General features: G+C 59.0%; 127 protein-coding genes, 2 tRNA genes, 1 other RNA gene and 5 pseudogenes (1 of these 135 cut by a window edge). 52 read left to right on the plus strand and 83 right to left on the minus strand.

Annotated features, from left to right (window positions below; all coding sequences use genetic code 11):
• The 6 genes in view from WDO70_07880 to WDO70_07905 are tightly spaced (at most 29 nt apart) and all read right to left on the minus strand, a layout consistent with a single transcriptional unit that may run on beyond the window.
• On the minus strand, positions 1-140 hold the 5' portion of the coding sequence (locus WDO70_07880) for a branched-chain amino acid ABC transporter substrate-binding protein (protein MEJ0063109.1). 697 nt of this gene lie to the left of the window's left edge; the window shows 140 of its 837 coding nt (coding positions 1-140); its start codon is at positions 138-140; its stop codon lies off the left edge, out of view.
• A gap of 29 nt (positions 141-169) precedes the next feature.
• Complete coding sequence (locus tag WDO70_07885; protein MEJ0063110.1) at positions 170-481, minus strand: ABC transporter substrate-binding protein; 312 nt, start codon at positions 479-481, stop codon at positions 170-172.
• Positions 405-1,241, minus strand: coding sequence for a branched-chain amino acid ABC transporter substrate-binding protein (locus tag WDO70_07890; GenBank protein ID MEJ0063111.1), 837 nt, complete (start codon positions 1,239-1,241; stop codon positions 405-407). Before WDO70_07890 ends, WDO70_07885 begins: the two co-directional genes overlap by 77 nt.
• Entirely contained in the window at positions 1,234-1,953 is a 720-nt protein-coding gene (locus WDO70_07895; protein MEJ0063112.1) for an ABC transporter ATP-binding protein, read from the minus strand. The genes WDO70_07890 and WDO70_07895 overlap by 8 nt, the downstream gene beginning before the upstream one ends.
• 8 nt (positions 1,954-1,961) lie before the next feature.
• On the minus strand, positions 1,962-2,936 hold the full coding sequence (locus WDO70_07900; protein ID MEJ0063113.1) for a Gfo/Idh/MocA family oxidoreductase: 975 nt from the start codon (positions 2,934-2,936) through the stop codon (positions 1,962-1,964).
• On the minus strand, positions 2,933-3,772 hold the full coding sequence (locus WDO70_07905) for an ATP-binding cassette domain-containing protein (protein MEJ0063114.1): 840 nt from the start codon (positions 3,770-3,772) through the stop codon (positions 2,933-2,935). Before WDO70_07905 ends, WDO70_07900 begins: the two co-directional genes overlap by 4 nt.
• A gap of 207 nt (positions 3,773-3,979) precedes the next feature.
• Here WDO70_07905 and WDO70_07910 point away from each other — a divergent pair.
• Positions 3,980-4,055, plus strand: a tRNA-Glu gene (locus tag WDO70_07910).
• A 402-nt stretch (positions 4,056-4,457) separates the two neighbouring features.
• Here WDO70_07910 and WDO70_07915 read toward each other — a convergent pair.
• The gene (locus WDO70_07915) at positions 4,458-4,757 is read right to left on the minus strand and encodes a hypothetical protein (protein ID MEJ0063115.1); all 300 of its coding nucleotides are present in this window, start codon (positions 4,755-4,757) and stop codon (positions 4,458-4,460) included.
• Positions 4,747-5,721 (minus strand): MobA/MobL family protein, encoded by a 975-nt coding sequence (locus WDO70_07920; protein MEJ0063116.1) that lies wholly within the window; start codon positions 5,719-5,721, stop codon positions 4,747-4,749. The genes WDO70_07915 and WDO70_07920 overlap by 11 nt, the downstream gene beginning before the upstream one ends.
• A gap of 814 nt (positions 5,722-6,535) precedes the next feature.
• On the opposite strand from WDO70_07920, the gene WDO70_07925 reads away from it, so the two are divergent.
• Complete coding sequence (locus tag WDO70_07925; GenBank protein MEJ0063117.1) at positions 6,536-7,528, plus strand: DUF559 domain-containing protein; 993 nt, start codon at positions 6,536-6,538, stop codon at positions 7,526-7,528.
• A gap of 110 nt (positions 7,529-7,638) precedes the next feature.
• On the opposite strand, the gene WDO70_07930 is transcribed toward WDO70_07925, so the two are convergent.
• The 5 genes from WDO70_07930 to WDO70_07950 form a co-directional block, all read right to left on the minus strand.
• Entirely contained in the window at positions 7,639-8,586 is a 948-nt protein-coding gene (locus WDO70_07930; protein ID MEJ0063118.1) for a nucleotidyl transferase AbiEii/AbiGii toxin family protein, read from the minus strand.
• Positions 8,576-9,175, minus strand: coding sequence for a hypothetical protein (locus WDO70_07935; GenBank protein MEJ0063119.1), 600 nt, complete (start codon positions 9,173-9,175; stop codon positions 8,576-8,578). The genes WDO70_07930 and WDO70_07935 overlap by 11 nt, the downstream gene beginning before the upstream one ends.
• Positions 9,176-9,305: 130 nt before the next feature.
• Positions 9,306-9,803 carry a hypothetical protein gene (locus WDO70_07940; protein MEJ0063120.1) on the minus strand — a complete coding sequence of 166 codons (498 nt, stop codon included), beginning with the start codon at positions 9,801-9,803 and terminating at the stop codon, positions 9,306-9,308.
• Positions 9,804-9,806: 3 nt separating this feature from the next.
• Positions 9,807-10,094, minus strand: coding sequence for a helix-turn-helix transcriptional regulator (locus tag WDO70_07945; protein MEJ0063121.1), 288 nt, complete (start codon positions 10,092-10,094; stop codon positions 9,807-9,809).
• 79 nt (positions 10,095-10,173) lie between these two features.
• Positions 10,174-10,623 carry a tyrosine-type recombinase/integrase gene (locus WDO70_07950; protein MEJ0063122.1) on the minus strand — a complete coding sequence of 150 codons (450 nt, stop codon included), beginning with the start codon at positions 10,621-10,623 and terminating at the stop codon, positions 10,174-10,176.
• Between WDO70_07950 and WDO70_07955 the strand changes: the two genes are divergently transcribed.
• Both WDO70_07955 and WDO70_07960 read left to right on the plus strand, forming a co-directional pair.
• Positions 10,525-12,123 (plus strand): RHS repeat-associated core domain-containing protein, encoded by a 1,599-nt coding sequence (locus WDO70_07955; GenBank protein ID MEJ0063123.1) that lies wholly within the window; start codon positions 10,525-10,527, stop codon positions 12,121-12,123. The two genes, WDO70_07950 and WDO70_07955, sit on opposite strands and share 99 nt — an antisense overlap.
• Complete coding sequence (locus tag WDO70_07960) at positions 12,120-12,356, plus strand: hypothetical protein (protein ID MEJ0063124.1); 237 nt, start codon at positions 12,120-12,122, stop codon at positions 12,354-12,356. Before WDO70_07955 ends, WDO70_07960 begins: the two co-directional genes overlap by 4 nt.
• Before the next feature lie 103 nt (positions 12,357-12,459).
• Here the strand turns inward: WDO70_07960 and WDO70_07965 are convergent, their stop codons facing one another.
• Positions 12,460-12,765 (minus strand): hypothetical protein, encoded by a 306-nt coding sequence (locus WDO70_07965; protein ID MEJ0063125.1) that lies wholly within the window; start codon positions 12,763-12,765, stop codon positions 12,460-12,462.
• 122 nt (positions 12,766-12,887) lie between these two features.
• On the opposite strand from WDO70_07965, the gene WDO70_07970 reads away from it, so the two are divergent.
• Positions 12,888-13,196: a hypothetical protein gene (locus WDO70_07970; GenBank protein MEJ0063126.1), complete on the plus strand. Its 309-nt coding sequence runs from the start codon at positions 12,888-12,890 to the stop codon at positions 13,194-13,196.
• On the opposite strand, the gene WDO70_07975 is transcribed toward WDO70_07970, so the two are convergent.
• Positions 13,193-14,692 carry an ATP-binding protein gene (locus tag WDO70_07975; GenBank protein MEJ0063127.1) on the minus strand — a complete coding sequence of 500 codons (1,500 nt, stop codon included), beginning with the start codon at positions 14,690-14,692 and terminating at the stop codon, positions 13,193-13,195. The two genes, WDO70_07970 and WDO70_07975, sit on opposite strands and share 4 nt — an antisense overlap.
• Between WDO70_07975 and WDO70_07980 the strand changes: the two genes are divergently transcribed.
• Complete coding sequence (locus tag WDO70_07980; protein ID MEJ0063128.1) at positions 14,684-15,088, plus strand: hypothetical protein; 405 nt, start codon at positions 14,684-14,686, stop codon at positions 15,086-15,088. The two genes, WDO70_07975 and WDO70_07980, sit on opposite strands and share 9 nt — an antisense overlap.
• A 17-nt stretch (positions 15,089-15,105) precedes the next feature.
• Here WDO70_07980 and WDO70_07985 read toward each other — a convergent pair whose 3' ends face one another.
• Positions 15,106-15,714 carry an MEDS domain-containing protein gene (locus tag WDO70_07985; protein ID MEJ0063129.1) on the minus strand — a complete coding sequence of 203 codons (609 nt, stop codon included), beginning with the start codon at positions 15,712-15,714 and terminating at the stop codon, positions 15,106-15,108.
• Between the two features lie 186 nt (positions 15,715-15,900).
• Between WDO70_07985 and WDO70_07990 the strand changes: the two genes are divergently transcribed.
• The 6 genes from WDO70_07990 to WDO70_08015 all read left to right on the plus strand — a co-directional run bounded on the left by WDO70_07990 (position 15,901) and on the right by WDO70_08015 (position 24,235).
• Positions 15,901-16,488: a response regulator gene (locus tag WDO70_07990; protein ID MEJ0063130.1), complete on the plus strand. Its 588-nt coding sequence runs from the start codon at positions 15,901-15,903 to the stop codon at positions 16,486-16,488.
• Positions 16,489-16,724: 236 nt separating this feature from the next.
• Entirely contained in the window at positions 16,725-18,242 is a 1,518-nt protein-coding gene (locus tag WDO70_07995) for a sodium:proton antiporter (GenBank protein MEJ0063131.1), read from the plus strand.
• A gap of 66 nt (positions 18,243-18,308) precedes the next feature.
• Complete coding sequence (locus WDO70_08000; GenBank protein MEJ0063132.1) at positions 18,309-18,626, plus strand: hypothetical protein; 318 nt, start codon at positions 18,309-18,311, stop codon at positions 18,624-18,626.
• 127 nt (positions 18,627-18,753) lie between these two features.
• Positions 18,754-19,983: a TolC family protein gene (locus tag WDO70_08005; GenBank protein ID MEJ0063133.1), complete on the plus strand. Its 1,230-nt coding sequence runs from the start codon at positions 18,754-18,756 to the stop codon at positions 19,981-19,983.
• Positions 19,980-20,939 carry an efflux RND transporter periplasmic adaptor subunit gene (locus WDO70_08010; GenBank protein ID MEJ0063134.1) on the plus strand — a complete coding sequence of 320 codons (960 nt, stop codon included), beginning with the start codon at positions 19,980-19,982 and terminating at the stop codon, positions 20,937-20,939. The genes WDO70_08005 and WDO70_08010 overlap by 4 nt, the downstream gene beginning before the upstream one ends.
• Before the next feature lie 14 nt (positions 20,940-20,953).
• On the plus strand, positions 20,954-24,235 hold the full coding sequence (locus WDO70_08015; GenBank protein ID MEJ0063135.1) for a CusA/CzcA family heavy metal efflux RND transporter: 3,282 nt from the start codon (positions 20,954-20,956) through the stop codon (positions 24,233-24,235).
• 3 nt (positions 24,236-24,238) lie between these two features.
• Here the strand turns inward: WDO70_08015 and WDO70_08020 are convergent, their stop codons facing one another.
• Positions 24,239-25,153 carry a DUF72 domain-containing protein gene (locus WDO70_08020; GenBank protein MEJ0063136.1) on the minus strand — a complete coding sequence of 305 codons (915 nt, stop codon included), beginning with the start codon at positions 25,151-25,153 and terminating at the stop codon, positions 24,239-24,241.
• A gap of 195 nt (positions 25,154-25,348) precedes the next feature.
• On the opposite strand from WDO70_08020, the gene WDO70_08025 reads away from it, so the two are divergent.
• Positions 25,349-25,912, plus strand: coding sequence for a ferritin-like domain-containing protein (locus WDO70_08025; protein MEJ0063137.1), 564 nt, complete (start codon positions 25,349-25,351; stop codon positions 25,910-25,912).
• A gap of 200 nt (positions 25,913-26,112) precedes the next feature.
• On the opposite strand, the pseudogene WDO70_08030 reads toward WDO70_08025, so the two are convergent.
• The 3 genes and pseudogenes from WDO70_08030 to WDO70_08040 all read right to left on the minus strand — a co-directional run bounded on the left by WDO70_08030 (position 26,113) and on the right by WDO70_08040 (position 30,337).
• Positions 26,113-26,298 (minus strand): annotated as a pseudogene (locus tag WDO70_08030) (DUF6496 domain-containing protein).
• Between the two features lie 83 nt (positions 26,299-26,381).
• Entirely contained in the window at positions 26,382-28,364 is a 1,983-nt protein-coding gene (locus WDO70_08035) for an AsmA family protein (protein MEJ0063138.1), read from the minus strand.
• Positions 28,365-28,501: 137 nt separating this feature from the next.
• The gene (locus WDO70_08040) at positions 28,502-30,337 is read right to left on the minus strand and encodes an ABC-F family ATP-binding cassette domain-containing protein (protein MEJ0063139.1); all 1,836 of its coding nucleotides are present in this window, start codon (positions 30,335-30,337) and stop codon (positions 28,502-28,504) included.
• Positions 30,338-30,540: 203 nt separating this feature from the next.
• Between WDO70_08040 and WDO70_08045 the strand changes: the two genes are divergently transcribed.
• Positions 30,541-31,035, plus strand: a complete 495-nt coding sequence (locus WDO70_08045) for a hypothetical protein (protein ID MEJ0063140.1) — start codon at positions 30,541-30,543, stop codon at positions 31,033-31,035.
• Here WDO70_08045 and WDO70_08050 read toward each other — a convergent pair.
• From WDO70_08050 to WDO70_08065, 4 genes are read right to left on the minus strand one after another with little or no spacing between them, the layout of a single operon-like run.
• On the minus strand, positions 31,032-31,475 hold the full coding sequence (locus WDO70_08050) for a hypothetical protein (GenBank protein ID MEJ0063141.1): 444 nt from the start codon (positions 31,473-31,475) through the stop codon (positions 31,032-31,034). The genes WDO70_08045 and WDO70_08050 overlap by 4 nt on opposite strands.
• A 56-nt stretch (positions 31,476-31,531) precedes the next feature.
• Positions 31,532-31,996 carry a hypothetical protein gene (locus WDO70_08055; protein ID MEJ0063142.1) on the minus strand — a complete coding sequence of 155 codons (465 nt, stop codon included), beginning with the start codon at positions 31,994-31,996 and terminating at the stop codon, positions 31,532-31,534.
• 10 nt (positions 31,997-32,006) lie between these two features.
• Positions 32,007-32,594: a HEAT repeat domain-containing protein gene (locus WDO70_08060; GenBank protein MEJ0063143.1), complete on the minus strand. Its 588-nt coding sequence runs from the start codon at positions 32,592-32,594 to the stop codon at positions 32,007-32,009.
• Between the two features lie 35 nt (positions 32,595-32,629).
• The gene (locus WDO70_08065; protein MEJ0063144.1) at positions 32,630-33,157 is read right to left on the minus strand and encodes a HEAT repeat domain-containing protein; all 528 of its coding nucleotides are present in this window, start codon (positions 33,155-33,157) and stop codon (positions 32,630-32,632) included.
• 193 nt (positions 33,158-33,350) lie between these two features.
• Here WDO70_08065 and WDO70_08070 point away from each other — a divergent pair, with 193 nt between their 5' ends.
• Positions 33,351-34,091: a helix-turn-helix domain-containing protein gene (locus WDO70_08070; protein MEJ0063145.1), complete on the plus strand. Its 741-nt coding sequence runs from the start codon at positions 33,351-33,353 to the stop codon at positions 34,089-34,091.
• 9 nt (positions 34,092-34,100) lie between these two features.
• On the opposite strand, the gene WDO70_08075 is transcribed toward WDO70_08070, so the two are convergent.
• Together WDO70_08075 and WDO70_08080 are read right to left on the minus strand one after the other, a co-directional pair.
• Positions 34,101-34,325 (minus strand): hypothetical protein, encoded by a 225-nt coding sequence (locus WDO70_08075; GenBank protein ID MEJ0063146.1) that lies wholly within the window; start codon positions 34,323-34,325, stop codon positions 34,101-34,103.
• A gap of 215 nt (positions 34,326-34,540) precedes the next feature.
• On the minus strand, positions 34,541-35,020 hold the full coding sequence (locus WDO70_08080; GenBank protein MEJ0063147.1) for an Hsp20 family protein: 480 nt from the start codon (positions 35,018-35,020) through the stop codon (positions 34,541-34,543).
• Positions 35,021-35,146: 126 nt separating this feature from the next.
• Between WDO70_08080 and cysE the strand changes: the two genes are divergently transcribed.
• Positions 35,147-35,950 (plus strand): serine O-acetyltransferase, encoded by an 804-nt coding sequence (gene cysE, locus WDO70_08085; GenBank protein MEJ0063148.1) that lies wholly within the window; start codon positions 35,147-35,149, stop codon positions 35,948-35,950.
• A gap of 13 nt (positions 35,951-35,963) precedes the next feature.
• A complete protein-coding gene (gene cysK / locus WDO70_08090; GenBank protein MEJ0063149.1) occupies positions 35,964-36,896 on the plus strand; it encodes a cysteine synthase A in 933 nt (310 codons plus the stop codon).
• Here cysK and WDO70_08095 read toward each other — a convergent pair.
• Together WDO70_08095 and WDO70_08100 are read right to left on the minus strand one after the other, a co-directional pair.
• Positions 36,865-37,452 carry a hypothetical protein gene (locus WDO70_08095; GenBank protein MEJ0063150.1) on the minus strand — a complete coding sequence of 196 codons (588 nt, stop codon included), beginning with the start codon at positions 37,450-37,452 and terminating at the stop codon, positions 36,865-36,867. The genes cysK and WDO70_08095 overlap by 32 nt on opposite strands.
• Positions 37,449-37,691, minus strand: coding sequence for a hypothetical protein (locus WDO70_08100; GenBank protein MEJ0063151.1), 243 nt, complete (start codon positions 37,689-37,691; stop codon positions 37,449-37,451). Before WDO70_08100 ends, WDO70_08095 begins: the two co-directional genes overlap by 4 nt.
• A gap of 32 nt (positions 37,692-37,723) precedes the next feature.
• Here WDO70_08100 and WDO70_08105 point away from each other — a divergent pair, with 32 nt between their 5' ends.
• The 4 genes from WDO70_08105 (at position 37,724) to WDO70_08120 (ending at position 39,030) form a co-directional block, all read left to right on the plus strand.
• On the plus strand, positions 37,724-37,921 hold the full coding sequence (locus tag WDO70_08105) for a hypothetical protein (protein MEJ0063152.1): 198 nt from the start codon (positions 37,724-37,726) through the stop codon (positions 37,919-37,921).
• A gap of 126 nt (positions 37,922-38,047) precedes the next feature.
• Positions 38,048-38,479 carry a transporter substrate-binding domain-containing protein gene (locus WDO70_08110; protein MEJ0063153.1) on the plus strand — a complete coding sequence of 144 codons (432 nt, stop codon included), beginning with the start codon at positions 38,048-38,050 and terminating at the stop codon, positions 38,477-38,479.
• Positions 38,472-38,930: a transporter substrate-binding domain-containing protein gene (locus WDO70_08115; protein MEJ0063154.1), complete on the plus strand. Its 459-nt coding sequence runs from the start codon at positions 38,472-38,474 to the stop codon at positions 38,928-38,930. Before WDO70_08110 ends, WDO70_08115 begins: the two co-directional genes overlap by 8 nt.
• A 25-nt stretch (positions 38,931-38,955) precedes the next feature.
• Positions 38,956-39,030: transfer RNA gene (locus WDO70_08120), tRNA-Thr, on the plus strand.
• Between the two features lie 97 nt (positions 39,031-39,127).
• Here the strand turns inward: WDO70_08120 and WDO70_08125 are convergent.
• The 4 genes from WDO70_08125 to WDO70_08140 all read right to left on the minus strand — a co-directional run bounded on the left by WDO70_08125 (position 39,128) and on the right by WDO70_08140 (position 41,653).
• Complete coding sequence (locus WDO70_08125; GenBank protein ID MEJ0063155.1) at positions 39,128-39,760, minus strand: hypothetical protein; 633 nt, start codon at positions 39,758-39,760, stop codon at positions 39,128-39,130.
• Complete coding sequence (locus tag WDO70_08130; GenBank protein MEJ0063156.1) at positions 39,642-40,256, minus strand: hypothetical protein; 615 nt, start codon at positions 40,254-40,256, stop codon at positions 39,642-39,644. Before WDO70_08130 ends, WDO70_08125 begins: the two co-directional genes overlap by 119 nt.
• A gap of 117 nt (positions 40,257-40,373) precedes the next feature.
• On the minus strand, positions 40,374-40,526 hold the full coding sequence (locus WDO70_08135; GenBank protein ID MEJ0063157.1) for a hypothetical protein: 153 nt from the start codon (positions 40,524-40,526) through the stop codon (positions 40,374-40,376).
• Complete coding sequence (locus tag WDO70_08140) at positions 40,523-41,653, minus strand: HAMP domain-containing methyl-accepting chemotaxis protein (GenBank protein MEJ0063158.1); 1,131 nt, start codon at positions 41,651-41,653, stop codon at positions 40,523-40,525. Before WDO70_08140 ends, WDO70_08135 begins: the two co-directional genes overlap by 4 nt.
• A 189-nt stretch (positions 41,654-41,842) precedes the next feature.
• On the opposite strand from WDO70_08140, the gene WDO70_08145 reads away from it, so the two are divergent.
• The 5 genes from WDO70_08145 (at position 41,843) to rnhA (ending at position 45,076) form a co-directional block, all read left to right on the plus strand.
• Positions 41,843-42,814, plus strand: coding sequence for a transglycosylase domain-containing protein (locus WDO70_08145; GenBank protein MEJ0063159.1), 972 nt, complete (start codon positions 41,843-41,845; stop codon positions 42,812-42,814).
• A 25-nt stretch (positions 42,815-42,839) separates the two neighbouring features.
• Positions 42,840-43,691 (plus strand): penicillin-binding transpeptidase domain-containing protein, encoded by an 852-nt coding sequence (locus WDO70_08150; GenBank protein MEJ0063160.1) that lies wholly within the window; start codon positions 42,840-42,842, stop codon positions 43,689-43,691.
• 178 nt (positions 43,692-43,869) lie between these two features.
• Complete coding sequence (locus WDO70_08155; GenBank protein ID MEJ0063161.1) at positions 43,870-44,034, plus strand: phosphotransferase; 165 nt, start codon at positions 43,870-43,872, stop codon at positions 44,032-44,034.
• Complete coding sequence (locus WDO70_08160; protein ID MEJ0063162.1) at positions 44,028-44,633, plus strand: phosphotransferase; 606 nt, start codon at positions 44,028-44,030, stop codon at positions 44,631-44,633. The genes WDO70_08155 and WDO70_08160 overlap by 7 nt, the downstream gene beginning before the upstream one ends.
• Complete coding sequence (rnhA, locus tag WDO70_08165) at positions 44,630-45,076, plus strand: ribonuclease HI (protein ID MEJ0063163.1); 447 nt, start codon at positions 44,630-44,632, stop codon at positions 45,074-45,076. The genes WDO70_08160 and rnhA overlap by 4 nt, the downstream gene beginning before the upstream one ends.
• Here the strand turns inward: rnhA and WDO70_08170 are convergent, their stop codons facing one another.
• The 3 genes from WDO70_08170 to WDO70_08180 all read right to left on the minus strand — a co-directional run bounded on the left by WDO70_08170 (position 45,077) and on the right by WDO70_08180 (position 48,370).
• Positions 45,077-45,778: a hypothetical protein gene (locus WDO70_08170; GenBank protein ID MEJ0063164.1), complete on the minus strand. Its 702-nt coding sequence runs from the start codon at positions 45,776-45,778 to the stop codon at positions 45,077-45,079.
• 139 nt (positions 45,779-45,917) lie between these two features.
• A complete protein-coding gene (locus tag WDO70_08175) occupies positions 45,918-46,415 on the minus strand; it encodes a peroxiredoxin (protein MEJ0063165.1) in 498 nt (165 codons plus the stop codon).
• 29 nt (positions 46,416-46,444) lie between these two features.
• On the minus strand, positions 46,445-48,370 hold the full coding sequence (locus WDO70_08180; GenBank protein ID MEJ0063166.1) for a thioredoxin family protein: 1,926 nt from the start codon (positions 48,368-48,370) through the stop codon (positions 46,445-46,447).
• 64 nt (positions 48,371-48,434) lie between these two features.
• Here WDO70_08180 and WDO70_08185 point away from each other — a divergent pair, with 64 nt between their 5' ends.
• Together WDO70_08185 and WDO70_08190 are read left to right on the plus strand one after the other, a co-directional pair.
• Positions 48,435-49,022: a YqgE/AlgH family protein gene (locus tag WDO70_08185; GenBank protein MEJ0063167.1), complete on the plus strand. Its 588-nt coding sequence runs from the start codon at positions 48,435-48,437 to the stop codon at positions 49,020-49,022.
• A 68-nt stretch (positions 49,023-49,090) separates the two neighbouring features.
• A complete protein-coding gene (locus WDO70_08190) occupies positions 49,091-49,846 on the plus strand; it encodes a hypothetical protein (GenBank protein MEJ0063168.1) in 756 nt (251 codons plus the stop codon).
• A 17-nt stretch (positions 49,847-49,863) separates the two neighbouring features.
• Here the strand turns inward: WDO70_08190 and WDO70_08195 are convergent, their stop codons facing one another.
• From WDO70_08195 to rimO, 3 genes are all read right to left on the minus strand, one after another.
• Entirely contained in the window at positions 49,864-50,376 is a 513-nt protein-coding gene (locus WDO70_08195; GenBank protein ID MEJ0063169.1) for a hypothetical protein, read from the minus strand.
• 77 nt (positions 50,377-50,453) lie between these two features.
• Entirely contained in the window at positions 50,454-50,843 is a 390-nt protein-coding gene (locus tag WDO70_08200; protein ID MEJ0063170.1) for a hypothetical protein, read from the minus strand.
• Positions 50,843-52,189 (minus strand): 30S ribosomal protein S12 methylthiotransferase RimO, encoded by a 1,347-nt coding sequence (gene rimO / locus WDO70_08205; GenBank protein ID MEJ0063171.1) that lies wholly within the window; start codon positions 52,187-52,189, stop codon positions 50,843-50,845. Before rimO ends, WDO70_08200 begins: the two co-directional genes overlap by 1 nt.
• 301 nt (positions 52,190-52,490) lie before the next feature.
• On the opposite strand from rimO, the gene WDO70_08210 reads away from it, so the two are divergent.
• Entirely contained in the window at positions 52,491-52,694 is a 204-nt protein-coding gene (locus WDO70_08210; protein MEJ0063172.1) for a cold-shock protein, read from the plus strand.
• Between the two features lie 81 nt (positions 52,695-52,775).
• On the opposite strand, the gene phaZ is transcribed toward WDO70_08210, so the two are convergent.
• The 5 genes from phaZ to WDO70_08235 form a co-directional block, all read right to left on the minus strand.
• Positions 52,776-54,050: a polyhydroxyalkanoate depolymerase gene (phaZ, locus tag WDO70_08215; protein MEJ0063173.1), complete on the minus strand. Its 1,275-nt coding sequence runs from the start codon at positions 54,048-54,050 to the stop codon at positions 52,776-52,778.
• A gap of 131 nt (positions 54,051-54,181) precedes the next feature.
• Positions 54,182-54,709 (minus strand): hypothetical protein, encoded by a 528-nt coding sequence (locus WDO70_08220; GenBank protein MEJ0063174.1) that lies wholly within the window; start codon positions 54,707-54,709, stop codon positions 54,182-54,184.
• Positions 54,706-55,236, minus strand: a complete 531-nt coding sequence (locus WDO70_08225) for a periplasmic heavy metal sensor (protein MEJ0063175.1) — start codon at positions 55,234-55,236, stop codon at positions 54,706-54,708. Before WDO70_08225 ends, WDO70_08220 begins: the two co-directional genes overlap by 4 nt.
• Positions 55,233-55,508 (minus strand): hypothetical protein, encoded by a 276-nt coding sequence (locus WDO70_08230; GenBank protein MEJ0063176.1) that lies wholly within the window; start codon positions 55,506-55,508, stop codon positions 55,233-55,235. The genes WDO70_08225 and WDO70_08230 overlap by 4 nt, the downstream gene beginning before the upstream one ends.
• Positions 55,498-56,136, minus strand: coding sequence for a sigma-70 family RNA polymerase sigma factor (locus tag WDO70_08235; protein ID MEJ0063177.1), 639 nt, complete (start codon positions 56,134-56,136; stop codon positions 55,498-55,500). The genes WDO70_08230 and WDO70_08235 overlap by 11 nt, the downstream gene beginning before the upstream one ends.
• Before the next feature lie 9 nt (positions 56,137-56,145).
• On the opposite strand from WDO70_08235, the gene ssrA reads away from it, so the two are divergent.
• From ssrA to WDO70_08250, 3 genes are all read left to right on the plus strand, one after another.
• Positions 56,146-56,504, plus strand: a transfer-messenger RNA (tmRNA) gene (gene ssrA, locus WDO70_08240).
• 109 nt (positions 56,505-56,613) lie between these two features.
• Entirely contained in the window at positions 56,614-57,099 is a 486-nt protein-coding gene (locus tag WDO70_08245; GenBank protein MEJ0063178.1) for a ClpXP protease specificity-enhancing factor SspB, read from the plus strand.
• A 100-nt stretch (positions 57,100-57,199) separates the two neighbouring features.
• Positions 57,200-58,087: a hypothetical protein gene (locus WDO70_08250; GenBank protein ID MEJ0063179.1), complete on the plus strand. Its 888-nt coding sequence runs from the start codon at positions 57,200-57,202 to the stop codon at positions 58,085-58,087.
• Positions 58,088-58,089: 2 nt separating this feature from the next.
• On the opposite strand, the gene WDO70_08255 is transcribed toward WDO70_08250, so the two are convergent.
• Both WDO70_08255 and def read right to left on the minus strand, forming a co-directional pair.
• On the minus strand, positions 58,090-58,797 hold the full coding sequence (locus tag WDO70_08255; protein MEJ0063180.1) for a COQ9 family protein: 708 nt from the start codon (positions 58,795-58,797) through the stop codon (positions 58,090-58,092).
• The gene (gene def, locus WDO70_08260; GenBank protein ID MEJ0063181.1) at positions 58,766-59,332 is read right to left on the minus strand and encodes a peptide deformylase; all 567 of its coding nucleotides are present in this window, start codon (positions 59,330-59,332) and stop codon (positions 58,766-58,768) included. The genes WDO70_08255 and def overlap by 32 nt, the downstream gene beginning before the upstream one ends.
• A 175-nt stretch (positions 59,333-59,507) precedes the next feature.
• Here def and rpsU point away from each other — a divergent pair, with 175 nt between their 5' ends.
• A complete protein-coding gene (gene rpsU / locus WDO70_08265) occupies positions 59,508-59,711 on the plus strand; it encodes a 30S ribosomal protein S21 (GenBank protein MEJ0063182.1) in 204 nt (67 codons plus the stop codon).
• A gap of 82 nt (positions 59,712-59,793) precedes the next feature.
• Here the strand turns inward: rpsU and WDO70_08270 are convergent, their stop codons facing one another.
• Positions 59,794-60,885 carry a hypothetical protein gene (locus tag WDO70_08270; GenBank protein MEJ0063183.1) on the minus strand — a complete coding sequence of 364 codons (1,092 nt, stop codon included), beginning with the start codon at positions 60,883-60,885 and terminating at the stop codon, positions 59,794-59,796.
• On the opposite strand from WDO70_08270, the gene WDO70_08275 reads away from it, so the two are divergent.
• On the plus strand, positions 60,884-61,084 hold the full coding sequence (locus WDO70_08275; protein ID MEJ0063184.1) for a hypothetical protein: 201 nt from the start codon (positions 60,884-60,886) through the stop codon (positions 61,082-61,084). The genes WDO70_08270 and WDO70_08275 overlap by 2 nt on opposite strands.
• A gap of 263 nt (positions 61,085-61,347) precedes the next feature.
• On the opposite strand, the gene WDO70_08280 is transcribed toward WDO70_08275, so the two are convergent.
• A complete protein-coding gene (locus tag WDO70_08280) occupies positions 61,348-61,548 on the minus strand; it encodes a hypothetical protein (protein MEJ0063185.1) in 201 nt (66 codons plus the stop codon).
• Between the two features lie 84 nt (positions 61,549-61,632).
• On the opposite strand from WDO70_08280, the gene era reads away from it, so the two are divergent.
• A complete protein-coding gene (gene era, locus WDO70_08285; protein ID MEJ0063186.1) occupies positions 61,633-62,535 on the plus strand; it encodes a GTPase Era in 903 nt (300 codons plus the stop codon).
• A gap of 143 nt (positions 62,536-62,678) precedes the next feature.
• Positions 62,679-63,170 (plus strand): hypothetical protein, encoded by a 492-nt coding sequence (locus tag WDO70_08290; protein ID MEJ0063187.1) that lies wholly within the window; start codon positions 62,679-62,681, stop codon positions 63,168-63,170.
• Between the two features lie 9 nt (positions 63,171-63,179).
• Here the strand turns inward: WDO70_08290 and WDO70_08295 are convergent, their stop codons facing one another.
• Positions 63,180-63,878: a hypothetical protein gene (locus WDO70_08295; GenBank protein MEJ0063188.1), complete on the minus strand. Its 699-nt coding sequence runs from the start codon at positions 63,876-63,878 to the stop codon at positions 63,180-63,182.
• A 215-nt stretch (positions 63,879-64,093) separates the two neighbouring features.
• On the opposite strand from WDO70_08295, the gene WDO70_08300 reads away from it, so the two are divergent.
• Both WDO70_08300 and atpA read left to right on the plus strand, forming a co-directional pair.
• Positions 64,094-64,684 (plus strand): F0F1 ATP synthase subunit delta, encoded by a 591-nt coding sequence (locus WDO70_08300; protein ID MEJ0063189.1) that lies wholly within the window; start codon positions 64,094-64,096, stop codon positions 64,682-64,684.
• Position 64,685: 1 nt separating this feature from the next.
• The gene (gene atpA / locus WDO70_08305) at positions 64,686-66,215 is read left to right on the plus strand and encodes a F0F1 ATP synthase subunit alpha (GenBank protein MEJ0063190.1); all 1,530 of its coding nucleotides are present in this window, start codon (positions 64,686-64,688) and stop codon (positions 66,213-66,215) included.
• Between the two features lie 19 nt (positions 66,216-66,234).
• On the opposite strand, the gene WDO70_08310 is transcribed toward atpA, so the two are convergent.
• The 3 genes from WDO70_08310 to WDO70_08320 are packed head-to-tail and all read right to left on the minus strand — an operon-like array spanning position 66,235 to position 69,234.
• Complete coding sequence (locus tag WDO70_08310) at positions 66,235-66,654, minus strand: lysozyme inhibitor LprI family protein (protein ID MEJ0063191.1); 420 nt, start codon at positions 66,652-66,654, stop codon at positions 66,235-66,237.
• Complete coding sequence (locus tag WDO70_08315) at positions 66,654-67,205, minus strand: hypothetical protein (GenBank protein MEJ0063192.1); 552 nt, start codon at positions 67,203-67,205, stop codon at positions 66,654-66,656. The genes WDO70_08310 and WDO70_08315 overlap by 1 nt, the downstream gene beginning before the upstream one ends.
• Before the next feature lie 7 nt (positions 67,206-67,212).
• Complete coding sequence (locus tag WDO70_08320; protein MEJ0063193.1) at positions 67,213-69,234, minus strand: serine/threonine protein kinase; 2,022 nt, start codon at positions 69,232-69,234, stop codon at positions 67,213-67,215.
• Between the two features lie 97 nt (positions 69,235-69,331).
• On the opposite strand from WDO70_08320, the gene WDO70_08325 reads away from it, so the two are divergent.
• Entirely contained in the window at positions 69,332-70,120 is a 789-nt protein-coding gene (locus WDO70_08325) for an FkbM family methyltransferase (protein ID MEJ0063194.1), read from the plus strand.
• A 26-nt stretch (positions 70,121-70,146) separates the two neighbouring features.
• Here the strand turns inward: WDO70_08325 and WDO70_08330 are convergent, their stop codons facing one another.
• The 13 genes from WDO70_08330 to WDO70_08390 all read right to left on the minus strand — a co-directional run bounded on the left by WDO70_08330 (position 70,147) and on the right by WDO70_08390 (position 83,870).
• Positions 70,147-70,737 (minus strand): isochorismatase family protein, encoded by a 591-nt coding sequence (locus tag WDO70_08330; protein ID MEJ0063195.1) that lies wholly within the window; start codon positions 70,735-70,737, stop codon positions 70,147-70,149.
• An 80-nt stretch (positions 70,738-70,817) separates the two neighbouring features.
• The gene (locus WDO70_08335) at positions 70,818-71,150 is read right to left on the minus strand and encodes a hypothetical protein (GenBank protein ID MEJ0063196.1); all 333 of its coding nucleotides are present in this window, start codon (positions 71,148-71,150) and stop codon (positions 70,818-70,820) included.
• Positions 71,151-71,415: 265 nt separating this feature from the next.
• Positions 71,416-72,711, minus strand: a complete 1,296-nt coding sequence (locus tag WDO70_08340) for an adenylosuccinate synthase (protein MEJ0063197.1) — start codon at positions 72,709-72,711, stop codon at positions 71,416-71,418.
• Positions 72,708-73,859, minus strand: a complete 1,152-nt coding sequence (locus tag WDO70_08345) for an ATP phosphoribosyltransferase regulatory subunit (protein ID MEJ0063198.1) — start codon at positions 73,857-73,859, stop codon at positions 72,708-72,710. Before WDO70_08345 ends, WDO70_08340 begins: the two co-directional genes overlap by 4 nt.
• Before the next feature lie 12 nt (positions 73,860-73,871).
• On the minus strand, positions 73,872-74,468 hold the full coding sequence (locus WDO70_08350) for a hypothetical protein (GenBank protein MEJ0063199.1): 597 nt from the start codon (positions 74,466-74,468) through the stop codon (positions 73,872-73,874).
• A gap of 59 nt (positions 74,469-74,527) precedes the next feature.
• Positions 74,528-74,725 carry a twin transmembrane helix small protein gene (locus tag WDO70_08355; GenBank protein ID MEJ0063200.1) on the minus strand — a complete coding sequence of 66 codons (198 nt, stop codon included), beginning with the start codon at positions 74,723-74,725 and terminating at the stop codon, positions 74,528-74,530.
• A 5-nt stretch (positions 74,726-74,730) separates the two neighbouring features.
• Positions 74,731-75,882 (minus strand): M23 family metallopeptidase, encoded by a 1,152-nt coding sequence (locus WDO70_08360; protein MEJ0063201.1) that lies wholly within the window; start codon positions 75,880-75,882, stop codon positions 74,731-74,733.
• Positions 75,863-76,243 carry a hypothetical protein gene (locus tag WDO70_08365; GenBank protein MEJ0063202.1) on the minus strand — a complete coding sequence of 127 codons (381 nt, stop codon included), beginning with the start codon at positions 76,241-76,243 and terminating at the stop codon, positions 75,863-75,865. The genes WDO70_08360 and WDO70_08365 overlap by 20 nt, the downstream gene beginning before the upstream one ends.
• Positions 76,244-76,285: 42 nt before the next feature.
• A complete protein-coding gene (locus tag WDO70_08370) occupies positions 76,286-78,148 on the minus strand; it encodes a peptidoglycan DD-metalloendopeptidase family protein (protein MEJ0063203.1) in 1,863 nt (620 codons plus the stop codon).
• Positions 78,033-79,133, minus strand: a complete 1,101-nt coding sequence (locus WDO70_08375) for a hypothetical protein (GenBank protein ID MEJ0063204.1) — start codon at positions 79,131-79,133, stop codon at positions 78,033-78,035. Before WDO70_08375 ends, WDO70_08370 begins: the two co-directional genes overlap by 116 nt.
• Positions 79,134-79,319: 186 nt before the next feature.
• Positions 79,320-81,575: a fused MFS/spermidine synthase gene (locus WDO70_08380; protein MEJ0063205.1), complete on the minus strand. Its 2,256-nt coding sequence runs from the start codon at positions 81,573-81,575 to the stop codon at positions 79,320-79,322.
• Between the two features lie 285 nt (positions 81,576-81,860).
• Positions 81,861-83,510 (minus strand): chaperonin GroEL, encoded by a 1,650-nt coding sequence (gene groL / locus WDO70_08385; GenBank protein MEJ0063206.1) that lies wholly within the window; start codon positions 83,508-83,510, stop codon positions 81,861-81,863.
• A gap of 48 nt (positions 83,511-83,558) precedes the next feature.
• Positions 83,559-83,870 carry a co-chaperone GroES gene (locus WDO70_08390; protein ID MEJ0063207.1) on the minus strand — a complete coding sequence of 104 codons (312 nt, stop codon included), beginning with the start codon at positions 83,868-83,870 and terminating at the stop codon, positions 83,559-83,561.
• 208 nt (positions 83,871-84,078) lie between these two features.
• Here WDO70_08390 and WDO70_08395 point away from each other — a divergent pair, with 208 nt between their 5' ends.
• Positions 84,079-84,342: a Usg family protein gene (locus WDO70_08395; protein MEJ0063208.1), complete on the plus strand. Its 264-nt coding sequence runs from the start codon at positions 84,079-84,081 to the stop codon at positions 84,340-84,342.
• A 9-nt stretch (positions 84,343-84,351) separates the two neighbouring features.
• Here WDO70_08395 and WDO70_08400 read toward each other — a convergent pair whose 3' ends face one another.
• From WDO70_08400 to WDO70_08430, 7 genes and pseudogenes are all read right to left on the minus strand, one after another.
• Positions 84,352-84,837 carry a hypothetical protein gene (locus tag WDO70_08400; GenBank protein MEJ0063209.1) on the minus strand — a complete coding sequence of 162 codons (486 nt, stop codon included), beginning with the start codon at positions 84,835-84,837 and terminating at the stop codon, positions 84,352-84,354.
• Positions 84,838-84,937: 100 nt separating this feature from the next.
• Positions 84,938-85,372, minus strand: coding sequence for a hypothetical protein (locus tag WDO70_08405; protein ID MEJ0063210.1), 435 nt, complete (start codon positions 85,370-85,372; stop codon positions 84,938-84,940).
• Positions 85,329-85,466, minus strand: a pseudogene (locus tag WDO70_08410) (hypothetical protein). The gene WDO70_08405 and the pseudogene WDO70_08410 overlap by 44 nt, the downstream one beginning before the upstream one ends.
• Before the next feature lie 224 nt (positions 85,467-85,690).
• On the minus strand, positions 85,691-85,885 hold the full coding sequence (locus tag WDO70_08415; GenBank protein MEJ0063211.1) for a hypothetical protein: 195 nt from the start codon (positions 85,883-85,885) through the stop codon (positions 85,691-85,693).
• Positions 85,886-86,430: 545 nt separating this feature from the next.
• Positions 86,431-87,599: pseudogene (gene metK, locus WDO70_08420) on the minus strand (methionine adenosyltransferase).
• A gap of 66 nt (positions 87,600-87,665) precedes the next feature.
• Positions 87,666-87,977, minus strand: coding sequence for a hypothetical protein (locus WDO70_08425; protein ID MEJ0063212.1), 312 nt, complete (start codon positions 87,975-87,977; stop codon positions 87,666-87,668).
• A gap of 10 nt (positions 87,978-87,987) precedes the next feature.
• A complete protein-coding gene (locus WDO70_08430; GenBank protein ID MEJ0063213.1) occupies positions 87,988-88,536 on the minus strand; it encodes a hypothetical protein in 549 nt (182 codons plus the stop codon).
• A gap of 161 nt (positions 88,537-88,697) precedes the next feature.
• On the opposite strand from WDO70_08430, the gene rbfA reads away from it, so the two are divergent.
• The 7 genes and pseudogenes from rbfA (at position 88,698) to WDO70_08465 (ending at position 94,650) form a co-directional block, all read left to right on the plus strand.
• Positions 88,698-89,081 carry a 30S ribosome-binding factor RbfA gene (gene rbfA / locus WDO70_08435; GenBank protein ID MEJ0063214.1) on the plus strand — a complete coding sequence of 128 codons (384 nt, stop codon included), beginning with the start codon at positions 88,698-88,700 and terminating at the stop codon, positions 89,079-89,081.
• An 88-nt stretch (positions 89,082-89,169) separates the two neighbouring features.
• Positions 89,170-90,075 (plus strand): hypothetical protein, encoded by a 906-nt coding sequence (locus WDO70_08440; GenBank protein MEJ0063215.1) that lies wholly within the window; start codon positions 89,170-89,172, stop codon positions 90,073-90,075.
• Between the two features lie 67 nt (positions 90,076-90,142).
• Positions 90,143-91,033, plus strand: coding sequence for a tRNA pseudouridine(55) synthase TruB (gene truB, locus WDO70_08445; protein ID MEJ0063216.1), 891 nt, complete (start codon positions 90,143-90,145; stop codon positions 91,031-91,033).
• An 18-nt stretch (positions 91,034-91,051) separates the two neighbouring features.
• Complete coding sequence (gene rpsO, locus WDO70_08450; GenBank protein MEJ0063217.1) at positions 91,052-91,321, plus strand: 30S ribosomal protein S15; 270 nt, start codon at positions 91,052-91,054, stop codon at positions 91,319-91,321.
• A 96-nt stretch (positions 91,322-91,417) separates the two neighbouring features.
• A complete protein-coding gene (locus WDO70_08455) occupies positions 91,418-91,786 on the plus strand; it encodes a GNAT family N-acetyltransferase (protein MEJ0063218.1) in 369 nt (122 codons plus the stop codon).
• Positions 91,787-91,847: 61 nt separating this feature from the next.
• A pseudogene (gene pnp, locus WDO70_08460) lies at positions 91,848-93,963 on the plus strand (polyribonucleotide nucleotidyltransferase).
• A 180-nt stretch (positions 93,964-94,143) separates the two neighbouring features.
• Positions 94,144-94,650, plus strand: a complete 507-nt coding sequence (locus tag WDO70_08465; protein ID MEJ0063219.1) for a redoxin family protein — start codon at positions 94,144-94,146, stop codon at positions 94,648-94,650.
• Here the strand turns inward: WDO70_08465 and WDO70_08470 are convergent.
• The 3 genes from WDO70_08470 to WDO70_08480 all read right to left on the minus strand — a co-directional run bounded on the left by WDO70_08470 (position 94,634) and on the right by WDO70_08480 (position 96,579).
• Positions 94,634-94,933, minus strand: a complete 300-nt coding sequence (locus WDO70_08470; protein ID MEJ0063220.1) for a hypothetical protein — start codon at positions 94,931-94,933, stop codon at positions 94,634-94,636. The genes WDO70_08465 and WDO70_08470 overlap by 17 nt on opposite strands.
• Positions 94,934-95,126: 193 nt before the next feature.
• Entirely contained in the window at positions 95,127-95,762 is a 636-nt protein-coding gene (locus WDO70_08475) for a hypothetical protein (protein ID MEJ0063221.1), read from the minus strand.
• A gap of 553 nt (positions 95,763-96,315) precedes the next feature.
• Entirely contained in the window at positions 96,316-96,579 is a 264-nt protein-coding gene (locus WDO70_08480; GenBank protein MEJ0063222.1) for a hypothetical protein, read from the minus strand.
• Between WDO70_08480 and WDO70_08485 the strand changes: the two genes are divergently transcribed.
• Positions 96,578-96,838 (plus strand): hypothetical protein, encoded by a 261-nt coding sequence (locus tag WDO70_08485; protein ID MEJ0063223.1) that lies wholly within the window; start codon positions 96,578-96,580, stop codon positions 96,836-96,838. The two genes, WDO70_08480 and WDO70_08485, sit on opposite strands and share 2 nt — an antisense overlap.
• An 86-nt stretch (positions 96,839-96,924) precedes the next feature.
• On the opposite strand, the gene WDO70_08490 is transcribed toward WDO70_08485, so the two are convergent.
• From WDO70_08490 to WDO70_08500, 3 genes are all read right to left on the minus strand, one after another.
• A complete protein-coding gene (locus tag WDO70_08490) occupies positions 96,925-97,941 on the minus strand; it encodes a hypothetical protein (protein ID MEJ0063224.1) in 1,017 nt (338 codons plus the stop codon).
• On the minus strand, positions 97,917-98,327 hold the full coding sequence (locus WDO70_08495) for a hypothetical protein (protein ID MEJ0063225.1): 411 nt from the start codon (positions 98,325-98,327) through the stop codon (positions 97,917-97,919). Before WDO70_08495 ends, WDO70_08490 begins: the two co-directional genes overlap by 25 nt.
• Positions 98,328-98,460: 133 nt before the next feature.
• Positions 98,461-99,033: a hypothetical protein gene (locus tag WDO70_08500; protein ID MEJ0063226.1), complete on the minus strand. Its 573-nt coding sequence runs from the start codon at positions 99,031-99,033 to the stop codon at positions 98,461-98,463.
• 149 nt (positions 99,034-99,182) lie between these two features.
• Between WDO70_08500 and WDO70_08505 the strand changes: the two are divergent.
• Both WDO70_08505 and WDO70_08510 read left to right on the plus strand, forming a co-directional pair.
• A pseudogene (locus WDO70_08505) lies at positions 99,183-100,581 on the plus strand (nitronate monooxygenase).
• 167 nt (positions 100,582-100,748) lie between these two features.
• The gene (locus WDO70_08510) at positions 100,749-101,042 is read left to right on the plus strand and encodes a hypothetical protein (protein ID MEJ0063227.1); all 294 of its coding nucleotides are present in this window, start codon (positions 100,749-100,751) and stop codon (positions 101,040-101,042) included.
• On the opposite strand, the gene WDO70_08515 is transcribed toward WDO70_08510, so the two are convergent.
• The 5 genes from WDO70_08515 to WDO70_08535 form a co-directional block, all read right to left on the minus strand.
• Entirely contained in the window at positions 100,953-101,753 is an 801-nt protein-coding gene (locus WDO70_08515) for an alpha/beta hydrolase (protein ID MEJ0063228.1), read from the minus strand. The two genes, WDO70_08510 and WDO70_08515, sit on opposite strands and share 90 nt — an antisense overlap.
• Positions 101,754-101,791: 38 nt before the next feature.
• Complete coding sequence (locus tag WDO70_08520) at positions 101,792-102,289, minus strand: PTS sugar transporter subunit IIA (protein MEJ0063229.1); 498 nt, start codon at positions 102,287-102,289, stop codon at positions 101,792-101,794.
• A 9-nt stretch (positions 102,290-102,298) separates the two neighbouring features.
• Positions 102,299-102,910, minus strand: coding sequence for a ribosome-associated translation inhibitor RaiA (gene raiA, locus WDO70_08525; protein MEJ0063230.1), 612 nt, complete (start codon positions 102,908-102,910; stop codon positions 102,299-102,301).
• 117 nt (positions 102,911-103,027) lie between these two features.
• On the minus strand, positions 103,028-104,506 hold the full coding sequence (rpoN, locus tag WDO70_08530) for an RNA polymerase factor sigma-54 (GenBank protein MEJ0063231.1): 1,479 nt from the start codon (positions 104,504-104,506) through the stop codon (positions 103,028-103,030).
• A 114-nt stretch (positions 104,507-104,620) separates the two neighbouring features.
• Positions 104,621-105,736, minus strand: coding sequence for a glycosyltransferase (locus tag WDO70_08535; GenBank protein ID MEJ0063232.1), 1,116 nt, complete (start codon positions 105,734-105,736; stop codon positions 104,621-104,623).
• 78 nt (positions 105,737-105,814) lie between these two features.
• Between WDO70_08535 and WDO70_08540 the strand changes: the two genes are divergently transcribed.
• Positions 105,815-106,891: an alpha/beta fold hydrolase gene (locus WDO70_08540; protein MEJ0063233.1), complete on the plus strand. Its 1,077-nt coding sequence runs from the start codon at positions 105,815-105,817 to the stop codon at positions 106,889-106,891.
• Positions 106,892-106,895: 4 nt separating this feature from the next.
• Here the strand turns inward: WDO70_08540 and WDO70_08545 are convergent, their stop codons facing one another.
• Positions 106,896-107,570 carry a GGDEF domain-containing protein gene (locus tag WDO70_08545; GenBank protein ID MEJ0063234.1) on the minus strand — a complete coding sequence of 225 codons (675 nt, stop codon included), beginning with the start codon at positions 107,568-107,570 and terminating at the stop codon, positions 106,896-106,898.
• Between the two features lie 210 nt (positions 107,571-107,780).
• Between WDO70_08545 and WDO70_08550 the strand changes: the two genes are divergently transcribed.
• On the plus strand, positions 107,781-108,569 hold the full coding sequence (locus WDO70_08550; GenBank protein MEJ0063235.1) for a DUF1849 family protein: 789 nt from the start codon (positions 107,781-107,783) through the stop codon (positions 108,567-108,569).
• Positions 108,570-109,158 lie beyond the last annotated feature (589 nt).

Consider the following 109,158-nt stretch of genomic DNA (forward strand, 5'->3'; position numbering starts at 1 on the left):
TTGGCCGCCTGCTCCGCGCCGCGCTTGAACTGCTCGCCGAACACGGCATATTGCCCGGTCATCGGCCCGATCAGGCCGATGGTGGTTTCGGCTTGCGCCGCGCAAGGCAGCAACAGCGCCGCGCCTAACATCCCCATCATGAAACGCCGCATTTTATCCCCGCTTTCGATCATTGGTGAACCGCATTTTCGACCGTGAATTTCCCATCATGCGCACGATAAAAGAGATATGTCATGCTGGGAATATCGCCTTTGGCGTCGAACGCGATCGGCCCCATCACGGTGGCCATCGGCCCCGCGCGCAAACGCGCCGCGACCGCCGTTGCCGTATGGTCTTCCCCGGCATCGAGCGCCTGTTTCAAGACCTGAAACGCCGCGTATATATAAAGCGTGAAGCCCTCCGGCTCATAGCCCTGCGCCCGCAAGCGCGCGGCCGCTTCCGCAGCGGCGGGATTGGCGCGCGGATCGGTGCCGAACAGCACCAGCACATTTTCCGCCGCTTTCCCCCGCGATGGACAGGAATTCCCTGCTCATCAAGGCCGGGCCGGAATAAATTTGCGCCTTCATTCCGGAATCCGCCATCTGGCGCGCGATCAAGGCGGTTTCGGCATGATAGCCGCCAACGAACAGCGCCTTGACGCCGCGCTCCTTCAGGCCGCTGACCAAAGCGCGATAGTCGCGCTCGCCCGCATTATAAGATTCGAACACCGCCTCCTGCACGCCCGCGGCATTGAGCGCCTTCTTGACCTCGTCGGCCAAGCCGCGGCCATAGGAGGTCTTGTCGTTCAGCAGCGCGATCTCCCGGCCCGCATGGCGCGCGGCCATGGCGCGGGCGATGACCGGCCCATGCTCGTCGCTGCGCCCGTTGATGCGGAACATGAACGTCTTGGCGTCGTCGGTGATGCGCGGATTGGCGGCAAGCGTGATCACCACGATCTCGTTCTCCATATATACCTTGGATGCCGCCAGAGTCGCGCCGGAACAGAAATTTCCGATGACGTAGCGCACGCCCTCGCTCGCCATCTGGTTGGCGACCGCTACCGCTTGCTTGGGATCGCAGGCGTCGTCGGCAATGCGTAATTTAATGCCTCCCAGATCCTGCGCCGCCTGTTCCGCGCCGCGCTTGAGCTGCTCGCCGAACGCCGCATACGATCCGGTCAGGGGCGCGGTAAGGCCGATGACGGTTTCGGCTTGCGCCGCGAGGGGCAGAAAAATCAGGAGACAAAAAATTACGCTACGCAACAACTTTCTCGCCCTCCAGATACGCCGCCTGCACGTCGGGATTGGCGAGCAGTTCCGCGCCGGTGCCGCTTAGCGTGATCTGGCCCGTCACCATGACATAGCCGCGATGCGCGAGGCGCAGCGCGTGATGCGCGTTTTGCTCGACGAGAAAAATCGTCGTGCCCCATTCCTTGTTGATCATGCGCAGAATGCCGAAAATCTGCTTGACGATAAGCGGCGCAAGCCCCAGCGAAGGCTCGTCGAGCAGCAGCAATTTCGGCCGCGCCATCAGCGCCCTGCCGATGGCCAGCATCTGCTGTTCGCCGCCGGAAAGCGTGCCGCCGCGCTGCGCCGCCCGCTCCTTGAGGCGCGGAAACAGATCATACACCCGCGCCAGATCGGCGGCGAAATGCACCTTGTCCGCCGTCAAGGCGCCAAGCTGCAAATTCTCGTAAACCGTCATGCGCCCGAAAATACGGCGGCCTTCGGGCGACTGCGCGATGCCGCGGCGCACGATCTTATGCGTGGGCATGCGCGTGATATCCGTCCCCATGAATTCGATGCGGCCCTCCTGCGCCGCGGGATTGCCGCAAATGGTCATCAGCAGCGTCGATTTCCCCGCCCCGTTCGCGCCGATCATCGTGACGATCTCGCCTGCGCGCACGTCGAGATCGACGCCGCGCAGCACCGTGATCGCGCCATAGCCGCTGGTGACGCCGGAGAGTTTGAGCATGGGTTCCGTCATTCGCCGTTCGCAGCCTCCAGCAGATCATCCACATTCTCAAGGCCCTCATCTCCGCCGACTTCGGGAGAACGCCCCTCGCGGATCGCCGCCGCGAAATCCAGAATTTCTCCGACGAACGGATTTACGGGCGCGAAATCGAACGCAGCGCCATTGAGGGAAATTTGGCCCGTTCCTTTTCGGCCCAGCGTCGCCTCGCATATCGCATGGCCCTCGGAACCGTAGATTTCAAGGCGCGTCGGCGCGTCGAATAATACGGATGTCGTGCTTTCCGCCGTCGCGCCGTCGCTGAACCGGAACGAAACGATCGCCGTTTCGTCATGCGGCCCGCGCCATACTTCCTTGGCAATCAAGCTGCGGCGCTCCGCCAGACGGCGGCCGGGCGACTGTGCGAACCACCTGATAAGATCAAGACAATGCGCGCCGGTTCCGGCCAAAGACCACCAGCGCCCCATATCGGCTCCGGCCCGCCAGTTCGACGGGTCGCCGCGCCATGGCCATAACACGCGGATATGGCGAAGATCGCCCAAGGCCTTTTCCTGTACGATCAGCCGGTGCAATTTTCGATGACCGGCATGCCAGCGCAGGTGAAAAGCTACGCCCAGACGCACCTGCTTGAGCCGGCAGGCTTCGATGGCGCGCAGGCCGTCCGCATGGCTCGTCGTCATGGGCTTTTCGACCAGCACATGCTTGCCCGCATGCGCGCACGCAAGAATATGTTCCGCATGCATGTTATCGGGACTCGTCACGATGACGGCTTGCAGCAGCGGGTCGCTCAGAAATTCCGCCAATGAATCATAAGCCGGACGCGGCGCGGCGGCTTTGTGACGGCGGGCGAACTCGGACGCGCGCGAAATATCCCGGCTGAACACGCTCCATAATTCGACGCCGTCGGCTTCGGCAAGCGCCGGAGCATGAGCGCCGCCTGCAATATTGCCGGTGCCTATGATTCCGAAGCGGATAGCGTCATTCATGCCGCCTCCCCATGGTCTTCGCCGAGATAGGCGCGGATGACATCGGGATTGGCGCGGATTTCGGCGGGCGTTCCTTCGGCGATCTTGCGGCCGTAATCGAGGACGACGATATAATCGGAGATGCCCATGACGACGCTCATGTCATGCTCGATCAGCAAGACCGCGCACAGCCCCTCGGCGCGGATGCCCATCAGCAATTCGCCGAGCGCGGCGGATTCGCGCGGATTAAGCCCCGCCGCCGGTTCGTCGAGGCACAGCAAGCGCGGGCTGGTGCACATCGCGCGCGCGATTTCCAGCCGCCGCTGCGCGCCGTAGGAAAGCTCGCCCGCGACGCGGTCGGCATCGGCAAGAATTCCCACCCGCTCCAGCCATTCGCGCGCGACGGCAACGGCGGCGCGCTCGGCATTGCGATATTTCGGCAGGCCCAGCAATCCCGCTATGGAAAAAACCGACTGCCGCATCAGATGATTATGCTGCGCGACCAGAAGATTCTCCAGCGCCGTCATGCCGCCGAACAGCCTGATATGCTGAAAGGTGCGCGCCACCCGCGCACGCCGCACGATGTCATGCGCCGCAAGCTTCTCGAGGCGCATCGAACCGGAACCGCCGCCGCCCGCGTGACAAACAATATGCCCCGACGCCGGGCGGTAAAATCCGGTGATGCAGTTGAACAAGGTCGTCTTCCCGGCACCGTTCGGCCCGATCACCGCCGTGATCCGGCGCTCGCGCGCGGCCATGCTGACGCTATCGACGGCAACCAGCCCGCCGAAACGCATCGTCAGGCTATCGACTTCGAGCAAAACAGGCGGCTGGGAACTGGCGATGTCGTCGGTCATGGCCCCGGCGGAAAAACGAAAAAAGAAGCGGCCCCCGCCCGCCCCGGCCCATAATCCGAGCCGGTTAACCACGAAGCAGGAGGCCAACTCCTTGAAACTGACGCAATATCGCATCCGGCGCAGCAAAAAAATGCATGAAACCCTTGATTCTTCCCCGCCAGCGGTTTAACTGTCTGGCCTCTCAAGGAAATTGAGACATGCAGCCTCGTCCCCTTCGTCTAGAGGCCTAGGACATTACCCTTTCACGGTAGTAACACGGGTTCGAATCCCGTAGGGGACGCCAGCAAAATCAATGAGTTACCACATGACCAAGATGGCCAATAATTTTTTGGGTAAGTTTTTGGTAATAAGCGGCATGAAACGAACTGGAACAATCCGGCATTAAATATTCCAAAAGCTCTGCATTACAGCGAGAATGCCGCACAGCATTCCCCTTTCAGATAGATCGCTGAACAGAATTAGCCCGCAAATCTTCAAGCCATGCCGCCGCATCCTGACGACTGATAAAACTGCGCCGCCCGCGCTTGGTCATTCTTAGACGGCCAGACCAGACTTCCCGATATATGGCTGTCCGGCTGATTGAAAACCTATCGCCGAATTCCGGGATCGGCATTAATTCGCGTTCGATGTTCATGTTACGGTCTGTCATTATTTCCTCCATTATGATGTTGATAAAAATTCGTTTTCATCGTGTCTTGCGAGATGTGGGCGGACGTGTCGCCCCCTCTTGTTCAATCCGCCGTTCTTCTATCTCGATCTCTTTGAGAATCTCGCCGATATAGGCGATCAGCACTTGCGTTTCTTCGGGACGAAGACGAAGGCCAGGCTCGATGGGCTTGAATATCATGTCGATAACAAATTTCTGTTCTTTCATAGGCTCTCCTTTCTCGCTGGCGGCGTTGATGTTCATGCTGAAAAGCTCCTTGCGGTTGACGGGAGCGGTGACTTCTCGCTTGGCCATTTTAAATTGGTCTTTAATGGACATGGTTCAAACTCCTTTCCGGGTTAAATCCTGGCGGGGCGAGTTCCCGCCAGAGGGTGAAAAATTTGCGCGGATTGCGGTGGCCCCATGAGGCCCAATCCCGCATAGCGGCTTCAGGCCAGCCCTTGCCGGGTTCCTTTGGAAAAACCGGCCTCAAGGCTCCGGTGCTTATTTTGGTAAGGGCTGAATCTGCGATGACAGCCCGCATAGTGATTTTCCCGCCCATGCCGGTTTGTTTGGAAAACCGCATGACAGGACTGCGCGGCTGCGGATGTCGGGCGCGCAAGACATTCAATGCCGCTCTTCTGGCCCTCGGCTGCGGCCCGCGATGTCGCGTTGGTCTCCTTGCGACGCCCTGCGCCTTCAAGCTGCGCTCGTCGATCCTACCGCCGTGGCCGTATCGTTTCAGGTGCCGGTTCGTAAGGGTCGCCCAAGACTTGCGCCAAGCCGTGACCTGTTGGCTCAACGCGCCGCGCGTATAGCGATCTTTGTTGCCAAAGCTTTCGCCCTCGATCCTCCGCAGCGGCACCAGGATATGAAGATGGATATTGCGGCTGTCGCCACGCGGATCAGCGGCATGGATCGCCCAATCCGCCGCATAGCCTTTGCGGGTGAATTGCTCCCGCACGAAATCGCGGGCCAGGAAGATATTCTGCTCAAGCGTCAGTTCGTGCGGCAGGGCGATATTAAAGCTGTGGGCCAGAATAGCTTGTCCGGGGCGCGTCGATCTGTCCTCGCGGGCTTCAAGCCGCCGCCATAATTCGCCGCGATTGTCGGCCCAGGAGGGCGAACCCGTTGGCAAACCTATCTCGTCGAACAGCACGCCGCCCTTGCGGCTATAATCGGTATGGGCGCTGGAACCTTGCCTATCCTCAAGCTTCTTGCCCGAATTATAAGCCGCCCTGGCGATGCTGGAGGAACCGTCACTGCGCCTTACGAAGCCATGCGTCAGGTGAAAAATGGCCATGGCAAAGCCTCCCGGTAAATCCAAGGATTTCCGCGCGATGTGAAACGGTCGCAAAGTGGGTAAGAAAAACAGGAAGCCGCGTTAAACGGCTAAAAACGGGCAACAAAAAAGCCGCCCAGAATATCCTCGGCGGCTTTGAACACACGTTTCGTTACGATAACCAAATCATACCACAAAACGTGGGTAAATCAAGAAAAAAATGCGATTTTTGAAAAAATATTTGCGACTTTGTTTCTCATTGTTTCTGATTGTATCAGGTCGTCTCAGTCAACAATTTGGCGATTGATTGAAGGGCAGGACAATCGGTTTTGGGATTGAAAGTGGCCCTTGCTCGAAGCAAAACTGCATTTTGCCCCCCCCTATAATATAGGGATAGACTTCGCATTCTGGGCCGAGTATCGGCAAGTCCGGTGCCGGAGGGCGCCCCGTCCGACAATGCTTAAGCATTGTCGGACAGCTTTCCCGCAGGGAATGCTTAAGTGCGCCTTTATGTATGTTTAACTTGCTTCCATCTTGTACTTCACCTCTGCCTTAACCAAAACTCGCAGCGTTTAAACGATCCACCTGGTTGGGTGTGTGCATCGCGGTTTGAGAGCAATTCTACTCGCCGTAGAGTTCAATAAGATGCAGCAGCATATTGCTTGTTTATTTTCTCCCTCTCCTCTAGTTTTTCTGACTGTCTAGCGTTAACTCCTATCATTCGCATGAGAAGTGGGCCGATAATGAAAATCGAGCAGGAGAGGCTAATAACGCTGATAGAGTTTGCACAGCAATCAGCAGCCCTAAAAGGCAATCCCGTATACAAGCTGTTTTCTTGCTTTTGGGCGATGTAAAAACCTTGACTGCCCTGGCGCAACAAATAGAAGATTCCGCTTTTTCCTGGGCAGGAAAAGCACGGCGTACCCTGAAACAGAAATCAGAATCCATACTCTCTATCTTGCCTATTTTTGACGAACTGGGGGCAAAGCTATGTGAGGCGGTTGGGCATCGCACGGATTTTATCGCCAAGCCGGTTACTCTTCCGCAAGGGATGGAGTTAGATGAGGATGTTGTGCTGGCCGTCCACAACAAGGCAGAAGGAAAATCAGCTTTTGGCTTGAGCGGATTGCTTGGCAAGGGCGCGGCGAAGAGAAAAATGGAAGAGTTGTACGTTCTCGGCAAACCTCCTGAAACGCAAGAGGATTGGAAGCATGCTCATGAATACATTTTGTTGCAATACCAGTTTAGGGAATATGTTGTTCGCTGGAACAGCGTGGCTCCCGAATTGTCGATTGAGTGTTTTGAAACAGTCGAACCGGGACACGCAATAAAGGCAGCGGAATATTTCTCCCTTCATAAAATCCTGCGCCAGCATATCGAAATGGAAGCGCAAGTTATAAGGCAATGCCAGATACTGCTACCCGCTTGGCGTCATCAAGCCGAAATAAGCCAGAATTTTGAACGACTGAAAGAATTACAACGCCTACTTGAGAATCATGTATTGCGCTATCGATTAGCCATTGAATGCGATGGTGACCGCTATCATGGCATTGATCGCTGGGATGATGATATGCACCGCCAGAGAATCCTGGAGCGCGTTGGCTGGCAGTTCTGGCGCTGTTTTGCCTCTTCTTTCGTCAAGAATCGGCAAGATGTGCTCGATGATTTGATAGCTATTCTTTCGCAAAGAGGAATAGACCCAATTGGCAGTGAATCTGTTCCGCGCAGCCTCCATACAGAACATCGTCGTGTTACGGCCTTCCCTCCTCTTGAGGGAATCACATCACCCATGCTTACAGAAGATTTTTCTCAAATTGCGGCAATCTAAGTCTGAATTCAAACTCCGCCCAAATGGCCCGCAAGATAACTTTCGGTTTGCGGGTAATAAGAGTCAGCAAGGAGTGTGTTGACACAATGGGCTGAGGTTCGACATTTCCCTTACAGGAACACTGCATGTTCTTTAACTCGCTCTATTATTTCTCCGAAACCGGGTTGATCCTTATAATAAAGCGTCTTCGTCCCCTCATAAGCCGCCTGATATTGCCGTTGCGCTTCCGCGCCCTCGATGCGGAATGCCGGATTCTCGCCGATTATCGGATTATCACCCGTTCGGAAACGCCTCGCTTTATGGGCGATATATTCCGGGGTGCCGATAAACGCCTGCACCGCTGGGTTTTCTAGCAAGCAATAAACGTCGTAATAATGCCGCATGAAGTTGACGGGCATGGTGCCACGCTCTTGCTGCTGGCGGTATTTTGTCGAAATCGTTTGCAGCTTTTCCACCAGCGTATAGCCGGGATGATAGCAAACAACGGCGCGGGCGCGGTTGTCGATGACCAGTACCTTGTCCGCCGCGTAATCATAGGCCCATGAGCTGATATCCTGCGGCATATTCGGCGTAATATCGTCAAAGCCGACTTCCAACAGAATACCATCTTTGAGGCCCGTCACCGGCCCGGCGTGACTATGATAGTGAAGCCGGATGCCGCCGCTGCGGTATTTGCTGTCGTCAAAAGATTCGTCACGCCAGATTTTATCAATAGCGTCGATTTGGATGGTTTCGGCCAGCCAGTCATAAAAGCCTTTCCGGCTTTTGCAATGCGCCGGGCTATCCTGATTGCGGCCCGTCTTAACATCCATGTCGGTGGGCGGCTCAATGCGGATGTCAATGTCTTCCGAAAATCGGTGAATGATGCCGAAACCCTTGGAAAGCGACGTGCCGCCCTTCAGTTCAAATGTCATGCCCAATTGCTGCAAGCCATACAGGCAGTGCATGATCCAATAATCTTTCTCGACCAGCGCGGGTGCAATCGCCATATCCCGCGCCACGATATTGACGAGGTCGGGAAAATCCGGGTGATGGTGGAGGAAAGTTTCAGGCGGCATAACGCAATGTAGCGTCTGCCAACGCCTCGGCAAAGAATTTCCTTGTTGAACGATTGCCGTAATGGCGCACCGCGTTATTCAACGCGCGGCGGCTCATTGCGATTGCCCTAGTCTTCACGCGCGGCAGGACGGCTTCTTCGTCTTCCGCCAGCCGGTCGAGATTATTGACCAGATCGACCAGCAGGAATTCCTCGCTCAAGTTTTTAGGGAAATGCGGTTTGACGCGGAAATCAAACTGGCGGCCGCCGAGGGCGAAGCGGCCATGCCGTTTGTGATTGTAAACCACCGTTTCATTGTAAAGCTGCGTCGTGCCGACGCCCAAGGCGTTATAGGCATTAGGCGAATGTAGCAAAAAGCGTCGGTCTTTCAGAAAAGTTTCGACAAGCTGTTCGTCCCGTGCCGGAGCCTCGCCGAAAGCGGTCTGCTTCGGACAATAATACAGGCCGGGGGAAAGCTTCTTCAGCGTTCCCTCTTCCTGAAGCTGGCGCAAATGACGATCCACTGCGGTTGACCATTGCTCCAGGTCAGCGCGGCGATAGGTTTCGCCGGGCCGCAGATGTTTTTTGAGTTGTTCCAGTGTTTTTGTCATGTGCTGAACATACGGCATATGGGCCATAATTGCAAGATATTTCATTTAATATTCATGCACATATGCATTATATTTCAATGAAATCAATATCTTGATGACTTATCATAAAAAATAACATTGCTTCTGCCAACTAATGAATCATGCATCTTTCTGGATGAAAGAAGCGGCAGTCAATAATCGTCGCAAAGATAATATATAAAAGGACGGATACCAAGGTAACGAGCGCCGATAGCCCATATTTGGCGAACAAGCTTTTCTGGTTGCGGAATATGGCGACGTTTGTCATCCCTGAAATGCAGGATACCAGACCGCCAAGACCGCCGCCTATGATGAGCAATGGAAAAGCCGCCCATATCCAAACATACTCATACCATTCGAACGCTGGCAAAAGTTTGATTTTTTCCTTGTCAATTATCAGCTCAGGCGCTTGATCGAAAAAATTATATGTAAGCTTGATTTTTGTCTCTTCGCCAGCGTCGTTCCGCACTACATAGAAACCTTTGGTTCTTTCGAGAACGACGCCGTCGCAAAGCAGTTTCGGGCGACCGCCCCAAAAACCGCCCGTGCGCACGACAAGAGCATGTCGCCTGTAGCCAGAAAGATTAGCGGGTATATCAATCGACATCACAGGCTAAATCTCGACAAACTGGATTTTCAACTTCGTCCCCGTTGCCTTGGCGAATTTCAGCAAAGTTGCCGCGCTAGGCAGTTGTCTTCCGCCCTCCATACGAGCAATAGCGGGCTGCGTGGTCTTCATGCGCTTGGCAAGCTGGGCTTGGCTAAGACCGGATTTTGCCCGCGCCTCAATCAAAGCACCAGCAAGCGCGTATTCGCTTTCCAGCGCGTCATACGCTTTCTTGAATTTCGTACCCTTCATCCATTTCTGGATCAAGGCATCCGCACGGAGCATTTTTTTCATAACAATCCTGCGTCTCATATCCCTCAATGCTGTAATGAGATATATACCATATTTGATATGCCCCTTCAAGAAAAAATTCTTAACGCTTGCCAAAGGGTAACGGCTTAACATTGCTTGCAATCCCCATGCCCAAACGCGGGAAATGCTGCCGGATCGTATCGGCGACATAGGACGGCGACAAATGGGCATAATGCTTTTCGGTCATGCGCGTGTCGGCATGGCCGAGTTGCTTGGCGATTACCGGCAAGGGAACGCCTTTCATCGCAAGCAAGCTGCCATGCGTGTGGCGCAGGACGTGGAAGGATATTGCAGGAGTGATGTTGGCGTGTTTGCAAGCCAGCAGTAAGGGACGGCTTTGATGCGATTTTTTCCATGCGCTCCCATCGTCATGCGCAAATAGAATGTCGTCACCCTTTTTCCCTGCGGTCATTTGCACAAAAAAATCGCGAGCTTCATCAGTCAAGACGACATGCCGGGGCTTGCCGCTTTTGCTGGTGCGTATGACGCACTGGACCGTCCGGCATCGCATGTGACGGGCATCGGGACGTTTAACTACACCTATCAGGGCAGCACGCAAAAGCCGACGAACCGGACGCTGAACGGTACGAGCATCAGCACAGCATGGACGTATTACAGTGCGGTGAACGGGACGCGGCTCGGGACGATAACGAACAGCAACGGGGCGAGAAGCTTCACCTACTCGTCAAGCCCGATGCGGATGGTCAACGTTGCGGAGACGGCCTCGACGGCGACCCCATCAACGGACTGGGTGGCACGGAGCTGGAACTACTATTACGACGGAGCTTACCGGCTGACATCGGCGCAGGTGACGCCGAGCGGCGGCACGATGAAGAACTTCGCCTATGCCTACGATGACGCCGACAACTTCACGACCTTCACGTCGCTCACATCATCGGCCAATCCGACGAACAACGCGCTGAACCAGAGCACGAACTTCTGGGGAACGCAGACGTACGATGCGAACGGCAACAAGCTGACGGACTGGTGGAGGAATTACAAATGGGACGCGGAGAACCGGCTAATTCAGGTGACGATGCCGGGGATACCGACGAACAAGGTGGAGATGTGGTATGATGGCCTCGGCCGCCGGACGCGCATCAAGACGACGAACACAACGGGGGTGACGGACGCGCGGTATATCTGGTGCGGAAACGAAATCTGCCAGAGCCGAAGCAACGGCGGGAACAACACGTGGAAGCGGTATTACGCGGAAGGAGAAGACCGCGTTGGCGCGGACAAGATTGTGTATATGCCGGACATGCTGGGCAGCGTGCGTGGGGCTGTGAACGCGGCGACGGGTGCGCTGATAACGAGCTTCGATTACACACCATACGGCAACAGGACGACCAGCTACACGGTCGGCACGGCGCCTGACTTCCAGTTCGGGCGGATGCTATGGAACGGGACGGCGGGACTTCTCCTGACCAGAACACGCGCCTACGACCCGCAGATTGGCAGGTGGCTCAACCGAGACAGCATCGGAGAGGCCGGAGGCGTCAACCTATATGGGTATGTCGGTGGGAGTCCGATTGTGAATGTGGACCCTTCCGGACTGCTGATGGATACTGCGGCGATTGCTGCGAAAGCCGCACTTACAGGCGCTAGGTCTGCTAGTGGGGCCCTGCTGGCTGGGCCTGCTGCGTTTCTGATGGCAATGACTCCATCGCCCGCAGGCGAGGGCAGCGATAAAACACCGACGGCTGAAGACATTATGCCAGCAGCCCCACAAGCCGGAGGTGGTGGGGGCAACAATAAGCAGCCACCTACGGTCACGACAGGTGGGTCTTGTCCCATTCCGAGGAAACATCCGAACGCTGGAAAGACGGTGGAGGATATTCTGAAAGGGAAGCTCGGCAGCATTCAAAAGGCCCCCCTTGAACGTGGCTCCCCTTCATGGAATAGTATTAGGGGTGAAACGTGGGAGCACCTTGTAAAAAAGGCACAGGCTAACGAGCCGGGCTATCGCCAATTTTATAAACTCCTCAATGACGGAAGGTTCAATAAGTGACAACGGGACTCCATAATTTATACACATGGATGCAGAAGCTTAGTGAAGCAAAGGTATACTTTACCCTTGCTTCACCTGTTCGAGAGAATGCGATTTTGCTCAATGTGGTAATACCAGGAGAGCGATGGGAAGTGGAGTTTTTTGAGGATGGCACTATTGATGTTGAGCGTTTCCGGAGCACGGGCAAGATTGAAGGAAGCCAAGCTTTGGAGGAGTTGCTAAAACAAAACTAAACTAGACGATTAGTATGTAGAGGCCCGGCCCCCACCCTAGGGAGCCGGGCCTTCGTGTTTTTGGTAGCTCCACCCGCCCGGCTTTTAAGCTCGGCGGGCTTTTCTATGTTCGCCGTCCGGCTGTGTCGAGCTTCCCCGGCGTTGCCGTTGCTATGCCGAGCTTCCTGCCTGTCTTGGATAGGCTCGCCGCCGTGGCGCTTGCTGCGCCCGCGCCCCCTTCGCCTCTTGGGCTGGGGTATGCAAGCATGACCGCGCCGCTATCCGCCAGGCTTGGCGTGAATCCCGAACGGGAACCGCCTTCACGCAAATGCTCGCCGCGCGCGACATGATCCTCAAGCGTGGCCCGCGCGAGTCTTATGCGGTGATGGATAATCAGGGCGTCAAGCATCCCCTGCCTAAACTGCTGCATGTGAACGCAGAAACCGTTCGCAAGAAGCTGAAAGGCTTGGATTCCGGATAAAGCTATGTCTCGGCAGAAATGCTTGAGAGAGGCTCTTTGACTTTGAAACTGCCATTTTGCGAGGCGCTATCATGATGAACACGGAACAACAACCGCCCCTTCCGGCGTTCAAGGCCGCCGTGGAAGAATTGCGCGAGTTCGGCATCACGCTGACGATGTCGCCCGGAGAATACAAAGTGAACTATCGCAACGGCACACCCGCGACGGCCTATTGCTCCGACGATCTTGCCGACGCCGTGGAGCATGGCCGCGCTTTGGGGTTGCTTCAACCGGCCTCGTCGGAACCGCCCCTCGGCCCGATGCGCCGCTCCGGCTCCCGTCGCGGCAAAATGTACCGGCATAATGCGACATTCCGGCTGGAGATAACAAACGCGGTCTAACCGGTGATATTTGATAAAAATTTCCGTACGGCTTCCAGCTCCGTGCGAATATTGTTCACATAGTCTTTCTTTTTTTGTTCTGATGCAGTGAAGTTCTGTTCGGCCTCTTCACACAAATCGGCCAGTGCGAGCGCGCCTAGACCAATTGACGATCCTCTGAATTTATGGGCTGCCTGCTCCCATTCGGGGTTTTGGCTGGGGGCGCAGCTTTGCTCAAGGTCTTCAAGAGACTTATCCGCTTGCCGCAGGAAAGACTGGGATAACTCTTTGTCTTCAGCCGGATTGCCGCCGGTATATCTTCGCAAATACTCCAGTTGCACCGGCAAAGTTGAATTTTTCCTGATTTGAACGGTTTGCGAAAACCCTTCCTGACGAAACGCTGCGAGGTCTTCGGTCAAAACGAGAACAACCTTACGAATGAATTCATCCGGATCGAGCGGCTTGCTCAGATAATCATCCATACCCACGGCCAAGCATCGCTGTTTGACAAGTTTCATGGCATCAGCCGTAAGCGCGATAATGGGAACGCGAGGCACGCCGTTCTGCTGCTCCAGCTGGCGGATTTTCAACGTAGAATTAAACCCGTCCATTTGGGGCATATGGCAGTCCATAAGGATGAGATTATAGGGATGATGGGCATTCTTCTCGAGCGCCTCCAGCCCATTTGCCGCCGTATCGGCGCTAATGCCGAGTTGCTTTTTCAACAGCTTGGTTGCGAAAAGCTGATTGATATAGTGATCGTCCGCCACCAGCACGCGGGCATTTCTGATCCGTTCGTCGTCGAAGATTGTGGGTGTGGAAGTCCGCAAGACAGCGCCGTTTTGAGTAACATCCGCGGCAAAGGGAATTTCGCACCAGAAAAGCGTGCCTTTTCCATGAACGCTGCTGACTCCGATCGTACCGCGCATGGCTTCCACCAGCTGTTTGGTGATCGCAAGCCCAAGGCCCGTTCCGCCGAAATTACTGGTTATGGCGCTTCCGCCTTGCGTGAATTTCTTGAAAATATGCGGCACATATTCTTCCATGATGCCGATCCCGGTGTCTTCCACCTCAAAACGAAGCCATACATTAGCCTCGTCCTTCAATGTGGGGAAAGCCCGTAAAGTCACCGAACCCTGCGCCGTAAATTTAACCGCGTTGCCCAAAAGATTGTTCAAAATCTGACGAACTCTATAAGGGTCGCCGATAACGCGCTGCGGCGGCAGTGTGTCGCATGACAGGATGAACTGGACGCCCTTCTCGGCGGCCATAATGCCCATGATGCTTTCCAGTTCCCTGAGAATTTTCTGTAAATCGAAGGACGCTTCGTCCAGCACCAGCTCTCCGGCCTCGATTTTGGAGAAATCGAGGATATCATTGAGCAACGATAGAAGCGCTTTGGCGGAATTGTGCACGACTTTCATATATTCTCCCTGTTCCTCGTCCAGGGGAGTGTCGATCAACAAGCCGGACAGCCCGATGATGCCATTCATCGGCGTGCGGATTTCATGACTCATGGTAGCCAGAAAAATACTTTTAGCGCGAGTTGCCGCTTCGGCGGCCTCTTTGGCCCCCCGCAATTCTTCCTGCTGCCGCCGGGTTTCCAGATGCAGAGCGACGACATTCGCAAGCCCCGCGCAATATGGCTCATAAGGAGCGAAAGCCGACCGATCGTCCAGTTCCAGTCGCAGCGATCCGTAGGACGTGAATACCGTCTCGATTGGAAAATTGATGCCGGAAGGCGGTTCTTCTCCCATATGGAGGCGCGCAGACTTAACTCCCGGAACCGTTCGCAAGCCGGCATTAATTATCGAAGAGAATTGCTCTACGTCGAAGCCGCTCTGCATGGCATTATAGAGCAGAAAAATCTGTGCCAGAACCTCAACCTGAGGCGAGGAGACGGTCGAACTTAGCGGTGAGATGGTCAAGCTTAATGGCTCGTCAGATCGCGCAGAAAATCCTCTGGATTCCGATAGACGGCGTTACGGATCAACTGCCGCCCGACAATGATGTAGGGATGCGTCTGCATGATGGCCCAGATCGTCGCCCCGTCAAATTGCGAAATATCATACTGGCAGATGCCGGTGATGCCGTATTTCTCGCACATTGGCGTCAAACGCGCTTCATATTCCAAGAGACGCTCCGACCCGGGAACTCCCCTCAGCGCCCAAGACATTTCCCCCGTAGCCCGGCATCCGCAAGATCCGCTGTGCGAGGCGAAGCTCTCAAGGTAGTGAATCACGGAATCAGGATCGAATTTACCGTCCGGAAAGTAAGCGGTTTGTGTCGACACCACGGCATCAGCCGGGAATTCCGCGCCGGCGTGCTTCAACTGCTCATACCGCCGCGCGCTATTCTCTTCCTCCGCAAGATACACGACTTTTTCATTGGCCTGGTATCCGGCATTGAGGAACTGCGTCGCAAGAGAATTGCGGTCATGCTTATTGTTCGTCATGTAGCATATATGCATTCCGGCCGGAAACTCGCCATGCGCAAATCCAAGATTTATTTTTCTCTCGTTGGGAAGAAACTGACTCATGGCGCTCTCCTTCTTTCCGCATAGTGAGCCGCGCTCACCGCCGCGGACTAGGCTCCCGACCCGCGCGCGTTTTATATGATAATGAGAAAAATATTATCAAAATCCTAAGGAAACGTAAAACCGGATTTGATTGTCGCAGTTGAACGATTGATAAAGCGATGTTGAACCGATCGACGCGCCAGAATCATGCAAGCGTATGCAGCCATGCCGCGCGAGGACAGCGTTTCTGAAAAACATTTTTTTCTGCAAACATATTTCTTTTTGATTTTTCCGGAGCGAATATTATTGTTGCGCTGGTTGGACGAGTACAATGCGGGAGATTCCGGCATGAATGAAACCACGCTTGCGGATTACAGTTATCTGATAATCGATGATGATCAGTTTATATGTGACCTCATCACCAATGTTTTACGCAAACAAGGCATTTCCCGCATAGCCGTCGCCGAGGGCGGTCAGAGCGCCATAACCCACATCAAGACCGGCAATCTTCCTGACGTTATTATTTGCGATCTCAACATGCCCGAAGGGGACGGCGTGGAATTCTTGCATTATCTGGCCGGAGAGTCCTTTAATGGCGGGGTCATTCTGGTGAGCGGCACAAACAGGGCAATCATGAATGCTGCCCTCAGGCTCGGAGACGCCCGCGCCCTTGATATGCTTGGCATGCTACCTAAGCCATTTACTCCGGACGACTTAATCCAGGCATTATCGCGGTATAATAAGGAGAGTCGGATTTCTTTTAAACATAGCGTAGGGATGGAGAGCAGCGTTTAACTGGATTTGAGTTAATCTGACTGAGTGATAAATCATGTGAAGATTCAATGTTTCGCGCCTGTCATAGGCTTCAAGAAATCCCCCGTAACGCGAATTTCCTTGACCGTAGCCCTATAGGCCCGGCTGAACGGCGTCGATACCGAAAAACGCTTGTTCATGACTTGGGCCACGGCTTGCCTTCCGCGTTGCCGACGATATTTCTATACTATCGCCTGTCAGCGGGTTAATGAATCACGATGCTCATATTCGAAACCATTCTTATCCTGCTCTTCACGGCGACCGTGCTTTCGGCGTTGGCGAAGCGCATCAGCATTCCCTATCCCACGATCCTTGCTTTGGGCGGCGCGCTGCTGGCCTTCGTTCCCGGCGCCCCCCAGCTTGATCTGCCGCCCCAGCTTATCCTGGCCTTGTTCGTGGCGCCCGTCCTGCTGGACGCTGCCTACGACACATCGCTGCGCGATCTGCGCAACAACTGGGCGCCTATATTCTCGCTCGTTCTGGCCGCCGTCGGGCTGACGACGGCCGCCGTGGCTTTCGCCGCCCAGCATATGATCCCCGATTTGCCATTGGCTGCCGCCATCGCGCTCGGCGCTCTGGTCGCTCCGCCCGACGCCGTGGCGGCGCTGGCGATTCTCGGGCAGGTGAACCCGCCGCACCGGATCCGCAAGATTCTGGAGGGCGAGAGCCTGCTGAACGATGCCTCATCGCTGCTGATCTATAAATTGGCCGTTGGCGCCGTCGTCGCGGGGAGCTTCAGCATGGAGGGGGCCGTGCCGACCTTCGCCCTCGTCATTTTCGGCAGCGTCGCGCTCGGCTGGTTCGCGGCATGGCCCGTCGGCCTTTTGATCCGGCGCATCGAAGACGCTCCGACCTCGGTGATTTTCCAGTTCGTGATTACCTTCGGCGTATGGCTCGTTGCCGAACGCCTGGGCCTTTCCGCAGTGGTCGCGATTGTCGTCTTCGGGCTGACGATGGCGCGCCATAATACGCTTCCGACCCATCTTAGGGTGTCGTCATTCGCGATCTGGGAGTCGGTGATCTTCGTGCTGAATGTTCTGGCCTTCACGCTCATCGGCCTTCAAATGCGCCCGGTGCTCGACGCGCTGGACGGCTCCGGGCCGCATTTGCTTGAAGCCGCGCTCATCATCCTCGGTGTGGTGATCGCCGTCCGCCTTGTCTGGGTGATGATCTATGCCTTCGTGCGAAGGCAGCTGGCCAGATTCCGCGCCTCGGCTTCCCTGCCGACGCCGAAAGGGGCACTGGTAGTCGGATGGTCGGGGATGCGCGGCATCGTCACTTTGGCGGCCGCCATGGCGCTGCCCGCCGATTTTCCGTACCGCGATTTCATGCAGCTGACGGCCTTCGTCGTCGTGCTGGGCACCTTGCTTCTCCATGGGCTGACTCTCCGGCCGCTGCTCATGCTGCTTCGCCTGCCTAAGGATACGATCGTAGAGACGGAGGCCCGCACGGCGCGCAAGGCGGCCTTGAAGGCGGCCATGGCGGAGCTGGAAAGCGACAGCACGGATGCGGCGCATCGCCTCAGGCTTCAATATAAGGAGGCTTTGAGCCGTGCCAGGAACGGCGAAGATCCGCGCGACACCGCCGATAACGCCTTGCGCCGCAAGGCGGTGGCCGTGTCGCGCCATGCCATTCATGATCTGCGCCGCAGCGGCGCCATCGGCGATGACGCCTATCGCCTTGTCGAAGAGGAGCTCGACTGGGTCGAGATGAGCGTGCGCCCCACAAAGCCCTGACCGAGACGACATGACGGATAAGTACGCCTTTGCCATTTCCGAATTCTATCCTATAGTGGCAATGTCATGAAACGCATTTGGATTTGCCTTGTCGTTGTTTTGAGCCTGCTGGCCATGCCGCTGGCTGCCAGTGCTTGCGCTGAAAACGATTGCATGAGCGGTGCGGCTCATCATGACTCCATCGGCAAGGAAAAGCCCGGCAAGGACGGCAAGGCGATGCATGCAGCCTGTCAAGCCTGCGCGCACTGCCACGCTCTGGCACTTCCTGGCGGTCATGAAGCCCAGCCTATGCCGGCTTTGCGGCAGGCTTATTCATGGGCCGACCATGAATCTGTTCCCGGGCACGTTACTGGCCCTCTCCTAAAACCTCCCTCACGCGCTTAATCCGTCAACCACGGCGCAGGCTGTGGCGCGGGATGCTTATGCATCCCGGCCGCTGGCGCGCGATTGTTTGCGATTAAACGCGAGAGGCATCATGTTCAGGACATCATATGCGTGGCTCATTTGCGCCATGCTTTTCATAAGCAATTCCCCGGCTTGGGCAGGCGCGCCACCCGCCGTCACCTTGCAGGAAGCCATCGCAAGGGCGCTGGCCAACGCGCCTCAACTCAAGGCGGCGGAAGCGTCCATGCTGGCAAGCAAGGGCGAACGGCGGCAGGCCGGGACGCTGCCCAATCCCCATATCGGCGTGGAAGTCGAAAATGTTGCCGGGCAAGGAGCCTATCGGGGAACCGATTCCGCCGAAATCACCTATGGCGTATCGCAACTGGTCGAAATTGGCGGAAAGCGATCGGCACGGCAGAATGCGGCCGATCAAGAATACAAAATGGCCACTTCCGGCTATGAATCCGCGCGCCTCGATCTTATCCGCAGCGTCAGGGTCGCTTACATGGAAGCCGTCGCGGCGCAGGAGGAGTCCAGACTCGCAAAGGAACAGAAAGACCTGGCGGCGGACATCGTTCAAAGCGTATCGCGGCGCGTGATTGCCGCCGCCGCGCCCTCGATCCATAAGAGCCGCGCCGAAGTCGCGCTCGCTTCCAGCAGCATGAATTTCGAGCGAGCAAAGCGCGCGGCGGAGATCGCCAAGAAAAAGCTGTCCGTCTTGTGGGCGGACATCGGCGGCAGCTATCAATTGGATGACAATGATTTCTTTGCCATTCAGCCGCCTGTTGCCGATCCCGGAAACGCCGGCGCCGATACGCCTGACATAGCGCGTTTGGAAGCCAGGATTGCGCAAGCCAAAGCCAATCTGGATTTGGAGCAAGCCAACGCCATCCCCGATCCTACCGTTAATCTCGGTGTCCGCGATTTGCGGGAAAGCGACAGCCGCGCCTTCGTCGCCAGCGTTTCGCTGCCTATTCCGGTCTTCAACCTCAATCGCGGCAATATCGAGAAAGCGCGCCATGAAGTCGGAAGAAGCGAGAGCGAGAAACAAGCCGCTCTTCTGGAAAGAAATGGCGAAATCGCGCGCATCATCCTGGAACTGCAGACGGCTTATGATCAGGCGCAAAGTCTGAAAACCTCCATCCTGCCCATTGCCGAGAAAGCTTTCTCGCAGGCCCGCGCGGGCTATCAGGCCGGCAAATTCTCCTATCTGGAAATTCTGGATGCCCAGCACACGCTTTTCGACGTGCGCGGCCAGTATAACGCCGCCCTGAAAGACTATCACGCGCGCCGCGCTGATCTGGATAGGCTGACGGGAAAACATAAGATGACGGAAACCGATTGGAGAGAAGAATGATGAGTAAGCATATATTGATGGGCGCCCTTCTTGCCGTGGCACTTGCGGGCGGGACGGCATTTGAGGCCCGCGCCCATGAGGAACACGCAGAACGATCCGGCGGCGATCCTCACAATCACGGCGAAGAAGAAGGCCATGAGGGGAGAACCGAGATAACGCCGGAAGCCGCTAGAAACGCCGCCATGGAAATCCTCCAGGCAGGCCCGGCAAAAATCCGGGAAACCGCGCTTCTTAACGGCGACATCATCCTCGATCCGAATAAGACGGCGAGGATCAAGGCGCGGTTTCCGGGCATCGTTCGCGAGACTTATAAAAACGTGGGCGATAGCGTCAATGCGGGCGAGGCGCTCGCAACGGTCGAGGCCAATGACAGTTTGCAGACCTATCAGGTGAACTCTCCGCTCGGCGGCACGGTTATCGCGCGCAATACCAATCCCGGCGACGTGGCGGGCGAGGCGCCGCTCTTCGTGGTGTCCGATCTCTCATCGGTGTGGGCGGAGCTTCATGTTTTTCACAAGGATCAGCCGAGGATAAAGATCGGCGATCCCGTGACCATCCATTGCGCCGATAACGATACGCAAGCCGAAAGCGTCATCGGCGCTTTCATGCCGCTTGCGGAGTCGATCAGCCAGACATTGCTGGCGCGCGTTCATCTTCCCAACGCGGACGGCCATTGGCGGGCAGGCATGAATGTCTCCGGCAAGGCCGTAGTCGCAGAACGTGACGTGCCTCTAGCCGTCAGAAATACGGCCATTCAGCGTTTTGAAGGCGCGGATGCCGTTTTCGTCAAGGAAGACGGCGCCTATGAAGCGCGCAAGATCGAGCCGGGCATCAGCGATGGCGAATGGACAGAGATCAGGCATGGCATCGAAGCGGGTGAAACCTATGTGGGCCGCAACAGCTTTATCGTGAAAGCCGACATAGAAAAAGCCGGCGCCTCGCATGACCATGATTAGCAAAAGGCATCGCCATGATTGAGCGCATCCTGAAATTCTCTCTGCGGCATCGTTATCTTGTCGCGCTGCTGGCGGCGGCCATTGCGATGGCCGGACTCTATTCGCTGAAGAATCTGCCGGTCGATGCCGTACCGGATATCACCAACAATCAGGTGACGATCAATAGCTCCGCCGCTTTCCTGTCGCCGGTCGAGATCGAAAAGCAGGTGACCTTCCCCCTCGAAACGGCGCTGGCGGGCATTCCGGGCCTGGAAAGCACGCGCTCTATCTCCCGCAATGGGTTCAGCCAGATCACGGCAATCTTCCGCGACGATGTGGACATTTACTTTGCCCGCGCGCAAGTCAGCGAGCGGATTGCCGAAGCCAAGGAAGCCCTGGCTGCCGGGGTCGAGCCGCGCATGGGCGCGATCACCACCGGTCTCGGCGAAATTTATATGTGGACAGTGGAGTATGACCATCCGCGCGGCAAGAATGCGCCGGTAAAACCGGGCAAGCCGGGATGGCAGCGGGACGGAGCCTATCTTACGCCCGAAAACCAAGTGCTGGAAAGCGATCTTGAACTAGCCGCCTATCTCCGTACCGTGCAGGACTGGATCATCCGCCCCCAGCTTAAGAGCGTTCCGGGCGTGGCGGGAATCGATGCGATCGGCGGGTATGTCAAGCAATACCACGTCCAGCCTTATCCCCAGAGGCTGGTCGCGCTGCGGATTTCCTTTTCTCAAATTCTGGAAGCCCTTGAGAAAAACAATCTTGGCATCGGTGCGGGCTATATCGAGCGTAACGGCGAAGCTTATGTCGTGCGCGCGGACGGCAGGATCGAGAACGCGGAGCAGATCGGCAATATCGTCGTCGCCATGCGGCACGACGCTCCGGTGTATCTGAAAGACATCGCGGCGGTCGGCGTGGGGCGCGAACTTCGCACCGGCTCGGCCTCGCAGAATGGCGAAGAAGTCGTGGTCGGCACGGCCATGATGCTGATCGGCGCGAACAGCCGGACGGTGGCGCAGGCGGTCGACGAGAAGATCGCGGAGATCAACAAATCCCTGCCTCCCGGCATCAAGGCCAAGACCGTCTTGAACCGGACGAAGCTCGTCGATGCGACCATTGCGACCGTGCAGGCCAATCTGGCCGAAGGCGCGCTGCTCGTCATCGTCGTTTTATTCCTGCTTTTGGGGAATTTCCGCGCGGCTTTGATTACGGCATTGGTGATCCCCCTTTCCATGCTGATGACGGCCATGGGCATGCTGCGTTTCGGCATCAGCGCCAATCTCATGAGCCTTGGCGCGCTCGATTTCGGCCTGATCGTCGACGGCGCGGTGATCATTACGGAAAATTGCCTGCGCAGGCTGGCCGAGAAACAGCATCGCGAGGGCCGCCGCCTGGCTCTCGGCGAAAGGCTGCATGAAGTCATGCAGGCCAGCCGCGAGATGATCCAGCCCTCCGTCTTCGGACAGGCCATTATCATCATGGTTTATCTCCCGCTCCTGACTTTCAGCGGCGTGGAAGGCAAGATGTTCGAGCCGATGGCGATGACGGTCATCATCGCCCTGGTCGCGGCGCTCATCCTTTCCCTGACCTTCATTCCCGCCATGATCGGTATTTTTGTCGGCGGCAAAATGAAAGAAAAGGAAAGCATCGCCGTGATGAAGGCGAAAGGGATTTATGAGCCTATGCTGCGCTTTGCCCTGGACAGGCCGCTGGCGATTGCCGGAGCGGCGGCGGCGGCTTTCGCGCTCGCCATAGGAATGTTCGCCGCGATGGGCCAGGAATTCATCCCGACGCTTGACGAAAAAGACATCGCCATGCACGCGATGCGGATTCCTTCGACTTCCCTGAGCCAGTCGCAAGATATGCAATTCCAGGTCGAAAAGGCGGTCAGCGGCATTCCCGAAGTGGCTTTCGCCTATTCCAAAACCGGTACGGCGGAAATGGCCGCCGATCCCATGCCTCCGAACGTCTCGGACACCTTCATCATCCTCAAGCCGCGCGATACGTGGCCCGATCCGGCCCTTCTCAAAGCGGATGTCGTGAACAAAATCCACGAGGCCGTGGCAAAAGTACCGGGCAATAATTACGAATTCCTGCAACCCATTCAAATGCGCTTCAATGAGTTGATCGCGGGCGTGCGCTCGGACGTGGCGGTTAAAATCTACGGCGACGATTTTACCGTCATGGAAAAAACCGCCTCCGGCATCGCGCGGGCTTTGCAGCGCGTTCCGGGCGCGGCGGATGTGAAGGTCGAGCAGACCTCTGGTTTACCCATGCTGGACATCAGGCTGGACAAGCCCGTGATTGCCCGTTACGGCCTCAATATCAGCGATGTCCTGGATGTCGTATCGATAGCGGTCGGCGGGCGCGAAGCCGGTCTGGTTTTCCAGGGCGACAGGCGTTTCGGCATTGTGGTGCGCCTGCCGGATTATCTGCGCGGCGATCCGGAAGTTTTGCGGAATTTGCCGGTTCTGCTGCCGGGCAGGAATGACGGCGGCGCGGACGATATGCAGGAGGCGCATGATCGCCCTTCCTATGTCCCGCTCAAGCAGCTTGCCGAAATCGAGATTACCGAAAGCCAAAATCAAATCAGCCGCGAGAACGGCAAGCGCCGCATCGTCGTACAAGCCAATGTACGCGGGCGCGACATCGGCTCTTTCGTCAGCGAAGCGCAGGCATCGCTCAATGAGAAAGTCAAAATCCCCGCGGGCTATTGGCTCGAATGGGGCGGGCAGTTCAAAAATCTCCAGGAGGCGAAAGCGCGGCTTTCCTTAGTCGTCCCCGCCTGCTTTTTCATGATTTTCCTGCTGCTGTTCACGGCACTGGGTTCCGTTAAACAGGCATTGCTGGTCTTCTCAGGCGTGCCGCTCGCGCTCACGGGCGGCATTCTCACGCTATGGCTGCGCGGCATGCCTTTCTCCATTTCGGCGGCGGTGGGATTGATCGCTCTTTCCGGCGTCGCCGTGCTGAACGGCTTGGTCATGATCGCCCGCATCAACCAGCTTGCGCGGGAAGGCATGGAGCAGCGTCGCGCCGTCACGGAAGGCGCCCTCTCCCGCCTTCGCCCCGTGCTGATGACGGCCTTGGTCGCCAGCCTTGGTTTCGTGCCGATGGCAATCGCTACCGGCGCGGGAGCCGAAGTGCAGAAGCCTCTGGCGACCGTCGTCATTGGCGGGCTTATCGTTGCGACCGCCATCACGCTCCTGGTGCTTCCGGCGCTTTACCAGCGATTCAATCTTGGCCGCGAAGTCACGGAACGCGAGCCTTTCGCTCATGGACCTGCGGGTCATGGGCGGAACGATCTATAATATTTATGTTCTCGATGTTCCAAAATCGGTCAATTGCCGAAGCAGTTCGCGCGCATTCTTGATGGCATAGGCGTCGTAGTCGTTATTAAAATAGACCCATGCCCGCTTCGCGCCGCTGGACTTTATGCGTTCGGCCCAGATTGCCAGTTCGGCCTTGCTATAATCGTGCCGGTACCATTGGCCGGTGCCGTGAAAACGGACATAGATATCCTCGGCAGTCTTTACGAGCACATCCGGCAATTTCGGGCCGCTGCAGGAACAGAAGATAATTCCGGCGGCCTCGAACGCCGCGAATACCGTCTCGTTCCACCAGCTTGCATGCCGGAATTCGACGACATTGCGCCGTCGCGGTTCAAGCTGCCCAAGGATCGCCTTCAGCCGCGCCGGCGTGTAATGATAGCTCGGCGGCAACTGGAACAGGAAGCAGCCCATATGCGGGCCGAGAAGATCGGCGATATAATAGAAGTCGCGAACCAGTTCTTTAGTGCCGGAAAAACGCTTGATATGGGTGATAAGTTCGCAGACCTTGACAGTATATACGAATTCCCGCCGTCCGGCCTGCCGTAGCCATGATTTGACGGTCGAGACCGTAGGCCAGGAATAAAACGGCGCATTCAATTCGACGGTCTTGAATCGATCGGCATAATGATCGAACCAGCGCGCGGTCGATAAATCCTCCGGATAGAATGCCCCCTTCCAGTCCCAGTAAAACCAGCCGGAACACCCGACATGATACGCCTGGGCTTGATCCTCGCCCGCGATACGGGAGGACAAAGCCAGGACAGGCTCGGCTTCAGACGCCTTTCTGGCCAAATGCATTTTTTCGGCGCGAACGGGATTTTCGGCGCGCTGCTGGGCACGGCGCATGATTCGTTTCTCGTTCCTTGCCGCGTCCGCTTCCATCGATTTATCCGGCATGCCGTTCCATCCTCTGTTCCACGAGGAAGGTTGCCGCAAACCCGCAAGATTTCGATATAGCTATTGGAACGCTCGATGGCCGCGAATTTATGGATTGCGCCCGTTTGGCTATATCAAAAAGATATCGGAAAATGAGATTGATGGAATTCGCTCTGCGCATGGCGGACGATCAATTGTCTCTTATGGAGGGTTGCTATGGCCGAAGTTATCAATCTGAACGACCTATTCAGTGAAATGCTGAAGGACGTTTATTACGCGGAAAAGAAAATCCTGAAAGCGTTGCCGAAAATGGCGAAGGCCATCGGCAAGGAATCGAAATTGGCCGCGGCTTTCGAAAAACATCGCCAGGAAACGGAAGGCCAGATCGACAGGCTGGAGCAGGTTTTCGAGATAATCGGCAAAAAGGCGCGCGGCAAGAAATGCGAAGCCATCGAAGGGCTTTCCAAGGAAGCCGAAGAGCTCATGGACGAAGTGGCATGCGGCGCGACGCTGGAAGCCGGCCTGTTGGCCGGCGCGCAGGCGGTGGAACATTACGAGATCGCCCGTTACGGAACCCTCATCGAATGGGCGCGCCTGCTCGGCTATAAGGATGCCGTCAAGCTTCTCACCCAGACGCTCGACGAAGAAAAGAAGACGGACGAATTGTTGAGCAAGATGGCGCTGGGCAATATCAATCAGCGCGCCCTCGACGCGCAGCAAGAAGAATCCGAAGACGACAAGGAAAGCCTGCTGGAAACCATTCGCCGCAAGATCGCTTAACTCTCCGTGAAATGCCTGGGAGGCCTAGCCCTCCCAGGCCGAGTTCATGGAATTTCTTTTTGAAGCCCTCCGCCTTCCGATGCGAAAATTTTTTCAAAACCTGGCGATAGACGACAACAGGAAACTCCGGATTATTCGGCGCTCCGTCCGCCGGGGACAGGAAAAAGCTTCTTACGGCCGTCATGCGATCGCGGGAATCACGCGGCTTTCTTCGGCACTTTCTTGCCTTTGGCCCGCGCCTCGGAAAGGCCTATCGCGATAGCCTGCTTGCGGCTTTTCACCGTGCCGCCTTTGCCGCCCTTCCCGCTTTTCAGTTTGCCCTGCTTGAATTTGCGCATTTCCGCTTTGACGTCTTCTCCGGCGGACTTGGCATATTTCCTGGGCATGACCTTTCTCCTTCTCAGGCGAATCGACGAAGCTCAGGCTGACAGACGATGCATAAAGTAACTATAATTTTTCAACGCCGATCCTAAGGCGCGGGCGGCGATGCGCCGGAATGCGCATGCGCCGCCTCGATCAAACCTCGGCAATCGCTGTCCTCGCCAAGCCCCATTTCGATAAAGGGAATGATCCCCGCTACCGGCGTCAGGAAAACGCCCAGCGCCGCCGCAACCCCGCCGCGCGCCGCGAGTTCCTTGGGATCGACCGCGACGACGGGGCTTTTCAGTTTCCCCGTGATCAGGATCGACGCATGCGCCGTCAAGATGCTGGGGTCTTTCGGATGGCTTTCGACCTCCATGTCGATGGTTTCGTCCTTGAGATTGACGCGCGCCGAGCCGCCGATATTCGAGGCCGCCGTGTCGAACACGAAAATATCCGAATTCAGCATGCCCTTTTCCAGCTTGAAATCCCCGACCGCGCAGCGGATCGCGGTCGATTCATCCTCGTCCAACAGCAAAGGCGCGGCCTCGCCGAGTTCAAGGCCAGCCGCTTTGACGATCAATAGGCTGATTTTCCCGCCGCTCATTACCGCCGCCATGCGGCCATCGCTGCTGCCGAGAACCTCGGCCATGGAACGGCCCGCGCCGCCGAATTGAATATGGCCGCCGAAATGGCCGGCGGCGAATTCCTCAAAGCGCGAATCGTTGAAAAACGGCTTCATGCTCAGCCGTTTGAGCCACATATCCGCTTCGACCTTCGGAACGTCCTTCTGACCATTCAGCGTCACCGCGCCCTCGAGCCTGCCATTCGCCATGCCGAAATTCAGAGGATCGATGCGCAATACGCCGTCCTTGAGAAGGAAACGCACATTCATCGCATTCATGGGCCAGCCCGGCTCGCTCACCTGATCGGCTTTGAGCCGGACGTCCATGTCGGTCGCGCGCAAACGTTCGAGGCTGAGCGGCATATCGGGCAAAAGACGGCCGCTATCCTTGGCATCCTCGCTCTTGCCGTCCTTTTTCGGCGGCGCGATGCCGATCAGCCCGCCGATATCCTTCATATCGAGCAGTTTCGAGGTCAGTTCAGCCTGAACGAAACCGCGCTTGCCGCTGACGTCGTCAGTAAGATCGCCACTCAGATCGCTATCGCCGACGCGGCCATGGAATTTGCGGAACGACCAGATATCATTCTTTTCCTCGAGATGGCCGCTTAGCGAATAAGCGGGCGTCGGCGGCAAAGGTATGAAGGTGAGATAAAATAGATCCGCCATATTGTCGCCCTTGAGATTCAATGTCGCGTCGATCCCCGCCATATTGACCGGATCGGTGAAGCTGCCCTTGATCGACACCTGCGTTGCGCCCATCTTGATACTCATATCGAGAGGATAGGGTGCGCTGCTGTTGCGCAGCATGTCGAGCGAACCACCGGCGGCGCGGATGGAGAAAGGCTTGTCCTGAAGCGCGCCGTCGCCGGATAAAATAAATTGTCCCCGTTCGCGGTTCGCATCGCCGCTCGCGGTATCGATAGTCAGAACGGCGGCGAGCTTCTTCGGCATGTCGCGATAGACCAGTTTGCCTTCATTGATCTTCAGCACGCCGATTACCGGAAAGCCGCTCCTGCCCTGCGGCACGGCTGTGCGAACGACCGCGTTCGCCTTCGACAGGACGGGAAATTGCCAGTTCTTTTCCTCCTCGCTGTATTTTTCCAGAATGATCGTCGGACGATCGATCGTCAGCGTCGGCAGTTGAACCTGGCCGATCAGCAACTTCCACATCTTGATGCCGAATTCCAGATTGTCGATGACGACCATGTCCGGATCGGGTTTATCCGGCACATTGGCGAGCCGGATTTTATTCACATGGACATGCGGCGTCGTCCAATCCCAATCGATGGTAATCGGCCCGTCGATCACGAGGGCGCGGCCAAGCTGCGCCGAGCCGGTCGCCGCCGCGTAACGGTTGAGCCACGATTGCGGCACCAGAAAGATCGCGGCGATCAGCAGGATCGCGAGTGCCACAACAATGCCGACGCCGGTCAACACCCAGCGGAAAAACGAATGAGATTTTTTCAATGCCGCGCCCGTCTGCCGCCATGGCTTCATAGGAAAGAGGGTCTTTATTTAATAAGACCGGCATAAAAAGCCCATGAGGCTTACAGCGGATAAAATCTGCAGGAAGCCTTATTCTACCGCTCTGCGGCCGCTATAACCTAAAGCCGGTCGATCAATGCCGCCAGATCGGCTTCGGCCTGCGCCAGCTTCTGCCGCAGATGCGCGAAATCCTGATTGAGCTGGGCGAGATGTTTCGGATCCTGGCCCGGCGCGCAGGCGGCGGCGATGGCCGTCTCGATTTGCTCACGCTGCTGCCGTAGATCAGCGATCTGGCGCTCTAGTTCCTGCGCTTGCCGTTCGGGACTGTCGCCGCCGTTTTTCGGCGAACTGGCTGCGGGCTGCGCGGATTTAGGCTTATCCCGCTCCAATTTACGCTGGCGAATGACGAATTTCCGGTAGGCGTCGAGATCGTCGTCGAAGGCGCGGCACTTGCCGTCCGCGACCAGCCAGAGCTGATCGGCGACGCATTCGACCAGATGCGGGTCGTGGCTGACCAGGATCACCGCGCCGCTGTAATTATTGAGCGCCTGGATCAAAGCTTCGCGCGCATCCATATCGAGATGGTTGGTCGGTTCGTCGAGCAGCATGATATGCGGCGCGTCGTAGCTCATCAGGCAAAACAGCAGCCGCGCTTTTTCGCCGCCGGAAAGATCGGCCACCAAAGTATCCGCCTTGCGCTTGTCGAAGCCGAACTGGCTCAGGCAGGCGCGCACTTTCGCCTCGGGACTTTCCGCCATCACGGGACGCATGATGGAGAATGGCGTCTCCGCGCCGTCGAGTTCGTCGGTCTGGAATTGCGCGAAATAACCGACCTTCAGCTTGCCGGATTTATAGACCGTGCCGCCGAGCGGATCGAGGCGGCCCGCCAGCAGCTTGACCAGCGTGGATTTGCCGTTGCCGTTCGCGCCGAGCAGCGCGATGCGGTCCTGCTGGTCGATTTGCAAATCGAGTCCGCGCAGCACCGGCTTGGCGGGGCTATAGCCGGCATCGACCTTTTCGAGCCGGATCAGCGGCGAGCGCAGTTCCTTCGGCTCCGGGAAGGTGAAGGCGGTGACGCGCTCGGCGATCACGGCGTCGACGATATCCATCCGCTCGATGGCTTTGAGGCGGCTTTGCGCCTGGCGCGCCTTGCTGGCGGTGGCGCGGAACCGGTCGACGAATTTCATCGCATGGGCTTTTTGCGCCATCTGCTTTTCGTGAAGCGCCTGCTGGTTCATCAGCTTTTCGGCGCGCTGGCGCTCGAACTGGTCGTAATTGCCGGTGTAGGAAACCAGATGCTGATTTTCGAGATGCAGGATATGGTCGACCGTCTTGTTCAGAATATCGCGGTCGTGGCTGATGATGATCAAAGTCTCGCGATAGCGGGCGAGAAAATTTTCCAGCCAGATCATCGATTCAAAATCGAGATGGTTGGTCGGCTCGTCGAGCAACAGGACATTGGGCTGCTTGAACAGCACCGCCGCCAGCGCGACGCGGGCGCGCCAGCCGCCGGAATAGGCCGTGATCGGCAGCATCTGCGCCGCTTCATCGAAGCCGAGCCCCGCAAGAATGGAGGCCGCGCGCGCCGGAGCTTCATAGGCGTCGATATCGTTGAGTCGCTCGTATATCTCGCCGATGCGATCGGGATCGGTCGCGGTTTCGGCTTCGGCGAGCAGCGCCGAACGCTCGGTGTCGGCGGCGAGGACGATATCGAGCAGCGGCGTGTCGTCTTCCGGTATATCCTGCCGCACCATGCCCATCGTGGCGTTCTTGATCAGCGAGATATGGCCACTGTCGGCACCGATTTCTCCGGCGATAATTTTGAACAGCGTCGATTTGCCCGCGCCGTTCGGTCCGACCAGGCCGATGCGGTGCCCCGCCGGAATATTGACCGAAACATTATTGAACAGCACGCGGCCGCCGATACGATAATTTAGTTCTTGAATAGACAGCATGGCGTCGGGTCTTTACTCATAAGGGCCCAGGCCCAATTAAAATGGGGTTTGGCCCCCGCCTATCGCGGCGGCCAAGGATGGTCGATACCAAGCGCCTGCATTGCATGCAAGCAATGGATACGACGTAAAGATTTCTGGCCAAAATCGGCCCCGGTATTTATGATGGCCGATCCGCGTGAAAAACCCTGTTACGGAGACCAAAAATGATCCTGGGCCTGTCCACACCCGATTTCACGCTCCTGCATGTGATCATCAGCCTTATAGGCATTCTGTCGGGTGGGGCGGTTCTCATCGGCATGCTGCGCTCGAATAGGGCCGAGGGCTGGGCGGCGCTGTTTCTCGCGACGACGATCCTGACCAGCGTCACCGGATTTATGTTCCCCATCACGAAAATCGGGCCGCCGCATATTTTCGGCGCCATATCGCTGCCGCTTCTGGCCGCGGCGGTTGCCGCGTTTTACGTTTACCGGCTCAAGGGCCGGTGGCGCTGGATATACATCGTGGCGGCGATGCTGTCGCTTTATCTGAATGCCGTCGTCGCCGTCGTGCAGTCGTTTCAGAAACTTCCGCATCTGCAGGTGCTGGCGCCCACGCAGTCCGAGCCGCCCTTCCTTATTGTCCAAGTCGCCATGCTGGCGCTCTTCGCCGTCACGGGCTTCATGGCGGTGAAGAAATTCCATCCCGAAAGAAAAATCTAGACCCACTGCTCCTTATCGAACCAGGCACGGCCGGGCCAAGTGTAAAGCAGATAGAGCGCATAAATCTGCAGCCCGATATCGGGCACGGCCAGCAGGTAATAGAGCGTCTCGCGGTAGGGCGGCATCGCCGTCCAAATGGCGTCCAGCGCAAAGCTCAATACAACGCTTATCCGCGCCCAGTTCTTGCCCTCGCCGATCTTGAGCACGATCCAGGCCGACCCCGCCCCCAGCATCGCGTAGCCAATGACGGCAGTCCACATCAGGGATTCCGGATCGACCTCGATCATGCCCTGAAGCTGTTCGGCGATCATTTTTTCCAGATCGCCGATGCTGACCCAAGCCTGATAAATGCCGCACACGCACATCCATACCGTCCAGGCCCATAAAGCCAGTTCGGCGTAGAGCACATTTTTGGGCTTATCGGATGGCAGATGGGGCATGGGCCGGGCGAATGACTGGCGAGAGCGCCAACCATACACATTCCCCAAGGGAACGCTCAAGCGTCATGATCCACCAGCGGCAACTCATTATATATTAAAACGCGCATTGGGGGACGCTTCATCGCCCGCGCCACGGCGCGGTTGCGGATTCTTTCGGCTTCTCCGGGAAGCTTGAAAAAGATCATAGGCGGCACGCCGTCTTCGATGGCGGTGAGAACGGTCGTCTGATAAAGGCGCACGTCCATTTGCGCCAGACGCTGGTCATAGGGCGTTTCCGCCATCTCCCGCTCAAGCCGCAAGCGCATCTCGGCGGCATACCCCTCATCGGAACCGATATATCGCCTTCCCAGCGGCGATCGCAGCAATGCCCTTCCCCGCTCGGTCCCAAAGGGATAAGGCTCGTCCGCCTCATGCTGCCGCAGCATGAGCTTTTTCGCTTGATACAGTTTACGGTCGCCGCAGAACAGCGCGGCGTTGGCGACCCAGTCGAACAGCAGCGCGCCTTTGCCGATTTTTTCCATGGCGTCCGCCCTAGCCTTTCGGCCCGTCCAGTCCAGAATTCGCAGGCCTCGTCGCTGCAGAACTGATTTGAGGGCGTGCAGGTTCGGGATTCGCCGCTTCGATCGCCGTGATGACAGAGCTTATGTAGTTCTTCTGACGGAAGGGATCATCCGATTTCTCCAATTTCTCCACCAATGCCCTCAATGGCTCGATGGCTCGCGCGTCGCCTATCATCTCCAGGGCGCCAAGGGCAGGCGTTCTTAAATCCGATGGCACACCGATATTCGCAGCCGCTATAGATACCAGCATATCGACGGCGCGCCCGTCTCCCGCAAGGCCAAGCGCCCAAATCGCATACCCTGCGCGGCGCCGCTTCTTGTCGTCTTTCACTTCATGCGGGAAGGGCGGGATCGCGGACATCAGAAAATCAAACGCGATGTCTTTGCCCGCGCCGCCTGACTTAATGACGAAGCCCAAGCTTTTAGCGGCAATGCTGACGTCGTCATACTTGAAGGGCCGGTTCCATGAAAATACCCCTATCAATTGGTCGACATGGTAAAGCTCTTCCTGCTCCCGCAGCGTTTTATTTTCGAAATCTTCTGACATATCCATCTCCATAATAAATTCGTGAAAATAATTGTTGTTTCAAAACCCTAACCCTTCGGTCCCGTTATCTCGGTCTTTTCAGCCGCGGGCCGGGCTCGAGGCCGTGCAGGCATGGGATTAGCCTCTTTGATTGCCGCAATGGCGTCCTCGACATATCCCAAAACATCCTCTTTGCGTCTCGAAAATTCTTTGAGCGGTTTAAGGGCCCTGCGATCTCCTATCAGTCCCAATGCTCGCACGGCGGTGCCACAGGAAGAATAGAGAACATCATCCGAATCCGTAATGATCTGTATTAGCACATCGACGGCGCGCCGGTCGCCGGCAATGCCAAGCGCGGCAATCGCGCACCTGCTGCGACCCAGATTTCTTCTGTCCTGCGCCGATATCATCAGCGTCTCAAATGCAGCCTCGCTGCCCGCGCTGCCCGATCTGACGGCGAATCCTAAACCATAGGCCGCAGCATCACCGGCAAACTCGGACACTGCTCCGAAACGCAAAAATGTTTCGCTCAAATCAGCGATCATGCGCGTTTCTTCGTGTTCCCGCAGCGTTTTGTTCTCAGAATTCTTCGGCATATCGTTTCTCCAAAATAGATTCGTAAAAAATCATTGTCGTGCTCATCGCGCTTGTATAAATGAAAATAAAACCTTCTATCAAACAAAACATGATGATAATACAGACTATACTTTCGTATTTATTATATTGATATATCATGATAAATTTCTGTAATTTACGGTTTGTACATAATTATCATGACAAAATAATCTCATGATCAAAGAGCTTCAGCTTCTCGGCATGACGAAAAACGAGGCCATCGTCTATCAGGCGCTGGTCAAGCACGGCCCATGCCGCGCCGGCCTGCTGATCACCGAGCTCGACACCCATCGCAACATCATCTATGAGGCGCTCGAAAGCCTGATCCTGAAAAGCTACGCGGTGAAAATCAGCGAGCGCGGCGTCTGGCGTTTTCAGATCACCGACCCGAATGTCCTGTTGACCAATTTGAAGCGCCGCGAGGAGATCGCGCAGAACATCATCAGCGAGATCGCCGCCCACAGCCGCCAGGCCGCGCGCCAGATCACCGTTTACGAGGGGCTTGAGAGCTACCGGCGCTATTGGATCACTTCGATCGAGCGGGTTCCGGTGGGCACCATCGATTACGTCGCGGGCGCGGGCGTCGAGCCTTGGGCGACCTTCATGGGAAAATCCATCGAGACCTATTTCCGGCTATGCGAGGCAAAAAAGGTCGTGTGGAAGCAGCTTTACTTCGGTATCACCCAGCAAGAAAGAAGACGGCTGCGCGCCGTGCCGGTCGATCAAGAAGCGCGCGTATGGAAAAGCCCGATCCCAAGGCCGTTCCAGGGAAATTTCAACGTCATTCACGATACGGTGATCCTGCATACGATGCAAAGCCCGCCGCGCATCGTCGAAATCCGCGACGAAGCCATCGTCTCGATGTTCCGTAATTATTTCGACATCATGTGGTCGCAGGCGGAACCGGTGGGTTAAGCGCCGGACTTAGGCGTCGGGCGCGTCCGCGGCTTCTTCCGTCCGGCGATTTTCGAGATTGGCCTTAACCTGCGCCAACGCATCCTGCATCGCCGGAGACTTTGGGGCATTGTCGCCGTTATTGTCGCCATTGACCTTCAGGTAATTTTCCATCTGCTCCGTCGTGTCGTTGGCGGCGGGCGGAATGACAATTGTTTCCGGTTGAGGCGTAGGAATTTCGGGCTGGACTGGCATGACGGCTCCTGACGGGACGATGAGGCGCGAACCTGAAATAAGCCCGCTCAATCGACAAAGCGCCGATCTCGATAAGGATGCTATGTGATTACCGAGGGGTTTGGATGGGCAAGCCCCTGCAAAGAAAATTCCCGGCGAAGCCGGGGGAGCGGCTTCGCCGGGTAAGGCGGCCCGTTGAAGGTGCCGCCCGATCTAGGCCCAAGGCCCAGAGCTCGTTACGCCGCTTTGTCGGCGGTCTTGGCGTTCAGCTCCTTCGCGGAACCCGCCTTATTGATGGTCACCGAACGCGGCTTTTGTTCCTCGGGAACTTCCCGCGTCAGATCGATCCACAGCATCCCATCGCGAAGCTCCGCGCCGGTTACCTTCATGTAATCGGCAAGACGGAACGTCCGCTCGAAAGAGCGCGTGGCGATGCCGCGATAAAGATAATCGGCTTGCTCGGCCTCTTCCTTCGCCTCCAATCCGCCCGTGACGGTCACCCGGTCGCGGTGAACGGTGATATTGAGATCGCGCTCGGTGAATCCGGCGACAGCCATGGCGATTTTGTAATGGTCTTCGCCGGTCTTGACGATATTGTACGGGGGATAGCCACCCGCCTGTTCTCCGCCCTCCACGAGCGATTGGAACAAGTCGTTAAAGCGGTCGAAACCCACCGTTGTGCGCCATAGCGGCGTCAGCGATAATGCGGTTGGCATGATAACCTCCTGGTTAGCAAGGTTGATATTTGCAAACCCGCCCACTGGCGCGGCTTACAAATAGGATGTAGTTTGCCTTTGCCCGTCTTCAAGGGTTTCCGATATAAAAATTCCGAAAGCTTTCGCATGGATAAGATAAAAAGTTTCTCAGCCGCGACGGGCGGCATCTGGGAGCGGTTGCGCCAGGAGGCCGCCGCCGCCGCGACGGTTGAACCCGCTCTCGAAGGGTTGCTCGGCGGCATGATCATGGAGCGCGACTCTCTCGGCGAAGCGCTCGGCCATCTTCTGGGCCGCAAGCTCGGCGACGAAGCTGTTTCCGCCGCCGCCATCCGGGAACTGTGCGTCGAGGCGCTGCGATCCGATCCCGCGATGATCGATCATTATATGCGCGACATGGCGGCGAGCCACGAGCGCGATCCCGCCTGCCGCTCATGGCTGCAGCCTTTCCTGTTCTTCAAGGGCGTCGCGGCGCTGCAGGCGCATCGCATCGCGCACTGGCTGTGGCATCAGGAACGGCAGCTCATGGCGTTTCATATTCAGAGCCGCTGTTCGGAGATATTCCAGGTTGACATCCATCCCGCCGCCTTGATTGGATCGGGCATCTTCCTCGATCACGCGACGGGAACCGTGATCGGCGAGACCAGCGTGGTGGGCGACGACGTTTCGATGCTGCAATCGGTGACGCTGGGCGGCAACGGCAAGGAGCGCGGCGATCGCCATCCCAAGATCGGGCGCGGCGTGCTGATAAGTTCGGGGGCAAAAGTCCTCGGCAATATCCGCGTCGGCGACGAGGCCCGCATCGCCGCCGGATCGGTCGTCCTGCACGACGTTCCGCCCTGCGTCACGGTGGCGGGCGTTCCGGCAAAGATCGTGCGCGTACCTTCGCCCGAGCATCCAGCGGAATGCATGGATCATTCGTTTGACCTGTAAGGGAGCCTAACCGATGAAAATAGCCAACAACGTCACGGAACTGGTCGGCAATACGCCGCTCGTGAAAATCACCCGCATGGCCGAGGGGCTGGAAGCCGAGATCGTCGCCAAGCTGGAATTCTATAATCCGGCGCACAGCGTCAAGGATCGCATCGGCGTCGCCATGATCGACGCCGGCGAGCAATCCGGCCAGATCAGCAAGAATACGGTGGTCGTCGAGCCGACCAGCGGCAATACCGGCATCGCGCTGGCCATGGTCTGCGCCGCGCGCGGCTATCGCTGCATCCTGACCATGCCCGAAACCATGAGCAAGGAGCGCCGTATCCTGCTGCGCGCCTATGGCGCGGAACTGGTGCTGACGCCCGGCCCCGACGGCATGGCGGGCGCGATCAAGAAGGCCGAGGAAATCGCCGCCTCGCTTCCCAACGCCTTCATGCCGCAGCAATTCAACAATCCCGCCAATCCCGAAATTCACCGCCGCACCACGGCGGAGGAAATCTGGCGCGACACCGACGGCAAGGCCGACATCCTGATATCCGGCGTCGGCACCGGCGGCACCATCACCGGAGTCGGCGAAACCCTGAAGGCGCGCAAGCCGGAGTTCCGCGTCATCGCCGTCGAGCCTGACGCCTCGCCGGTGCTGTCGGGCGGCGCGAAAGGCCCGCACCCGATCCAGGGCATCGGCGCGGGCTTCGTCCCGGCGATCCTGAACGTGAAAATCTATGATGAAGTCATCCGCGTGAAGAACGATGACGCCTTCGCCACCGCGCGGCGCGCGGCGCGCGAAGAGGGCCTGCTCGTCGGCATATCCTCAGGCGCGGCGCTATGGGCGGCGATGACGGTCGCGGCGCGGCGCGAGAACAAGGGTAAGATGATCGTCGTTATCATCCCCTCATTCGGCGAGCGCTATCTCTCTACGGCTCTTTTTTCTGATCTGGCGGATTGACGGGTTTGTCGGCACCCTCTTTTGCCTTCTCGTCTTTTTCCTTTTCGCCCTTTTCTTTCACGGGTTCTTCAGCGGGCTGGATAATGATTTCCAGACTGGCGACAGCGTCCGGCTCTTCATACGTCGGCACCGGCAACTGATAAGAGCGCGTAGCGGCCTTGTCGTCCGTCGATGCCGCGCCGCGAGACAGCGCCACCGTTGCCGTAGCCGGACTGGAACCGCCAACGGGAATGACGGCATAACGCTGGAAACCGGCGTAAAGATATTTAGAGCCGAGCATGAATTTAATATAAGCCGCGCCGGAAGCGATCATGATCTCGGCCTCCAGGAATTTTTTCTCGTCCCTGAACAGGATTTCCACGTTGGCGCGGCATTGCTGGTTTTCCTCGCAAACCGTTTTGGCGATCTTGCCCTCCGGGCGAAGCTCGCGGATTTCCACGCTATAAGAATCCGGCGCGGCGTCGCGGTTAAAATTCGCCGCCTGAGCATGGATCGACCCCGCCGCCGAAAATAGCGCCAGCAGCAAACAGGCCGAAAATTTCTTCCATGGCGTCATGATATTTTCCTCTCCGCAGGCCATTTGGCGTAAGCCCAAATCCAGAACGCCGCGACATTCGCGGTCGGGATCATCAGCAGCAACACCCATAGCGGCTTGATGCCGCTCCGCGCCAGCGCGAATCCGCCCGTCCCGATAGCATAGGCGGTCAGCATGCCGTAAAGCAGCATGAAAACCCAGTTGGGCAAAAGCTCCGTCCAGGCCGACCATGCGCCGACGATATCCAAAAGCTCTTTCATGACGCCCGCTTCCTCATGACGCCTGTCCCCATATGCTGGTCTTAAGCTGCTTCTTCGGCGGCGCGGGCAGTTTCGGCCAGGCGCGATGGCAGAAAATCCCCGCGATCAGCGCGACGCCCAACATCGGCATGACAAGATTGAACACGATCAATCCCGCCCATAACGGGCGCAGCCCCGCGCGCCGCAGCGCATGCCCGAGCGGCCATAGCGAAAGCAGGCAAAAGGCTTAAACCGCCGAAAGCGGGATGGTGGAGAATGGTGTCCATAAGCATGAATGGGAAAACGGCGCGCTGTTGTCAACCGGAGGCTGGAATGATAGGTAAAACACGGGCTCGCGGCAATCATGGGGAAAGACAATGCAGAAATTCCGGTTAGGATTCCTTGCCGCCGCGCTTGCCTGCGCCGTCCTTATCCCCCCGGCCCACGCGGAAACGGCGCTGGAGCGCATTAGGAAAACCAACACTTTGCACTGCGGCTATGTCAGCTACGCGCCCGCGCTGATCAAAGACCTGAAAACCGGCCTATGGAGCGGCTTCGATTACGATGTTGTGAAAGCCGTCTCTGAACGGCTGTTGCTGAAGGCGGAATACGCCGCCGAAACCGGCTGGGCAACCGTTCCCGCCGATCTCGACGCCCGTAAATTCGATATGCTGTGCAGCACATACTGGATTCATCCCCAGGCGGCGAAATTCATGCTGTTTTCGCGCCCGGTTTATTTCCAGCCGGTCTTCGTCGTCGCCCGCGCCGATGACCCCCGCTTCGACGGCGGCGCGGGGCGCTATGAATGACGAAAAAATCACCATGGTGGCGCTCGACGGCGACAATCCGGTCTCCATCGCCCAAGCGGATTTTCCCAAAACAAAAGTCATGACACTGCCCAACATGACCGATTTCAGCCAAGTTCTAGTCACCGTCGCGAGCGGCAAGGCCGATATCACGATTGTCGACGCCAACACTTTCGGCACCTATAACGAGCATAATCCCGGCAAGCTGAAAATCGTCGATGCGGCCAAGCCAATCCGCGTCTTCCCCGCCAGCTTCGGCTTTCCGGCGGGGGAGCCGGTGCTGCGCGACGCCGTCAATGCCGCGCTCGACGAGCTTATCCTACGACGGCACCATCGACCGCATTTTCGACCGATATGCAAAATACGACAACGCGATCTACCGCGCCACTGTCCCCTACCGGAATCCGTATGGGAAATAGAGCGGCCTGTTGACCGCGCGGAGGCGAAAGGATAGTTTTCGCCCTACGCTTACCTGGTAAGCCGTTGTAGCTCAGGGGTAGAGCAGGGCTTTCGTAAAGCCAAGGTCGGGGGTTCAATTCCCTCCAACGGCACCACCGGTTTTTCTTAGCGCGCTTGCGCGCTTAGAAAAACCGAATGCCAGGCGTAGTTCGCGCAGCGAACGAAGACGGGCTAGCTCAGATCCAAGGGCCGTCAATTCTTCCCCCGCCTTCCCCCTCCCACCACGAACACCGCCAGCGCCACGCCCGCCGCGAGCCACGCGTAAATAGCGGGATGGAAAAACATCGCCGGAATGATCGCCCATGCGCCGATCATGCGCGCGGCGGTCAAAAGAAGCTCGCGCGTCAGAATGGCGGTGGCCGAGCGGTTCCTATACCAGCGACCTTGAATGCCGGTGCTGCATAAGATCGAGCCGCCCGCCCACAGCGGAACGGAGAAAAACAGAATGCCGGTCTGCTGGCTGAGGCACCAGGGCAGCCATCCCACGAGGCCCGCCATGCTGCCGATGCGGATTTCCGCCTTGCTGTCCGCCGCATAGAGCCTGCCCGCGAGCGGCGCGAGCAGCACTTGAATGCCCGTGCGCAGCGACATGACCACGCCGACGCTGAGCGCCGCCACGCCGAGCAGCTTGAGCCATGAAGGCATCAGAATATCCACGAGCGTCGCATAAACGGCATCGAGCAGGGTCAAGACGGTTCGCCTTGGATCATGCATGATCTCGTCGCGCAGCCGCGTGGCCCGAACCTGGCCCATCGCGGCGGGAGCGCCGTCGCGCTGCGGCAGGGGGATCGTCAGGAACAGCAGCAGCGACGCGGCGATCTGCACCGCGTAATCCCGCCAGCGCGATCTCCGTACTCATCTGAAGCGCGGCGGCCGCCCCCGCGGCAAGATATCCGGCGATGCCGCCGAACGTCTGGCATATCTGCGACAGCGACACCTCATATCCCCGGCTTTTGTCGGACGTATGCGCGGCCATGGCGAGATGAAAGACCTGCCAATACCCGGTGCCCGCGCAGGCTAGGCATGTGCCGATCATCAGCGGATGCTGCAAAATCGCCGGATGGAGCAGCGGCGCCAGCGCCAGCAACTCGGAAAACAGGACGAAGCCGAAGAACCGGCGGCGCGGCCAACGGTAATAGGCCCAAGTGAACAAGGGAAACAGCAGGAATCCCGCGATGCCGAACCGCGCGAGAAAATAGGCCATCATGCCGTCCATGCCGAAGCGCAGCACGTCGATGGCCGTGAAAACCCCGACGAAGCCGAGGCCAAGCGAGCCAAGGAATTGCGCGCCATACATCAAGGCGCGCTCGCGCGATTGCAAAGGCTGCCAGAAGGCGGGGCTGAAATAGGAACGCATGGATTTTTCAGGCAAAAGATTAGCGATGGACAGGATTTATATGATCATCGCAATTCCTATGCCGCGACAGCGCATGAATTTTCACTGCGCCCGGATGCTTTTCAGAAATTCGGCGACTTCACGCGACATTTGATCCGACTGCCGGGCGAGATCCTTGGCTGCGGCGAGAACCTGCTGCGAGGCCATGCCGGTTTCTTCGACCGAGCGATTGACCATGCCGATCTTATCGCTCACATGGGTGGTGCCTTCGGCGGCCTGATGGGCGCTGCGGCTGATTTCTGAGGTCGCTGAACCCTGCTGCTCGACCGCAATGGCGATGGCGTTCGCGATGCCACCCACTTCGGTGATGGTGCCGCCGATATGCTGGATCGCGACGACGGCTTCTTGCGTGGCTTCCTGATCGCGCCGATCTGCTCGCCGATTTCCTGGGTCGCCTTGGCGGTCTGGTTGGCGAGACTCTTGACCTCCGACGCGACGACGGCAAATCCCTTGCCCGCCTCGCCCGCGCGCGCCGCCTCGATGGTGGCGTTGAGCGCCAGCAGATTGGTCTGGCTGGCGATGGTATCGATCAGCCCGACGATCTCCCCGATCTTCTTCGCGCGGGTCGCAAGGGTGCCGACCACCGCATCGGTTTCCTTGGCTTCGGCCATGGCCTGATTGGTGATCGTGGCGGAGCGCATGGACTGTCCCAAAATCTCCTGCACCGACGCCGCCATTTCCTCGGCGGCGCTGACGACGGTCTGAACGCTGCCGCTGGCTTCTTCGGCGCGGGCGACGACTTCCGTCGCTTGCCGCGAGGTCGTCCCCGCATTTTCGGACATCAGCGTCGCCGTCGTCTCCAGCTCCGACGCCGCCGTCGAAAGCAGGCCGATCATCGTGCCGACTTTCGACTCGAATATATCGGCAAGGCCATTCCGGGCTGCTTGCCTGTCGGCCGAGGCGCGGCGCTCGGCTTCCTTGTTTTCGCCCACGAGGCGTTCGTTCTGCAGCACGGTGTTGCGCAGCTGTTCAAGCGCGCGGGCCATGTCGCCGATTTCGTCGCGGCTGGAAATGTCGGGCAGATCGGTATGGGAGTCGCCCGCGGCCAGGGATATCATGGCGGCGCTTAAGCTGCGCAAAGGCTGACTGACCTTAAGCTGCACGAATATGAATACCGCGATGCCGATGAGGACGCACACGCCGCCGAAAATCAGCATGATGGCCATGAAATCATGGAACTCGGCCCCGATGACGCTCATTTCGGTTTGCGCGGCGACCATGTGGATTATTTTCTTGGCAAAGCCGCCAGCAAAACCGGCGCAAGCAAGAACCAATGCAATCAGCAATCCGTTGACAAGCGAGATTTTGGCATTGATTGTCATCGGCAGAACTCCTTCCTCAGGCTACGGATTTCCCTCGTACAGCAAGCAGCAAACCGGTTAAGCATCGATTAAGCATGATAAAAAAATTTCTCTCGCAAATCCGCCTCAAACTTCGCCCTCGCGGGACGCGCGGGCGCGCGGGGCCAGCGGCAGCGCCGCAAGCTCGACCTGAAATGGTGGGCCCAGGCCGTGGCCCTGGGCACAATCTGGGGTTTTGTCGCGCTGTCGGCGCTGCTCGGCTGGTATGCGTATGATCTGCCGGACATTCGCGCCATCGAAGGCCATACGCGCCGGCCCGCTATCGCCATCCTGGCTGCCGACGGCTCGCAGCTTGCCCGCTACGGCGACTATTTCGCCGATCGGATTGCCGTCGCCGAGATGCCGCAGCATTTGATCCAGGCCGTGATGTCGATCGAAGACCGGCGATTTTACCAGCATGGCGGGATCGATGTCCTCGGGCTGCTGCGCGCCTTCTACAGCAACATGCGCGCCGGCCATGTCGTGCAGGGCGGATCGACCATCACCCAGCAGCTTGCCAAGAACCTCTTCCTTACTCCGGACCGCACCTTTCGCCGTAAAGTGCAGGAAATGATGCTGGCATTCTGGCTGGAAAGCCAATACGGCAAGGATCAGATTCTCGGCGCCTATCTCAACCGCGTCTATCTCGGCGCCGGAACCTATGGCGTGGACGCGGCGGCCAAGACCTATTTCGGCAAATCCGCGCATGACGTGAATCTCTATGAGGCCGCCGTGCTGGCGGGCCTGCTCAAAGCGCCGAGCCGCTACGCGCCGACCTCCAATCCCGAGGCCGCGCGCGCGCGAGCCGCCATCGTGCTGAGCGCCATGGTCGACGCCGGCCATATCACGGAGCAGCAAAAAGCGGCGGCGCTTGCCCCGGCAGGCAAAACGGCGACCCCGGCCCGGCCCGCCGACGCGCGATATTTTACGGCATGGATCCTGGAACAGGCGCAGGAGCTTGCGGGCGCGGCGGGACAGGATCTGGTCATTCAGACCACGCTGGATGCCCGCCTGCAGCGCGCGGCGGAAGAGCAGATCGATAAAATCCTCGACGCCGAAGGCGAAAAACGCGACGTCGATCAGGCGGCGCTGCTCACGCTCGCGCCCGACGGCGCGGGTGCGCGCCTATGTCGGCGGCTATGATTACAGCGAAAGCGAATTCGACCGCGTGAGCGGGGCGCGGCGGCAGCCGGGCTCGTCCTTCAAGCCGTTCGTATTCCTGGCCGCGATCGAGCAAGGGCTGAAACCGGGCAGCCCGGTGACCGACTCGCCGGTCAAAATCGGCAATTACGCGCCGGAAAACTACGACGGAAAATATTACGGCGTCACCACGGCGCGCGAAGCGCTGGCGCATTCGATGAACTCCGTCGCCATCAAGCTGCTGCGCCAGTCCGGCATCGACGCCGTGCGCCGCGACGCAAGGGCGCTCGGCATCGTCTCGCCGCTGGGTCGCGATCTGTCGCTGGCGCTCGGCACCAGCGAGGTTTCGCTTTATGAGCTCACATCGGCCTATGCCGCCATGGCGGCGGGAGGCCGATCCATCGCTCCCTACGCCATCGTCGAAATCAGAACGCGCGGCGGCGAGCGGCTCTACCGCCGCCCGGACGTGCAAACACCGCAGCTGGTCGATCCCGGCTCCGTGGCCACGCTGGTCGACATGATGACGGACGTGATCGCCTACGGTACCGGCGCACAAGCCCGGCTGGATCGCCCCGCCGCGGGCAAGACCGGCACGACCCAGGATTACCATGACGCCTGGTTCGTCGGCTTTACCGCCGACTACACGACCGGCGTCTGGCTGGGCAATGACGATAACAGCTCCATGAAGCGTGTGACCGGCGGGGCCTTGCCAGCGAAGCTGTGGCGCGATTATATGCTGATCGCTCATGCTGGTCTGCCGCCTCGAAGCCTCCCCGCGCTTAAAGGAACAGGAAGTCCGGTCACAGCAATCATCCAGGCTCCCGCCGATGTTGCCGACCGCCTCGGCAGCTTCATCAGCCGACTGTTAGGCAGTAGATAGTTTCCCGTCATGGCCGTTTACACGCACATCACCCGCCCTCAGCTCCAAACATTCATGGCGCGCTATCCCCTGGGCGCGCTCGAGGATTTTTTTCCCATCGAAGCGGGCAGCGAGAACAGCAATTAACCGCGTCGAGGCCGGCGGCGGAAAATACATCCTCACTCTGTTCGAGAAACGAGTGCGAACGGAGGAGGTGCCTTTTTTCTTGGCACTGATCGAGCATCTGGCCGAGCGCGGCATCCCCTGCCCGCGTCCGGTGCGGGCGGAAGACGGCAATGCGCTGGGCGAGCTCGCGGACAGACCGGCTGCCGTCGTCGCTTTTCTTCCGGCCAATCGGTGCTGAATCCCGGCCCCGAACATTGTGCCGCTCTCGGCGGCATGCTTGCCGAGATGCATCTGACGGGACTCAATTTTCCGCTCAAGCGCGTCAACGCCCTCGGCCCGTCGGCGTGGCGGGAGTTGCTGGTTGACGGTCCCGGCGGCGAGGCCATCGATATCCGGCGGCGACAGTGCGACGAAATCGTCGCGCAGTGGCCCAAAGACCTGCCGTCGGGCATCGTCCATGCCGATCTCTTTCCCGATAATGTTTTCTTCGCGGGCGGCGAATTATGCGGCGTGATCGATTTCTATTTCGCCTGCAACGATTTCCTCGCCTATGACCTGGCGATATGCGTCAACGCCTGGTGCGCCGACAGCCATGGCCGCATCGACGACGCCCGCGCCCGCGCGCTCGTTACGGCCTACAGTGCCCGGCGGGCACTGACAGAAGCCGAAGTCGCAGCCCTCCCACTTCTGCTGCGCGGCGCGGCGATGCGGTTCTTCGCCACGCGGCATTATGACCGGGCGCAGCGGCCGGATAGTCCTCTCGATCCCGGGCATTACGCGCGCATTCTCGCCTTTCACGAAAACCATCCCGACGCCGCGCAAAGCTGGCTCTCATGACCGGCATGGATCACATCGAAATTTTCACCGACGGCGCATGCAGCGGCAATCCCGGCCCAGGCGGCTGGGGCGCGATCCTGCGCTGGCGCGGCCATGAAAAAGAACTATCGGGCTATGAAGCCGAGACCACCAATAACCGCATGGAGATGATGGCGGCGATCATGTCGCTCGAGAGCCTGAAGCGCCCCGCGACGGTCAAGCTTTACACCGACAGCAATTATCTGAAAGACGGCGTCACGCAATGGCTTCCAGGCTGGCGCGCGCGCGGCTGGAAAACCGCCGCCAACAAGCCGGTGAAAAACCGCGATCTCTGGGAACGGCTGACCGAAGCCATGGCGCAGCACAAGATCGAGTTTATCTGGGTGCGCGGCCATGACGGCCACGCCGAAAACGAGCGCGCCGATGAATTGGCGCGAATGGCGATTAAAACCGGGCGCGAGTAATTAAGGCGCGGCGGCGGACAGCCCGCGCTTGCTGTCTTGCTGCTGCCGCGCTTGAACATGGGCAACCCCTTGCGCCTGCTGCTCGGCGGCAGCGGCATGAGGCCCATCCTGCTGGGCGATGGCCAATAAGGTGCGCCTGGAGCCGTCGACAAGCTTCGGATCGGAAGCATTCGCCCCGATGAAATACGCCGCGACGCTCAATTGCCCGTCGCTGTTCTTGCTGACTTCCGGCTTGGCAGAATTGTCTTTCGCGATCCTCAGCACGTCCGCGCCGACCTTGTCCGGATGCTGTTTCGCAAACCGGCATAGGCTCTTGGACGCCTCCCATTGCAGGCCAGGCTCTTCTATTGCTTTTTCGACGGCGGCAACGCCTTTTTTGGCGAGTTCGGGCTTATCTCCGGTCAGTTCCGGCATGACTCTGAGAGCGGTTGCCTTCATGCCGACGGTGGCGCCGGCTGCCGGATCCGTGACAACTTTCTCCAGCGTGGAAAAAGCCTGATCGGCGACGCCGGGCTGCTCCGCGTGCTTAGCGGCTATCTGCGCAACAACGCTAAGAGCATCTGATCTATTGGCGGGATGATCGCCGGGATTAAGCGCCGATGCCGAAGCCCGCTGAATCATCGCGGCCGCGCCTTCGGGAGACACATCGGCTGACAAGGGTGGGGTTGCATGCTCGCCTAAGTTTTGCCGGTATTTGCTCATATGCGCCTCCTCGATCAATCTTTCTTTAGAGTATCATAAAAACCATGAAAGTAATTACACCCCATGCGCGCCGCAGCCCAGAATAGCCTGCAACCCATTAATAAGGCTTAAAGTTATGTTTGGGCCGAAAGAACGGCGTCTAAGCCGCCGCGCTGGCCTTGCCGACGACCGTCAGCATGGCTTCGGCGCTGGAAACCTCAAATTTGCCGGGGGCTTCGACCGCGACATGCTTGACCACGCCGTTTTCGGCATAGAGCGCGAAACGCTGGCAGCGCGTGCCCATGCCATAGCCGCTGGCGTCCAGTTCAAGACCGAGCGCCTTGGTGAAAGCGGCGTTGCCGTCGGACAGCATGGCGATGCCGGTTGCTTTTCCGCTGTCGGCCCAGGCATGCATCACGAACGGATCATTGACCGCCATGCACGCCACTTCGATCCCCTGCGCCTTGAAGGCAGCCAGATTCTGCACATAGCCGGGAAGATGCTTGGCGGAGCAAGTCGGCGTGAACGCGCCGGGAACGGCGAACAGTACGACATTCTTGTCCGCGAAAAACTCGCTGGTGGATAAATCCTGCATTCCGTCCGCAGTCAGATTCTTGAGCATGACGGAAGGAATCTTGTCGCCGGTTTTGATGGTCATGGATATCTCCTGGTTAAACCGGAGGGATTTTAGGGTTTTTCCCCCGCCTTGTCCAATGCCTCTAGAATCGCGTCTTTCGTCAGGAGTTCCGGCAGGGTTATCCCCTGCGGCGCGCCAGGGCCGTAAACGACGTTGAAGGGAATACCGCCGCGCCCGAAGCTGCGCAGATAATCGGCGATGACGGAATCGGGCTTGGTCCAATCCGCCTGGATGAAAACCACATTATCCTTGGATAGAACGGCGGCGATATCCGGCTGATCCAAAACCAGCTTCTTGTTGACCTGGCACGTCACGCACCAGGAGGCGGTGACATCGACGAATACCGTGCGGCCTTCTTCCACCAGTCCCTCGATGGCGGCGGGATCGAATTTCTGCGTTTGCGAGTTCGTCTGCTCCATCATCAGCACATTGCCGAGCCAGAGCGCCGTGGCCAGCAACGCCAACGCGAGAACCCGTTTCAGCCAGATCATCCAGATTCCAGGACGCGGCATGCGGGTCGCAAGGCCTGGATAAGCGGCCACCAGCAGATAGGGCAACGACATGCCGAGACCGAGACCGGCGAAAACGGCGAATGTCAGCGGAGAATCCGCCACCAGCGCAAAACCGACCGCGGTGCCGAGGAAAGGCGCGGAGCACGGCGTCGCCAATAGCGTCGCGAACATCCCCGTCAAAAAGCTTCCCAGCAATTTCGGGTGGTCGGTAACACCGAACAATTTATCGTTTAGCGCGGCGGGAAGCTGGATTTCAAAAAAGCCCCACAGGTTGGCGGCGAACAGCAGCAAAACCGCGATCATGAAAATCAGGAAATCCGGCTGCTGAAACTGCATCCCCCAACCCACGGTCTGCCCCGCCGCGCGCAAACCGACCACCACGCCCGCCATCAGCAGGAAAGACACCATGATCCCGGCGCTGGTCGCGAGGAAGCTGCGCCGGGCGTCCCGATCCTCGCGGCCGCCATGACCCATGAATTTCAGCACTTTCAGGGAAAGAACCGGCAGGACGCAGGGCATGAGATTGAGGATCGCGCCGCCGATAATCGCGAATAGCAGGATGAGCCATAGCGGCGTTTCGGCCGGAGCCTCGGCGGATTCCGTCTTCGGCCCGGCGGCGGCCGCCGCCGCGGGCATGGGAAGCGCGACGTCCTGTTCCCATCCGCGCCCGCCATCGGCAAGCGTCACCGTTATCTTGGACGCATCGATCTGCGCGCCGCTCTCGCGCGGCGTCAAAATGATTTCGCCCTGCCGCCCTCCGGCGCCCACGGTCACCTGCGGCGGCAGGAAGACATTGCCCGCGTCGCTTTCGATAAAGGCGGCGGGATTCTCCAATGCCGCCGGCGCGGCGAAATCCATCGCGATCGCGCCTTTTTCATCCAGCCGCGCGGGGCCGACGCTGAAACCGGATGCATCGCGCACCGGCACCTTGGCGCGCCATTCGTCCAGCATATCCGCCTGTTCGCTTCTTCCGGCCTCGCCCGCCGGAACGGCCAGATGCAGCGTAAAATCATTCGGAATGCATATGTCGCCGCAGGTTAGGAGCATCAATTTCGGATTCAACGTCAGCGCCTTGCCAGCAACTTTCGGCGCCGCCAATAACGGAAACACCACATGACCCTGATAGCCAATGGTCTCCAGATCCGAGGTCATATGCCGCATCGGCGCCGGGAACAGCAATTGCGCCTGCGCGAGGGCGCCGTCTTCCGCCAGATCCGCGCTCCAGTTGAAAAGAGGCGGCGCGCCCGCATCGCCGGGCATCCGCCAATAGGTATCCCATCCTTCGGCCAGCTCGACCTCGAGGCCCAGCGGAATCTCCGCAAGCTCGCCCGTGCCGGTCACGCCGCTGACAAGGCGCACGCGGACATGCTCGCCCTGCTGCCAATCGCCGGCGGTCTGCCCCAGGGCGGGCGCGGGAATCCACAGCAGAAAAAAAAGAATGGTATTCGCGAGAAGGCGCATCATAGTGTATTATCCTCCGGTCATCCGGTAATATAGCTTTAATAACCGCCGAGACGTCAATAAATCCATGACCGAGCATCAATCACAAGACTTTGCGCGCACCGATTGGCTGACCGGAAAGCTGCTGATCGCCATGCCCAATATGCCGGATTCGCGATTCGCCCGCACGGTCGTGCATTTATGCACCCATAATGAGAACGGCGCGATGGGCCTGGTCATCAATCGCCTTTACGGATCGCTGAGCCTGCATAATCTCCTCGACCAGCTCGATATCAAACTGGCGCCCGATGTCCGCGATATCAATGTGCATTTCGGCGGCCCGGTCGAAACCGGACGCGGATTCGTTTTGCATAGCACCGACTATCATAACGAAGGTTCGGCCAAGGTTTCCGATCAGGTCACGATGACCGCCACGCTGGAAATTCTCAAGGACATGGCGGCAGGGCGCGGCCCTCGCCTCACGATGCTGGCGCTCGGCTATGCCGCGTGGGCGGGGGGACAGCTGGAAGCGGAATTGCAGCATAACGGCTGGCTGGTCGCGCCAGCCGATCTTCCGCTGCTGTTCGATGACGGCCTCGAGACCAAATGGGATCGCGCCATCGCCAAGCTCGGCATCACGCCCGGCTCCTTCACCGGCGAAGCCGGACAGGCTTAGTTTTTGACCTCCGCTTGTCCGCGTGCTATCCAGAGTTGTTTTTCATGTAACTTTTTTCCGGAGAAATCATGTCTTTCGATTTTCCAGATTTAGGAAAAATTCCCTACAGCGAGTGCCGAATTGTCGGCGTGAAAGGTTCCTTCGACATATGTGGGCCGCTGAGGCCGACCTATGCGACGAAAGATTGGCTCATCATTCCTTACAGCCAGGAAGATGACGGCGTCATACCTCACCGCGAACACAGCCAGCCAAAAAGTTTCCTGCGCCATCATATCGAACGCGGCCTGTGGCCCTTGAAATCGCCGCAGCCCGCGACTCAAGCGGTCAGTTTTTTCGATGAAAGCTTTAGGTCGCAATTCCAGGATTTAACGGGACAAGCAGTCCCTGCCTGGACAGGCGCCACGGCGCGCCTGCGACATGAAGAAGACATCACTCTTCTTTTAGGCTCAAATACCGAAATCAATCATTATGCGCACCGCATCGCCACGCCTTTGAAGCAGACAGCCATTCAGGCCGCCCGCGCCGGAAATTTCGACCGCGCCGACGAGGCAGCCGGACTGGCCATCTCGCGACTCTCCGATGAGCCATCGCTGCGTCTTCAAACCGGCATGCTGCTCTATGCCATCAGGCTGCATACCGGCCTGAGAAAACCGAGCGATATGGAATCCGCATATAAAACCTGGGTTGAAGATTTTAGAGACAGCCCGAATTTTTCCTATGAAAAATGGACTCGCGGCATTGAAAAATATGCGGCGTTTTGGAGCGGCCCGGCAAGGCCTGGAAGCGGCAACAACGCTGCGCCTGATTCCAAGCTGCAACTCTAAGCGCCGCGTTTTGCGATCTAATACCCGCACTCTTTGGGCGTCAGTTCGATCTTGACCGGCTCGATCTCGGCACGGCCCAGCATGGTATAGATCATTTCCAGGCCGATGCCGGCTTGAAGCAAGTTCCGGTTATTGTCGTAATGGCAGCCGATTTGCTCCATGCGGCGGCGGACGGTGGCGGCCTGGCGCGCGAAATCATCCGGATCGGTCGCGGTGATGGAAAAGCGATAAACGATCTTTCCTTCATCAGCCTCGACCGTGTCCAGCCTTGTCGTCGTATCCAGCTGTTTGGGCAATGGGATCATCTGCCTGATACCCTCGGCCACCTGCTGCGGCGTCGGAGCCGGAGGGGGAACTTGCTGCTCCAGAACCACGATGCTGACGCCGCCGAGCATGATCAGCGCGCCGAGAATGATGAACGCCTTCTTCCCGCGCAAAGCCGCCGGCCTGACGAACTTCGCGCCCAGGCCGAGCGCGACGAAATATCCGCCGACCACCAAGCCGATAATCGCGTCGAACAAATGTTCCATAGGGTCTGCTCCGAGCGGAGAATCTTGAAGGAAATTTATTGATAGGATAGCAAAGGTGAAACTGGCAAACGATTTTCTTAAGCGATTTTTTCCGACTGTCTCTTCCGCCGAAGAATAATCATATCGGCGATTTTTGCTACGACGCCAACGATTGCAATGCCCGCATACTGATACAGAGGCAAGAAAATGAAGGCCAAGCCGGATTGCGGATCAGGGTGGATATAGAGGACATCGTAATAAAGATATAACGAGAGGGCAAAAAATACCCCCTGAAAAGAGAGCATGGCTAAGCACGCCAGCCTTGTTCTCAAGAATATCGCACATAAGCACAAAAGAATTTGCGGGCCTGTCGCCCACATCCAGAATGCAATCCTTATATCAAAACGCACGCCTATTAACCAGGCCATGGCGATGGCATAGACCATCAGGATCGATACAGAGACTCTTGCGATCCCGTTCTTCGCCATTAAACCGCCTTCCCCCACAGATCATATTCATCCGCCTTGTTGACCGCGACCTGCACGATATCGCCGGGGGCGAGCGTGCGCCCCTTCCCGGCTTTCACATAGACATTGCCGTCAATGTCCGGCGCGTCGGCGCTGGAGCGGCCCACCGCCCATTTTTCCTCGATCCGATCGATGATGACCGGCAGCGTCTTGCCCACCTTGGCCTGAAGGCGCTGCGCGCTGATGATTTGCTGCGCCTGCATGAAACGGTGCCAGCGATCTTCCTTCACCTCGTCCGGCACTTGCGGCAGGCCGAGATCGTTCGAGGTCGCGCCCGCCACCGGCTCATATTTGAAACAGCCCACGCGGTCGAGCCTTGCCTCTTGAATCCAGGCCAGCAGTTCCTGGAAATCTTCCTCCGTCTCGCCGGGAAAACCGACAATGAAGGTCGAGCGCAAAGTCAGATCGGGGCATATCTCCCGCCACTTCGCGATCCGCGCCAAAGTCTTGTCCTGATGCGCGGGACGGCGCATCGCCTTCAGCACGTTCGCGCTCGCATGCTGGAACGGAATATCGAGATAGGGGAGGATTTTCCCGTCGGCCATTAACGGCAGCACTTCGTCCACATGCGGATAGGGATAGACATAATGCAGCCGCGCCCAGACGCCGAGTTCGCCGAGCGCCCGCGCCAGATCGATAAAGCGCGTCTGGTAGTCTTTATCGCGCCACCGGCTTGCGGCGTATTTGATGTCCTGGCCATAGGCGCTGGTATCCTGCGAAATCACCAGCAGCTCCTTCACGCCCGCCGCGACCAGCCTCTCGGCCTCGCGCATGACATCGGCGAGCGGGCGGCTGACCAGATCGCCGCGCAATTTCGGAATGATGCAGAAGGTGCAGCGGTTGTTGCAGCCTTCGGAAATTTTCAGATAGGCGTAATGGCGCGGCGTAAGCTTGATCCCCTGCGGCGGAATGAGATCGACGCGCGGATCGTGGCGCGGCGGCAGCGCCTCATGCACCGCGCCGACCACGGTTTCATATTGCTGCGGCCCGGTGATGGCGAGAACGCCGGGATGCCGCGCGCGGATCAGTTCCGGCTCCGCGCCCAGGCAGCCGGTGACGATCACCCTGCCGTTTTCGGCCAGCGCCTCGCCGATGGCGTCGAGGGACTCGTCGCGCGCGCTGTCGAGAAAGCCGCAGGTGTTGACGATGACCAGATCCGCGCCCTGATATTCGGCGGAAAGTTCATAGCCTTCCGCGCGCAACTGGGTGATGATGCGTTCGGAATCCACGAGCGCCTTGGGACAGCCCAGGCTGACGAGGCCGATCCGGGGTACGGCTCGCGGCGGAGAATGATGCGTTGTATCCATTCCATCTCTTAACAAATTGAGGGCAAGAAAGGCAATATATTCAAGCTTCTCTTGACTCTAACCTGAAACTATGCACAGGCTGCACTCAAGTTTGACTACGGCTCTGTTATGAGCAAGAGATCGCCGGAGGTTTTGCGTCGGCGGCCTATCCTCGTGATGACGGAAACAATCCCACTACCTGATTGTTTTCTCTGGCAACAAGAGAGTTCGAACCGGGGCGCAAGCTCCGGGCCAGGAAAACCCGGCGCGGCCTGCATATGCAGGAAACGTCAACCATCACGTCACACCCAAGGATACGGCAATGGCAACAGGTACAGTAAAATGGTTTAACCCCACCAAGGGTTACGGCTTCATCCAACCAGATGCAGGCGGTCCCGACATCTTCGTCCACGTCAGCGCAGTCCAAGCCGCAGGCTGGGATAGCCTGGCCGAAGGCCAGAAGGTCAGCTACGAGCTGGTCACCAGCAAGGGCAAGACCTCGGCGGGCAACTTAAAGTCCGTCTAAGCGAATGAATAAGATCGCCCCGCACATGGCCCAGCGCCGTGCGCGGGGCTTTTTCTTTTTAGGGCGAGAAAAAATCAACGGTTAGCTTGCCGTCTTGACCACGCGAAGCTTCGGCCCCTTGTCATGAGCGCGCACGAAATCGCGAATGATGGGCAGGATAAGCTCGCGATATTTCCGCCCGTTGAAAATCCCGTAATGCCCCACCGCCGCCTGCAAATGATGGCGCTTCATATCCGCCGGAAGCCCTGAACACAATCCTTGCGCGGCCTGCGTCTGGCCGGGCGCGGAGATATCGTCGAGCTCGCCCTCGATCGTCAAAAGCGCGGTTCTGCTGATGGCGGCGGGATCGAGCTTTTCGCCGCGCCATACATATTCGCGTTTGGGCAGAAGATGCTTCTGAAACACGTTCTCGACCGTTTGAAGATAGAATTCCTCCGTCACGTCCATGACCGAAAGATATTCGTCGTAGAATTTACGGTGCGATTCCGCCGACTCGCCGTCATTGCGGACCAAGTGCTGGAACAGCTTCACATGCTCGCCGACATGGCGATCGAGATTCATCGACATGAAGCCGCTGAGCTGCACGAAGCCTGGATAAACCTGGCGCATCGCGCCCGGATAATAGAGTGGCACCGTGGTGATGACGTTGCGCTTGAACCAGCCGATCGAACGCTTCTCCGCAAGCTCGGTGACCGCGGTCTTGCTCGTGCGCGCGTCGATCGGGCCACCCATCAGGGTCATGCTGCGCGGCTGCGCCGGATCATTGGACTGCGCCATGGCGGTAACCGCCAGCAATACCGGAACCGCGGGCTGGCATACCGCGACCACATGCACATCGGGACCGAGCAGACGCATGAATTCGATCAGATAGGCGATATAGTCGTCGAGATCGAATTTCCCTTGCGCAAGCGGCACATGCCGCGCGTCAATCCAATCGGTGATGAAAACCTCGTAGTCCGGCAGCAGCGCTTCCACCGTGCCGCGCAGCAGCGTGGCATGATGCCCGGACATCGGCGCCACCACTAAAATCCGCGGGCTCGGGTGCGGCGTCAGCCGATGGAAATGCAATAGCCGGCAAAAAGGCTTGGTTTTAACGGTCTCCTCGATGACATCGACCCTGTTGCCGTCGATGGTCGTCGCCTTCAGTCCGAATTCCGGCTTGCCGAAACGGCGGGTCGTGCGCTCGACAAGTTCGGCTCCCGCCGCCACCGCGCGTCCAAAACTGGTATACGAAGCAGGGAGATAGGGATTCTGAAACACCGATTGCGTAGCCTCGGCGGCGAACCGCATCGGCGCCATCATGGCGTGACTGAAATCATAAAGCTGATAAAGATTGAACATGCCGCTCCAGATCATATGCTGCAACGCAACATAGCCTATTTGTTAACCAATGCCAATAGCCTGACTTTACACCAGAGCCATTAAGACTGGTTAAATAGGGGAAAGATTTCCTGCCGCCCTGGAGCGGGCGGCAGGTTTCCATCCGATTATTTCGGGGCGGTGGGCGTTTTCTTGGCACTTGGCGGTTTCTTGTTTCCCGGAACGGCGGCCGGAGATGTTATCCGCTTTTTGCGGTCTTCGCGCGCTTTCTGAAAAAATTCCTTGCGCTGCTCGGCAGTCATGCTTTTGATTTTCTCCCGCTCAGCCATATGCTGGGCATAGCGTTCTTTTGTCTCTTTTTCTCTCTCGGCCATGTGCTTTTCCATCTCGGCCCTTTTGTCCGGAGCCATGGAATCCAAGTAGGATTTTCTTTGGGCTTCCCTCTGCGCCTCGCGTTCCTGATACATTTTTTTATAGTAAGTCTCGCGCTGCTCCGGCGTCATGGCCGCCATTTTCTCGCGCATGGCCTTGCGCTGCGCCATAAGCTCTTCGCGCGATGGCCGATTGCTTCCGGGAACCGGCATCGCGGTCTTGCCCTTGTCCATGGCGGGCGGCGGCGGTTCCGCGGCATGAACCGCCGAACCGGCGGCGAGCATGGCGGCAAACGCAAAAGCGGCAACGGCTACGGCTTTCATTTCTCTTCTCCTTTTTTGGATGGCTCTGACGATGAATTTTGCACGCGCGCCTGCATCTCGTTGAACAGTCTTACGACCGGACTGAAATTACGCAGCATAGCTCTGGCAAGCTTGCTTCGATCCTCGGGAGGCAGATCATGCAGCGCCGCGACAAGGCTATCCTGCATGATTCCTTGAATATGTGCCGATGCCTGCCGCGTGGCGGCGAGCTTGGCTTGAAGCGCGTCAAGATCAAGATCGGGCTGCTGAATGAGTTCGATGATGTCATGCCGGCTTTGCTGCAAATCACGCTGCGCCGTCTGGATTTCCTCCTGCCGGGCCTCTACCTGGATTTGCAAATTCTTATAAATCTCCGGCGGCACGGTATTCAGCAGGCGCTGAACATAATCGATGCGTACGGCATGAGTCTCGTACAGCAAGGCCGCGGACAAGGCGACACCGCCCACGACACAGTTTAATCCCAAGGAGACGAGCAACAGAGTCAGCACCGCGCGGGGGCTGTGCTGCCAATTCGACCACCGGTTCATAGGACTCCGAACGGCTCAAAACCCAGAATCATATCGCCGGCGCCATAATCGAAACCGCCGAGCCATATGCCGAATGCCAGCGCCACGGCAAATCCGGTCGCGCTTCCCAAGCGGCCTATCGGTCCCAGCAGAGCCCAAAGGGATGCCATGTTCAGGCGGGGCTGCTGCGGGATTTGCAGCAACTGTCCCCACAGATGAGCCGATACCGGCACATCCGGCAAAGACGCGATCAAATGGCGAAGATGCCGCTCGTGAAACTCATCATTCCGCATCTCGTTCCCCCTTTTGCTTGTCTAATTGCTTGTCTAAAACCGGCGCTAATAAGACCTTAAGTTTCCGCCGCGCGCGCGCGAGCAAAGATTCGAGTGCTTCCAGACTGAGCCCCATGCTTCGGGCCGCTTCTTCCTGTCTCATGCCGCGATACTCGACCAGAAGCACCGCTGCCCGCTGCCGTTCCGGCAACTGCAAAATCGCCTGGCGTACCGCGACCTGTTCCTCCGCCGCCGCCAGCACCGACATCGCGTCGGGAGCCGGATCCGGCCATTCCTCGCTGACTTCCCCGCCGTGCCAGCGCCGCCGCCGGATGCGGTCGAGACAGGCATTGACTATTACACGATCCAACCAGGACCTGAAAGCCCCACGATCAGGCCGCCATATCTCGGGCTGCCGCCAAAGACGCAGGCATATATCCTGAACGATCTCCTCCGCCTCACCCGTCGCGCCGAGCATGTGCCGGGCCAAAGAAAGCATTTGCACCGCATGGCGGCGCACCAAAATCGTATAGGCGTCACGGTCGCCGCCCGCGATCCGCCGCATTAAATCGGCAGGTTCGCTCTGGCCGGCGTCGGGCGCCTCAGGCTGCATCATGGCGATCTGGCCGCCAATGCTTAGAGAATTCATCCTCAGATTGCCCTTTAAATCTTAACAATTGGTGATTATAGTATAAAAGTCAGGCAACTGACTATGGTGATAAACGCCTTGCGGCATAGACGGAGCGGACCCGGGGGCGGTACCCGGCGCCTCCACCAAAGCGCTTAAAAGACCAAAAAGCGTTTTGGCGGGGGCGAAATAGGATCGACGCACGCAGTAAAGGCATGGTTTTTGCCCGGCATGATACCGCCGTTATCGGGTCAATCCTACAGGTGCCAACGACAATGTTGACACTCGTGAAGTTGCCATGGCTGCCTAATCATTCGCTTGCGAATGATTGACAGTTAAGCACTGAACGCGGCCTCGGAGGGTGTGCCGGGCAACAGAAACACCCTCCAAATCGATGATCGGGAAACTGCCGTCAGCAATCAAAAAGAAAATAGGAGACAGGTCGCGGAATATCTCTTAACTTTCTGATTACTGATAACTGATAACTGTTTTCTGGCCATGACCGAAGATTTGCTGCGTTACGATAAAATGGTGGAGAAGGCGCTGCGCGATGTCGTGCGCCAAGCTCTTATAGGAGCCGCGCAGGACGGCCTGCCCGGCGAGCATCATTTTTATATCAGTTTCTCGACGCAATATCCCGGCGTCAAGATTCCGGACTATCTGTTCAAGCAATATCCGGACGAAATGACCATCGTCCTGCAATACCAGTTTTCCGACCTGAAGATCGAGGAAGAGCATTTCAGCGTCTTCCTGAGCTTCAATAACGTGCGCGAGAAACTGACGATCCCGTTCCAGGCCATCACCACATTCGCCGACCCTTCGGTCAATTTCGCGCTGCAATTCCAAAGCATCGGCAGCGATGACGACGATGACGGCGAAGAAACGCCCGACGACGGTTCCGAGGCCGAAGGCGGAGAGAAACCCGCCAAGGACGAAAAGCGCGGCGAGGTCATCAGCCTGGATATGTTCCGGAAGAAGCCGTAAGGAATTCAAGGCCAAGGGAAGACGCGGTTTTTAGCCTATATCGTTTTATTTTCATATTTTCTGTGATATTTTGAAACATTGAAATTCGCCGGATATGCCCATGCGTTTGCCGACATTCGAGACGCTCGCCGCGTCCTTTGCCGCCCTGAGCGACAGCAGAGAGAAAGTAGGATTCCTGGAGGCCTTCGCTACGGTGTTCGCGGAACGGCCCGGCATAGCGAACTCCGTCTTATTAGCCGGCATCGCCAACGCAGCAACAGATAACAATGCGCATGTGCGCAAGGTAGCCCAAAAAACCCTGAATACCGTTTTCGAGAAGCGCCCCAATCTCGCGGATGCCTCCTTGGCCGCATATGTCACAAAAAGCGCCATAACGGATAATGACCTCGCCGTCAGCATGGCAGCGCAGCAAACGCTCGGCACGATTATCAAGAAGCGGCCCAATCTGGAAGTGGCCATCCTCGATGTCGCCCTACAAGCCGCTTTAGGCGAGATGCCCGATCGACATCACGCGACGGCGGAATCCATCATGGCGATCATAATTAAAAGAAACGCTGGCCTGGCGCCCGGTGTCGTGAAAGATATACGGATCGCCATCGGCGGCGAGGATCCTAGCGTCCGCAAGGCGGGATTATGGACCGCCCGCGCCATTGTCACCGCATCTCCCAACCTCGCGGAGGAATTCCTCGATAGCGTGCGGTGCGCTACGACGGACCACGACACAAAAGTCCGCAGTTCGGCTTATGATATTCTCGGCAGCATGATCGAAAAACGCCCCGATCTCGCGAACGCGGACATGGCCGCCACCATCGCAAGAGCAGTCGTCAGCGAGCCTGTATTATTCGCTCGCGAGTCGGCGCAAAGAACCCTTCGCACCATTCGGGAGCAACGGCCCGATATCGCCAGGGAAGAACCGGCGGCCGCAATCCCCTTCCGGCCTGCTTACCCAACAAAGCTGCGGTGCATTGCGGCTAACGACATTTCCTGATCCTACGCCGCTCGCCGGAAAATTCCCGCGAGGCCCGCGAGGCCGCGCAGCGAGCCGAGATGCCTCGGCAAATCCTTGAGATGTCCCGCCGCCTGGCCGAGCCGCAGCGCCTCCTCGATGCGCCGGTCGAGAAACGCCCAGCTCGCCGCGCGGCCCGCGCTCTCGTCATTCAGCCAGAACAGCATCGTGGTCTTCAGCACATAGGCCAAAAGCCCGCGCTTGGTGTAGAAATTGAAATCCGTGCTGGCGTCCCCCGCCGCGCGCCAGATCGCGTCGCAAGCCTTATAGGTCAGCTTCAGCCCGTCCGGCGCGTGATGCGGCATCGCCGCCCACAGCAGCAATTGCCGCGCGGCCTCGCGATGCGGCCCCATCGCCTCGAAGCGCACGCGCGCCGCGAAGGCCACTTTCTCGCGGATGCGCCTGCCGGAAAAATAACGGTCGCCCGCGACGGCTTCTTCCATTTTCCGATCCGTCCATTCCCCGAACCCCGCGACGGCGTCGCGCACGCCGCGCGGATAGATCAGATGCAGCCGCCCCTCTTCCACGCCCGCAGCTTCCGCGCCGCGCCGCAGAGCCTCCATCGTCCAGCCGTCGAAAGCGGCCTGGGACAGAATGGCGAGCAGTAATTTATCGTCGTTAGGATTTTTCGCGCCGGACGCCGTCTTGGATTGCGTCTTTTTAGGCCGCGCCGTCTTTTTCCGTTTCGTCATCCTGCCGCTCCTTTAGCAACCGCTTTCTTATTTCGCTTTCATGCGCCAGGCTGTCGAAGCCCCGCATCCGGTCGAGATACATGACGCCGTCCAGATGATCGACTTCATGCTGCACGACGCGGGCGTGAAACCCTTGCGCTTCGCGCTCGATAAGCCGCCCGGCAAGATCATAGCCGCGATAGCCGATATGGGTAAAGCGCGGCACCATCCCGCGCAGTCCCGGCAGCGACAGGCAGCCCTCCTGCCCCAGCTCCTGCTCGGCGCTTAAGGGCGTGATTTCGGGATTGACGAGGATATGCAGCGGCAATGCGTCTTCCTCCGCAGGCTCGGCGCGTTCTTCCGGGAGCCAGAAAACGATCAGCCGCAGCCCCTCGCCCACCTGCGGCGCGGCAAGACCGACCCCCCGGCTCGTCAGCATGGTTTCGGTCATGTCGCGGGCGAGCGCCACGATTTTCGGGTCGTCGAACCCGGCGATGGGCGCGGCCTTGGCGCGCAAGACCGGATTGCCGAGAAATATCAATTGCCTCAATGCCATAACGCTATTCTAAGCCAGGATCGCGAAAACAGAAATGCCATTTTTGCGTCCCGCATGCGGCCAAAGCCGCGATTCAACGCTTTCCTTCATATTTCGGGCGTGATATAGCCGCCCATCGGTTAGCGAAGGTCGCCAACCGCCAGGAATTTTGTGACCCCCGAAAGAGGTGAATTGTTTGCAAGTATCAGTCCGCGATAACAACATCGACCAGGCTCTGCGCGCCTTGAAAAAGAAAATGCAGCGCGAAGGCATTTTCCGCGAAATGAAATTACGCCGGAACTACGAGAAGCCGTCCGAAAGGAAGGTGCGTGAGAAAGCCGAGGCCCAGCGCCGCCAGCGCAAGGTCGAGCGTAAGCGCAAAGAACGCGAAGGTTTATAATCGAGCGTCTCTTTATCGATTGAAACAGGAACGGGCGGTTCGCAGGAACCGCCCGTTTTTTTATGCTTATCCATGAATTCAATTATGGGGTCAGATCGACCGCCTTGAACGGCACGCGGCAGCCTGCGACGCGCTCGCCGTTCTGAATCAGAATTGCAGGCTTTTTCGGTGCTTCGCAATTCAGGTAGCCGAGCTTTTCGATCGGCACGGTTTGCTCATCAGGCAGCACCTGGAATTTCTGGTGCGTTTTGTGGACGCAGGCGACCAGAGCGCCGCTCTGGCCGACATAATTCTCGGCCATCATATCCTTGCTCCAATGTTTGCGGCCCTTGCGAGCACGGCAATCGACCGAAGCCAGTCCGCCCGGCACCTTATCGGCAGGCTGCGGCCAAGTCTCGGTGATCTGCACGGTTTCCGCAATCGCCGGTGCTTGGGCTGCAAGCGGCAGGCCGTCGGATTTTGTTTCGGCAGACGTCACGGCAGGTTGGGCAGGCGGCGGAGCAACAGTCGCCGCGGGAGCGGCTGCCACGGGCGGCGCGACGGCGACTGGCGCTGCGGCTTGCGCCACAGGCTGTCCGGCGACCGGCTTTAATCCCTGATTGCTGCCGGGCTTAATGGGCAGCGTGCCTTGCGGGCAAGGATTCGCAGGCTTTGCGTCGGCAATCCAAATCGTGCACGGCACCATGACCGTAGAGGCGGGAGCCGCGCTGGCCTGAGCGGAAGCGACGGGCGCGGCGGATGCCGATGCGACAGGCAAAGCGCTGGAAGATATCGTCCAGGGTGCCGCCGCTTTAACGACAGACGCCGAGGCAGAGGTTGAGGCGGCAGGCGCTGCTCTATCCTTGGCCGGAAACTTGGATGTAACGGAGACGATAGCCACCGCGCCGGCGGCGGCGAGGGCCGCCGTGCCAACCACGGCACCGGCCGCAATAGCGGCCCAACGCCATTTTCTGGAACCAGTCGCATTTTCCGTCGGGAGACTAATTGGCGGCAACTCGCCAATAGGCGCGGCGCGGCGGCGCGCGGCCACTTGCGTCGCCGCGGCGCGGGCGTCAACGGACGGCACGCCATCGATCACGACGCGCGGCGCGCCGTGCCCGATGGGCTCTCTGGGCTGATGACGAACCGGAGGCGCAACCGCTGAAAAAAGCTGCGCCGGCGGAAGTGCTGGCATGGGTTCCGTCTGCACATATACCGGAGGAGGCGCGGCGGGCATCAACGAAACATCTCGCCTTGGAGGCAAGGCGCTCCTTGTGGCGGCGGCGCTTGCGAGCGAAGACGTCCCCATCGGCGCGGTCGCGGTCGCAGCGGGAGGAGTTCGCGGCGGCGGCAACGGGGAGGATGGCGACGGCAGCGGCGGCGGCGAACCGTGAATGAGGGTGGTCTGGGCGCGCTTGGCTGAAGGCGGCGGCGGCCGCGTGTTATCAAGACGTCCGCGCGGCGACGGGGGCGGCGAACCGCTGGAGCGATTGATCGTCGTAAAAGTGCCTGGCGCTCCGGGCGCCTTACTGGAACTGCCCGTCATGTTAAAAATCCCTCTTCTGAATATCCCTACCTCTTAATTACCATGAAAACATGAAAGTAAATAACGTCATGAGCGCCCATTACGGCGCTTTTCTTTCGCATTAACCACAAATTACGGCGCGGGCGCGCGATAGAACCGATCAAGCTCGTATATCGACTGACGGAATGCCGACGCCGATTGCCTTGCCGCGCCGGCCACCTCCTGGCAAGCGCTCTTCCATGCCGTTTCGGGGTCGATGGCGAAAGCGGGCACGATCATCATCAAGGTGACCAGCCCTCTTTTAACGGAGAGTTTTCTTTTAACGAGGAGCATGCGCGATTCCCGGCTAATGCCCGATTATAGCAGAAAAACACCGAAAGTCATTGCGCAAAACGCTTATGGCTATATAAGTCACCCATGTCTCTTCCAAACAAAACCCGTTGCGGCTTCGCCGCGATCATCGGCGCTCCCAATGCCGGAAAATCGACGCTGCTGAACACGCTGCTCGGCCAGAAGCTGGCCATCGTCAGCCCAAAGCCGCAGACCACCCGCACCCGCATTCTCGGCATCACCGTCGTCGGCAAGGCGCAAATCGGCCTGCTCGACACGCCCGGCATATTCGATCCCAAGGAAAAACTCGACCGGGCGATGGTCGGCGCGGCCTGGCAGGCGCTCGACGAAGCGAACTGCATTCTGCTGATGGTCGATGCCGCGCGCGGCTACGACCTCAAGACGCAAAAGATCGTCGCGCAGCTCCAGAAACAAGAGCGCAAAGCGGTTCTGGCGCTCAACAAGATCGACCAGACCGCCAAGCCGGATATCCTGCCGCTGACGCAGGAATTGTCCGCGACCGGCCTGTTCACCGACATCTTCATGATATCGGCCAAGACCGGCGACGGCGTCGCCACGCTCAAGAAACACATCGCCGCCGCCATGCCGGAAGGCGAATGGATGTTCGACCCCGAACTCGTGACCGACATGCCCTCAAGCCTGGTCGCCTGCGAGATCACGCGCGAGCAGCTTTACCTTCAATTATCGCAGGAACTCCCTTACGCCGCCGCCGTCATTCCCACCGCCTGGGAAGACCGCAAGGACGGCAGCGTCCGCATCGAGCAGAAGATCGTCGTCGCCCGCGACGGCCAAAAGGCCATCGTCATCGGCAAAGGCGGCGCGCAACTCAAAAAAATCGGCAGCGAAGCGCGCGGGGAACTGGAAAAATTCTTCAGGCGGAAGGTTCATCTGTTCCTCAATGTCGCCGTGGAGCCAAGCTGGCGCGAGCAGCGCGGCTACTACCAAATGCTCGGCATGACGGGCAAATAAGCGCCATTATTCGCGCGAATGCCGGATTCAAAAATGTTGCGGGCATTGGCGCCCCTTGCTATGCAGTGCGGACTTGGCCGCAGCCTATGATGGCGCGGCGTCGAACGGCTATCTTAAACGGATATGATTTTAGGAGTATATTGATGTCGCAGAACGAAGCCCACGAACAAGCTGGCCATGAGCAAGCCGGCGGCTGGTATTTGGTCAAGGCGCCGCCCGGCCCGCATCATGCGCAATCCGTGGCGCAGCTTCTCGGCGGCATAGACAAAGCCGCTCTCGAAACCTGCAAACGCACCGACGGCTTGATGCAAATGGCGATCGTGTTTGACGAAGCGCCCCCGGACAGCGGCAGGGATATCATGCTGACGCCCATGAATATGCATCCGATTACCGCTTTGCTCCACAGGGCAACTCAAGCCTCCGGCTATAGCGATTATTCCGGCATCAGCCAGAGCCATGCAGGGCGTCCGGATTCCGCGGGACAAGGGAACATCCAAGGGCAGGGATATGTCGCGCTGCGCTCCCATCATCTTCCCGAAATGCTCGACAGGCTGCAAGCGGAACTCATGAATGCGGCGACGCGCCCGAAATCCGCGCCGCAAAACGCGTCGTCCCCCAGCGAACATAAACTTTAATCGCGCCGGTTAAGCCAGCACGATCACCGATTCCACTCGTTTCTCGGGAGGTCGCATCGCCGCGCGCAAACGCTCCGCGGTGGCTTCATCCAGCTCGGGGACGCTTTCTTTGACCAGATAGATCATGGTGTCGGGTTTCGGCCTTCTGAGCGGAGCGCAAAGGCCTAACTCATGCGCGGTTTCAAACAGCCCGGCCATATTCCATTTAACGGCAAGCACGCTGCCGATGAGTTCTCTTCTGTCGCTTAAGGCGACCAGCCTGTCGACGCAGGCATGCGGATCGCGCTCAAGAAAAGTGGCGCGGCTTTTTTCAATTTTGGCCAGCTCCCTGCCCGCATCCGCAAACTGGCCGATCAGCGCGCCCGTTTGGATGGCGTCTTTGATCGCGGCCTCGCGATTTTGGCTAGGGAAAGGAGTGCCCCGGTCTTCCATGCATATCGCGTCCGCGCCATAGGAGAAGGTTTTTAAGACAAGCGCGATACCTGCGGCGGCGGCGTCATCGGGCGTTTGGATCAGCAGCTTGCGATCTTCATCCTTGATGACCGGATAGGCTCTGACCATACGTTCGGCCAAAAGGGATATCGTGAGCCATGACGCGGGACGATCCTCTGGCTGCCGGGCGTCCAAGACTTGATCGACATGATCGCCAATGACGCTGATGGTCGTGTCTATAATCTCTTTTTTCATTCTTTTGATATCTTCGTACATATGTCTTCTCCATATAAAAAATAAGATGCCGCCTTATAACACCCGCAATCCGGGAAATTCAAGAACCATGGTGCGGCATGCGGAATCAAAACGGTTGCGGCCTTGAACGCTGCTTGCTATGAAACCCTGGCTTGGCGCGGCCCCAGGGCGGCGCGAAGAAAAAACCCTTGTTATTCAACGAATTCAACCCGTTAAGGATATTGTCTTTGGCGACCATGAGCCACCAGATTAACACTTCAGCCGCCGCGCCGCAGGCAGGCGAAGGCGCGATTCTCGCCAAGCGTTACGCGCGGGCGCTTTTCGCGCTGGCCGATGAGCGGCAGGCCGTGGCCGAAATCGCCATCGAGATGGACGGCTTGCAGCAGCTTGCCGCGCAATCGGAAGAACTGCGCCAGCTGATAACCGACCCGCGCTTTACCCGCGCCAATCTCGGCCAGGCATTGCAAAAACTGGCGGCGATGGCGGGCTTGAGCAAAATCACCGCCGATTTCCTGGGACTGCTTGCCAAAAACCGCCGCGCCGGATTGCTGCCGCAAATCGCGGCGGCCTTTCTGGCCGAACGCGCGCGGCGCGACGGCGAAATCACAGCCGCCGTGACCTCGGCGCAGCCGCTGACCGAAACGCAGCAAAAGCAGCTCATCGAAAAACTTGCCGCGGCGACGGGGAGCAAAATCCGCCTGAGCCTGCACCAAGACCCGGATTTGATCGGCGGTTTTACCGTCAAATGGGGATCGCAACTCATCGACGCGTCGCTGAAAGGCAGACTGGCGGCGTTGAAACATCATATGAAACAAGAGGCAGCCTGACATGGATATCCGCGCATCCGAAATTTCCTCCGTCCTCAAGCAGCAGATCGCCGGTTTCGGCGCGAGCGCCGAAGTGGCCGAAGTCGGCCAGGTGCTGTCGGTCGGCGACGGCGTGGCGCGCGTCTATGGCCTCGACAATGTCGCGGCGGGCGAAATGGTAGAGTTCCAGGGCGGCGTGAAGGGCATGGCGCTCAATCTCGAAGCCGACAATGTCGGCGTCGTGATTTTCGGCGACGACCGCAGCATCAAGGAAGGCGACGTCGTCAAGCGCACCGGCGCGATCGTCGAAGTTCCCGTCGGTCGCGGCCTGCTCGGCCGCGTCGTGGACGGCCTCGGCAATCCCATCGACGGCAAGGGCGCGCTCACCGACGTGGCGATGCGCCGCGTGGAACTAAAAGCTCCCGGCATCATCCCGCGCAAATCGGTGCATGAGCCGATGCAGACCGGCCTCAAGGCCATCGACGCGCTGGTTCCCGTCGGACGCGGACAGCGCGAGCTTATCATCGGCGACCGTCAGACCGGCAAGACGGCTGTGGCGCTCGACACGTTCATCAACCAGAAGACCGCGCATGAAAGCGGCGACGAGAGCAATAAACTCTATTGCATCTATGTCGCCATCGGCCAGAAGCGCTCGACCGTGGCACAGATCGTCAAGACGCTCGAAGACGCGGGCGCGATGAAATACAGCATCGTCGTCGCGGCGACGGCGTCCGATCCCGCGCCGATGCAGTTCCTCGCGCCCTATACCGGCTGCGCGATGGGAGAATATTTCCGCGACAACGCCATGCATGCGCTGATCGTCTATGACGATTTGTCGAAGCAGGCCGTCGCCTACCGCCAGATGTCGCTGCTGCTGCGCCGTCCGCCGGGCCGCGAGGCCTATCCCGGCGACGTGTTCTATCTCCATTCGCGCCTGCTGGAACGCGCCGCGAAACTCAACGACAAGAACGGCGCGGGCTCGCTGACCGCTCTGCCGGTCATCGAAACCCAGGCGGGCGACGTGTCAGCCTATATCCCGACCAACGTCATCTCGATCACCGACGGGCAGATTTTCCTCGAAACCGGCCTGTTCTACAAAGGCGTGCGCCCGGCGATCAATGTCGGCATTTCGGTGAGCCGCGTCGGCTCCGCCGCGCAGATCAAGGCAATGAAGCAGGTGGCAGGCTCGATCAAGCTGGAACTCGCCCAGTTTCGCGAAATGGAAGCCTTCGCGCAATTCGCCTCCGATCTCGACGCCACGACGCAGAAGTTGCTTAATCGCGGACGCCGCCTGACGGAATTGCTCAAGCAGCCGCAGTTCAAGCCGGTTCCCATCGAAGAGCAGGTCTGCGCGCTCTATGCGGGCGTTAAGGGCCATCTCGACGAAATCAAGGTCGAAGATATCGGCCGCTTCGAGGCCGGGCTGATGGCCGAACTGCGCGGACGCGGCGCAAGCATCATGAACGCGATCCGCACCGACAAGCAGATCAAGCCTGAAACCGAAGAGAAGCTGAAGGCGTTCATCGTCGGCTACGCGAAGGGGTTTGCGTAAGGAAACGGCGGCAGGGCTATCACTGCCCGCCGCAAGTAAAATCGTTTTCGCCGCATTCGGCCTGCTCGCGGAGAATCTTAATTTGTTCGCGAGTAAGATCGCTCGTGCATTGAGATATAAGCATCGGATGCACCGATCCATTGACTGTGCCGAGATTGTTAAACGCACATTGCCGATCCCGATACGCGATCCAGGCTCTTTGCACCGCGCGTAATTCTTTCTGCCCAGCCGGGCTGATCTTCTTCATCAGCTTTTTATAAACGGCATTCAACTCCGCGTCGGCTTTCTTCCAGTCCTCCAGCGCGCATTGAGTCATGTCCGCCTGGGTCATCGGTGACGCGCAATCGACCGCCCAGCTTTTCCCGCTTGCCGTCAGGCATGCGAGAACCAGCCATGTCAGAAAAATACGCGTGCGCGCCCGATGATAGGTCATGGTCATTACCGCGCCACCTGCTGGCCGAACTCGTCGAATTTCTTGTCGTTGGCGACGTCGGAACCCCACAGGCGTTTCAGTTCTTCCTGGTTGGATTTAAGGCGGGCGATCTTGCCGCCCGCATTGCCCGCCATCACGCTCGCCACGGCGCCCGGCACGACGGCATAGATCAGGTAACCGACGCCCGCCGAAGCCAGCATGATGAACCATGTGTTCACATCGCGCGCCAGCTTCATCGAGTTGTCCAGATTCTGCCCCATCTGCCATAACTGCAGGATAAAGGGGAGGCACCCGGCGAAATTCGTGGCGCCGACCGTCAGCGCCAAAACTTTTTCCTTATCCCGGTCCGTCACCAGGCAGACCAGCGTGGGCAACATGCCCGGCACCAGCAGAAACGCGGTCGGCCAGATGGCGACCAGCAGCGCCATGATCGCGAACAGAACTTGAAATCCTTTCCCCTTGCCTTTGGATTTGCCGCCGCCCTTGACCGGCTTGCCCTTCGCGTCCTTGACGGCAGGCTTCGCCGCGGGTTTGGCTGTTTTTTTATCCTTGGCCATCGCTCACCTACCCTGCCGTCATCATCTTCATGATCGAAAATACCGACGCCATCGCCGACAGCACCCAGGCGATATACGTCGCCACCGGACGGCCGTAGCGCCGCGCCACTTCGGCGTGATTTCTCATCTGCTGATCGAGAATATGGGTTTGCGTCGTCATGGCGCGGTACAGCTGCCGCGCGGCAGAGAAATTCTGTTGGTCGCGCTCGACCGCCTTCGGATCGTCGAGCAGATGCAGCAAATCGGCGAGCCGCCCTTGTTCGGTGGCCTCGCCGAGCCGCGACGCCACCTCGGCATGAAGAGGTTTGTAATGGTAGCGCCGCGTCAATGGCTCGGCCAGACTTATGAGCCAACCGGCAAGGCCGGGCAAATGATCCGGCCCATGCTTGCGCTGCCATTCGCTGAACAGCGTGATGATCGCCAGCGCGCGGCGGGGTGAATCCGCCTGCTCGTTCAAAGGCCGCAGCAAATAATCCATGCTGCGGTCGCGCGTGGCGATCCAGGCCGCGAGATGGCGGTCGATCGGCTCGCGAGGCTTTCCCGCTTCCCGCGACGATTTCTCGAGCGCGGGCAGCAAGTCTTTCGGCGTCAAAATATATTGGCCGCGCAGCAGCGGGCTCATGCAGGGCAATGTGGGATTAAGCTCATAGGCGGCGCGCTCGATCCCGCTGCCGACGCTGGCGCGCTCGATATAGCCGCGCACGCGCTCGAAAGTTTGCGCCAGCGGCACGAGTTCGGTCTTGCCTTCCTGCTGCTGATTGACCCAATAGCCGATGAATTGATTGCTGATGACCTCGGCGATGATCTGGACATTGCCGCCGGCGCGCAGCGTCTCGGCCAGCGCGGGGCCGATGCCGAAAGGCAGGAACGCCTGCCCGCGATAGAAAATCGGCCCGCCGGGGTCGAGCGCCATGCAGACCATCGCCACTTTCTGCTCGTCGAGATGGGCCGTGCGGCCGCTGTTTCTCAGGACATTGATGGCCTCCTGGACGCGGTCGGCGCGGTCGTCATCCATCAGCGCGCGGCGCAGCCAGCGGTCCAGTTCCTCGCGGTCGATGATCTGCACGGCGGCGGGGACATTATCGGCCATCGCCCGGATGACATGGCGGATCTGCCATAATTCCTTGCCGTCGAACATCAGCGCGCGGGCGGGGCGGCGGTTGGATTCGGCCTGTTTGGGCGTCAGCCTCTGGCCGCCGATCCACGCTTCGAGATCGTGCGGCAGCCACCGCTGCTTCGGGTCTTCGTGCAGCAGACCGCGCAACAATTCGAAATGCGCGGGCTGAACACGCTGGTTGACGACCAGCGCGCCGAAGCTTCCTTTCTCCAGCTTGGCCTTGACGATAGCGGCGTCATCCATGCCGCGCATGGGATTCTGCCCCAAAATCAGCAGAACCAGCGTGACGCCGAAAGCGTACATATCGTCCGCGATGGTGCCCGCGCCGCGCGCGAAGGGCGCGGCCTGGGCCCGATCCGGCGGCTCGAATAAAACCGGCTGCCCGACGCCCGGCGGCGCGGTGACGCATTCGCCGAGCTGCGGCATGCCGCTGCCCGTCTCGCGCCAGAAAATATTGGTCGGCCGGACGCTGCCATGCATGATGCCGGCGTCGGCTAGCTCGCGTAGCGCGCCTACGACCGGCGTGATAAAGTGGCTTTTGATAAAGTCTTCGGTCATCGGCGCATGGACTTCGTCGATGCTCTGCCAAAGCCTTGAATTCTGCGGCTGCTCGAAAACGAAACCGAAATAACGATTGCCGTCCGGCCAGCTGATGGAGCCGTTGTCGACGAGGCGCAGCAGGGCGGGATTGTCGATCATCCGCAACTGATTGAAAATATCGGTGCGCGGCGGATAGCCCTGGCGGCAGATCAGCGCCATGAGGTCGGCGGTATGCGCGCCCTTCATGCGCGCGAGATGGGCCATGGCCGAGGCGCTGTCGAACCCCGGCAGCGGATTGGCCGGAAACACTTCGCTCCGGCTGCCGAGCGGCAAAGTCTCGCCGCTTCCGCGTTTGGGTGCCTCCTCGCTCATGGTTGCGCTTTCGATTGCGATAACAACCGCCTACCTTGCCAATTTATGGTAAATAAGGGATTAAGTTGAGCAATCCTTACGAATACGTTGACAAATCATGCCCTTCGTCTCCCATGCCCAAAATCTCGAAGACGTGATGCTGTGGCGCGCCCTTAATCATGTCGGCCATGGCCGCTATGTCGATGTCGGCGCGCAGCATCCGGTGATCGAATCCGTGAGCAAGGCGTTTTACGACCATGGCTGGCGCGGCGTTCATGTCGAACCGACGCCCGAACATGCCGAACTTTTGCGCCGGGACAGGCCGGATGAAACGGTGCTGCAAATCGCGCTGGGCAGTCATGACGGCACGCTCGACCTCAACGTCATTCCCGGCACCGGCCTGAGCACGGCGATCGACGTCTACGCGAACCGCCATAAGGCCGAGCGCGGCTTCGACGGCCATCGCGTCCAGGTGCCGATGATGACGTTGAAATCAGCTCTTGCCTTCCTCGCGGGCCAAGAAGTTCATTGGCTGAAAATCGATGTCGAGGGGCTGGAGGGCGAAGTCCTCAAAGGCTGGGATAGCAACATCCTGCGGCCCTGGGTGATGGTGATCGAGGCTACGGTTCCCGGTTCGCTGGATGCCCGTCACGAGGATTGGGAGCCCATGCTGATCGCGGCGGGATACCGCTTCGTCTATTTCGACGGACTGAACCGCTTTTATATCGCGAAGGAGCATGGCGAACTCGCGGCGGCTTTTTCTTCTCCGCCGAGCATTGTCGACGCGGTCAAATACCGCTTCGGCGCGGCGACGGTCGCCCGGATGCTGAAACTGCAATACTGGCACTGGCCGCTTCAGAGACTCAGGAAATCCGGCAGAACGGCCGTTCCCAGGACGAAATATTGAGTCCGGGCCGAAAACCGCCAGGCAGCTCACGTGCCGGATATGTCCGGAATTTCAATTTCTTCGCAGCCGAAAAGATTGCTGTTATTGGTCATATTCTGCTGGCGCAAGATCGCAAGCGCGGCGTGAATGATATCCTCTTCGCCATCGGATCGGCCGCATGCTTCCTCGATGACATAGGCGTAAAATCCGAGATCGATGGCATCATAGGCCGTGGCCAGGACGCAATCGTTGATGTCGTATCCCACGATGTGAATCTCGGCGATGCGCTCCGCTTCCAGAGCCTCCAGCAAAGCCGAACGCTGGTCGCACTTAAAACCTGATCTGGCCGATTTGGTTATGCTGACCAGCCTCGCGTTTTTATGCTGAATCTCGGCCAGGACGTCCTCGTCCGTGAACCCGGCTTGCTCTTGCGGCAAAAGCCATCGGCTCTGCTTATAGAACATCGATTCCGGACCCGCATGATAGGCGGCGGCCACATAAAGGGGATAATGCGTGGCGCGCAGAATCTCTTTGATGGCCCACACCGTGGATAAGGCCTTATCTTCCAGGGTCGCGGGCTGAACATCTATAATGAAAAGGGCTTTTGGCCTGCCGGACGCGGGAATTTTTATTTTCATTCCCTGCCTCCGTCAAACGCAGCCGGAAAAATCGCGAATTAAGAAAATCAGTCCATGCTCAAGGATGGCGGGTCAAAAAGTCAGACATTCAGAGAAGCGGGGCTTTTAATGCGTCGTCTCAACGGCTCAAGCGACGGATGATTGTTCACAGGCTCTGGCTGAGCGACCATCGGATCGGCACCCGGGCCTTGAGCGCGCGCCTGAGCCAGTTGCAGCCGCATGGCGACGAGGGGAGCTATTTCGTTTGATGGCACGTTGGCATCGGACCTGACGGCATTGAAATCAAGCTTGATTCTGTCGCCGTCAAATTTCTGTACGAGGCGCGCCCCTTTATTGGCCCCGATCACGCCGCCAAGATGGGCGACGACATCCTGCGCGGGCGTTCCCGCCGGCATGCCCAGATTGGCCGCCATTCTATCCGCGGGGACGCTGACATGCTGACCTGATCTTCCGGGGCGACCGGAAGGACTATCCCCGATATGGCATGCACCGTTCGGATTCATGACATCACGGAGAATTCTTCTCGCTGTCTCTTGCGGCAAAGCTTCTATCGGCATGGTCGGCTCCAAAATTGATGCCTCTATACTATACCAGAAAAAGTTGCTTTTTCAGAAATCCGATTGGACAGAAATACTTTCATCCTATGGTCAAGGAGAGGCTAATGGCTTTCAGGACATCTCACCCCGCGAACGGGTCCTGCATCAGGATCGTGTCGTCGCGTTCCGGGCTGGTGGAGAGCAGGGTTACGGGGCAGCCGATCAGCTCCTCGATCCGGCGGATATATTTGATCGCGCGCGCCGACAATTGCGCCCAGCTGCGCGCGCCGCGCGTGGTCTTTTGCCAGCCTTCGCAGGTTTCATAGATCGGCTCGATTTCCGCCTGCGCCTTCTGGCTCGCGGGCAGATAGTCGAGCGTCTCGCCGCGAAGCTTATAGCCGACGCAGATTTTCAGTTCCGCGAGCTCGTCGAGCACGTCGAGCTTGGTCAGCGCGATGCCGTCGATGCCGCCGAGCTTGACCGCCTGGCGCACCATCACCGCGTCGAACCAGCCGCAGCGGCGCTTGCGCCCCGTGACGGTGCCGAATTCATGGCCGCGCTCGCCGATATGCTCGCCTATCGGCCCGGTATCCTCGGTCGGAAACGGGCCGGAGCCGACGCGGGTGGTGTAAGCCTTGGCGATGCCCAGCACCCTGCCGACCGCGGCAGGCCCGACCCCGGAGCCGGTCGCCGCCTGCGCCGCGACGGTATTGCTGGAAGTGACATAAGGATAGGTGCCGTGATCGACATCAAGCATCGTGCCCTGCGCGCCCTCGAACAGGATTTTTTTGCGCGCCCGGATCGCCTCGTCCAGCACGCGCCAGACCGGCGCGGCGAAAGGCAGAATGCGCGGCGCGATGTCCATCAGCTTGCGCATCAGATCGTCGCGGGCGATTTCCTCCGCCCCGAAGCCGCGGAGCAGCGCGTTATGGTGATGCAATAACTGCTCGACCTTATCCGCGAGCAGATCGGGATCGGCGAGATCGCATAGCCTGATGGCCCGCCTTGCGGCCTTGTCTTCATAAGCGGGGCCGATGCCGCGTCCCGTCGTGCCGATCTTGTGGCCTTGTCCGGCGGCGGCCTCGCGCGCCCGGTCGACCATGCCATGCACCGGCAGGATTAGCACCGCATTCTCGGCGACGCGAAGGCTTTCCGGCGTCACGCTAATCCCCTGCTTGCCGATAGAGGCAATTTCGTCCAGCAGCGCCCACGGATCGACGACCACGCCATTGCCGATGATCGACAGCTTGCCGGGCCGCACCGCGCCCGACGGCAGCAGGCTCAATTTATAGGTCACGCCGTCGATGACGAGCGTGTGCCCGGCATTGTGACCGCCCTGGAACCGCACCACGACATCGGCGCGATGCGAAAGCCAATCGACGATCTTGCCTTTGCCTTCATCGCCCCATTGCGCGCCGACGACCGCGACATTGCTCATAGTTTTACCGCCTGGTTATTGTGCAGAATATGCGTGCAGCGTAATGTCTTCGCCGCGCCGCTTGCGTCGCCGTCCGGCATCAGCGCCGCGATAGTGACGAAGCCTTTCTGCCTGTATTGTTCCGCGAGCGCAATATCCGTCCCGTAGGGAAGATAAAGCCGCTCTTTTTGCGCCGGTTCCGGCACCGCCGCCAGCAGATTTTCGCTGTAGAACGTAAAGCCGGTGGCCGGTTCGCCATCTCCGCTTCCCCCCACGGGCCGCGAGCGATAGCGCCCTCCCCGTCCGAGTTCGATCCCGCGCTCGTCCGCGAACAAAGTGAAGCTCAGGCCGGTCTGATATTCGAATCCGCGATGCTCGACAAGATCAAGCGTGATCTGCTGAGAAAGCTTCATGGCCGAAATGATATTCCATACGGCCAGCAAATGCCTGTATTCGGCCTGGGCTTCGTCCGGCAGCGAGAGGCGCTGCAATCCGTCGAGCGCGGGCTCGATCCCGCCGCTCAGGCGCAGCAATTGCGTGGCTATATCGGCGGCAGGGCCGCCGATTTTCTCCACGGCGGCGCGATCCTTGCGATCGAGAGCATGACGCAGCGCCGCCTCCGTTTCCGGATCGAGGCGCAGGCTTTTGCACAAAGCGGGGATCAATGTCGGCAAAGACAGATCGAGCGTGCTCGCGCCAACGCCCAGCGCATCGAGGCTGCGGCAAGCAAGCCCGATCGCTTCCGCATCCGCCTCGGGCTGCGCCGCGCCGAGCAGCTCGATGCCGACCTGGCCGAATTGCCGCTCGGGGCGATGCTCGCTGCTGCTTTGCCGCACCGCCTGCCCGGCATAGGCAAGGCGCAAAGGACGCGGCCAGTCGGCGATGCGGGTCGCGGCGATGCGGGTCATTTGCACCGTGATATCCGCCCGCAGCGCCAGCATCCGCCCCGACAGAGGGTCCATCAGGCGAAACGTATGCGGCCCCATGCCGCTGTTCTTGTCGCCGAGCAGCGTGTCTTCAAATTCGATCAGCGGCGGCTTGACGCGCTCATAGCCATGGGCGCGGTACAGCGCCATCAGCGTATCGGTAAGCTCCGCTTCCTGCTCCGCGCGCGGAGGCAGCAAATCGGCGAAACCGGGCGGCAAAAGCGCGGCATGATGAGAGGACATGGACAATTTTGATTAATCCTGAATCTGCGCGGAAACGGGATCGATCTCCTGCGCCTGAAGCAGCGTATCCGGCACAAAGCGCCGCTGCTGCCCGAAGCTGCGCGGCGGGCGGACGGCGGGACGGCCCTGAGAGGAAGGCTGGCGCAGCCGGTTTACGGCCCCATGCGTCAGCGCGCGGTCTTTCTCGATCTGCTGGCCGATTTCCCACAATTTATCGGCGGTATTGCGGGCGAGCGCGCGCCATTTCTCAACTTCCTCGCGGGTCCGGCCCAGGGAAGTCTCAAGCCGCGCCAGCGTCAGTTTCGTCCGCGCTAGCTCGCCATGCTGCATCGCCGAACTTGCCTGATGCTGCTTAAGCCGGGATTGCAAATCTGCCACCTGGGCTTCGAGCGTCCTTACGGCGCGGGTCGATTCTGCGATGTTATGAAGGGGGGCGGGCCGCGCGGCGGGAGAACGGTTGGCCGCGGCGCGGGCAAGATCGGCGAAGCTCATGCCGTCCTGCATCAAAATCTGCCTGGCCATGCGAACCGCCGCCGTCGCTTCTCCGTCATGCGAAGAATCCGCGAGCGCCAAGACTTTGACGAGACGTGCCAGTGTCGTGTGATTCATGGTTAAGAGATAACATGGCGGCAACTGATTCGCCCAGCCCTATAACGATCTCGGCGCCGTCACTTTTTCCAGTTTATGGCCGCCAGCGCGAACAGCGCCAAGGCAAGAAACTGCAGGATGACGCGGGCGCGCATGAGCTTGTTGCCCCATTTGCGGTTGAACTCCCCGCCCTTGGCCAGCGCCAAAATGCCGATAAGAAGAACCGCCAGCACCGCCGCCATGGCGCCGATCATGCAAATGGCGAGGAATGTGCTCATGTCGATTACGGTTTGAGGGCTACGAGAACTTTAGCGCCGCCGGCGGGGTCTTTCGGCGGCACCGGGGACGACAAGCATGGAAGCCGCTTGAAATCCGTCGGCGCGCCGTTTTCGCGCGCCTCGAAATGCAGATGATAGCCCGTCGCCTCACCGGTCATGCCGACATAGGCGAAAACGCTTCCGGCGGGAATGACCGTCCCCAATTTCAGCCCTTCGGCAAATCCATCCAGATGGCCGTATACGGTCGATACCCCGCCGGCATGGCAAATTTCGGCCATCGTTCCATAGCCGGCATCCTCGGCAATTTTGCATAGCACGCCGCTTGCCGGGGCTCTTACCGGCGTGCCCTGAATCTGTTTCATGTCCGCGCCGAAATGCATGCGCGGCGCGGTGGCATGATCTTGAATGCGGAAAAGAGAAGTATAGCGCATGACATCCGCCAGCGGCGTCACGCAGCCGAGAAACGGATTCTCGACACCCGCGCCCGAAGCCGCGGCAAGCGCGGCTTCGTTCGTCAAATATCCGTCCCTGATGCGCTCGGTCTTTCCCATTTCCTTGAGCAATTCATGCGACATCCGCAGCGTATATTTCATCATGGCGGTGACGTAATCGCGCGCGTCGGCGGGAAGAGCGTTACGCCAGGATTTGCCGTGAATCCTCACGGCTTTATCGACGTTTTTTTCCCCTATGCGATAGGCGGCAAGCGCCTTCTCGGCATCGCCGCCCTGCGCCTTGAGCAGTTCCGCCATATGCGCGGCGCGGGCGGCGACAAAGGCCGCGCTGTCGCCTCCCTGCGCGACGCCGTTGGGCGCTTCAGACCAAAGCTGCGCCGCCAGCATGTGGGGATCGAGCGTATAGCCGCGCGCGTTTTCCAGAATGAGGGGAATATATTCAGGCTGCCTGCGCAGCATGCCATCGACGGGATCGCTGGAATCGGAAGCAGCGCCAGGGACAATAACGGGAACGGAAGCGGTGTGCGCGCTTGGGACAGCGTTCGCGCCTGGATCGGCTTGCGTATTAATCGGCCCTACCCAGGACGGTTTTGCATTTTGCGTTTCGCGTTCGTCGCAGCCGGTGGCGGCAACGGCCAAAATCTCGGCAGCGGCGACGAAAAAAGCCGCTCCGCGGCTTTTGCCGTTAAGCGAAGCGCGGCGCATATAACCCTATTCCCCGGCGAGAGTCGCCCGCCGCATATTCCCAGTCGGTATCGTCGCGCAAGCTTCTTGCAGGAGGAGCGGCGGGAGCTTTGGCAGGGGCGCTCTTGCGCTTGATAAGCGGCACGCGCGGTTTGCTCTTTTCCTTGGGATGAGAGACAGATGCCCGGGACGGGCATACCATCTGCTCCGGCACGCACATATCATTCTTGTATTCGATGAACTGCGTTCCGCAGCTGGAGGGAACATCCTGAGGAGGCGCCAATGACATGGCCGCCGCCCCGTCTTCTTGCGCCCGCGCTCCGGCGGAGTGCAGAGCCAGCAAAGAAATCGCCACCGCCGAAATACCGGATTTCATTTTCATGCCGCCGCTCCGTTCAATATTTCAAATAAACGCGTCTTAATTCTAACTCTGGTTCGGCGAATTGAACCGCACCGCGTAATTGCGGAATTGCCGCACACCCGCCAGGCTCAAATAAGGCGCGGGATTGATCGGCTGGTTGTTGTGCCGCACTTCGAGATGCAAATGATATGGCATGCCGGGCTGGGCGGCGTTGCCGGTCTTGCCGACGTAGCCGATCACGTCGCCGGGACGCACCGGACGGTTAAGAAGGCTGCCGGGCCGCGGCATGGCATCGCGATCCAGATGGGCGTAAATCGAAGCTATGCCGCCGCCGTGGCAGACCTTGATCATCCGGCCAAAGCCGCTCGCGCCGCCATCCGGCCCGTCTGTGTCGCCGCATATGACGCCGCTGCCGATCGCGGAAACCGGCGTGTCTTTCGCCGCCACAAGATCAGTGCCCACATGCATATGGCCGGGGCGAGCTTCGCCGAAGCCATGGGTATCCATAACGGACCCCGGCGGCAGCGGCGATGCGATGCGCGCGCCCGAAGCGTTGTTATTGGGCACAGCGGCATAAGGCGAAGCGCCGTAAGGGGCGACACTGGCGACAGGCGCGCTGACGGCGGGTTCGGAAGCAACAGGCGCGGCGACGGCGATGCCCCGGAGTTTGGCAATCGCGACCTGCAGATTGACCGGATAATTTTGCGGCGTCGGATGCACATGGCCGCCGTCAAGCCCGACCAGCGGCCCGGAAAACAGCACGCCTTGCTCGCGCGCGATGCGCTCCAAAGCGGGGTTGGCGCCCTTGATGTCGTCGCGGTCGCCGACGCCGATGATGACGATGTTCTTCGCGCCGCCGGCGCGGGCCGCAGCGATCTGCTTCGGAACATATTCCTCGATCTGGGAAACGCCGTTGCTCGCGCCGGTCGACAAGATCAAATTCTCCCGCATCCGGCCTTCCCGACCCATTTTCTCGACGAAGCCGAGAACCGTCTTCGGGTTTTGGCTCACAAGAGCTTCGCTGGCGGTTTTCGCGCCGAGAACGCCCGGCGCCGCGTCGCGATAGCCTTCGGCCAGACTGTCGCCGGCGATGGCGACATTGGACGCCGTGACTTCCGTCTTGGCCGCCTGGAGACTCTGGTTGAGATTAGAGCCGGGCGCGGGCCAGACCTGGACGAATACCTCGCCGCCCCAGTGCACGCGCGGATTACCGGGTTCGGGGGGGTGGTTGTCGGCAAAGACGGTGACATAAAGCCGTCCGTCGGGGCTGCGGCCATTGGGGAACATCGGCTTGGCTTCCCCGACGGAAGCATGCTCGCCCGTGGGCTTGCCGGCGTATTGGTTGAAAACCCGGTTGTCCTCGACGCGAAGAGCCTGTCCGAACGGAAGGGCGTTGATCTCGCTCTCGCTCATCCGCTTGTAAATCACGCCGCTGCGGCGCGCGTACCCGTTATTCTTCGGGCTGAGGCCGTCACCCTGCACGCCGTCGAAAGCCTTGGCGATTTCGGACGGCATCGCGCCTGCCGCCTGCGCAAAATTCGGCGCGCCCTGCGGCAGGATATTCGCCAGATAGCCCTGGCTCGGCGGCTCGGCGGCGGCGACCCCGGCGGAATTCTGAAACGAGGCATTGTTCATCGCGGACGCATAGGTTCCGTAAAGCTTGGTGATGCGCCCGAGATAGCCCTTGGTTTCGTCTGGAACATGATCTTGCCAATTGCGGCCCGATGCGCGCGCCGCAGCCGTGGCGCGTTGAACGCCGCCTTCGCCCGAATTATAGCCGGCTAGCGCCTTGTCGGCGCTGCCGTCGTATTTATCGAGCAGATAGGCCATCAGGCGCGCCTGCGCCGGAATGCATTTCTTGGGATCCATCGCATCCTGCACGGTCATGCCGTAGGCCGCGGCGGTCGAAGGGATGAACTGGCACAAACCATAAGCATGGCCGATCGCGCCGGTTTTTTTTGTTGCGATAGGTGCTCACGGCATTGGGATTGCCCGACGATTCCTGGTTGATCTGCGCCGCCAGAAGCACCGGATCCACGCCGCTCTCTTTGGAGGCGGCCATGATGAGCGAACCATATTCGTTCAGGATTTTGTTGACGACCTTCATATCGGCGCCGCCAACGGCGCCACCGCCGCTCACTGGCGGGGTATACTGATTGTTGTGACGATGAGGGGTATAGGTCTTCCACTCGGTATCGCTTTCGTCGTCGCCGAATCTGCTGGCCTGCGCCACGCCCCATTGCGTCGCCATGCCGGAATCCAGGCCGTTATAACCAAGCGGGCGCTGCGGCTCCGGCTTGCTCGCGAGGCTGAGAAGACCCGCTATCACCACCATCGGCGCAACATAGCCACCGAGGCGCGCCCAGTCGCCGCCCATGACCGATGCGAAAGGCTGCGCGCTTTGCGGGGGGATCGTCGATGCGCGATTGGCCGGAGCGGCGTTCGTCGCTGCCGCACGAGGCGCGACGTAAGTCGGCGGCGCCACATTCGCGGCGGCTTGAGGCATATGGGCGCCGTGCGCCGCCGCCGTCACTTGCGTCGAGCGGGAAGCGGCACGGTACACAGGAGGAACCATGGGGCTGGTTCCGACCGGCGTGGTGCGAATCCTGCGCGTTGTCGGAGGCCTTCTGCGCCGCGCAGGCTGCGTGGGCATAGCCCGCGCAACACTCTGCCGCTGGGCTTGCTGCGCCAGATACCAATCGGCCTGGGACGAACGGCGGGAAGATATCGGATGCGACGATGGCGCAGGAGGGCTGACAGGCGCGGCTTGGGCCGACTGATTGTCCCGACCGCCGGAATCGTCTTCGAGAAAATAAGGGCGCATGCCGCTCCATAGCCGCTTGGCCCCGGACTGCATCGATCCCGCGGGCGGCATCATGGATTTAAGCTTTTGTCCTATATTTTCAAACATTTCCAAGCTGCTTTGAGACTATCTTACCTCAACCGCTAAAATGCCTTTAAATAGGGTCGAAAGCAATAAAATAGCGGCGCGTAATACTTTCATCCCGCCCGCCAATTAACTATAAAAAACAGCTCGCAAATAATTCATAACGATTTGATTTGGTTAGAGTAATGGTGCGCTGCGGAAACGCCGCAGTTACTGAGTGCCGTCCGCCGTTTTCGCCTGTTCCATCCGAGCGAAGTTCTCGTCAAGCTGGCTGCTGGGCGCGTAATAGGCATCCACGGACTTGCCATAGGCGAGCAACTGGTTGTCATCGGTAATGATCTCGCCGGACGCGCCGAAGCGCCGGACTCCTTCCCTATCCAGCTGCATGGCCTGGATGATCTCATCTTCGCCCATATCCCGGACGCCTGCCCGCGCGAAACCCGGCCATGCCGTCCCGAGCGGCGGATTTTCATCCATCGAACCGAGGATAATGCCGGTTCTCCCGGGCTGAGAAAGCCACATAATCGCGTTCGGAAACGCCTCCTGGAACGTCTTCACGATCGAAGCGGCATAATGAGGCCCCACAATGTGGAACGGCACCCATTGCGCGATCATCCCGTGAGGCCTGAGCTTTTTCCGCGCAAGCTGGTAAAACTCCCTGGAATAGAGCGCGTTGACTCCCGCGAAGTTCGGCGGCATCGGCTCAAGCGTGATGACATCGTACATCTTGTCCGCGCGGCGCATATAAGCCCGGCCGTCCATGACGATCTTGCGGACCCTGGGGTCCTCGAGAACGCCCTGATTGGCGGGAAAATTATGCGCGAGCTTTAAGACGCGGGGATTGATATCGACGATATCGAGCGACGCCGGATTTTCCTGGCGCACGGCGTTCAGGGTCTGCCCGGTGCCGAAACAGATCACCAGCGCGTCCTTGGGATCGGGATGCAGCAGCATCGGCAGATGCCCCATCCACGCCATATAGCGGGCATAAGCTATTTCTTCCGCGCCGTGCTGCGCGGCGGCAACGAAACCGTCGATCACCAGGCCGCGCCCGCCGGTGGCATAATCGACCGCCGCGACCGTCGCCTCCGGCCCCTCATAAAACTCCAGAATTTTGGTGACGCTGTTCGGCTTATGATCCTTGGTCGCGTCGTAAGCGAGATGGCCCTGCACGCGCGTTCTTCCTACGCCCGATTCAAAGACGAAAGCTATGGCCAGCGCCATGACGGCGGATGCGCACAAGAACAGCCTGCTCCGGCGCGGCGCGGCCGTGATTCCGGCGGCGGCCACCACGATTCCGGCAAGCCATGCGGTTCGCGCGAATCCGATCGTGGGCAGCAGCAGCCATGCCGCCGCCAGCGACCCCACGATGGCGGCAAAAGTATTGAACGCGTAAAGAACGCCCCATTTTCGCGGAGAATTCTGATCGTCGAGGATCCAGGGCAGCGCGACGCCGAGAAGCATGACGGGAGCGCCGATCACGAAAAACGTCATGAAAAACCAATTCAGAGAAACCGGCTGCAGATCGAAATACACGACACGGTCGAAACGTTCGACCAGCGGCGTGACCAGAAGAACGAGGATTCCTGCCCAGCCCACCAGCGAGCCCAGCGGCGCTTTCATACGCTTGAATGTCGGGGCAAGCCCTGCCGCCAGCCCAAGCCCCGCCAGCACGGCGGCCAGCATGACCGCGAAGGCCTCCGTGGTGCTGTGGAACGCGGATGTCAGCGACCGGAACCATGCGACTTCGAGCGCGAAGGTGGCGAATCCCGTCGCCAGCACGATCATCGCTTCAGCCGCCGGCTTAAGCTGCGGATGGAAACGCGGGCGATCGGATTCTTCGTCCACCACGGGCGCGCCCGGCCCCAACAGCCAGGCGAAAATCCCCACGGCCATGTTGATGGCGGCGACGAGCCAGGATGCATGAGTGACGCCAAATTGCGGAATCAGCAGGAATGCCGCAAACATGGCTCCGGCAGCGGCGCCCATCGTATTCAAGCCATATAATACCGCAATCGACGTGCGGAATTGCCTGGCGACGAGTCCGAGCACGGGCAGCGTCGCGCCCATGCATATCGTCGGAACGCCGAGCGCGGCGGCGATGCCGAGTATATGCACAAGCGAAGCGCTTTCCGGCGCGCTGGCGTAAACCTGGGTATCGAGATTCTCGACGGCCCGGAACGCGGCATTCAGAAAAAGCCCCGCGACGCCCGTCACCAATTCAAGCACGCCATACAGGCGAACCGGGCGCGCGATGACCTTGCCCTTAAGCGCCCGCCCCATCAGAACGGAGCCGATGCTCATCCCGCCCATCGTCACCGCGAGCGTGAGCGCCGTGCCCCAGGCCGATACGCCCAGCGCCAGCGTCGATTTGATCTGCCATATGACTTCCCACGACAAGGCCGCAAGGCCGGCGGTGGCGGCAAGCCAGTGAATGGCGGTGCGCGATCTGGGGTCAAAGGACATGGTCGCTCGTCATAAGAGGGGCGGCGGAAACGGAAGACATGATTTAGAGCAAATCCCGCTTAGGTGGAACATCCGCTCTTCGCAGGTGATCCACCTGAGCGGGTGAATTCGCTCGACAAACAAAAACTAGAACATGCATAGGGTTTCGCCAAGAAAAAACCCCGCAGGGTGAGCTGCGGGGTTCTTTATTCTGGGGCAATCCGCCTTCGCCCTTCGGGCTTCGGCACGATAAGACTTTTGTAGGTTCGCGAAGCCCTTGCGGGCTTCACTCGCCAACAAAGCGCCTTAGAAATCCATGTCGCCCATGCCGCCGCCGCCCATGCCGCCGCCATGACCGCCGCCAGCCGATTCCTTCTTCGGCTTCTCGGCAATCATCGCTTCCGTCATGATGAGCAGGCCCGCGACCGACGCCGCGTTCTGCAGCGCCGAGCGAACGACCTTGGTCGGGTCGATGATGCCGGACTTGACCATGTCGCAATAATCGACCTTCTGCGCGTCGAAGCCGAAATTGGTATCGGCTTGATCGAGCATGCGCCCGACAATGACCGAACCGTCGACTCCGGCATTTTCCGAAATCTGGCGGATCGGCGCCTGCAGCGCGCGGCGGATGATATCCACCCCGCGGCGCTGGTCGTCATTGCTGACGCGCAGCTTTTCGATCGCCCTGGTGGCATAGAGCAGCGCAGCGCCGCCGCCGGCGACGATGCCTTCTTCGACCGCAGCGCGAGTCGCATGCATCGCGTCGTCAACGCGATCCTTGCGCTCTTTCACTTCGATCTCGGTCGCACCGCCGACGCGGATGACCGCGACGCCGCCCGCGAGCTTGGCCAGACGCTCCTGGAGCTTCTCGCGGTCGTAGTCCGAGGAAGTCTCCTCGATCTGCGCCCTGATCTGGGTGCAGCGGGCTTCGATGTCCTTCTTCTTGCCAGCGCCGTCGATGACGACGGTGTTGTCCTTGTCGATCCGCACCTTCTTGGCGGTGCCGAGCATGTCCATGGTGACGTTTTCAAGCTTGATGCCGAGGTCTTCGGAAACGACCTGGCCGCCGGTGAGGACCGCCATGTCTTCGAGCATCGACTTGCGGCGATCGCCGAAGCCGGGAGCCTTGACGGCGGCCACTTTAAGCCCGCCGCGCAGCTTGTTGACGACGAGCGTGGCAAGCGCCTCGCCTTCGACTTCTTCGGCGACGATGAGCAGCGGACGGCCCGACTGCACCACGGTTTCCAGGATCGGCAGCAAAGGCTGCAGGCCGGAAAGCTTCTTTTCGTGCAGGAGGATGTAGGGGTTCTCCAGCTCGCACACCATCTTCTCGGCGTTGGTGATGAAATAGGGGCTGAGATAGCCGCGGTCGAACTGCATGCCTTCGACGACATCGAGTTCGGTTTCGAGGCTCTTGTTTTCCTCGACCGTGATGACGCCTTCATTGCCGACTTTTTCCATCGCCTTGGCGATCATCGCGCCGATTTCCTTGTCGCCATTGGCGGAAATGGTGCCGACCTGGGCGATTTCCGCGTTGCTGCCGACTTTCTTCGAGCGGCTCTTGAGGTCTTCGACGACCGCTTCGACGGCGGATTCGATGCCGCGCTTGAGGTCCATCGGGTTCATGCCGGCCGCAACGGCCTTGGCGCCTTCGTTCACGATCGCCTGCGCCAGCACCGTCGCGGTGGTGGTGCCGTCGCCCGCGCCGTCGCCGGTCTTGCTGGCGACTTCACGCAGCATCTGCGCGCCCATGTTCTGGAACTTGTTGGGAAGCTCGATCTCCTTGGCGACGCTGACGCCGTCCTTGGTGATCTTCGGCGCGCCGAACGACTTTTCGATCACGACATTGCGGCCACGCGGCCCCAACGTCACTTTGACCGTATCGGCCAGCATATTGACGCCGACGAGCATGTCGTTGCGCGCGTTTTCCTGAAATTTAATTTCCTTGGCTGCCATTGGTGGCTCCTGTGGTTTGAGAATTGGGTGTTGGGACTGACGATAGGCTTAGGCGGCTTTGCGCTGCGTCTTGCCCTCGATCACGCCCATGATGTCGGATTCCTTCATGATGAGGAGGTCTTCGCCATCGAGCTTCACTTCCGTGCCCGACCATTTGCCGAACAGGACGCGATCGCCCGCCTTGACATCCATGGGAAGGAATTTGCCGTTCTCGTCGCGGGCACCGGGACCGACGGCGAGCACTTCGCCTTCCGAAGGCTTTTCCTTGACGGTATCGGGAATGATGATGCCGCCTTTGCTGCGATCTTCATCCTTGATGCGCTTGACGACCACGCGGTCCTGCAGGGGACGGAATTTCATACTCTCTCTCCTTGGTTGAACATCAGTCGCGGAGCCAGGCATTAGCACTCAGCCCCAGCGAGTGCCAAACATGTAGTCCCTTACCGGACGGGGTTCAAGGCTTTCTTACGGATTTTTTGTCATAAGGGCGCTTTTTGCCCTTTCCTGTTTAACCTATTCTTGGGACTTATTTTCTAGAATGGTTAATGAGGGTTCCAGGGAGGTCTTCATGGCTGAATTGATCCGGCAATTGGAAAATTACCGCCTGACCACGGCGGAAATCATCTACCACATGCCCGACCACCCCTCCCTGCTGCAAAGCTATATCTGGCAAGACCTCGACATGGCCCCCAGATTTCCCTGCCTGAAAAAATTCCTGCATTTCTGGGAAACCCATCTTGAGGGCAAGCTCTATACCGTCAAGGTCGCGCATCACGCGCTCATTTCTCCCGGCGAATTCGCTTATGCCGACGGAGAGCTGGTGCTGCATTAATTTGATTATTTAACAGCTAAGCTTCGGGAGAACGTCGGGAAACGCGAGTGCCGCCATGGGGACAGACGGCACGGCAAATCTCACGCCGCTTTCCGGGTCCCCGCCGGCGGGCGTTCCATTGACTACATGTCCCACTTCATTCAAATGTTTCAATGCCTCAAGAGCGGCATGACGGATATAAGGCGTAATGATGCGATCAGGAAGTTCCACTCGTTGCGAATCCGGCTTCCCAAAATTATCGGCGATCTCGGCCAATTTTTCTACGACCTCGCCCATGCCTTCTTTGAATTTGCGCAGGGACTCCGCCTTGGGAATGATACCCATATGCGGGTTGGCTATGCCGTCGATAACCCGCCCGGCGAAAGGGTCATCAATCCGAACCGGCCATGGTTCGGGAGCCAGCCGGGGCGCTCCATGAATGGAAATTCTCAGGTCCCTCAGCCAATCCTCATCAGCACCTTTTTCACGTCGTGATCCAGACTGATTATTGTTCATATTTCCCCTCACCCGGCTTTATGATTGATGATTCCAATGAATAAATGATCCGATCAATATACGTCTTTTTAGAACTGCATCCAATATTTTCTGATTACTTTCACAATGATTCTAGAAGTTTTTTGAAACAGAAATACATCGGCACACGTCCCGCTTGCAGCGCTTTGGTCTCATAGCGCGTTTCGATCCAGCCGGGCGAACGAACGGTACTGATGCCGTCGCCTTGCAGCGGCGTGAAGTCAGCGGCCCCTTTCATTTGTTCCGCCGTCCATTCCTGCAAGACCGGATCGTCACTGGCGAGCATAAGCGGCGCGCCGGGCTTCATCGCGCGCGCCAAGGCCTTTAGCGTTTCCGGTTGCACGAAGCGGCGCTCGGCATGGCGCTTTTTCGGCCAGGGATCGGCGAACAGAATATAGACGCGGGTCGAGACAGGAATCCGGCAGCGCGGCGACCAGCTGGCGCGCGTCTTCGGGGAAAATCCTGATGTTTCGCAATTGCGTCTTATCGATATGGTCGAGCAGCCCGGCGACGCCATTGATAAACGGCTCGCAGCCGATAAAGCCATTTTCAGGATGCAGCGCCGCCTGCGCCGCGAGATGCTCGCCGCGCCGAAGCCGATCTCGAGCCATAATTCCTTCGGCTTGAAATCGAACCACGCGGCGGGATCGGCTTTGCCGGGCGGCAATTCGATCCGCAATGCGGGCAGCAGCGTTTCCATCAATCCGCTTTTGCGGACGCGCAACGGGCGTCCCTTGCGGCGCCCATAGAGGCGCGCAGTTTTTTCAGCCTCATCTTTCATGAGGGCCTGCTTATCACGTTCAAAAGAGCGGGTGATAATTTTAATTTAGAAGGTTTAATTCAGAAGGGGAGGCGGTGTGCCCCCACCCGGCTTTTTTGACTTTGGCTTATTGAGCTTCAGAAGAATGTCGTCACTCATTTTCGTAATATTCTTGATAGCCTGGTCGGGATCAAGCGCTTCTTTGGTGATGGCCAGGAGTTTTTCAATGTCCTTTTTGCGCTCGGCATCATGCTCTTCCAGCATGTCCATATAGGCTCGATTCCGCTTCGCATGATTGCGCAGCCCGTAAGCGCCCAAACCCAGGCATCCCGCCAATGCAACGCCAAAAGACTGGCCCTGATTCCATGGTCGTCCATCTCTCTGTCGATGCGGCTCAACTCGTCCGTTATGATGGGCTTCATACTGTGGGGATAATATCGATTGAGCTTAACAGCTTCCTGCCGTTGGCCGTAATTCTTGACGAACTTCAGGGCATTGGTCCCGAAAGCGACGGTGTTAAGCACCGTGACGCCTGCAAATAACGCAGGCGCCCAATATTGGCGCGCAGCAGCTTTGAAGGCCGAAAGGGAAAATTTAGAGCCGACGGCGGATAATTGCCGCCCGCAAGCCCGCATTCTTTCGGTAATAGTCGTCATAATATCGCTCCGGGATATTCGGACACCGGCAAACGCCAAGCCCTCCGAAGAATCTAACATCCGATATGCGTTTCATCTATGGTTTAAATAGTTTCACGCGCCGAAAGCGCTACGATAATTAAGATTCGCGTTTAAAACGGCACCTTTAGCCATCAATGGTTACGCCCCGAACGCCCGCTTCAGTTCCGGCACCAGATCGAGTTTTTCCCAGCTGAAATGCCCGTCGAGCGTCGGCTCGCGGCCGAAATGGCCGTAGCTGGAGGTGGCGGCATAGATGGGACGGTTGAGTTTCAGATGCTCGCGAATACCGCGCGGGCTGAGATTCACCATCTCCTGGATGACGCTCACCACTTTTTCTTCATCGACGCGCCCGGTGCCGTTCAGATTCACATAGACGCGAGCGGCTTCGAGACGCCGATGGCATAGGCAAGCTGGATCGTGCATTTGTCGGCCAGATCGGCGGCGACGATATTCTTGGCGAGATAACGCGCCATGTATGCCGCCGAGCGATCGACCTTGGTCGGGTCCTTGCCGGAAAAAGCGCCGCCGCCATGCGGCGCGGAGCCGCCATAGGTATCGACGATGATCTTGCGTCCCGTCAGGCCGGTATCGCCGTCCGGGCCGCCGATCACGAAGCGCCCGGTCGGGTTGACGTAAAAATGCTCCTCGGGGCACATCCAGCCCTTCGGCAGAATCTGCTCGACATGCGGACGGACGATCTCGCGCACCTGGTCCTGCTCGATGCTGTCGTCATGCTGCGTGGACACGACGATGCGCGCGGCGCGCACCGGCTTGCCGTCCACATATTCCAGCGTCACCTGGCTCTTGGCGTCGGGGCCGAGCAGCGGCGCCGCACCGCTGTGCCGCGCTTCGGCAAGCGACCGGAGAATCCCGTGAGCGTAATGGATCGGCGCGGGCATGAGCTGCGGCGTCTCGCGGCAGGCGAAGCCGAACATGATGCCCTGATCGCCCGCGCCCTCGTCCTTGTTGCCGCTGGCGTCGACGCCTTGCGCGATATCGGCGGACTGAGCGTGAACCAGCATGTCCACGTCGCACCATTGCCAGTGGAATCCCTTTTGCGCATAGCCGATATCCTTCACGGCGGCGCGGGCGGTCTCCACCACGTCGGCGGGCTTGAAGCTGGCATCCGAGCGCATTTCGCCCGCGATGACGATGCGGTTGGTGGTGGCGAGCGTCTCGATGGCGAGACGCGCCTGCGGATCGGCACGCAAATACATGTCGACGATGGCGTCGGAAATGCGGTCGCACACCTTATCGGGATGGCCTTCGGCGACGGATTCACTGGTAAAGAGATAATGCTTGCTCATGCTGCCCCACATAAATGAGGCAAGAGAACAGCATGATCGCGGGCGGCGATCAAGGGGGCGGATATTTTATTTCGGAACCATGTCCTTGATCGCCTCGCCAAGCAGACGGCCCATCGTTCGCCTGTTGGGATGAGTCTCGCCCGCCAGCGCCACCTGAACCAGGCGGACTGTCTGCAGCGTGAGCGATTCATATTTGGCCATCAAATGGAGGCGGTGGCCCACTTCGCGCACGATATTCGTATAAGCGGATGACCCTGGATTTTTCAGGACGCATTCAATCAATTTGGTCGTCAAGGAAGGCGTCGCGGTAATGGCCGCCGCTAAAAACCACAGCCGCCTTACTTCCGGTTCGGCGAGCGTTTCCGATTCAGCAGTCATAATGTTCCCTTCAGCAGGTGGGAATCAGCCGTCCGGAAGGAGAGAAGCCGCCGCCGTAATCCATGCCCACGGTGCGTTGAGCCTCTCGCACGAGCGCTTCGACCTGGTCGCCGGCGCACGCATAGCCGTCAGACGGCGGCGTTATATTTTTTACCTTGCTCCCATTTCCACATCTTGTGGCTGCCGCGGCTTTCCAATCGGCAAGCGCGAAAACCAATTGAATATCGTCCGGAACCGGCAAGCCTTTTTTCTTGCGCGCCTCCACCGTCGCGGGCGGCATGGAGATTGCGCCGATAGCGGATTCGATGCTGTCCCGAAGTTTCGGACAATGATTCGTTATCGCGCAGAGCGTGCCGACGGCGGATTCGCACAATTTGAAATTATGCTCCGTGAGGGCGATCCTGGTGATCTGGCATGCGAGCTTGGAGTCTACCAAGCCAGGATGCTGCGGCACTGAATCCGTAAGCACGCCCAGCCAATCCCGCTTGGTTTCCGGCTTCGTTGCCTGTTCCAGCGTTTTGGCAATGAATTGCGCCGCCGTCTCGTTTATATCAAGCATATTGCTCCCCTTAATCTAATTGAATATATACTCGGATATACATTGGACGGCGCGTGAAACCAATTGGAATTTTTAGCGGACGCGGAAAATAAATGCTCGGCGGGCATGCGTCCTATGATACATCCCTCTTAACCAATTCGATATGAAAATGGAGGACGCCGATGCGTTCCGAACGACAATTGCGGGTGGGAGAAGAAATCCGCCACGCGCTCGCCGCCGTGTTTCAGCGCAGCGATTTTCACTGGCCCGAGGATTTCACGCCTCCCGCCGCCATCACGGTCACCGAGGTGCGCGTCAGCCCCGATCTTCGCAATGCCACCGCCTATGTCATGCCGCTGGGCGGCGGCAATATAGCGCCGCTGGTTAAGGTGCTGAATGGCGGCATCGGCTTTTTCCGCCACGTCATCGCCAAGGAAGTGAAGCTCCGCTTCGTGCCCAACCTGACTTTCGCGGCGGACGAAAGCTTCGATTACGCAAAGAAAATCGAGGGCATCCTGCATGACCCTTCGGTAGCCAAGGACTTGAATTCCGAAGAAAAATCATAGACATATCCGGTTTGCATTACTTTCATCTTTTTGCCTTATAATCGCATTCGTAAAATTATGACGGCCCTATTTGAAGCATGGAGTTTTAATGGCCAGACATTCATCCGGTCTATTTCCGGAAGCCCAGTCCCTGCCTTTGAAAGTGGAAGGCGAGCGCCACCAAGACTGGAACAAGCTTGCCCTCATCGCCGCCGGCGGAGGCCAGAAGGCCGATAAGGCGCTCGCGACCATCATGCATGTTCATGAAGATCATTCCTTGCCCGAGCCGATCCGCCAGGAAGCCGCCGTCGTGGTGAGCGCCGTATTCGCGCATAAAGGCGTGCGCGCCCATACCGACAATTTCAACGCGGCGCTGCAAAACAAAAACCCCGCGATCAAGAATCTCGCCCGGTCGCTGAAATCCTCCTTGCCCAACCTCAAGGGTATTCTTCTCCATGACCATGAAGGCGATCCGGCCCAGCGCGCGCGGCTCGTCGCGCTCGAGACGGTGAATCTATGGGAAGAAGCGCGCCATGTCCGCCTGACCGAACTCGCGGTGACGGCGGTTCGCGGCGGCCCTAGCGGCATCGAAGCGCTGAAGGTTTTCGACGTCCTTTACAGGCTGCCCGAGCAATTTCCTCCCGAGATGCTGGCGGAGATCAATACCGCGCGTTTCGCCGTCGAGGCCTGCACCGGCAATCTCGCCAGCGCCGAATTCTTCAGAGACGCCAAAGAACGCGGCGGCAGCAATGTCCGCGCTTTGACCGCCAGTTTACATCGCGCTTTGCCGCAGATTCTTCCCGAAGAAGCGCCGCCGCCATTGCCGGGAATCCGCCGCAGCGCGACGCCGCTCCAGACTTTCGCGGTGCGGCCGACGTCGAGGCATCCGGCAAAGCTAGAGAAAAAGCCTAGCCAGCCCATCCCCAGGCCCACCCCCAAGGTCGGCCCCAAGCGCACGCCCACGCGGCCCGGCGGGTTCGCGGCAACCAAGCTGCCAGTCCCCAAACCGAAATAATCGACGGGAAATAGCGGCGGAAAGAAATCTTGTCGTCCATCCTCCGTCTTCTGGTATCTGTCCTCCGATGAATGGATGGCTTATTCTCGACAAACCGCTCGGCCTTAGCTCGACACAGGCGCTCGGCAAGGCGCGGCGTTTGCTTGGCGCGAAAAAAGCTGGGCATGGCGGCACACTCGATCCGCTGGCGTCCGGGGTTCTGCCGCTGGCCTTCGGCGAGGCGACCAAGCTGATTTCCTTCGTCATGGACGGACGCAAGGAATATCGCTTCACGGTACGCTGGGGCGAAGCCCGGACGACCGACGATGCCGAGGGCGACGTGACCGCCGTCAGCGAAGTCCGCCCCACGGAAACCGCCATACGCGCCGCGCTGCCCGGCTTCATCGGCGATATCAGCCAGACCCCGCCGATTTTCTCGGCGATCAAGGTCGCGGGCGAGCGGGCCTATGACCTGGCGCGCGCCGGGGAAAAGGTGGAACTTGCCTCGCGTATCGTCCAAGTCTTTGATTTTCAATTGATTTCTATCGACGATAACGATCACGCCAGCTTCGCCGTCACCTGCGGCAAAGGCACCTATGTCCGGTCTCTAGCGCGGGATTTGGCGCTTAAATTGGGCACAGCCGGCTATGTTTCCGCCCTGCGGCGCGACCGCAGTGGGCCTTTTACGCTCGATAGGGCGATTTCGCTGGAAAACCTCGCCGAACTGTCGCATAAGGGCGAGGCCTTAACGGCACTTCTCGATATTGGCGCGGCGCTGGACGACATCCCGGCACGCGTCATCGATGATCGGGAAGCGCGGCTGCTTCGCCACGGCCAGGGGATTATGCCCCAGCCCGGCGAGATTTTGCCAAATCCTAATGGAACGCAGCCCGTGCTTGCGACCCATCATGGAAATCCGGTGGCGCTGATCGCGCCGAAGGATGGGATTTGGCATCCGGTGCGCGGATTCAACCTATAGAGAATGAAGGAGTATACGATGTCGATTACCGCCGAGCGCAAACAGGCGCTTATCAAGGAACACGCGCACACCGCCAATGACACGGGTTCGCCCGAAGTCCAGATCGCGATTCTGAGCGAGCGCATCGCCAACCTGACCCAGCATTTCCAGACCCACGCCAAGGATCACCATTCCCGGCGCGGCCTTTTGATGCTCGTCAGCAAGCGCCGCCGCATGCTGGACTATCTCAAGCGCGCGAATGTCAAAGGCTACCAAGAGATCATCGAAAAGCTTGGCATACGCAAATAGACAGCCGCCTATGGCGAGGTCTCCGAACGTCGAGGAAGACCGTTTGATTGCCGTCGATCAGCCGATCCCGTCCTGCATGACCGGCTTCTCGGCCTCGTGCTGGCGGTGCCGCCGCCGAACCAGCCCGGCTATAAAAGAGTCTATAAGGATTTCGCCGTCCTCGATCATGATCCCGCCGGAGAAATCCGGGGCGCGGTCTATGTCGCCTATCAAGCGCCCGGCTGGGGCTTTATCAAATTGATATGGGTGAAAGAGAACGAACGCCGCCGAGGGCTGGGACAAAAATTGATGAAGACAATGGAAGAAGAGGCCGCGAAGCGCGAATGCCGCTCCATTTATCTTTGGACTTACGATTTTGAAGCGCCGGAGTTTTACGAAAAACTCGGCTACACACGCTATGCTGTGCTTGAGGATTTTATTCCCGGACATCAGCGCCTAGGTTTCATGAAGCGAATCGCAGCATGAAAGGCCTTTCGCCATTGGGGTGAAGGGGACGTCTAACTGTACATGAAAGGAACAGACGGACATGTTTAATATCTACAGAAAAGAAATGATGTGGGACGGCAAGAAGCTCGTCCTGGAAACCGGCAAGATGGCCCGCCAGGCCGACGGCGCCGTCGTGGCGACGTTGGGCGGCACGACCGTGCTTTGCACCGTGGTCGCGGCGAGAAAAGCCAAGCCGGGGCAGGATTTCTTCCCGCTGACGGTCAACTACCAGGAAAAGACTTACGCCGCGGGCAAGATTCCCGCGGCTTCTTCAAGCGCGAAGGCCGTCCGCCCGAATCCGAAGTTCTCATCAGCCGCCTGATCGACCGCCCGATCCGTCCGCTGTTCCCCGAGGGCTATCTGTGCGAGACGCAAGTCGTCGCGACGGTTCTGTCGCACGACCTCGAAAACAATCCCGATATCGTCGCGCTGATCGGCTGCTCCGCCGCGCTGACGATTTCCGGCGTTCCGTTCCTCGGCCCGATCGCCGCGGCGCGCGTCGGCTATAAGGACGGGCAGTTCATCCTGAACCCCCCGATGCACGAAGTCGCGGCGGGCGAGCTGGAGCTTGTCGTCGCCGGAACGCGCGAAGGCGTGCTGATGGTCGAATCCGAAGCAAGGAACTGCCTGAGTCCGTGATGCTCGACGCCGTCACCTTCGGCCATAAGAGCTTCCAGCCGGTCATCGACCTGATCATCGGCCTCGCGGAAATGGCGGCGAAGGAGCCGCGCGATCTGCCCCCGGCGGCTTTCGACAAGAAGGCGCTGGTCGCCCAGCTCACGAGCCTTATCGGCAGCGATGTCGCCGACGCCTATAGCGAAACCGTCAAGCAGGCGCGTTACGCCAAGCTCGACGCCGCCAAGGCGAAGGCGCTGGCCTCCATCCCCGCCGAAACATTCGCTCCGGAAGCCGTCGCCGAAGGCGTCGAGCATCTGCAATACGAGCATGTCCGGCACATGATCCTCAAGACCGGCAAGCGGATCGACGGGCGCGACACCAAGACCGTCCGTCCGATCATCTCGGAAGTCGGCCTTCTGCCGCGCACGCACGGCTCGGCGCTGTTCACGCGCGGCGAAACCCAGGCGCTGGTCGTCACCACGCTCGGCACCAGCCAGGACGAGCAGATCATCGACGCGCTGGAAGGCGAATACCGCCAGCACTTCATGCTGCATTACAACTTCCCGCCCTACTCGGTGGGCGAGACCGGCCGCATGGGCAGCCCCGGACGCCGCGAAATCGGCCATGGCAAGCTCGCCTGGCGGGCGATCCGTCCGCTGCTGCCGAGCAAGGAGGCGTTCCCCTACACCATTCGCGTGGTGTCGGAGATCACCGAATCCAACGGCTCCAGCTCGATGGCCACCGTCTGCGGCGCTTCGCTGTCGATGATGGACGCGGGCGCGCCGCTGGCGCGTCCTGTCGCGGGCATCGCGATGGGCCTCATCAAGGAAGACAAGGACTTCGCCGTCCTGTCGGACATTCTCGGCGACGAGGACCATCTCGGCGACATGGACTTCAAGGTGGCGGGCACGGATAAAGGCGTGACCGCGCTGCAGATGGACATCAAGATCACCTCGATCACCGAGGAGATCATGAAGATCGCTCTGGCGCAGGCGAAGGACGGCCGCATCCATATCCTCGGCGAAATGGCCAAGGCGATGACCGGCGCGCGCGACGGCGTCAACGAACACGCCCCGCGCATCACCAGCTTCAAGATTCCCAAGGAGAAAATCCGCGAGGTTATCGGCACCGGCGGCAAGATCATCCGGGAAATCTGCGAAACGACCGGCGCCAAGGTCGATATCGAGGATGACGGCAGCGTGCGCGTCGCCGCCGTGGACGCGGCAGCGGGCGAAGCCGCCGTCAACTGGATCAAGGGCATCGTCGCCGAACCGGAAATCGGGCAAGTCTATGTCGGCAAGGTCGTCAAGACCGTCGATTTCGGCGCGTTCGTCAATTTCCTCGGCGCGCGCGACGGCCTGGTCCATATCTCGGAGCTTGCCGACCGCCGCGTCAACAAGGTCACGGACATCATCGATGTCGGCCAGGAAGTCCGCGTCAAGGTTCTCGGCGTCGACGATCGCGGCAAAGTCAAGCTGTCGATGAAGCAGGTCGATCAAAAGACCGGCGAAGATCTCGGCCAGCGCGAAGCGAGTTGATCGCACCCGCGTTCTTGGGCATAATGGCGGCGCCGTCGAAAGACGGCGCCGTTTTTATTTCTGTGAGGAACGCCATGAAGAAATTACCAGCCTTGGCTTTTGCCGCTCTTGCGCTTTTCATATCCAGCCCGGCCATCGCGGATGCCGTGCCCGGCAAGCCCGCGCCCGCTTTCTCGGTTCATGACATCGATGATAAAGCGCAAACGCTGGGCCGAGTACAAAGGCAAGACCGTCGTCCTCGAATGGAACAATCCCGAATGCCCGTTCGTCAAGAAGCACTACGGAACCGGCAACATGCAAACGCTGCAAAAATACGCGATGGACAAGGGCGTCGTGTGGTTGGCGATCAATTCCGGCGCACCGGGCAAGCAAGGCCACCTGACTCCCGAAACCGCGAAAACGGTGCTGGCGGAAGTCAAATCCACGCCCACCGCCTATATCCTCGATCCGGAAGGAAAGCTGGGACGGCTCTATGGCGCGAAATCGACGCCGCATATGTTCGTGATCGATAAAGCGGGCGTCGTCGCTTATGCCGGAGCCATCGACGACAAGCCGACCTATAATCCCGAAGACGTCCCCGGCGCGGAAAATTATGTGAAAGCCGCTGTCGACGCCTTAGCCGCGGGCCAGCAGCCCGTCAAAACCCATGCCACGGCGTATGGCTGCGGCGTCAAATATGCGGATTGAGCCGTCTGCCTGACGGCGCCAGCGTCACGGATGCTTTGACGAGAGGATTGGCGGCGGCATTTTCTTTTGCCGTCAGCGCTTCCGCCGCGCGGAACTGCGTGGGAAATTTTTCGCGCAGTTCCGGCATGGCTTTAGTCAGGCCGTTATCCTCGCCATAGTTTTCCGCCGCCGCTTGGCTCAGCTTTTCCAGCATCTGCGCCGTCTGCGGATTGACGTCCTTGGCCGCCAACTCGGTTTTTGTCCCCTCCAGCCTATCGCTGGCGAAGTTGAGCGCATAGGCCATGTGTTTAGCCTGCCTGAAGGCAGGCTTGTCTGCTTGTTGCAAATCATTAAGCGTGAAAGCCAACCCCGTGTTAAGAAAGGATCCGTGCTCGGCACCCTCCGCGCCCATACCCCCCTGACTAGCGTCATAGGCGAGCAGGTAAAACATGCCGCGCGCGTCAAGATTGGCGGGGGGCGACGGCAGGGGACCATCATTACCAATACCCTGCATTCCCCCCGCTAGATCGGCGAAGGCGTTCACGCGGGCGCATCGCCTCGTCCTTGAAAGTTCCGTCCTCGTTTCTGGGGCCGAAGATTCCCGCCAGATCGGCAACCTTTATCTGCGTCGTCAAATCCGACGGCGAAGGCGGCGGCGGCGGCGGCGGCTGATAGCCCTCTTGCGATAAACGCTGACGTCCCTCATGAAACCTATCAGGCATGCGCTCGATTAAAGGGCTGAGAAGCCCGGAAAATTTAGGATCAAGATCGCCGATACGAATTAAAAATGCGGCGCTGCGCGCATCGATGTCGCTGGCGGAAAGATCGGTATTTTTCCCGTCACGGAAATCTATCGCGGCCTGCATTTTCTTGTCGGATTCTTTCGACTGCTCCGGCGTCATGTCGCGCCAGAAATTCTTCGCGCCGCGATGGGCATAATCATCCCGCGCCAAATCCCCGATCTCGCTGATGGGCATCCCTTTGAGCTTTTCGCGCAGATTGAGCGTGCCGTCTTGCGGGGGATTGATCAAATCGGCAAGAACTAAATCGAGCGCCGGGGCCGTGAAATGCTGGAAGTCATAACTCTTATTCTTATATATCGCCGCGATATCTTTCTTCAGGCCGTCTTCCAAGCTTCCTCATGGTTCTCGCGCCATTTTTTCTCGCCCCGCTGAATTCGCCATAGCCATATACCAGCGTCGGCGATCATTTCCTTGCGGGTATCGTACATCTGCGGCGTCTTATCGCTTCTCCTCCGGCGCGACGCCGCCGATGCCGTGGAAAGCCTCATGCCCGGGAATATAATCAGCGCCGGAGAAAGGAGACTCCGACTTGTAAGGATCGGTCAACGCAAGACAAAAGTAGGTAGCATCGGCAATACTTGTCCCGGCCGTAGGATAGGCCCCAGCGACTGCTTTCCTGAGCACGGCTTGGCTGATATCTTTATAGGAGTGAAAGCCACCCGCGAACGGATCGGAAGAACGGATGATGAAGCAGCGGTGGATGGAGCGTTGGCGGATCGAGTATCCTCGAGCAGATTCCCGCTCTTCGCCTCATTCATCCTGTTGCGCAGCCACGCCACCGCCTGTTTCGCGCTCGCGGGATTAACGGGAGGAAGAGCGGCGGTCGCCCTTTCGACTTCTTGCGCGAAACGCTCCGTATCGTTGAAGCGCGAGGAATCGACGATCAGAATCTTGCCGCGCGTGCGCGGGTCATTATCGATGGCGGCCTGGAATTCCAGCCCTGCCTGCTCTTGGCATTGATCTGCAGTTGAGGATCGTCGGGAATATTGCCCGAGAAAATGTCGGCGCGCGCCATGCGCTCGGAAAGCTTGGGGGTCTCTTGGGTGCTTGATGCCGCCGTGAAAGCAACGCCCCCCGCTATGCCGATAGCAGTCCCTATACCGATAGCAATCGTGCGGCGAACGTTATTCAGAAATTTTCCGGCCATGACTTCAAAACGCCCCGCCCTTGCGGACGACCGCGCCAAGATTCTCGGCGGCCTCGGCGCGCTGTTCGGCGTGAATTCATCAGCCATCGGCGCGCTCCCGCCTGCGAGCCGGAACGAAAAGCGCGAGCCGTCCATGCTCGCCGATGGAGCAAGCCGTCTCATCGTGCGCTTGTCGCGATTTCATTCCTGGCGGGCGCGGCATGGGCTTTCCAGTAAAATGCTTGCTCTTTATCCTATCCGATTTTCGCCGATTTTATAAAATAAGGATTTAATTTCAGCGTCGGCGGCGGCGCATCATGCCGATTAAGAATTCATAAACCATAACTCAATGAAATCCGTGCGGCGTCAAATATGCGGATCGGCCTTATGAGCGGAAGCAAGCCTGGGAACATGAACGGGACGTGCCGGGGCGCCGCTAGCTGAAGCCAACGGCGCTTCCCGCGCCGCCATGGCGTCCGCCGCGCGGAATACGTGGGGAAATTTCTTGCGCAGTTCCGGCATGGCTTTGGTGAGACCGTTATCCTCGCCATAGATTTTCGTTACGGCGACGCTCAATCGCGTAAGAGCAAGGGCGGTGCGCGCATTCATATCCGCGGCATTAACGCTCGCATCTTCGCCGCGCAACCGGCTGTCGGCATAGTCCAGAATGCACGACATTTTTTCTGCCTCCTTATAGGCAGGAGATGCTTTCGCCTCTATGTCCCAAATCGCCCCGTTAAGGTCGTTACTATAACGACCCTCTTTGGTGCCGTCATAAGCGCGGTTCAGAAGATAGAGTATGCCGCGCGCATCCAGATCGCCGGGCGCGAGCTTCGCTTCCCTGTCGTGGATTTTCTCCTCGGCATACATCATGATGCGCGTCATTTTTTCGGCGTCTTTGCCGGCCAGATTATTCGTCCCGCCGAAAGCGCCGCTCATATTGGCCAAATCCGCGCGGGTTAAGGCCGCGATCGGCCGGGGACCGGCTTGATAGCCTTGGCGCGCCAACTCTATATCGGCCGCCTGAAAAAGCGGGGCAAATCGTTGACGCAATTCGGCATAGCCCGGTCGAGTCCGAGATAACCCCTGTCGCAGCCAGGCATCGTTCGTGCGGATAAGATATGCCGCTGCGGGAACATCCAAATCTCCTTCGGCAAGATGCATGCCGCCGCCCTTGCTTTGCGCGGCGATATAATCCACGGCGTTCTGCATCTTGGTGTCGACAGCCTGCGGTGCCGGTGCTTGAGCAAGCTGGGCCGGCACTTCCTTGGACGGGGTCAAAAGGTGGGTCAGCTTCCGCTGGGGGCCCCCGAGAAAAGTTACCCAGCCTATCATGCCGATAACGGCCCTGGGCAGAATCACGCCCAGAAATTTATCTGCCATGGCTTCAAACGACCGCCCTTGCGGACGACGGCGCCAAGATTCTCGGCAGCCTCGGCGCGTTGTTCGGGGGTAAATTTTTCAGCCATCGCGTGCTCCCGCCTGCGAACGCGTAGTGTCGTCCGCACTGGGCCGGCTTCATCGGTTTCCGCCACGATCAGTTCATGATCGGCTTCGAGCGAGGCAAGGGCTTGCGGCCCGACCGCGAAGCGCGGCGCAAGCGGGTGGCCCGCGCCGTCATAAAGCGCGACCACCCGGCCCTCGATGCTGAAACTACGCGGCTCCGCCTTCAGAACAGGTGCAAAAAGCACGATCTGGCGATATTCGCCGATGAAGCAAACCGCTTCGTCCGGCGGATTCCTCGGTTTCATCTTCGGCGCGCGCAGCATGGGCTTTCCGGCAATGGACAATCTACAGTCTATCCGATTTGACCGATTTTAGAAAATAAGGATTTAATTTCAGGCCGCTCGGCGGCTCACGAGGCGGTTAATGTCTCGTAAACCATAAGGCCGGAATTACCAATCAATGCAGCCCATAGCGGCGCGCGGTTCTGAGGCTGCTTTCCCGCGTTCGGGAAGCGGCCGTATACAATCGAACGGCGTCCTCAGCGGCAGGCTTAAACTCAGGATAAAGATCGCCGATCAAGCGTATATTCCTCAATCCAGCATTCTGAACCCGTCTGCTATCGTCCAGAAGAGCGTCCCTGGCATAAGGCAAGATGTCCGGAACCAAAGCGGGGCAATGGCGAAGCAAAACGCCTAGACTCGCCTGCGCGGCCTCGCGGAAATAAGGGCGCGTATCCGGCGTGCGGGGATTAGCTCCCTTGTCGTCCAGTTCCTTGAGAATCGCGGGCGTACATTCCGGATGCTGGCGAATCAAACAAACCAGGGCGTTGTTCGCCTCCTGGCGCGCAATCTCGCTCCCATCCCCCAGCGCGATCTTGACGGTTCTGGCGATGATAGAGGGGTTCGCATAATCCTTATGGGGCAGAATATGCGATAATACGCGCAATCCGTTGACGACCTGAGTGGTCGTCGCGGCGGAACTGAAAGCGTTCCGGATGGAATAATCCGCTTCGCCCGATATCGATGGCATTATTATCTCCTTGGAATATGGGACGGATTATAAAGTCCAAAGCCCGAAAGTAATAAGGAAAATTGCCTGAATCGGATACAAATCGGTAGTCAGTGCCGCCAAAAGGCGTCTATACTTTGGCAGCCAACAACTTCTGGACCAGCCTCGTCGTGAAAAATCTAACGCCATTGCGCATCTCTGGGCGCGAAGTCTTGCCTTTAATCGAAGGCGGAAAAGGAATTTCCGTATCCAACGGCGAAAGCTCCGGCGCATGGGCCGCCGCGGGAGGCGTGGGAACTTTTTCCGGCGTCAATGCCGATTCCTATGACGACAACGGCCAAATCCTTCAGCAGGTTTACAACGGCAAAACTCGCCGTAACCGGCATGAGGAACTCGTCGCCTATTCGATCAAGGGCGGCATCGCCCAGGCCCAGACGGCGCATGAAATCTCCGGCGGGCAGGGCCGCATCCATATGAACATCTTGTGGGAAATGGGCGCGGCGGAACGCATCCTCACCGGAATCCTCGAAGGCGCGAAGGGCCTGATCCACGGCGTCACCTGCGGCGCGGGCATGCCCTACAAGCTTGCCGAGATCGCCGGCCATTACGGCGTTTCCTATTACCCCATCGTGTCTTCGGCGCGCGCCTTCCGCGCGCTGTGGCTACGGTCTTTCCGCAAATTCCACGATCTTCTGGGCGCGGTGGTCTATGAAGACCCCTGGCGCGCGGGCGGCCATAACGGCATCACCAATTCCGAAGACCCCGCCCACCCCGAAGACCCCTACCCCCCGCGTCAAAGCTTTGCGAGATTATATGCGCGAACAGGGCCTCGGCAACGTGCCGATCGTCATGGCGGGCGGCGTCTGGTGGCTCTCCGAATGGGAGAACTGGCTCGACAATCCCGAGCTTGGCCCGATCGCGTTCCAGTTCGGCACGCGGCCTCTGCTGACCCAGGAAAGCCCGATTTCCGGCGCCTGGAAAAAGAAGCTGCTGGCGCTCAAGGAAAACGACGTGTTTCTCAACAAATTCTCGCCGACCGGGTTTTATTCCTCCGCCGTGCGCAATCCGTTCCTGCAGGAACTGATCGAGCGCTCGGAGCGCCAGGTCGCCTATACGCTGGAACCGGTCGGCGAGCATGTCGTCGAATTCCAGGTCGGCGCGGTCGGCCGTCCGGTCTATCTGACCGCGGGCGACTTCAAGCGCGTCGAGGCCTGGACCGCCTCCGGCTTCAGCCGCGGCATGCGCACGCCGGACAATACGCTCATTTTCGTCACGCCGGAGCGGGCGCAGCAGATCACGCAGGATCAGGTCAGCTGCATGGGCTGCCTCAATGCATGCAATTTTTCCAACTGGGCGGTCAACGAAGCCAACACCACCGGCAAAAAACCCGATCCGCGCAGCTTCTGCATCCAGAAAACCCTGCAAAATATCAGCCATGACGGCGACGTGGAGAAGCAGCTGATGTTCTCCGGCCATAACGCCTATCGCTTCGCCAAAGACCCGTTTTACGCGGACGGCTTCGTCCCGACGGTCAAGCAGCTCGTCGAACGGATTGCATCGGGGTTCTAACTTATCCGACGGCCTTGACAGGCCACCTTGACAGGCCACCTTGACAGGCCACCTTGACAGGCCACCTTGACAGGCCACCTTGACAGGATTGAGTCTTTACGACTCAATAGGGCAACTTCCTCTGGCCTACCGGCTTCATGATTGTCTTCGGCATCCTCGGCGTAATCTTGTGTCTGGCCAGCGTCATTCTGCTGGGCCTGGATCTTTCGTCCTTTATCGGCGACGGCGTTTCCGAACCGGGGCGGCTGCATTTCACTCAGATTCTCGAGCTTATGCGCAAATGGCTGCCGAGCTATTGGACTCAGACCGTCAATTACATCAATACCCAGCCCCAAGGCGAATTCTGGGCCTGGTTCGCCAAATTCATGGTTTCATTGCCCGCGACGGTGGTCGGCCTGATGATCGGCTTCGGCTTGATCGTGCTCGGCTTTCGCATTCACCGCTATCGAGACGGCCCGTAATTCTGTCGCGGCGTCCCACATCGCCATCAAATCCTGCTCCCGGTTGAGACGATGATCGCCGTCCTTGATCAGCGTCACGCGCACGTCATGCGCCGCCGCCAGTTCGGCGGCTTTGATGGAAGTCCGCCAGGGCACGGCATCGTCCTTCTGGCCATGCAGCAGACGCAGCGGGCATAGAACATCGATCGGCGCGCGCAACATCAGATGCCCGCGTCCCTCCGTCACCAGCCGGTGCGTGTAGATCATGCCGCCTTCGCCCGGCAGGAATCCATCCTGCTCCATCCGCAGACGTTTTTCGGGCGGCAGCAAATCCCATACCAGATCTTCGGTGAAATCCGGCGCGGCGGCGATGCCGACGATGCCCGCGACGCGCTTGGGCCGCGCCAGAGCCAGCTTAAGCGCGATCCAGCCGCCCATCGACGATCCAACGAGAATTTGCGGGCCTTCGGTGCAATGGTCGAATATCGCCAAGGCGTCCTCGGACCAATCGCCGATGCAGCCATCCTGGAACTTGCCCGCCGATTGGCCGTGCCCCCGGTAATCGAAGCGGAGATAAGAATAACCGGCCCGCGCGCATTGCTCCGCCAGAAAACCCGCCTTGGTTCCGCTCATATCCGAGGCATAGCCGCCGAGAAACATGATTCCGGGCGATTGCCCCTTCCCGCGCTCGAAAGCCAGGCGGATGCCGTTATGATCGAGATAGTCGGGCATGAGGCCGGGCACCAGGAAATGGAGGCGGGGACGGACGCTTAGGCCGCCGCCGCTTCAGCGCCGATCATCATATTGAAGATGGCGGCGGCATCGCGCGCCTTGCGGCACTGGGCGCAAAACTGGGGATCGCGCAGCATCTTCGACGCCTGCGCCAAAGCCTGCAAGTGATCGGCTCCGGCATCCGACGGCGCCAGCAGCAGAAACACGAGATCGACCGGCTTATCGTCGACGGCCTCGAAATCGATCGGCGCGGCGAGCCGCGCGAAGAAGCCGCACACGCCCTCCAGCCCCGCGATCTTGCCGTGCGGAATGGCGATGCCGTGGCCGACGCCGGTGGTGCCGAGTTTCTCGCGCTCCCACAGCGCGTCGAAAATGACATGCGGGCTGAGGCCGGTCACTTCGCCCGCGCGCGCGGCCATATCCTGCAGCAGGGCTTTTTTATTCGCCGCCGCCAGATCGCAAATGACATGATTCTTCGCAACAATATCCTGCATCAAATTCTTCTCCCCTTCGACTTCGCCTTCGCGCTGTCCCATGATTCCCACTCAGCGCGATACGGCCTTCGCGGCGGCAGGCTGGTTGACGGCAATATTTTGCGTCGGATCGACCCAGCCGATATGGCCGTCGGCGCGGCGGTAGATCATGTTGAGATTGCCATGCGCGCGGTTGCGAAACAATAGCGCCGGAAGATCGCCGAGATCGAGCCGCATGACCGCCTCCCCTACCGTCAGGGTTTCGATCGGCGTCGTCATTTCGGCGACGACCACGGGATTGTCGGGCGCTTCGTCGGCCACCTCTTTGCCGTCGGCCTGGAGCACGAAAGATTGCGCCATGACGGTCGCATGCGCGTCGACGTCTTTCTTATGATAGTCCTTGAGCCGGTTATGATGCCGCCTCAGGCGCTCGCCGATTCGCGCCGAAGCCTCGTCGAAAGCGGCATAAACCTCGGTCGCGGCCCCATGGCTTTGCAAGGTGATACCGCGCCCGGCATGAACATGGATGTCGGCGCGAAACAGATGCGCTTCACGCGAGAACGTCACCTGGGCGTCCAGGGGCGTGGAAAAATGTTTGCCGATAATATCCTTAAGATTCTGTTCTACATGCTGGCGCAGGGAATCGCCCACATCGATCTGCTTGCCCTTAACCGACAATTGCATTTGAGACACCTCGTTGGAAGGAATCCGCCGCCGCTTCATAAACGCGGCAAGATCGGCAATTATAACATAGCATCCATGATGCCGATAAATTTTTTTCTCGATATTTAAGGAGCAATATTAATGGTTTAGTTGCATTTGGCTTTTTTCCGCCTGATGGCGGCGACGCGCGGCGGAAGACGGAATATTCATCGACTCGCGGTATTTCGCCACCGTGCGCCGGGCAATATCGATTCCCTCGCCCTGCAGCAGCGCGGCAATCCGGTCGTCGGCGAGAATCGCGCTCGGCCCCTCGGCCTCGATTAGCGTCTTGATTTTATGCCGCACCGCCGAAGCGGCATGCGCCTCGCCGCCGTCATGGTTGCCGAGCGCGCCGGAGAAGAAATATTTAAGCTCGAAGATGCCGCGCGGGGTGGCGATATATTTATTGGCGGTGACGCGGCTGATGGTCGATTCATGCATGGAGACGGCTTCCGCGATCTGCCGCAGCGTCAAAGGCCGCAACCGCGCGACGCCATAGACGAAGAACTGGTCTTGATGCCTGATGATCTCGGCGGCGACCTTGAGGATCGTCGTCGCGCGCTGATGCAGCGCCTTCACCAGCCAATTGGCCTGCTGCCAGCGCTCGCTGAGATAATCCTTGTCCGCCTTGGCGCGCGCCGCGCCGGAAACCCTGGTATAGTAACTCTCGTTGGCCAGCACGCGGGGCAGGCTCTCGGGATTGAGCTCGACCTGCCATCCGCCTCCCGGCAGAGGCCGCAGCAGAACGTCCGGGATCAGCGTCTGCGTCACGTCGGACGGGGCGAAAGCCTGCGCCGGCCGCGGATTGAGCGTCTTGACTTCCACGAGCATGGCGGCGAGGTCTTCGGCATCCACGCCGCACAGAGACTGCAATTTCTGGAATTCGCGCGCCGGGATCAAGTCCAGGTTATCGATCAGCGCGGCCATCGCGGGATCGAAGCGGTTGCGGTCGCGCAATTGAAGGGCGAGGCACTCTTTCAAGTCGCGCGCGAAAATCCCCGGCGGATCGAAGCGCTGCAGCTTGGCGATGACGGCGGCGAATTGCTCGGGCGGCGCGCCAAGCTGGGCGCGCACCAGATCGAGCTCGCGCGGCAGATAGCCGGACTCGTCCAGCATTTCGACCAGCGCCGCGCCGATGATCTTTTCCACCGGATCGCACAGGTCGCAATGCACCTGGCCTAAAAGATGCTCGCGCAGGCTGACATCCGCCGGTATCGTCTGCTCGAAGGAAAATTCGTGATCGCCCGCGCCATGGCCATGCTGGCGGTCGCCGTGCTCGCTCGCCCACACATTGTCGAAATCGGTGTCGAGCGGCGCTTCGTTCTTGAACGGATCAATCTCGGCCGGAGCGTTTTCGGCGGCGGAGGTAAGCGTCTCCGGCTCGGTCGGCACGATCTCGGCGATCGGCGCGTCGTCCGTCTCGGCGCGCTCGAGCAGCGGATTGCTCTCAAGCTCGGTCAGGACGTAGTCCTGCAAATCCAGATTGGACATTTGCAGCAGCTTGATAGCCTGCTGCAATTGCGGGGTCATCACCAGGCTTTGCGTCTGGCGGACATCTAGTCTTTGCGAAAGCGCCATGCATCGAAGCTAAGGCATGGAAGGTTAAATCTTGGTTGCTATCGCATTCTTTCTGGCATCAATATTGCATCAATCGGGTAACGGAATTTTAAGAGACACTCTAGAAAGCAAGCCTCACGCCGCCAGTATCGCCTCCAGCCATGCGCCGTAGGAAAAATTATCCTCCACCCAGTGCCGCATCCGCATCGCAAGACGCAGCCTGTCCTGCAGCGAGAGGCCGAGCACTTCCGCGAGCATCGTCTTGATGGCGTTGCCGTCGCCCTGCGGCGCGATCCAGGCGGTTTCGCCGGGCGCCACCATCTCCATATGCGCGCCGCCGTCGCTGACGATCAGCGGCCTGCCCATCGCCTGCGCCGCGAGAATTTCCGGCATGGCGGATCGCGCCGGCGCGCCGATCGCCATCACCACATTGGCGAACCACAGCGCCGCCGGAAGATCGCGGCAATCGTCGATCAGCAAAACCTGTCCCAATAATTTCCTGTTCTCGACCTCGGCCATAAGATGGCCGCGATAACCCTGCTCGGCTTCCGCGCCCAGCATCACGGCATAAACGTCGCGGCGCTTCATGCGCGCGAGAATGTCGAGCAGCAGCCATTGCCCGCCGTCCTTCATCAGAGGGCCGAGATGCAGGATGAGCGCCGCGTTTTCAGGCACGCGCCAGCTTTCGGCGAGAGCGAGCGCCCGCTCTGGCGTCACCCGCGCCGGATCGTAAAGCGCGGAGTCGAGGGCGGGCGGCAGCATATGAATATGCTCCGCTCCAAGACCGAATTCGCTTTGCATGGCCAAGGTTGCGAATTCTCCGTCCGTCACAACCTTGCCGCCGTTGCTCAGAAATTTTTGCAATTGCGCGATCGTCTGCGGATTGGCGGGCGGCGGCGCCACGGGAAAATATCGCACCGCAATATTTTCCTTGAGGTGGTCCATCGCCGCGAGATCGGCGAAATTCTGCAGCCAGACGCGGCGCGGCGCATGCGCGCGAACAACCGAAGCGATCTTCCGTTTACGCTGCAAGCGCGAAAAGAATCCATCGCCTTGGTGCAATGCGAAATGTTTGACGCCGGATCGTTCATAATCGACGAGCAACGTGCCGTGCATGCTTGCCACAATGCTTTGCCCGCCGCGCCGATGCCACAGATTAGCGCAATCGAGCCATTGCCGGTTTATGCAGTTTTGTGATAGGTTCTGCGGAAGAAGAAGAAATCTTTCCTTGCTCTTTGCGGCGGCGGTCATGCGGCAGTCCCGATGGTGGCCCAGATGATTTCTGGTTTGAGAAACTTCATTGAATCAAAATTCTTTGATCAAAGCAAAATGCTTGCGCCGGTTGACGGCTATCTGACCCGGCAAGACGACCTCGAAATTCCCGAGCACAACACCATCCTCGGCGGAGCCGCCTGGACTTATCCGGCGCGGCGCATCGCGCGCTTTCATATGCCGGGACTTCATGTCGGAATCACTTATATCGGCGGGATCAACACAGTGCGAGCAGATTCTGGCGCGGAGCCTGTCGCCGCCGCGCTCATGGGCTTGCCGGACGCCTTGCGGCCTTCCTTTACCTGTTTCGACTATGGCGGCTTCGGAAAATCGGGCGGCGAGCTATACGATCTGAAATTCGGCCAGATGCTCGACGACGCGCGCAGCGTGGTCGAGGCCACGGCGGGGCCGCAAATCCTGGTCGGCACGTCGATGGGGGGCTTTATCGCGCTTAAGCTGGCGCAAGAGGAGCATGCGAGAAAACTCGCCGCGGCGGAATCCGGATCGAAGAAAGGAATTCTCGGCGAAAAGCGAAAGATTCTGGCGGTCGTGCCGATCAACGCGGCATGGAACTTCTCCGAGCTTCCCAATATCAGACAGGTGTGCCGCCATATCGTGACCAATATCCGGCATATGCGCAATGGCGGCCGGCCATTGCCCAGCGGGCTGGTCCGCGAGTTCCTGGCGGAGGGACGCCATCATTGCCTGCGCACGGAATCTTCGCCCGGCGGAGAACAGCGTTTTCCCTTCGGCTGTCCGGTTCTGGCCATTCAGGGCGGCGCCGATCCGCTGGTGAAGGTCGAACGCTCGAAAGAGCTGATGCGTCGCATCGACGCGCCCGCCACGGAATTGTACGTTTTTCCCGAAGGCAATCACCATATGACGAACGATCAGGTCAGGCATCTGGTGCGCAACGGCTTGCCCGCGGTGGCGAAAAGCCTGGGCCAGGATTTGCCTTGGCTGATGCAGGATCATGCGCAGGAGAGCCTGAAGAAATTCTTCGCCGCTGCGGGCCGGCAAGTGGCCGCGCTCTTCGCCGGGCAGGCAGGCGATATCCCGGCGCTGCGGCCGGACGGATATGATTTCGGCAATCTCCGTTCGCCGTCCGTTGCGCCGAGCCGCATGCCGGGCTGAGTTTCTATACGCGCAATTTGGCCTTCTGGGCATAGAGCCTCAGGTCGGCGGCGGCGAACAGGCCTTCCGGCGTATCGTTGGCGTTGAACGGCGCGGCGCCGAAGCTGGCTTTCAGCGGCAGAACGCGCGCGCCCCAGGTCAAGGCGCGGGTGTGAAATCCATGCTCCAGCTTGCGCAAACGGGCGAGGCCGTTATCACTGTCGGTGCGAGTCATGATGATCGCGAACTCGTCGCCGCCGATGCGCGACACGAGATCGCTCGAGCGCACTTCAGCCGTCAGGGCCGCGGCCACTTCTTTCAGATAAGCGTCGCCCGCGTTATGGCCGTGCAGGTCGTTGACCTGCTTGAAGGCGTTCAAATCGCAAAGAATGAGCAAGCCCCTGGCATGATCGTCGCGCGCCGCGGCCGCGAGTTCGCGTCCAAGCTCCAGCATCAAGCCGCGCCGATTGACCACCCCGGTCAGTTCGTCGGTCAACGCCAGATTTTCCAATTGGGCGATGCGATGCCGTTGAGCCGCGATAACTTGCTCGGCTTCGGCAATCAGAATTCTGGCTTCGCTTACGCTCGAAATCTCGCCCCGGCGCCAATTGTAGATAGGGTCGTAACTTTTAAAGCCGTTTTTTGAGAAAACCGACTGCGTCGCAGCGGGTAAATCCAATTTTGAAAATTGATTGAGCATAGCATCATCTCCCCATGTCTGCTTCAGAGGATGCAAAGTGCAGGCCAAAATTAACCCATTGATAATGCGGTAAAAATTATGCCAGTATAATGGACGGGGCGGTAAGAATGCCCCGGTGGGGCGTTCAGCGCTGCGAAAAAATTACCCATCCCCTATCGCTTGCCCATTGAAGCCATGAAGAATCGCGTCGTTCTCCTCCTTGCGATATATATGACAATCGCTTGCTCCGGCAACGCGGCGGCGGCGGGTATTCAGATTACGCCGCATCGCGCCATCTATCAAATGCGCCTGGAGCAAAGCCGCCAATCGAGCCAGATCGCCAGCACCGAAGGCAAAATGATGTTCACCATCAACGATGCCTGCGACGGCTGGACGAGCGAACAGAAACTGGACATGAAATACTATTACGTGGACGGGAAAGATGCGGCGAACACCATCGCCAACTCCTCCTGGGAGGCCAAGGACGGCACGCGCTATGTTTTCACGGCCCGCAGCACAAGCAACAGCCAGGAAACCGCCACTTTCCGCGGCCAGGCGGAACTTGGCGCCACGGGAGGCAAGGCGGTCTATAGCGAACCTAAAAGCAAAACCGTCGAACTTAAGAGCGCCGCCCGCTTTCCGACCCAGCATACGCTCGAGATTCTGAATTATGCCGCGCGGGGAGAGAAGATACCGAACCGGATCGTTTTCGACGGCTCCGACGAATACGGCCAGAGCGAAATCAGCATTTTCGTCGGCAAGCCCTCGCCGCTCGCCGCCGCCATGGATATTACCGGCAAATTGCGCGGCAATCCGCTTCTCCAGGAAGATGCATGGCCGGTGAGAATGGCATTTTATCCGCTCGAAGCCAGCGAAGCGGGAACGCCCGATTACGAAATGACCATCGACCTTCTGCCCAACGGCGTCGCGCGCAGCATGCTCGTGGATTATGGCGATTTCAGCGTACGCGGCACCCTAACCAATCTTGAGGCTCTGCCCGCGGGCGGATGTTCGCGATAAGGGGCTGGCGCTCAACCTGATCGGCTCATGCCCTAGCGCATGGGCGGCGCTGCCGGGACGTGATTATATGACGGCCCGGCGGGGGGCGGTGGTGAAGGAATAGGATAGGACTGGGGGGCCGGCCCTCCTTGAGGCAATGACGGACCGTACTGAACAGGGCCAGGCACGGCACCAGGGTACCAGCCGTTGTTATATGGCTGCACGGGATATCCGCCATACTGGGCTGGATAGTTTCCCCTGCCTCGGACAATGACCGGATCGACGCAGAGATTGTAAGCACCGGTGGTCCATGTCTCGCCCGTGTCGCCGTCAAGCATATAAGAGCATCGAATGTTGCAGACGCGGCCCTGTCCGGGGGGACATTCTTCCGGCGTATTGACTAATACGAGATCGCGCTGATTGAAGGTATGAATATCAAGTATGCCGGTCGCGCCGCATCCGGATGAAAGAACGCCAACGGTAGCGGCAGCGATGCCTAACACCGTCTTATCGCTCAATAATTTTCTGGACAAGTTAGCCACCCAGCTCATCATCCGTCTCCACGGCTATTAGCGGTGTTCATTACATCTCGGAGAATACGGGACAGGCT

This window comes from Alphaproteobacteria bacterium, from assembly GCA_037200005.1.
Lineage (GTDB): Bacteria > Pseudomonadota > Alphaproteobacteria > UBA9219 > RFNS01 > JBBCGY01.

Coding starts and splice junctions, on each gene's coding strand:
- WDO70_08440 (MEJ0063215.1), top strand. CDS start 89,170: ATGGCCAGACATTCATCCGGTCTATTTCCGGAAGCCCAGTCCCTGCCT.
- WDO70_07905 (MEJ0063114.1), bottom strand. CDS start 3,772: ATGACCGACGACATCGCCAGTTCCCAGCCGCCTGTTTTGCTCGAAGTC.
- WDO70_07985 (MEJ0063129.1), bottom strand. CDS start 15,714: ATGAGTCAGTTTCTTCCCAACGAGAGAAAAATAAATCTTGGATTTGCG.
- WDO70_07895 (MEJ0063112.1), bottom strand. CDS start 1,953: ATGCTCAAACTCTCCGGCGTCACCAGCGGCTATGGCGCGATCACGGTG.
- WDO70_08470 (MEJ0063220.1), bottom strand. CDS start 94,933: ATGGCCTATGCGCTCAACTTCGCCAGCGATAGGCTGGAGGGGACAAAA.
- WDO70_08235 (MEJ0063177.1), bottom strand. CDS start 56,136: ATGAATTCTCTAAGCATTGGCGGCCAGATCGCCATGATGCAGCCTGAG.
- WDO70_08210 (MEJ0063172.1), top strand. CDS start 52,491: ATGGCAACAGGTACAGTAAAATGGTTTAACCCCACCAAGGGTTACGGC.
- WDO70_08395 (MEJ0063208.1), top strand. CDS start 84,079: ATGGCTGAATTGATCCGGCAATTGGAAAATTACCGCCTGACCACGGCG.
- WDO70_07920 (MEJ0063116.1), bottom strand. CDS start 5,721: ATGGCCATTTTTCACCTGACGCATGGCTTCGTAAGGCGCAGTGACGGT.
- WDO70_08535 (MEJ0063232.1), bottom strand. CDS start 105,736: ATGACCGCCGCCGCAAAGAGCAAGGAAAGATTTCTTCTTCTTCCGCAG.
- WDO70_07915 (MEJ0063115.1), bottom strand. CDS start 4,757: ATGTCCATTAAAGACCAATTTAAAATGGCCAAGCGAGAAGTCACCGCT.
- rimO (MEJ0063171.1), bottom strand. CDS start 52,189: ATGGATACAACGCATCATTCTCCGCCGCGAGCCGTACCCCGGATCGGC.
- atpA (MEJ0063190.1), top strand. CDS start 64,686: ATGGATATCCGCGCATCCGAAATTTCCTCCGTCCTCAAGCAGCAGATC.
- WDO70_08380 (MEJ0063205.1), bottom strand. CDS start 81,575: ATGTCCTTTGACCCCAGATCGCGCACCGCCATTCACTGGCTTGCCGCC.
- WDO70_08335 (MEJ0063196.1), bottom strand. CDS start 71,150: ATGGCGGCCAATCTGGGCATGCCGGCGGGAACGCCCGCGCAGGATGTC.
- WDO70_07995 (MEJ0063131.1), top strand. CDS start 16,725: ATGCTCATATTCGAAACCATTCTTATCCTGCTCTTCACGGCGACCGTG.
- cysE (MEJ0063148.1), top strand. CDS start 35,147: ATGGATAAGATAAAAAGTTTCTCAGCCGCGACGGGCGGCATCTGGGAG.
- WDO70_08430 (MEJ0063213.1), bottom strand. CDS start 88,536: ATGCTTGATATAAACGAGACGGCGGCGCAATTCATTGCCAAAACGCTG.
- cysK (MEJ0063149.1), top strand. CDS start 35,964: ATGAAAATAGCCAACAACGTCACGGAACTGGTCGGCAATACGCCGCTC.
- WDO70_08515 (MEJ0063228.1), bottom strand. CDS start 101,753: ATGCCCGACTATCTCGATCATAACGGCATCCGCCTGGCTTTCGAGCGC.
- rpoN (MEJ0063231.1), bottom strand. CDS start 104,506: ATGGCGCTTTCGCAAAGACTAGATGTCCGCCAGACGCAAAGCCTGGTG.
- WDO70_08045 (MEJ0063140.1), top strand. CDS start 30,541: ATGATCCTGGGCCTGTCCACACCCGATTTCACGCTCCTGCATGTGATC.
- WDO70_08500 (MEJ0063226.1), bottom strand. CDS start 99,033: ATGCCATCGATATCGGGCGAAGCGGATTATTCCATCCGGAACGCTTTC.
- WDO70_08245 (MEJ0063178.1), top strand. CDS start 56,614: ATGACCGAAGATTTGCTGCGTTACGATAAAATGGTGGAGAAGGCGCTG.
- WDO70_07950 (MEJ0063122.1), bottom strand. CDS start 10,623: ATGCGATGCCGGACGGTCCAGTGCGTCATACGCACCAGCAAAAGCGGC.
- WDO70_08095 (MEJ0063150.1), bottom strand. CDS start 37,452: ATGACGCCATGGAAGAAATTTTCGGCCTGTTTGCTGCTGGCGCTATTT.
- WDO70_08250 (MEJ0063179.1), top strand. CDS start 57,200: ATGCGTTTGCCGACATTCGAGACGCTCGCCGCGTCCTTTGCCGCCCTG.
- WDO70_08115 (MEJ0063154.1), top strand. CDS start 38,472: ATGAATGACGAAAAAATCACCATGGTGGCGCTCGACGGCGACAATCCG.
- era (MEJ0063186.1), top strand. CDS start 61,633: ATGTCTCTTCCAAACAAAACCCGTTGCGGCTTCGCCGCGATCATCGGC.
- WDO70_08300 (MEJ0063189.1), top strand. CDS start 64,094: ATGAGCCACCAGATTAACACTTCAGCCGCCGCGCCGCAGGCAGGCGAA.
- WDO70_08375 (MEJ0063204.1), bottom strand. CDS start 79,133: ATGTTTGAAAATATAGGACAAAAGCTTAAATCCATGATGCCGCCCGCG.
- WDO70_08495 (MEJ0063225.1), bottom strand. CDS start 98,327: ATGCTGCGCGCGCCGAAGATGAAACCGAGGAATCCGCCGGACGAAGCG.
- truB (MEJ0063216.1), top strand. CDS start 90,143: ATGAATGGATGGCTTATTCTCGACAAACCGCTCGGCCTTAGCTCGACA.
- groL (MEJ0063206.1), bottom strand. CDS start 83,510: ATGGCAGCCAAGGAAATTAAATTTCAGGAAAACGCGCGCAACGACATG.
- WDO70_08480 (MEJ0063222.1), bottom strand. CDS start 96,579: ATGGCCGGAAAATTTCTGAATAACGTTCGCCGCACGATTGCTATCGGT.
- WDO70_07945 (MEJ0063121.1), bottom strand. CDS start 10,094: ATGAAAAAAATGCTCCGTGCGGATGCCTTGATCCAGAAATGGATGAAG.
- WDO70_08225 (MEJ0063175.1), bottom strand. CDS start 55,236: ATGAACCGGTGGTCGAATTGGCAGCACAGCCCCCGCGCGGTGCTGACT.
- WDO70_08275 (MEJ0063184.1), top strand. CDS start 60,884: ATGGGTTCCGTCTGCACATATACCGGAGGAGGCGCGGCGGGCATCAAC.
- WDO70_08190 (MEJ0063168.1), top strand. CDS start 49,091: ATGTCTTTCGATTTTCCAGATTTAGGAAAAATTCCCTACAGCGAGTGC.
- WDO70_08325 (MEJ0063194.1), top strand. CDS start 69,332: ATGCCCTTCGTCTCCCATGCCCAAAATCTCGAAGACGTGATGCTGTGG.
- WDO70_08100 (MEJ0063151.1), bottom strand. CDS start 37,691: ATGAAAGAGCTTTTGGATATCGTCGGCGCATGGTCGGCCTGGACGGAG.
- WDO70_08465 (MEJ0063219.1), top strand. CDS start 94,144: ATGACATCGATGATAAAGCGCAAACGCTGGGCCGAGTACAAAGGCAAG.
- WDO70_08005 (MEJ0063133.1), top strand. CDS start 18,754: ATGCTTTTCATAAGCAATTCCCCGGCTTGGGCAGGCGCGCCACCCGCC.
- WDO70_08365 (MEJ0063202.1), bottom strand. CDS start 76,243: ATGAAAATGAAATCCGGTATTTCGGCGGTGGCGATTTCTTTGCTGGCT.
- WDO70_07990 (MEJ0063130.1), top strand. CDS start 15,901: ATGCAAGCGTATGCAGCCATGCCGCGCGAGGACAGCGTTTCTGAAAAA.
- WDO70_07980 (MEJ0063128.1), top strand. CDS start 14,684: ATGACTCATGGTAGCCAGAAAAATACTTTTAGCGCGAGTTGCCGCTTC.
- WDO70_08015 (MEJ0063135.1), top strand. CDS start 20,954: ATGATTGAGCGCATCCTGAAATTCTCTCTGCGGCATCGTTATCTTGTC.
- WDO70_08545 (MEJ0063234.1), bottom strand. CDS start 107,570: ATGCTCAATCAATTTTCAAAATTGGATTTACCCGCTGCGACGCAGTCG.
- WDO70_08110 (MEJ0063153.1), top strand. CDS start 38,048: ATGCAGAAATTCCGGTTAGGATTCCTTGCCGCCGCGCTTGCCTGCGCC.
- WDO70_08055 (MEJ0063142.1), bottom strand. CDS start 31,996: ATGGAAAAAATCGGCAAAGGCGCGCTGCTGTTCGACTGGGTCGCCAAC.
- WDO70_08105 (MEJ0063152.1), top strand. CDS start 37,724: ATGCTGGTCTTAAGCTGCTTCTTCGGCGGCGCGGGCAGTTTCGGCCAG.
- WDO70_08390 (MEJ0063207.1), bottom strand. CDS start 83,870: ATGAAATTCCGTCCCCTGCAGGACCGCGTGGTCGTCAAGCGCATCAAG.
- WDO70_08280 (MEJ0063185.1), bottom strand. CDS start 61,548: ATGCTCCTCGTTAAAAGAAAACTCTCCGTTAAAAGAGGGCTGGTCACC.
- WDO70_07930 (MEJ0063118.1), bottom strand. CDS start 8,586: ATGCCGCCTGAAACTTTCCTCCACCATCACCCGGATTTTCCCGACCTC.
- WDO70_08340 (MEJ0063197.1), bottom strand. CDS start 72,711: ATGAGCAATGTCGCGGTCGTCGGCGCGCAATGGGGCGATGAAGGCAAA.
- rpsO (MEJ0063217.1), top strand. CDS start 91,052: ATGTCGATTACCGCCGAGCGCAAACAGGCGCTTATCAAGGAACACGCG.
- WDO70_08140 (MEJ0063158.1), bottom strand. CDS start 41,653: ATGACAATCAATGCCAAAATCTCGCTTGTCAACGGATTGCTGATTGCA.
- WDO70_08080 (MEJ0063147.1), bottom strand. CDS start 35,020: ATGCCAACCGCATTATCGCTGACGCCGCTATGGCGCACAACGGTGGGT.
- WDO70_08220 (MEJ0063174.1), bottom strand. CDS start 54,709: ATGAAAGCCGTAGCCGTTGCCGCTTTTGCGTTTGCCGCCATGCTCGCC.
- WDO70_08255 (MEJ0063180.1), bottom strand. CDS start 58,797: ATGACGAAACGGAAAAAGACGGCGCGGCCTAAAAAGACGCAATCCAAG.
- WDO70_08180 (MEJ0063166.1), bottom strand. CDS start 48,370: ATGATGCGCCTTCTCGCGAATACCATTCTTTTTTTTCTGCTGTGGATT.
- WDO70_08290 (MEJ0063187.1), top strand. CDS start 62,679: ATGTCGCAGAACGAAGCCCACGAACAAGCTGGCCATGAGCAAGCCGGC.
- WDO70_08020 (MEJ0063136.1), bottom strand. CDS start 25,153: ATGCCGGATAAATCGATGGAAGCGGACGCGGCAAGGAACGAGAAACGA.
- WDO70_08040 (MEJ0063139.1), bottom strand. CDS start 30,337: ATGCTGTCTATTCAAGAACTAAATTATCGTATCGGCGGCCGCGTGCTG.
- WDO70_07900 (MEJ0063113.1), bottom strand. CDS start 2,936: ATGAATGACGCTATCCGCTTCGGAATCATAGGCACCGGCAATATTGCA.
- WDO70_08075 (MEJ0063146.1), bottom strand. CDS start 34,325: ATGCCAGTCCAGCCCGAAATTCCTACGCCTCAACCGGAAACAATTGTC.
- WDO70_08065 (MEJ0063144.1), bottom strand. CDS start 33,157: ATGCCGAAGAATTCTGAGAACAAAACGCTGCGGGAACACGAAGAAACG.
- WDO70_08000 (MEJ0063132.1), top strand. CDS start 18,309: ATGAAACGCATTTGGATTTGCCTTGTCGTTGTTTTGAGCCTGCTGGCC.
- WDO70_08315 (MEJ0063192.1), bottom strand. CDS start 67,205: ATGGCCAAGGATAAAAAAACAGCCAAACCCGCGGCGAAGCCTGCCGTC.
- WDO70_08185 (MEJ0063167.1), top strand. CDS start 48,435: ATGACCGAGCATCAATCACAAGACTTTGCGCGCACCGATTGGCTGACC.
- WDO70_08485 (MEJ0063223.1), top strand. CDS start 96,578: ATGACTTCAAAACGCCCCGCCCTTGCGGACGACCGCGCCAAGATTCTC.
- WDO70_08405 (MEJ0063210.1), bottom strand. CDS start 85,372: ATGGCGTCGCCGGGCTGCTCGACCATATCGATAAGACGCAATTGCGAA.
- WDO70_08415 (MEJ0063211.1), bottom strand. CDS start 85,885: ATGGACATGCTGGAAGAGCATGATGCCGAGCGCAAAAAGGACATTGAA.
- WDO70_08330 (MEJ0063195.1), bottom strand. CDS start 70,737: ATGAAAATAAAAATTCCCGCGTCCGGCAGGCCAAAAGCCCTTTTCATT.
- WDO70_08070 (MEJ0063145.1), top strand. CDS start 33,351: ATGATCAAAGAGCTTCAGCTTCTCGGCATGACGAAAAACGAGGCCATC.
- rbfA (MEJ0063214.1), top strand. CDS start 88,698: ATGCGTTCCGAACGACAATTGCGGGTGGGAGAAGAAATCCGCCACGCG.
- WDO70_08050 (MEJ0063141.1), bottom strand. CDS start 31,475: ATGCCCCATCTGCCATCCGATAAGCCCAAAAATGTGCTCTACGCCGAA.
- WDO70_08320 (MEJ0063193.1), bottom strand. CDS start 69,234: ATGAGCGAGGAGGCACCCAAACGCGGAAGCGGCGAGACTTTGCCGCTC.
- WDO70_08025 (MEJ0063137.1), top strand. CDS start 25,349: ATGGCCGAAGTTATCAATCTGAACGACCTATTCAGTGAAATGCTGAAG.
- WDO70_08520 (MEJ0063229.1), bottom strand. CDS start 102,289: ATGGGACAGCGCGAAGGCGAAGTCGAAGGGGAGAAGAATTTGATGCAG.
- WDO70_08010 (MEJ0063134.1), top strand. CDS start 19,980: ATGATGAGTAAGCATATATTGATGGGCGCCCTTCTTGCCGTGGCACTT.
- WDO70_08355 (MEJ0063200.1), bottom strand. CDS start 74,725: ATGAGCACATTCCTCGCCATTTGCATGATCGGCGCCATGGCGGCGGTG.
- WDO70_08350 (MEJ0063199.1), bottom strand. CDS start 74,468: ATGAATCACACGACACTGGCACGTCTCGTCAAAGTCTTGGCGCTCGCG.
- WDO70_08200 (MEJ0063170.1), bottom strand. CDS start 50,843: ATGGCGAAGAACGGGATCGCAAGAGTCTCTGTATCGATCCTGATGGTC.
- WDO70_08195 (MEJ0063169.1), bottom strand. CDS start 50,376: ATGGAACATTTGTTCGACGCGATTATCGGCTTGGTGGTCGGCGGATAT.
- def (MEJ0063181.1), bottom strand. CDS start 59,332: ATGGCATTGAGGCAATTGATATTTCTCGGCAATCCGGTCTTGCGCGCC.
- WDO70_08360 (MEJ0063201.1), bottom strand. CDS start 75,882: ATGCGCCGCGCTTCGCTTAACGGCAAAAGCCGCGGAGCGGCTTTTTTC.
- WDO70_07970 (MEJ0063126.1), top strand. CDS start 12,888: ATGATGAACACGGAACAACAACCGCCCCTTCCGGCGTTCAAGGCCGCC.
- WDO70_08550 (MEJ0063235.1), top strand. CDS start 107,781: ATGACAATCGCTTGCTCCGGCAACGCGGCGGCGGCGGGTATTCAGATT.
- WDO70_08345 (MEJ0063198.1), bottom strand. CDS start 73,859: ATGTCCTCTCATCATGCCGCGCTTTTGCCGCCCGGTTTCGCCGATTTG.
- WDO70_07975 (MEJ0063127.1), bottom strand. CDS start 14,692: ATGAGTCATGAAATCCGCACGCCGATGAATGGCATCATCGGGCTGTCC.
- WDO70_08540 (MEJ0063233.1), top strand. CDS start 105,815: ATGCTTGCGCCGGTTGACGGCTATCTGACCCGGCAAGACGACCTCGAA.
- WDO70_08490 (MEJ0063224.1), bottom strand. CDS start 97,941: ATGGCAGATAAATTTCTGGGCGTGATTCTGCCCAGGGCCGTTATCGGC.
- raiA (MEJ0063230.1), bottom strand. CDS start 102,910: ATGCAATTGTCGGTTAAGGGCAAGCAGATCGATGTGGGCGATTCCCTG.
- phaZ (MEJ0063173.1), bottom strand. CDS start 54,050: ATGATCTGGAGCGGCATGTTCAATCTTTATCAGCTTTATGATTTCAGT.
- WDO70_08425 (MEJ0063212.1), bottom strand. CDS start 87,977: ATGACTGCTGAATCGGAAACGCTCGCCGAACCGGAAGTAAGGCGGCTG.
- WDO70_08310 (MEJ0063191.1), bottom strand. CDS start 66,654: ATGACCATGACCTATCATCGGGCGCGCACGCGTATTTTTCTGACATGG.
- WDO70_08170 (MEJ0063164.1), bottom strand. CDS start 45,778: ATGAGCAAATACCGGCAAAACTTAGGCGAGCATGCAACCCCACCCTTG.
- WDO70_08400 (MEJ0063209.1), bottom strand. CDS start 84,837: ATGAACAATAATCAGTCTGGATCACGACGTGAAAAAGGTGCTGATGAG.
- WDO70_07965 (MEJ0063125.1), bottom strand. CDS start 12,765: ATGCAGCAGTTTAGGCAGGGGATGCTTGACGCCCTGATTATCCATCAC.
- WDO70_08270 (MEJ0063183.1), bottom strand. CDS start 60,885: ATGCCAGCACTTCCGCCGGCGCAGCTTTTTTCAGCGGTTGCGCCTCCG.
- WDO70_08295 (MEJ0063188.1), bottom strand. CDS start 63,878: ATGTACGAAGATATCAAAAGAATGAAAAAAGAGATTATAGACACGACC.
- WDO70_07935 (MEJ0063119.1), bottom strand. CDS start 9,175: ATGACAAAAACACTGGAACAACTCAAAAAACATCTGCGGCCCGGCGAA.
- WDO70_08175 (MEJ0063165.1), bottom strand. CDS start 46,415: ATGACCATCAAAACCGGCGACAAGATTCCTTCCGTCATGCTCAAGAAT.
- WDO70_08230 (MEJ0063176.1), bottom strand. CDS start 55,508: ATGCGGAATGATGAGTTTCACGAGCGGCATCTTCGCCATTTGATCGCG.
- rnhA (MEJ0063163.1), top strand. CDS start 44,630: ATGACCGGCATGGATCACATCGAAATTTTCACCGACGGCGCATGCAGC.
- WDO70_08060 (MEJ0063143.1), bottom strand. CDS start 32,594: ATGGAGATGGATATGTCAGAAGATTTCGAAAATAAAACGCTGCGGGAG.